The sequence below is a fragment of the Nocardia sp. NPDC005745 genome (assembly GCF_040630775.1).
Classification (GTDB): domain Bacteria; phylum Actinomycetota; class Actinomycetes; order Mycobacteriales; family Mycobacteriaceae; genus Nocardia.
This window is the reverse complement of the sequence record NZ_JBEXYF010000003.1, coordinates 1-115,343: the sequence shown is the minus strand read 5'-3', so window position 1 is coordinate 115,343 and position 115,343 is coordinate 1. Positions and strand designations below refer to the sequence as shown.

At 69.2% G+C, this 115,343-nt stretch carries 93 protein-coding genes (1 of these 93 running past the window's edge); 34 read left to right on the top strand and 59 right to left on the bottom strand.

Annotated features, from left to right (window positions below; translation table 11 throughout):
• The 3 genes from ABZ420_RS04870 to ABZ420_RS04860 all read left to right on the top strand — a co-directional run.
• Positions 1–545 carry the 3' portion of an alpha/beta fold hydrolase gene (locus tag ABZ420_RS04870; protein WP_357117140.1) on the top strand. The gene continues 460 nt to the left of window position 1, outside the view, so only the last 545 of its 1,005 coding nucleotides appear in the window; the start codon falls outside the window, past its left edge; its stop codon occupies positions 543–545.
• 54 nt (positions 546–599) lie between these two features.
• Positions 600–1,085, top strand: coding sequence for a hypothetical protein (locus ABZ420_RS04865; protein ID WP_357117138.1), 486 nt, complete (start codon positions 600–602; stop codon positions 1,083–1,085).
• A gap of 70 nt (positions 1,086–1,155) precedes the next feature.
• Positions 1,156–3,279: a RecQ family ATP-dependent DNA helicase gene (locus ABZ420_RS04860; RefSeq protein WP_357117136.1), complete on the top strand. Its 2,124-nt coding sequence runs from the start codon at positions 1,156–1,158 to the stop codon at positions 3,277–3,279.
• 394 nt (positions 3,280–3,673) lie between these two features.
• On the opposite strand, the gene ABZ420_RS04855 is transcribed toward ABZ420_RS04860, so the two are convergent.
• Positions 3,674–3,982: a hypothetical protein gene (locus ABZ420_RS04855; protein WP_040865510.1), complete on the bottom strand. Its 309-nt coding sequence runs from the start codon at positions 3,980–3,982 to the stop codon at positions 3,674–3,676.
• Complete coding sequence (locus ABZ420_RS04850; protein ID WP_357117134.1) at positions 3,979–4,218, bottom strand: hypothetical protein; 240 nt, start codon at positions 4,216–4,218, stop codon at positions 3,979–3,981. Before ABZ420_RS04850 ends, ABZ420_RS04855 begins: the two co-directional genes overlap by 4 nt.
• 111 nt (positions 4,219–4,329) lie before the next feature.
• Between ABZ420_RS04850 and ligD the strand changes: the two genes are divergently transcribed.
• Both ligD and ABZ420_RS04840 read left to right on the top strand, forming a co-directional pair.
• Positions 4,330–5,298 carry a non-homologous end-joining DNA ligase gene (gene ligD / locus ABZ420_RS04845; protein WP_357117132.1) on the top strand — a complete coding sequence of 323 codons (969 nt, stop codon included), beginning with the start codon at positions 4,330–4,332 and terminating at the stop codon, positions 5,296–5,298.
• Positions 5,299–5,408: 110 nt separating this feature from the next.
• Entirely contained in the window at positions 5,409–6,359 is a 951-nt protein-coding gene (locus ABZ420_RS04840; RefSeq protein ID WP_063053373.1) for a D-isomer specific 2-hydroxyacid dehydrogenase family protein, read from the top strand.
• Positions 6,360–6,542: 183 nt separating this feature from the next.
• Here the strand turns inward: ABZ420_RS04840 and ABZ420_RS04835 are convergent, their stop codons facing one another.
• Entirely contained in the window at positions 6,543–7,124 is a 582-nt protein-coding gene (locus ABZ420_RS04835; RefSeq protein ID WP_357117129.1) for a GrpB family protein, read from the bottom strand.
• 79 nt (positions 7,125–7,203) lie between these two features.
• On the opposite strand from ABZ420_RS04835, the gene ABZ420_RS04830 reads away from it, so the two are divergent.
• The 6 genes from ABZ420_RS04830 (at position 7,204) to ABZ420_RS04805 (ending at position 13,552) form a co-directional block, all read left to right on the top strand.
• The gene (locus ABZ420_RS04830) at positions 7,204–8,190 is read left to right on the top strand and encodes an alpha/beta hydrolase (protein ID WP_357117127.1); all 987 of its coding nucleotides are present in this window, start codon (positions 7,204–7,206) and stop codon (positions 8,188–8,190) included.
• A gap of 1 nt (position 8,191) precedes the next feature.
• Entirely contained in the window at positions 8,192–9,094 is a 903-nt protein-coding gene (locus ABZ420_RS04825; protein ID WP_357117125.1) for an SDR family NAD(P)-dependent oxidoreductase, read from the top strand.
• A 10-nt stretch (positions 9,095–9,104) separates the two neighbouring features.
• On the top strand, positions 9,105–10,025 hold the full coding sequence (locus tag ABZ420_RS04820; RefSeq protein ID WP_357117423.1) for a ferritin-like domain-containing protein: 921 nt from the start codon (positions 9,105–9,107) through the stop codon (positions 10,023–10,025).
• 11 nt (positions 10,026–10,036) lie between these two features.
• Positions 10,037–11,542, top strand: a complete 1,506-nt coding sequence (locus ABZ420_RS04815) for an NAD(P)/FAD-dependent oxidoreductase (protein WP_357117123.1) — start codon at positions 10,037–10,039, stop codon at positions 11,540–11,542.
• A 93-nt stretch (positions 11,543–11,635) separates the two neighbouring features.
• Positions 11,636–12,418 (top strand): MerR family transcriptional regulator, encoded by a 783-nt coding sequence (locus ABZ420_RS04810; protein ID WP_357117121.1) that lies wholly within the window; start codon positions 11,636–11,638, stop codon positions 12,416–12,418.
• 39 nt (positions 12,419–12,457) lie between these two features.
• Positions 12,458–13,552, top strand: a complete 1,095-nt coding sequence (locus ABZ420_RS04805; RefSeq protein ID WP_357117119.1) for a methyltransferase — start codon at positions 12,458–12,460, stop codon at positions 13,550–13,552.
• A 52-nt stretch (positions 13,553–13,604) separates the two neighbouring features.
• On the opposite strand, the gene ABZ420_RS04800 is transcribed toward ABZ420_RS04805, so the two are convergent.
• Complete coding sequence (locus tag ABZ420_RS04800; RefSeq protein ID WP_157172689.1) at positions 13,605–13,958, bottom strand: hypothetical protein; 354 nt, start codon at positions 13,956–13,958, stop codon at positions 13,605–13,607.
• Between the two features lie 261 nt (positions 13,959–14,219).
• Here ABZ420_RS04800 and ABZ420_RS04795 point away from each other — a divergent pair, with 261 nt between their 5' ends.
• The 3 genes from ABZ420_RS04795 (at position 14,220) to ABZ420_RS04785 (ending at position 16,840) form a co-directional block, all read left to right on the top strand.
• Positions 14,220–14,924, top strand: a complete 705-nt coding sequence (locus ABZ420_RS04795; protein WP_357117116.1) for an ESX secretion-associated protein EspG — start codon at positions 14,220–14,222, stop codon at positions 14,922–14,924.
• Positions 14,925–15,017: 93 nt separating this feature from the next.
• Positions 15,018–15,392, top strand: a complete 375-nt coding sequence (locus tag ABZ420_RS04790; protein ID WP_040865501.1) for a hypothetical protein — start codon at positions 15,018–15,020, stop codon at positions 15,390–15,392.
• On the top strand, positions 15,389–16,840 hold the full coding sequence (locus tag ABZ420_RS04785; protein ID WP_357117114.1) for a hypothetical protein: 1,452 nt from the start codon (positions 15,389–15,391) through the stop codon (positions 16,838–16,840). The genes ABZ420_RS04790 and ABZ420_RS04785 overlap by 4 nt, the downstream gene beginning before the upstream one ends.
• Positions 16,841–17,186: 346 nt before the next feature.
• Here ABZ420_RS04785 and proB read toward each other — a convergent pair whose 3' ends face one another.
• The 11 genes from proB to ABZ420_RS04730 all read right to left on the bottom strand — a co-directional run bounded on the left by proB (position 17,187) and on the right by ABZ420_RS04730 (position 31,040).
• Positions 17,187–18,287 (bottom strand): glutamate 5-kinase, encoded by a 1,101-nt coding sequence (gene proB / locus ABZ420_RS04780; protein ID WP_357045326.1) that lies wholly within the window; start codon positions 18,285–18,287, stop codon positions 17,187–17,189.
• A 178-nt stretch (positions 18,288–18,465) separates the two neighbouring features.
• A complete protein-coding gene (obgE, locus tag ABZ420_RS04775; protein WP_357117111.1) occupies positions 18,466–19,920 on the bottom strand; it encodes a GTPase ObgE in 1,455 nt (484 codons plus the stop codon).
• 121 nt (positions 19,921–20,041) lie between these two features.
• On the bottom strand, positions 20,042–20,308 hold the full coding sequence (rpmA, locus tag ABZ420_RS04770; RefSeq protein WP_043688634.1) for a 50S ribosomal protein L27: 267 nt from the start codon (positions 20,306–20,308) through the stop codon (positions 20,042–20,044).
• Positions 20,309–20,330: 22 nt separating this feature from the next.
• The gene (gene rplU, locus ABZ420_RS04765; protein WP_062977502.1) at positions 20,331–20,642 is read right to left on the bottom strand and encodes a 50S ribosomal protein L21; all 312 of its coding nucleotides are present in this window, start codon (positions 20,640–20,642) and stop codon (positions 20,331–20,333) included.
• A gap of 330 nt (positions 20,643–20,972) precedes the next feature.
• Positions 20,973–24,155, bottom strand: a complete 3,183-nt coding sequence (locus ABZ420_RS04760) for a translation initiation factor IF-2 N-terminal domain-containing protein (protein ID WP_357117109.1) — start codon at positions 24,153–24,155, stop codon at positions 20,973–20,975.
• 469 nt (positions 24,156–24,624) lie between these two features.
• Positions 24,625–25,041: a nucleoside-diphosphate kinase gene (ndk, locus tag ABZ420_RS04755; protein WP_357117107.1), complete on the bottom strand. Its 417-nt coding sequence runs from the start codon at positions 25,039–25,041 to the stop codon at positions 24,625–24,627.
• 98 nt (positions 25,042–25,139) lie between these two features.
• Positions 25,140–25,556 carry a DUF4233 domain-containing protein gene (locus tag ABZ420_RS04750; protein WP_357117105.1) on the bottom strand — a complete coding sequence of 139 codons (417 nt, stop codon included), beginning with the start codon at positions 25,554–25,556 and terminating at the stop codon, positions 25,140–25,142.
• On the bottom strand, positions 25,553–25,675 hold the full coding sequence (locus ABZ420_RS04745) for a hypothetical protein (protein WP_357117103.1): 123 nt from the start codon (positions 25,673–25,675) through the stop codon (positions 25,553–25,555). The genes ABZ420_RS04750 and ABZ420_RS04745 overlap by 4 nt, the downstream gene beginning before the upstream one ends.
• Positions 25,672–27,042 carry a folylpolyglutamate synthase/dihydrofolate synthase family protein gene (locus tag ABZ420_RS04740; RefSeq protein ID WP_357117421.1) on the bottom strand — a complete coding sequence of 457 codons (1,371 nt, stop codon included), beginning with the start codon at positions 27,040–27,042 and terminating at the stop codon, positions 25,672–25,674. Before ABZ420_RS04740 ends, ABZ420_RS04745 begins: the two co-directional genes overlap by 4 nt.
• 92 nt (positions 27,043–27,134) lie before the next feature.
• The gene (locus tag ABZ420_RS04735; protein ID WP_357117101.1) at positions 27,135–29,813 is read right to left on the bottom strand and encodes a valine--tRNA ligase; all 2,679 of its coding nucleotides are present in this window, start codon (positions 29,811–29,813) and stop codon (positions 27,135–27,137) included.
• A 300-nt stretch (positions 29,814–30,113) separates the two neighbouring features.
• Positions 30,114–31,040, bottom strand: a complete 927-nt coding sequence (locus tag ABZ420_RS04730) for an NAD(P)/FAD-dependent oxidoreductase (protein WP_357117099.1) — start codon at positions 31,038–31,040, stop codon at positions 30,114–30,116.
• 90 nt (positions 31,041–31,130) lie between these two features.
• Here ABZ420_RS04730 and ABZ420_RS04725 point away from each other — a divergent pair, with 90 nt between their 5' ends.
• On the top strand, positions 31,131–31,724 hold the full coding sequence (locus ABZ420_RS04725; protein WP_357117097.1) for an XRE family transcriptional regulator: 594 nt from the start codon (positions 31,131–31,133) through the stop codon (positions 31,722–31,724).
• A gap of 156 nt (positions 31,725–31,880) precedes the next feature.
• Positions 31,881–32,549 (top strand): AAA family ATPase, encoded by a 669-nt coding sequence (locus ABZ420_RS04720; protein ID WP_357117095.1) that lies wholly within the window; start codon positions 31,881–31,883, stop codon positions 32,547–32,549.
• Between the two features lie 10 nt (positions 32,550–32,559).
• Here the strand turns inward: ABZ420_RS04720 and ABZ420_RS04715 are convergent, their stop codons facing one another.
• Both ABZ420_RS04715 and ABZ420_RS04710 read right to left on the bottom strand, forming a co-directional pair.
• Complete coding sequence (locus tag ABZ420_RS04715; protein ID WP_357117419.1) at positions 32,560–33,483, bottom strand: YegS/Rv2252/BmrU family lipid kinase; 924 nt, start codon at positions 33,481–33,483, stop codon at positions 32,560–32,562.
• Positions 33,484–33,497: 14 nt separating this feature from the next.
• Positions 33,498–35,075 (bottom strand): FAD-binding oxidoreductase, encoded by a 1,578-nt coding sequence (locus ABZ420_RS04710; protein ID WP_357117417.1) that lies wholly within the window; start codon positions 35,073–35,075, stop codon positions 33,498–33,500.
• A gap of 171 nt (positions 35,076–35,246) precedes the next feature.
• Between ABZ420_RS04710 and ABZ420_RS04705 the strand changes: the two genes are divergently transcribed.
• Both ABZ420_RS04705 and ABZ420_RS04700 read left to right on the top strand, forming a co-directional pair.
• The gene (locus tag ABZ420_RS04705) at positions 35,247–35,873 is read left to right on the top strand and encodes a helix-turn-helix domain-containing protein (RefSeq protein ID WP_357117093.1); all 627 of its coding nucleotides are present in this window, start codon (positions 35,247–35,249) and stop codon (positions 35,871–35,873) included.
• A gap of 45 nt (positions 35,874–35,918) precedes the next feature.
• Positions 35,919–37,460 (top strand): glycerol-3-phosphate dehydrogenase/oxidase, encoded by a 1,542-nt coding sequence (locus ABZ420_RS04700; RefSeq protein WP_357117091.1) that lies wholly within the window; start codon positions 35,919–35,921, stop codon positions 37,458–37,460.
• A 13-nt stretch (positions 37,461–37,473) separates the two neighbouring features.
• On the opposite strand, the gene ABZ420_RS04695 is transcribed toward ABZ420_RS04700, so the two are convergent.
• On the bottom strand, positions 37,474–37,992 hold the full coding sequence (locus tag ABZ420_RS04695) for a GNAT family N-acetyltransferase (protein ID WP_357117089.1): 519 nt from the start codon (positions 37,990–37,992) through the stop codon (positions 37,474–37,476).
• A 43-nt stretch (positions 37,993–38,035) separates the two neighbouring features.
• On the bottom strand, positions 38,036–38,707 hold the full coding sequence (locus ABZ420_RS04690) for a TetR/AcrR family transcriptional regulator C-terminal domain-containing protein (protein ID WP_357117087.1): 672 nt from the start codon (positions 38,705–38,707) through the stop codon (positions 38,036–38,038).
• Positions 38,708–39,362: 655 nt separating this feature from the next.
• Between ABZ420_RS04690 and ABZ420_RS04685 the strand changes: the two genes are divergently transcribed.
• The 4 genes from ABZ420_RS04685 to ABZ420_RS04670 all read left to right on the top strand — a co-directional run bounded on the left by ABZ420_RS04685 (position 39,363) and on the right by ABZ420_RS04670 (position 44,973).
• A complete protein-coding gene (locus ABZ420_RS04685) occupies positions 39,363–40,553 on the top strand; it encodes an FHA domain-containing protein (RefSeq protein ID WP_357117085.1) in 1,191 nt (396 codons plus the stop codon).
• A 529-nt stretch (positions 40,554–41,082) separates the two neighbouring features.
• Positions 41,083–43,380 (top strand): FdhF/YdeP family oxidoreductase, encoded by a 2,298-nt coding sequence (locus ABZ420_RS04680; protein WP_357117083.1) that lies wholly within the window; start codon positions 41,083–41,085, stop codon positions 43,378–43,380.
• A gap of 133 nt (positions 43,381–43,513) precedes the next feature.
• Positions 43,514–44,353: a formate dehydrogenase accessory sulfurtransferase FdhD gene (fdhD, locus tag ABZ420_RS04675; protein ID WP_357117081.1), complete on the top strand. Its 840-nt coding sequence runs from the start codon at positions 43,514–43,516 to the stop codon at positions 44,351–44,353.
• An 80-nt stretch (positions 44,354–44,433) separates the two neighbouring features.
• Positions 44,434–44,973, top strand: a complete 540-nt coding sequence (locus ABZ420_RS04670; RefSeq protein WP_357117079.1) for a hypothetical protein — start codon at positions 44,434–44,436, stop codon at positions 44,971–44,973.
• 96 nt (positions 44,974–45,069) lie between these two features.
• On the opposite strand, the gene mihF is transcribed toward ABZ420_RS04670, so the two are convergent.
• Positions 45,070–45,384 (bottom strand): integration host factor, actinobacterial type, encoded by a 315-nt coding sequence (gene mihF, locus ABZ420_RS04665; protein WP_040865486.1) that lies wholly within the window; start codon positions 45,382–45,384, stop codon positions 45,070–45,072.
• Positions 45,385–45,736: 352 nt separating this feature from the next.
• Here mihF and ABZ420_RS04660 point away from each other — a divergent pair, with 352 nt between their 5' ends.
• The 4 genes from ABZ420_RS04660 to ABZ420_RS04645 all read left to right on the top strand — a co-directional run bounded on the left by ABZ420_RS04660 (position 45,737) and on the right by ABZ420_RS04645 (position 48,723).
• The gene (locus ABZ420_RS04660) at positions 45,737–46,522 is read left to right on the top strand and encodes a helix-turn-helix domain-containing protein (protein WP_357117077.1); all 786 of its coding nucleotides are present in this window, start codon (positions 45,737–45,739) and stop codon (positions 46,520–46,522) included.
• Positions 46,523–46,563: 41 nt separating this feature from the next.
• Positions 46,564–46,941 carry a nuclear transport factor 2 family protein gene (locus tag ABZ420_RS04655; RefSeq protein ID WP_357117075.1) on the top strand — a complete coding sequence of 126 codons (378 nt, stop codon included), beginning with the start codon at positions 46,564–46,566 and terminating at the stop codon, positions 46,939–46,941.
• Between the two features lie 107 nt (positions 46,942–47,048).
• Positions 47,049–47,618, top strand: coding sequence for a carboxymuconolactone decarboxylase family protein (locus ABZ420_RS04650; RefSeq protein ID WP_357117073.1), 570 nt, complete (start codon positions 47,049–47,051; stop codon positions 47,616–47,618).
• A 223-nt stretch (positions 47,619–47,841) separates the two neighbouring features.
• Positions 47,842–48,723: a hypothetical protein gene (locus ABZ420_RS04645; protein ID WP_357117071.1), complete on the top strand. Its 882-nt coding sequence runs from the start codon at positions 47,842–47,844 to the stop codon at positions 48,721–48,723.
• A 131-nt stretch (positions 48,724–48,854) separates the two neighbouring features.
• Here ABZ420_RS04645 and ABZ420_RS04640 read toward each other — a convergent pair whose 3' ends face one another.
• From ABZ420_RS04640 to ABZ420_RS04610, 7 genes are all read right to left on the bottom strand, one after another.
• Positions 48,855–49,121, bottom strand: coding sequence for a ribosomal protein L7/L12 (locus ABZ420_RS04640; protein WP_357117069.1), 267 nt, complete (start codon positions 49,119–49,121; stop codon positions 48,855–48,857).
• Positions 49,122–49,149: 28 nt separating this feature from the next.
• Positions 49,150–49,560 (bottom strand): STAS domain-containing protein, encoded by a 411-nt coding sequence (locus ABZ420_RS04635; protein ID WP_357117067.1) that lies wholly within the window; start codon positions 49,558–49,560, stop codon positions 49,150–49,152.
• Between the two features lie 148 nt (positions 49,561–49,708).
• Positions 49,709–50,989, bottom strand: coding sequence for an ATP-dependent Clp protease ATP-binding subunit ClpX (clpX, locus tag ABZ420_RS04630; RefSeq protein ID WP_040865558.1), 1,281 nt, complete (start codon positions 50,987–50,989; stop codon positions 49,709–49,711).
• Positions 50,990–51,450: 461 nt separating this feature from the next.
• A complete protein-coding gene (locus ABZ420_RS04625; RefSeq protein WP_040865481.1) occupies positions 51,451–52,119 on the bottom strand; it encodes an ATP-dependent Clp protease proteolytic subunit in 669 nt (222 codons plus the stop codon).
• Between the two features lie 70 nt (positions 52,120–52,189).
• Complete coding sequence (locus tag ABZ420_RS04620; RefSeq protein WP_040865480.1) at positions 52,190–52,777, bottom strand: ATP-dependent Clp protease proteolytic subunit; 588 nt, start codon at positions 52,775–52,777, stop codon at positions 52,190–52,192.
• 234 nt (positions 52,778–53,011) lie between these two features.
• On the bottom strand, positions 53,012–54,388 hold the full coding sequence (gene tig / locus ABZ420_RS04615; protein ID WP_357117065.1) for a trigger factor: 1,377 nt from the start codon (positions 54,386–54,388) through the stop codon (positions 53,012–53,014).
• A 260-nt stretch (positions 54,389–54,648) separates the two neighbouring features.
• A complete protein-coding gene (locus ABZ420_RS04610; RefSeq protein WP_357117063.1) occupies positions 54,649–55,230 on the bottom strand; it encodes an FKBP-type peptidyl-prolyl cis-trans isomerase in 582 nt (193 codons plus the stop codon).
• Between the two features lie 208 nt (positions 55,231–55,438).
• On the opposite strand from ABZ420_RS04610, the gene ABZ420_RS04605 reads away from it, so the two are divergent.
• The 5 genes from ABZ420_RS04605 (at position 55,439) to ABZ420_RS04585 (ending at position 61,556) form a co-directional block, all read left to right on the top strand.
• Entirely contained in the window at positions 55,439–57,913 is a 2,475-nt protein-coding gene (locus ABZ420_RS04605) for a phosphoketolase family protein (RefSeq protein ID WP_357117061.1), read from the top strand.
• Between the two features lie 14 nt (positions 57,914–57,927).
• Positions 57,928–58,548 (top strand): TetR/AcrR family transcriptional regulator, encoded by a 621-nt coding sequence (locus tag ABZ420_RS04600; protein ID WP_357117060.1) that lies wholly within the window; start codon positions 57,928–57,930, stop codon positions 58,546–58,548.
• 179 nt (positions 58,549–58,727) lie between these two features.
• Positions 58,728–59,477: a DUF6008 family protein gene (locus tag ABZ420_RS04595; protein WP_357117058.1), complete on the top strand. Its 750-nt coding sequence runs from the start codon at positions 58,728–58,730 to the stop codon at positions 59,475–59,477.
• A gap of 1,009 nt (positions 59,478–60,486) precedes the next feature.
• Entirely contained in the window at positions 60,487–60,861 is a 375-nt protein-coding gene (locus ABZ420_RS04590; protein WP_357117056.1) for a hypothetical protein, read from the top strand.
• A 149-nt stretch (positions 60,862–61,010) separates the two neighbouring features.
• Entirely contained in the window at positions 61,011–61,556 is a 546-nt protein-coding gene (locus tag ABZ420_RS04585) for a hypothetical protein (RefSeq protein WP_357117054.1), read from the top strand.
• A 46-nt stretch (positions 61,557–61,602) separates the two neighbouring features.
• On the opposite strand, the gene ABZ420_RS04580 is transcribed toward ABZ420_RS04585, so the two are convergent.
• The 4 genes from ABZ420_RS04580 to ABZ420_RS04565 all read right to left on the bottom strand — a co-directional run bounded on the left by ABZ420_RS04580 (position 61,603) and on the right by ABZ420_RS04565 (position 68,383).
• Positions 61,603–64,149, bottom strand: coding sequence for a hypothetical protein (locus ABZ420_RS04580; RefSeq protein ID WP_357117052.1), 2,547 nt, complete (start codon positions 64,147–64,149; stop codon positions 61,603–61,605).
• Between the two features lie 42 nt (positions 64,150–64,191).
• The gene (locus ABZ420_RS04575) at positions 64,192–66,723 is read right to left on the bottom strand and encodes a hypothetical protein (RefSeq protein ID WP_357117050.1); all 2,532 of its coding nucleotides are present in this window, start codon (positions 66,721–66,723) and stop codon (positions 64,192–64,194) included.
• A gap of 107 nt (positions 66,724–66,830) precedes the next feature.
• Positions 66,831–67,406, bottom strand: coding sequence for a dihydrofolate reductase family protein (locus ABZ420_RS04570; RefSeq protein ID WP_040865472.1), 576 nt, complete (start codon positions 67,404–67,406; stop codon positions 66,831–66,833).
• Positions 67,407–67,651: 245 nt separating this feature from the next.
• Entirely contained in the window at positions 67,652–68,383 is a 732-nt protein-coding gene (locus ABZ420_RS04565; RefSeq protein WP_357117048.1) for a MerR family transcriptional regulator, read from the bottom strand.
• A 203-nt stretch (positions 68,384–68,586) separates the two neighbouring features.
• On the opposite strand from ABZ420_RS04565, the gene ABZ420_RS04560 reads away from it, so the two are divergent.
• Positions 68,587–68,943, top strand: a complete 357-nt coding sequence (locus tag ABZ420_RS04560; protein ID WP_357117046.1) for a DUF1707 domain-containing protein — start codon at positions 68,587–68,589, stop codon at positions 68,941–68,943.
• Between the two features lie 7 nt (positions 68,944–68,950).
• Here ABZ420_RS04560 and ABZ420_RS04555 read toward each other — a convergent pair whose 3' ends face one another.
• Positions 68,951–71,338 carry a tetratricopeptide repeat protein gene (locus ABZ420_RS04555; RefSeq protein ID WP_357117044.1) on the bottom strand — a complete coding sequence of 796 codons (2,388 nt, stop codon included), beginning with the start codon at positions 71,336–71,338 and terminating at the stop codon, positions 68,951–68,953.
• 189 nt (positions 71,339–71,527) lie between these two features.
• The gene (locus ABZ420_RS04550; RefSeq protein WP_357117042.1) at positions 71,528–73,060 is read right to left on the bottom strand and encodes an amino acid permease; all 1,533 of its coding nucleotides are present in this window, start codon (positions 73,058–73,060) and stop codon (positions 71,528–71,530) included.
• A gap of 212 nt (positions 73,061–73,272) precedes the next feature.
• Here ABZ420_RS04550 and ABZ420_RS04545 point away from each other — a divergent pair, with 212 nt between their 5' ends.
• Positions 73,273–74,334: an SPFH domain-containing protein gene (locus tag ABZ420_RS04545; protein WP_357117040.1), complete on the top strand. Its 1,062-nt coding sequence runs from the start codon at positions 73,273–73,275 to the stop codon at positions 74,332–74,334.
• A 35-nt stretch (positions 74,335–74,369) separates the two neighbouring features.
• Here the strand turns inward: ABZ420_RS04545 and ABZ420_RS04540 are convergent, their stop codons facing one another.
• The 18 genes from ABZ420_RS04540 to ABZ420_RS04455 form a co-directional block, all read right to left on the bottom strand.
• A complete protein-coding gene (locus ABZ420_RS04540; protein WP_357117038.1) occupies positions 74,370–79,313 on the bottom strand; it encodes an NAD-glutamate dehydrogenase in 4,944 nt (1,647 codons plus the stop codon).
• A gap of 170 nt (positions 79,314–79,483) precedes the next feature.
• Positions 79,484–80,164 carry a hypothetical protein gene (locus ABZ420_RS04535; protein ID WP_357117036.1) on the bottom strand — a complete coding sequence of 227 codons (681 nt, stop codon included), beginning with the start codon at positions 80,162–80,164 and terminating at the stop codon, positions 79,484–79,486.
• Position 80,165: 1 nt separating this feature from the next.
• Entirely contained in the window at positions 80,166–81,218 is a 1,053-nt protein-coding gene (locus ABZ420_RS04530) for a hypothetical protein (RefSeq protein ID WP_357117034.1), read from the bottom strand.
• Between the two features lie 77 nt (positions 81,219–81,295).
• Positions 81,296–81,649, bottom strand: coding sequence for a helix-turn-helix transcriptional regulator (locus ABZ420_RS04525; protein WP_357117032.1), 354 nt, complete (start codon positions 81,647–81,649; stop codon positions 81,296–81,298).
• A 16-nt stretch (positions 81,650–81,665) separates the two neighbouring features.
• The gene (gene eccE / locus ABZ420_RS04520) at positions 81,666–83,387 is read right to left on the bottom strand and encodes a type VII secretion protein EccE (protein WP_357117030.1); all 1,722 of its coding nucleotides are present in this window, start codon (positions 83,385–83,387) and stop codon (positions 81,666–81,668) included.
• The gene (mycP, locus tag ABZ420_RS04515) at positions 83,384–84,742 is read right to left on the bottom strand and encodes a type VII secretion-associated serine protease mycosin (protein WP_357117028.1); all 1,359 of its coding nucleotides are present in this window, start codon (positions 84,740–84,742) and stop codon (positions 83,384–83,386) included. Before mycP ends, eccE begins: the two co-directional genes overlap by 4 nt.
• Positions 84,742–86,265: a type VII secretion integral membrane protein EccD gene (gene eccD / locus ABZ420_RS04510; protein ID WP_357117026.1), complete on the bottom strand. Its 1,524-nt coding sequence runs from the start codon at positions 86,263–86,265 to the stop codon at positions 84,742–84,744. The genes mycP and eccD overlap by 1 nt, the downstream gene beginning before the upstream one ends.
• 108 nt (positions 86,266–86,373) lie before the next feature.
• A complete protein-coding gene (locus ABZ420_RS04505) occupies positions 86,374–87,954 on the bottom strand; it encodes a MinD/ParA family protein (protein WP_357117024.1) in 1,581 nt (526 codons plus the stop codon).
• Positions 87,955–87,988: 34 nt separating this feature from the next.
• Positions 87,989–88,798 (bottom strand): ESX secretion-associated protein EspG, encoded by an 810-nt coding sequence (locus ABZ420_RS04500; protein ID WP_357117415.1) that lies wholly within the window; start codon positions 88,796–88,798, stop codon positions 87,989–87,991.
• Between the two features lie 67 nt (positions 88,799–88,865).
• On the bottom strand, positions 88,866–90,239 hold the full coding sequence (locus ABZ420_RS04495; RefSeq protein ID WP_357117022.1) for a PPE domain-containing protein: 1,374 nt from the start codon (positions 90,237–90,239) through the stop codon (positions 88,866–88,868).
• Positions 90,240–90,268: 29 nt separating this feature from the next.
• Positions 90,269–90,538, bottom strand: coding sequence for a hypothetical protein (locus tag ABZ420_RS04490; protein ID WP_357117020.1), 270 nt, complete (start codon positions 90,536–90,538; stop codon positions 90,269–90,271).
• 400 nt (positions 90,539–90,938) lie between these two features.
• Entirely contained in the window at positions 90,939–91,244 is a 306-nt protein-coding gene (locus tag ABZ420_RS04485) for a hypothetical protein (protein ID WP_357117018.1), read from the bottom strand.
• Positions 91,245–91,287: 43 nt separating this feature from the next.
• Positions 91,288–91,596 carry a hypothetical protein gene (locus tag ABZ420_RS04480; protein WP_357117016.1) on the bottom strand — a complete coding sequence of 103 codons (309 nt, stop codon included), beginning with the start codon at positions 91,594–91,596 and terminating at the stop codon, positions 91,288–91,290.
• A gap of 445 nt (positions 91,597–92,041) precedes the next feature.
• Positions 92,042–96,046, bottom strand: coding sequence for a type VII secretion protein EccCa (gene eccCa, locus ABZ420_RS04475; RefSeq protein ID WP_357117014.1), 4,005 nt, complete (start codon positions 96,044–96,046; stop codon positions 92,042–92,044).
• Entirely contained in the window at positions 96,046–97,599 is a 1,554-nt protein-coding gene (eccB, locus tag ABZ420_RS04470) for a type VII secretion protein EccB (protein WP_357117012.1), read from the bottom strand. The genes eccCa and eccB overlap by 1 nt, the downstream gene beginning before the upstream one ends.
• A 104-nt stretch (positions 97,600–97,703) precedes the next feature.
• Positions 97,704–99,464 carry a type VII secretion AAA-ATPase EccA gene (gene eccA, locus ABZ420_RS04465; RefSeq protein WP_040865457.1) on the bottom strand — a complete coding sequence of 587 codons (1,761 nt, stop codon included), beginning with the start codon at positions 99,462–99,464 and terminating at the stop codon, positions 97,704–97,706.
• A 511-nt stretch (positions 99,465–99,975) separates the two neighbouring features.
• Positions 99,976–101,625 carry a hypothetical protein gene (locus tag ABZ420_RS04460; protein WP_357117010.1) on the bottom strand — a complete coding sequence of 550 codons (1,650 nt, stop codon included), beginning with the start codon at positions 101,623–101,625 and terminating at the stop codon, positions 99,976–99,978.
• Between the two features lie 27 nt (positions 101,626–101,652).
• Positions 101,653–102,600 (bottom strand): C40 family peptidase, encoded by a 948-nt coding sequence (locus ABZ420_RS04455; RefSeq protein WP_357117008.1) that lies wholly within the window; start codon positions 102,598–102,600, stop codon positions 101,653–101,655.
• A gap of 143 nt (positions 102,601–102,743) precedes the next feature.
• Here ABZ420_RS04455 and ABZ420_RS04450 point away from each other — a divergent pair, with 143 nt between their 5' ends.
• Positions 102,744–103,901, top strand: a complete 1,158-nt coding sequence (locus tag ABZ420_RS04450; protein WP_357117006.1) for a hypothetical protein — start codon at positions 102,744–102,746, stop codon at positions 103,899–103,901.
• A gap of 527 nt (positions 103,902–104,428) precedes the next feature.
• Here ABZ420_RS04450 and ABZ420_RS04445 read toward each other — a convergent pair.
• From ABZ420_RS04445 to ABZ420_RS04410, 8 genes are all read right to left on the bottom strand, one after another.
• The gene (locus ABZ420_RS04445; RefSeq protein WP_357117004.1) at positions 104,429–106,366 is read right to left on the bottom strand and encodes a type VII secretion target; all 1,938 of its coding nucleotides are present in this window, start codon (positions 106,364–106,366) and stop codon (positions 104,429–104,431) included.
• Positions 106,367–106,510: 144 nt separating this feature from the next.
• Positions 106,511–109,066, bottom strand: coding sequence for a hypothetical protein (locus ABZ420_RS04440; protein ID WP_357117002.1), 2,556 nt, complete (start codon positions 109,064–109,066; stop codon positions 106,511–106,513).
• Positions 109,067–109,073: 7 nt separating this feature from the next.
• Positions 109,074–109,394 carry a hypothetical protein gene (locus ABZ420_RS04435; protein ID WP_040865452.1) on the bottom strand — a complete coding sequence of 107 codons (321 nt, stop codon included), beginning with the start codon at positions 109,392–109,394 and terminating at the stop codon, positions 109,074–109,076.
• 37 nt (positions 109,395–109,431) lie between these two features.
• A complete protein-coding gene (locus ABZ420_RS04430) occupies positions 109,432–109,806 on the bottom strand; it encodes a hypothetical protein (RefSeq protein ID WP_357117000.1) in 375 nt (124 codons plus the stop codon).
• On the bottom strand, positions 109,803–110,528 hold the full coding sequence (locus ABZ420_RS04425) for a hypothetical protein (RefSeq protein ID WP_357116998.1): 726 nt from the start codon (positions 110,526–110,528) through the stop codon (positions 109,803–109,805). The genes ABZ420_RS04430 and ABZ420_RS04425 overlap by 4 nt, the downstream gene beginning before the upstream one ends.
• On the bottom strand, positions 110,525–110,863 hold the full coding sequence (locus tag ABZ420_RS04420; RefSeq protein ID WP_040865450.1) for a YbaB/EbfC family nucleoid-associated protein: 339 nt from the start codon (positions 110,861–110,863) through the stop codon (positions 110,525–110,527). Before ABZ420_RS04420 ends, ABZ420_RS04425 begins: the two co-directional genes overlap by 4 nt.
• Positions 110,864–110,885: 22 nt before the next feature.
• Positions 110,886–112,352, bottom strand: a complete 1,467-nt coding sequence (locus tag ABZ420_RS04415; RefSeq protein ID WP_357116996.1) for a PPE domain-containing protein — start codon at positions 112,350–112,352, stop codon at positions 110,886–110,888.
• A gap of 45 nt (positions 112,353–112,397) precedes the next feature.
• A complete protein-coding gene (locus ABZ420_RS04410; RefSeq protein ID WP_357116994.1) occupies positions 112,398–114,038 on the bottom strand; it encodes a hypothetical protein in 1,641 nt (546 codons plus the stop codon).
• Positions 114,039–115,343 lie beyond the last annotated feature (1,305 nt).

The window sequence follows — 115,343 nt, the reverse complement described above, 5'->3', positions numbered from 1 at the left end:
CGCGCGACTTCCTCCCGCACGCGTGGCGGTTCCTGCTCTATCAGCCCGCCGTCGCGGCGTTCGGCACCTACCTGCACCGACGGACCCGCTTCTTGGAGCAGTTCGTCTTCGCCGGCGCCGTACGCCATCGCGAGGCGTTCGGACCCGAGGTGATCCGGGCATACGCGGACCGCTTCCGCGACCCCGTCTGTGCCCGCACGGCGACCGACACCTACCGCACATTCCTGCTGCGCGAAGTGCCCCGATCGGCCGGGCGCCGCGAACAACGCCGAGCGCGGGTACCGATCCTGGCCCTGTTCGGCGTCGAGGACGCGGCGATCCATCCGTCGCTCGCCTCCGCCGAAACCGCACGCGCCGACGATTATCGGCTCGAACTGGTCCGCGACTGCGGCCACTTCATCATCGAGGAACGCCCGGACCTGGTCCGCGCCCGGCTGGCCGAGCTGGCGGCGGCGACCGCGCGTCCCGCTCGAGGTCCGACCGGCGGCGAGCCGGGCGCCGCCGACCGCGGGGAAGGACGCGCACCCGGCGCGGCGCCTATGTGAAACTCGGGACCGAGCTGCGAGACCGCAGGTGACGACGGCATAGGAGAAACCTGCATGGTGCGCATCGGGGTCACCGGGCATACGAACTTCACGCCTGCCACCGAGCCGCTGGTGTCCGCCGTGATCGGTGAGCTTCTGGCCGCGTACGCCGCCCCGGACCTGGTCGGCGTGAGCTGCCTCGCGCGCGGCGCCGACTCGATGTTCGCGAAAGCCGTCCTGGATGCCGGCGCGCGACTGGAAGTGGTCTTGCCGTCGCGGAACTACCGGGAAGCGCAGGTGCGGCCCGACGAGGCCGACCTTTTCGACGAACTCGTCGATCGCGCGGCCGCGGTACGGGTGATGGACTTCGACGACGCGGGGCTCGAGGCCTACGAAGCGGCGAACGAGACGATGCTGGCGTCGTGTGATCGGCTGATCGCGGTATGGGACGGCGCGGCCGGACAGCGCGGCGGCACCGGATCCGTGGTCGCGCTCGCTCGCCGGCGTGACGTGCCGGTCGAGATCGTGTGGCCGGAAGGCGCCGCCCGGCTGACCCGGTAGTCGGCGAGCCCGGTGTGGCGGCGGTCGGGCGCGCGGCCACCTGTCGGAGTCGTCGGGCACGATGGAGCGCATGACCACGGCCACCGGCGCGTCTTCGATCGACCTCACCGCCCCCGACCTGCGCGAGCACGCCGAACAGCTGCTGCGCGAGCTGGCCGGTGCGGGCGCTCGGCTGCGGGAGGACCAGTGGACCGCGATCGAGGCGCTCGTCGTACGGCGGCGCAGAGCGCTGGTCGTGCAGCGCACCGGCTGGGGAAAGTCGGCGGTGTACTTCATCGCCGCGAAGCTGCTGCGCAGGGCGGGGCGCGGGCCGACGGTGATCGTGTCGCCGCTGCTCGCGCTGATGCGCAACCAGGTGGCGGCGGCGCAGCGCGCGGGGGTGGTCGCGGCGACCATCAACTCCGGCAATGTCACCGAGTGGGACGAGATCCACGCCGACGTCGCCGCCGGCGCGGTCGACGTGCTGCTGGTCAGCCCGGAGCGGTTGAACAACCCGGACTTCCGCGATCAGGTCCTGCCCCGGCTCGCCGCCGACGCCGGGCTGGTGGTGATCGACGAAGCGCACTGCGTCTCGGACTGGGGCCACGACTTCCGCCCGGACTACCGGCGCATCCGGACGCTGATCGCCGACCTCGGCTCCGACGTCCCGGTGCTCGCGACCACCGCGACCGCCAACGACCGGGTGGTCACCGACGTCGCCACCCAGATCGGCACCGACACGCTGGTGCTGCGCGGCACGCTGGATCGCGAATCGCTGCACCTGTCGGTGGTCCGCTTCGACGACGCCGTGGAACGCACCGCCTGGCTCAGCGGCCATCTGCACCGGTTGCCCGGCTCCGGCATCGTCTACACCCTCACCGTCGCCGCCGCGCACGATCTCGCCGACGTACTGAACTCGCACGGCCACACCGTCGCCGCCTACACCGGGCAGACCGACCCCGCCGAACGCGAGGCTTTGGAGGCGGCGCTGCTGAACAACGAGGTCAAGGCGCTCATCGCCACCTCCGCGCTGGGCATGGGCTTCGACAAACCCGACCTCGGGTTCGTGGTGCACGTCGGCGCGCCGTCCTCCCCCATCGCCTACTACCAGCAGGTGGGACGCGCCGGGCGCGGCACCGACCGGGCCGAGGTGGTCTTGCTCCCCGGCCCCGAGGACGCGCGCATCTGGAGTTACTTCGCCTCCGTCGCGTTCCCCCGTGAGCACATCGTGCGCGCCGTGCTCGACGCGCTGGACTCCGACCGCGCGTTGTCCACCGCGGCATTGGAGCCGCTGGTGGAGCTGAATCGCTCCCGGCTGGAGATGGTGCTGAAGGTGCTCGACGTGGACGGTGCGGTGCGCCGCGTGCGCGGCGGCTGGATCGCCACCGGCCGTCCGTGGACCTACGACACCGAGCGCTACGAGCGCCTGTCCATCGCTCGCGAGGCCGAACAGCAGGCCATGATCGACTACCAGTCCACCACCGATTGCCGGATGGAATTCCTGCGCCGCCAGCTCGACGATCCGGGACTGTCCGCCGACGCGGCGGATTCGCCCGGCTGCGGCCGCTGCGACAGCTGCACCGGCAGCCGCCCCGACCGCACCGTCGCCGCCGACGCGGTGGCCGCCACCAAGGCCCGGCTCGACCGTCCCGGCATCGATCTCGCGCCCCGCAAACAGTGGCCAACCGGCATGGCCAAGCTGGGAATCCCATTGTCCGGCAAGATCACCGGCGGCGCCGAGACCGGCCGCGTCCTCGGCAGGCTGACCGACCTGGGCTGGGGGCAGCGACTGCGCACGCTGCTCGACGGCCCGGACGATCCGGTCCCCGACGCGGTCTTCGACGCCTGCGTCGCCGTGCTGCGCGAATGGGATTGGACCACCCGCCCGAGGTCGGTACTCGCCCTGGAATCCCCGCGCTATCCCGTGCTCACCGCCACCCTCGCCGCCCGGCTGGCCGAGGTCGGCCGTCTGCGGGACCTCGGCACCCTGCGCACCCGCCCCGACCGCCCACCCGTCTCGGCGGCCAACTCCGCACACCGCGTAGCCGGACTGTTCGACTCCTGGGAGATCCCCGACCTCACCGACGTGCCGGGCCCGATCCTGCTGGTCGACACCATCACCGACACCGGCTGGACCTTCACCGTCGCCGCCCACGCACTCCGAGCGGCCGGCGCCGACGCCATCCTCCCGTTCGCCCTGGCTACGCCGACATAACGACCATGCTCGGCGGGCGCGCGCCGTCTGCTACCTGCCCCACGGAGAGGTCGCGGGCATCACGCGGCGGTGTGCGGGATTCCGCGGCTGTCGAGTGCTCCCCGCGCCGTCGAACACGTTCACCGGCTTCTCTCGGATATGTCCTGCCACGTTTCCGCCACGAAGGCCCCGACGGCAACCCCACCCGGCGTAACGACGGTAATCCGCGGTTGCACTGCTACGCGCCCCGCGCACCCCAACTCCCGGTTTCGAACGAAGCGAGACCGAGCATGCGCCGTTCGCGGCCCGGCTCGCGTCCGAGTGGCCGCCGCGTACGCGACGAAGGAGCAAGCGGCGGTCGCGCGAACGCGAGCCATGAAGGGGCCGCGAACACGCAGCGCCGCAGGCGCTGCAATCAGAGACTCAGCGTCGCCCGCAGGCGGGCGTCGAGGGATTCCGTCTCCTCCGGGGAGAGCATGCCGAGATGTTCGGTGAGCCAGGGGCGATAGGCGCGGTGCAGTTTCAGGGTGTCGGCCCAGCCGTGCTCGGTGAGAGTGGCCAGCACATGCCCGGGGTCGGCGTCGCGCAACGGGACGACTTGCAGCCAGCGATAGCGCGAGGTGATCACCGCCGAGTCGGAGACCAGCACGACCGTCATGCGCCGCGGGAATGGGGTGCCGTCACTGAGCGTCGGGGCGTAGCGCCAGATCTCGCCGCGTCTCATGCGGCGCCGGTGGCGTCGTCTTCGGCGGCCTGGGTGAGCGTCACGTCGTCGTAGGCGGCGGCCAGCTCGGCCTCGTCGTCGATGGCCAGTGCGGTCAGGCTGTCGTGCACGAGCGTGGAGCGCAGGGCGGCGTTGATCACCGCCGACAGGCTGCGGTTCTGGCGATCGGCGACCTCCCTGGCCCACTCGGCCACCTGCGGATCCAGCGTGACGGTCACGCGCGTCGCCTTGCTCATACCGGTATGCATACCAGAGCGGTGCAACGCCGGGAACCCCGCTGCGGCAAAGCTCGCGCCGGTTCGAAGTCGCGCGGGGCTTTCCTCCGCTTCGCCCACTACAGTCGATCCGTGGCCAGCAAATCCACCGGGTCGGCGATCGAGCTCGAGGTCGGCGACCATACGATCCGCGTCTCCAACCCCGACCGCGTCTACTTTCCGGAGAGTGGCGCCACCAAGCTGGATCTGGTGCGGTACTACCTGAGCGTCGGGGACGGCATCGTCAACGCACTGCGCGACCGGCCCTGCATGCTGCACCGCTTTCCCAAAGGACTCGCGGGCGACAAGGTGCATCAGAAGCGGCTTCCCGCCGGCGCGCCGGACTGGATTCCGACTGTGCGGGTGTACTTCCCGCGCTATGGGAGGCATGCCGACGAGCTGTGCGTCGAGAAGCTCGCCGACGTCCTGTGGGCGGTGCAGATGTCCACGGTCGAGTTCCATCCGTGGAATTCGCGCGCCGCCGATACCGAGCGTCCGGACGAGTGGCGCATCGACCTCGACCCGATGCCGGATTGCCCGTGGTCACGAGTGCAACGGGTCGCCGGGGTGGTGCACGAGGTTCTCGACGAGATCGGCGCCGTCGGGTGGCCGAAGACCTCTGGCGGCAAGGGCATGCACGTGTACGTGCGGATCGCGCCGGATCAGGGATTCCAGGACGTGCGCCGCGCGGCGCTCGCGTTCGCCCGGGAAGTCGAGCGGCGGGCGCCCGACGACGTGACCACCACTTGGTGGCGGCGCGACCGCGATCCGAAGATGCTGTTCGTCGACTACAACCAGAACGCCCGCGATCACACCGTCGCCGCCGCCTACTCGGTACGCGGCGTCCCCGCCGCCACGGTCTCCACACCGGTACGCTGGGACGAAATTCCCGACATCGATCCGCGCGACTTCACCATGGCCTCCGTTCCCGCTCGCTTCGCCGAAATCGGCGATCTGCACGCGGGCATGGATGACGCGGTGTTCCACCTGGATCCTCTCCTGGAGTGGGCCGAGCGGGACAAGGTGGACGTGGAGCTCGACGAGGAGCAGAGCGAGGCCTAGCGCCGCGCCGAACGCACACCCTGCGGCCGGTCGGCGCACGCCGGGCGGTGTTACGGTCGCAACGTCTCGCTCGCGACCCACGTTCCTACTGCTCCGAAGGAGGTCCGTCCATGAACCGACCGGCAGTGACGATCGCGATCGGCCCCGCCGACCCACCTCCCACGCTGCTGGAGAAGGCCGTCGTGGGGGCGGGCGCCACCCTCTCCGATCTCGGCGAGGCGCGCGGGCTGATCTGGGCCGGCGACGCCGGCGAGTTCCCGGACGAATTACCCGCCGGTGTGGAGTGGGTGCAGCTTCCGGCCGCAGGCGTCGAGGACTGGTTCGCCGCGGGCGTCATCGCCAGGCATCCCGGTGTGCGATTCACCTCCGCCGCAGGCGCTTTCGCGGCGAGCGTGGCCGAGCACGCGCTCATGCTGCTGCTCGCGGGTGTCCGGTACCTGCCCGAGCATCTGCGCGCGTCGGACTGGCGGCAACAGGACTTCTTTCCGCACGTCGGCACGCTGCGCGGCAAGACGGTGACGATCGTGGGCGCGGGCGGCATCGGCCGCGCGCTGATTCCGATGCTGGTTCCGCTCGGCGCCCACATCATCGCGGTGAACCGCAGCGGGCGTCCGGTCACCGGCCCCGGCATCCCTTCTTCGGTCGAGACGATCTCCGCCGATCATCTCGGCCGGGTCTGGCCGCACACCGATCACGTCGTGATCGCCGCGCCCGCCACGCCCGCCACCAGGCATCTCGTCGGCGCGGACGAACTCGCGCGGCTCAAGCCGTCCTCGTGGATCATCAACGTCGCGCGCGGCAGCCTGATCGACACCGACGCACTGGTGGCCGCGCTGGCCTCCGGCGCGATCGGCGGCGCGGGCCTCGACGTCACCGACCCGGAGCCGCTCCCGGCCGGTCATCCCCTCTGGTCGCTACCGAATGCCATTGTCACTCCCCATGATTCGAATCCGCCGCAGCTGCGGTTGGCGGCCTTCGCCGACCATGTCGAAGCGAACGTCTCTCGATTCCTCGAAGGACGCCCGCTGCTGGCGCCGATCGACCCCGCGCGCGGGTACTGAGAGCGTTCGCGCACAACAGAATTCGAGCCGAGAGGGCCTTGTCATCCGGCGGCGACGGACGCGCCGGGCATGATCCGCGCGACCCGTCCGCTGCCGGGCGCAGCGTGCCCGCCACTGCGGAAAGCGCTCGGCGGTGCCGGTCGGGCGGTCGTTGTCCGGTGACGAGTCGGCTCGCGATCGGCATCAGCCGGACAGCGCTCGGCCGAGGATCTCCTCGATGACCTCACTCTTGGCGTTCGCGTAATGCTGCACGAATTTCCAGTCGCGAAGCGCGAGAGCTCTTTTCGTACAGTCGTAGTACTTCCGATCTTCGTCGTGCGCGCGCAGCCGGTCGCGGAAGGCGAGGATCCGCTCGATCTCCGGTGCGCCCGACTCCGGCGCGAACACGTGCAAATTCACGCTTCGGCGCGCACCGCTCTCCACCCGGCGGACAAGACAGCGATGCTGATACCAGTCCGCTTGCCGGACGCGCAGCGCGTACCCGGCTGCTTCGAGAGCCGGTAGATAAGCGGCTTCGTCGTCGGGGTCGGGAACCAGCAGCAAGATGTCGATCAGCGGCTTGGCCGCGAGACCGGGAACCGACGTGGATCCCGTGTGCTCGATCCGCAGCGCCACTTCGCCGAGTGCCGCGCGTATCACGGCTTCTTCCTCGGCATACCAGTCCGGCCACGCGGGGTTGTAGTCCTCCAGAACCACCTCGACCGCATAGGGCTCCACCTCGCCGACCATCGCCGCCGCGATCTCGTCGTCGTCCAACGTAGCCACGCGTCACGGTAGCCGGTCCGGATTACCTTCCACAAATGTGCCATTGACAACTGGCACATTCATGGCTGATTCTTAGCGCATGACAAGGTCAACGAGGACCTCGGTCCCCGGCGTTCCCACCACGCCCTCGACCCGAGCCACCGTGGCCGCGGCGGCCACCAGGCTCACGCTTCGGCCGGTGAACTGCGCGGTGCCGATGAACGCGCCGGGCGTCTGGTTCGCGCGCAAGCTCATCGCCACGCTGATGGCCGTCGGCGGTACCGTGCCGCCCGGTACGTCCGTCACGCAGGTCCGGTCGGGCGCGGTGCGCGGCGAATGGGTGCGGGCGGCGGGCGTGCCGTTCGGGAGGCGAGCGGTCTACTACATCCACGGCAGCGGGTATGTGATCTGCTCGGCGCGCACGCATCGCGCTCTCGCGGCTCGGCTGTCGGCGAAGACCGGCCTTCCCATCTTCCTCACCGACTATCGCCTCGCGCCCGAACACCGGTTCCCCGCCGCCGCCGACGACGTCGAGGCGGGTTACCGCTGGCTGCTCGGCCGGGGCATCGCCGCGGAAGACCTGGTGATCGCCTGCGACTCCGCGGGCGGGCATCTCGTACTGGACCTGCTCGTCGAGAACGGACGACACCGCCGCCCGCAGCCCGCGGCCGTCGCGATGTTCTCCCCGCTGCTGGATCTGACCCTCGGCTTGGCGGCCGAGCGGGAACGCGTCCGGCCCGATCCGCTGATCTCGGCCGCCGCCGCGAGCAGGCTGCCCGCGGCCTACACCGACGGTCACCCGGCCGACGCCCCGCGCCTGCGGCTGACCATCCCGCAGGGTCTCGCGCTGCCGCCGATCCTGGTGCAGGTCGGCGGTACCGAGATGCTCGCCGCCGACGCGCGGGCGCTGTGCGAGATGGTCCGGCGCGCGGGCGGCAGCTGCGAACTCGAGATCTGGCCTGGGCAACTACACGTCTTCCAGGCCCTTCCCCTGGTGGTGCCCGAGGCCGACCGAGCCCTCGCGCGCGCCGCCGACTTCCTGCGCGCGGCGCTGGTCGCTACCTCCGGTACGGAAAAGGTGAGCTGAGATGTTCGGATTGGACAAGCTGGTGGCCCTGGGCCGGGTTCGGCGCACGCACGGTGCGCGAGCCGTGGTCACCGGCGCGGGCAGCGGCATCGGCCGCGCGTTCGCGCTGGAGATCGCCGCTCGCGGCGGCCGGGTGATCTGCGCCGACATCGATGAGGCGCGCGCCGACGAAACGGTCGCCCTGATCGAACGCGCCCACCCGGGCGCCGCGCACGCCTTCCGCTGCGACGTGGCGCAACGCGAGGACGTGGAGTTGCTCGCCCGCTTCGCCGAAACACTGTTCGAGCGCCCGGTCGACCTGGTGATCAACAACGCGGGCGTCGGTATCGGTGGAAAACCCGTGGGGCGCATCGGCTTCGACGACTGGCAGTGGGCACTGGGCATCAACCTGTGGGGAGTCGTGCACGGCTGCGAGGTCTTCGCCCCGCGCCTGCGGGCCGCCGGACGCGGCGGCATCATCAACGTCGCCTCGGCCGCCGGATTCGCCGCCGCGCCCTCCATGGCCGCCTACAACGTGTCCAAAGCCGGTGTGCTGTCGCTGTCGGAGACCATGGCCGCCGAATTGAGCGGCACCGGTGTCGCGGTGACGGTGTTGTGCCCGACGTTCGTCCGCACGAACGTCGCGCGTGACGGCCGGATCACCGAGGAATCGGCGCAACTGGCCGACTTCCTCATGCGCTGGACCGGTTTCTCCCCCGAGCGCGTCGCGCGCACCGCCCTGGACGCGCACGACCGCGGCCGCCTCTATGTGCTCCCCCAACTGGACGCGCACGCCGTATGGCTGCTCAAGCGGTGCTTCCCCGCGCAGTACACCTACGTCCTCGGACTCCTGGAGCGGCTGCTGCCCGAGGACCACTCGACCACCACCGACCGCACGCCGGTCACCGACAAGACAGGAGTCTGACATGGCTGCCATCGCGATGGACTTCGACGACATGCTGCGCAAGATCAAGGATCGCCAGTGGGCGCTGGCCGACATCGACTGGGACGGGCCGGGCCGCGAGACCATCACGCCCGAACTGCACGCCAAGCTCAAGCCGTTCATGGCCGATCTGATGTGGATCGAGAACGTCGGCGCGCGCGGCTTCGCGGCGATGGCCAAGAAGGCGCCCACCGAGACGTTGCGCGAGATCTACCGCTACTTCCACGCCGAGGAGCAGAAGCACGCCAACGCCGAGCTCGCGCTGATGCGCCGGTGGGGCATGCTCGACGGCGACGAGATCCCGCAGCCGAACGTGAACGTCAAGCTGGTGATCGACTTCCTGGACAAGTACTCCGACGACATGTCGCTGTCGTTCCTCGGCACCGTGATCCCGATGCTGGAGGTCGCGCTGGACGGCGCATTGATCAAGTTCATCATGGACGAGATCGAGGACCCGGTCTGCCAGGAGGCGTTCAAGAAGATCAACTCCGACGAATCCCGGCACCTTGCCGTCGATTTCGCCGTGATGGATCTGCTCGGGCACGCGGAGATGCGCAAGCTGTTCATCGACCTGGTCGGCGGCTGGGCCAAGCCCTCGCTGATCATCGGCGTGCTGAGCTATGTGCCGCTGCTGAACAAGATGCGCGACAACATCGTCGCGATGGGCGTCGACGAGGAGAAGCTCTACGGCGCGCTCAAGCGGTACGCGAACGTCGGCGAGCGCAGCGAATTCGCGCGCAGGCTGCCGATGTACCAGATCGTGAAGACGCACGGCGGCTGGGTTATCGACCGCGGTCACCCCTACCACCTGGTGGCCGACGCGCTGGTGAAGATCACCGGGTTGCTGCCGAGGGCACTGCTGCGCAACAACCCGACCTGGTCGAAGGAACTGACCTACGAGCCCGCGGCATGACAGGGAACCCGATGAGCACCCACACCCTCGACGTCGCCGTGATCGGCGGCGGGTTCGCCGGAATCGGCACGGCCATCCGGCTGAAGCAGCGCGGCATCCATGATTTCGCGATCTTCGAGCGCGACGCCGCGATCGGCGGCACGTGGCGCGACAACACCTATCCCGGTGCGGCGTGCGACATTCCGTCGCGGTTGTACTCCTACAGTTTCGCGCCGAACCCGGATTGGTCGCGCACCTATTCCGGGAGCAACGAGATCCTCGGCTACATCGAGGCGATGGCCACGGAATTCCGGCTCGGTCCGCACCTGCGCTTCGGGCACAACATCACCGGCATCGTGTTCGACGAGCAGGCCGGAGTCTGGCACATCACGATCGAGGGCCACGCCGAGCCGATCCTCGCCCGCACCGTGGTGCTGGCGTCCGGGCCGCTGGCCAACGCGAGTCTCCCGGATATCCGCGGCATCGAGACGTTTCAGGGTCACAAGATCCACAGCGCTCGCTGGGATCACGACTACGACTTCACCGGCAAGCGAGTCGCGGTCGTCGGCACCGGGGCCAGCGCGGTCCAGATCATCCCGGAGCTGGTCGACAAGGCCGCCTCGGTGAAGGTGTTCCAGCGCACGCCCGGCTGGGTGCTGCCGCGGGTCGACCGGCAGACCAACGGCCTGACCAAGGAGCTCTACCGCCGCGTGCCCGCCGCCGAACAGCTGGCCCGGCGCGCCTGGTTCTACGGACACGAGTCGGTGGCGCTGGGCGTGGTGTGGAATACGCCGCTGACCAGGGTGGTCGAGCTGGTCGGCAAGGCACAGCTGCGCAGGCAGGTCAAGGACCCCTGGCTGCGCCGCCAGCTCACCCCGGACTTCCGGGCGGGCTGCAAACGCCTGCTGATGACCGACGACTACTACCCCGCGCTACAGCGGGACAACTGCAAGCTGATCACCTGGCCGATCGCCCGCATCTCCGAGCACGGCATCCGCACCGCCGAAGGCATCGAGCACCAGGCGGACTGCATCGTCTTCGCGACGGGGTTCGACGTCTCCAAGACCGGGACGCCAATTCCGGTGGCCGGGCGCGACGGCCGGATTCTCGCCGACGAATGGGCGCGTGGCGCCTACGCCTTCAAGAGCGTCGCCGTCTCCGGGTATCCCAACCTGTATTTCACCTTCGGACCCAATTCCGGGCCGGGGCACAACTCGGCGCTGGTGTACATGGAAGCCCAGATCGACTACCTCGTCGGCGCGATCGGCGTCATCCTGGACCGGGACCTGCGCATGCTCGACGTGCGGCAGGATCGGCAGGACCGCTACAACGCCGCCATCCAGCGCAAGCTCTCCGCCACCACCTGGAATTCGGGATGCCGCAGCTGGTATCTGACCGAGGACGGCTTCAACGCGACGATGTATCCGGGCTTCGCCACGCAGTACGTCCATCAGCTGCGCGCGGTCGATCTCGACGACTACCTCGTCATCGAGCAGACCGCCGACCAGCGGCGACAACGGGTGGCACCGGTTTCCTAGGTGCCGGGAGACCGGCGGCGCGGACGATAGACTCGGTCCGCAGGCAGTTCAGCGGCGCGCCGCCGGTCCATCGGCGCCTGGTCAGCGAGGGAGGTGAGGTCGACGCCGGAGTACCGGATCGATGACCTCGCGCGCGCCGCGGGCACCACCACCCGTAACGTGCGCGCTTACCAGGAACGCGGACTGCTGCCGCCGCCGGTCGGCAAGGACGGCAGGGCCAGCATCTACGACGACGCGCACCTCGAGCGGCTGCGCCTGATCGACGCGCTGCTGCAGCGCGGCTTCACCACCGCGCACATCGCCGACTTCATCACCAGCTGGGAGACCGGCAAGGACCTCACCGAAGTGCTCGGCCTGCAGCACGCCGTGACGGCGTCCTGGGCCAAGGACGAGACCTTCGAGGTGCCCCGCGAGCTGATCGGCACCATCCTCGGCGCCGACGCCGACGAACTGGTCGACCGGCTGCGCGAGATGAAGCTGGTCCGGCTGGAGGGCGACACGGTGGTGTTCACCGAGACCCAGCTGCTCACCTCGTTCGCCGAGTTGCACGAGTACGGCCTGGAACTGCGCACGCTCATCGAGATCTACGCCAAGGTGGCCGACCGCATCGATGACATCACGCACATCATGATCACCGCGGCCAAGCAGCACATCATCGATGAGCGCGGGCCCGGCTGGATGCCCGACACCAGCGGCGAAATCGCCGAGACCACAACGATGCTCAACAAGATGCGCGAACTGGCGGTGGCCTCGGTGCACGCCACGCTCGCCCGCTCACTGGACGTCACGCTGCGCCGCGAACTGGGCGATTATCTCGCCACGGCGGCCGAGCGAGAGAAACAGCGCAGCGAATCCGGCCGCGACGTACCCTCCTAGACAAGCGCAGAGTGCCGACCTTCGACGGATGGAGTCGCAGTGGCGTCCGACCGACCGAGAATCCCTCCGCTTCCGCTGGTACGGGCCGTCGAGTCGGTGCGCGGCGCCTTGGCTCTGGCGTTTCGCAAGCTGGTGCCCGGACACGTCGCACTGATGGAACTGATCGCCGCCGGGTGGATCACGCAGGCCATCCACGCCGCCGCGGTGCTCGGCGTGGCCGACGAACTCGCGGCGGGACCGCGCTCGGGTGCGGAGCTCGCGGCGGCGGTCGGCGCCGACGAGGGCGCCCTGCGTCGATTGCTGCGACTGCTGATCAGTCACGGCATATTCACCCAGCAGCGCGACGGACGCTACGCGCTGACGCCGATGGCACGAGCCCTGCGCCGCGATGCCGACGTGTCGTTGCGCGACGCGGTGCTGTTCTTCGGCTCGCCCGGGCACCGCAATCACTGGTCGCATCTGGTCGACGCGGTGCGCACCGGGAAGCCGGTCGGCGAGAAACTCGACGGGATGCCGTTCTTCGACTACGTCCAGCACGATCGCGAACTCGGCGAATTGTTCGACCGCGCGATGACCAGCATCGGCACCTTGGCGATGGAACCGCTGTTCGCTGCCTACGATTTCGGCCGTTTCGAGACCCTGGTCGACGTAGGCGGGGGCGAAGGGACGCTGCTCACCGAAATCCTGCGCCGCGCGCCCCGATCGCGCGGGATTCTGTTCGACCTGCCGGAGGTGGTGGCCGACGCACCCGATCGGCTCGCCGAACTCGGTCTCGCCGATCGCTGCGCGGTGCACAGCGGATCGTTCTTCGACAGCGTCCCCAAGGGGGGCGATGCCTACCTCCTCAAGCACATTCTGCACGACTGGGCCGACGCGGACGCCGGGCGCATTCTGCGCACGCTGCGCGCGGCCATGGAACCCGACGCCCGGTTGCTGATCGTCGAACTGGTCGTCCCCGAACACACCGCCCCGCATCCGAGCAAGTACATCGACCTGGAGATGCTGGTCAACGCGGGCGGCCGGGAACGCACCGAGGCCGAGTACCGCGAATTCCTCGCGCGGCACGGATTCACGCTGACCAGGCGCGTGCCGACGGTCTCACCGGACAACGTGCTGGAGGCGCGGCCGAGCTGACCGCCGCGATTCCGGAAACGCCGACAGCCGAAACGTGTTCGCTGATCGTCGGCTACGGCGTCGTGGCGGGGACGAGGAACGCGAGGGTGGCGATCCCCACGGCGCCGTCGGCCACGCAGGTGACGCGCATCGGCTTGCCGACCGGCGTCTGTTGCGATTCGAATCCGCTGTAGTAGCCGAACACCGGCCCGGACCGCCCCGACGGCTGGAAGAAGCCGAGACATTCGGCCTCCAGCACCGAGGCTCCCTCGCCGCTGTGGCACAGCGCGGCCGCGTCGGTGACGCCTCGGTCGACGTAGCAACCGGCCGGCTCCGCTCCCGCGGGCCCGGCTCCGGCCCAGACGAGGCCGCCCGCGAGGAACAGCAGAACAGTTCCCGCGCCCACTCGCCGTATCGTGGTGTGCACCGCAATCCCTCCTCGGCAGATCTCAGCCATACCCGGTTGTTGCCGTGCGGGGTAGTCGCTTCGCCCATGCGTCGCGATCCCTTCGAATATTCCAGCAGAACCGGAGCGGACGGTCGAGCACGACACCGCCTCGAAATCGCGGTTTTTCAGGACGGATGCCGGAGGGCCGTGGCGTCCCCGTGCGGTACATCTCTTGTCCCGGCGTCGGGAACGCTAGGCTACGAGCAGCATTGGCGGGTTCGGTGAGGATGTGATTCGGCCGTGGAATGGACCTTCACTCCGGACGAGTTCGCCTATATCTGGCGCGAGACCGACCTGGATCGCCACCCCTACCCGCTGCGCATCCTGGAGACGCCCCGCACCGAGGACGAGGCCGAGAAGTTGCGCATCGCCCTCGCCGAGCGGCTGCCGCTGCGCTCCGACCCCGACCTATCGGCATGCTTGCGCATTCTGGCCGAACCGCACACCAGGATCGTGGCGATCGGCGGCGCGCATCAACCGGGCAGTGAACTACGGTTGCTCGCCGCCGCCATCTACGATCGCGCCGTGCTCGCGGTGCAGGAACCGGGCGCGGGCCCGGATTTCGGTGGCCGCGTTCGCGTTTCGATCGGCCACAGCGCCAAACTGGGCCGGCGGATCGCGGCGCTGCTGCCGAGGACGCCCGCGGGCCGCGAACCCGCTCGGGTCGCGTCCGGTGACGCGGTTCGCGACCAGGAGACCGTGCGCGCGCGGCAGCAGGCGGCGCCCCGGATCCGCAAGCTGCTGCTCGAACCGCATACCGCCGAGGGCCACATCAGAATCGAACCGCGACTGGATCGTCCCACCCCGCCGCCACCGATCCACTACACCTGGATCGATGTACGCGACGACGGAAGATACCTGATCAAAGCGGGCGACGAAGTGCGGATCGCCCCCGCTTCCGCCGAGCAGATCGCCCTCCAATTGCAAAAGCGCATACCGGTATAGCTCGTTTTCGCGGCCGTGGCCGCCGACTAATGCTGACCAGGCACCGAGCTTCCGGTTAGTCTGAGGCGGACCGACCGATCTCAGGGGTGAGCGATGACGATCGAGACCAGCCGAGCCGATATCGCCCGATTCAAGGAGGCCGCGCAGAGCGGGACCGTCCAGTTCGATCCGGCGGCGGCTCGGCAGTGCGCTGAAATGTACGAGCGGCAGGCCGATCGGCTGCTCCACCTACAGCAGCGCCTCCAATCCGCCGCGGATCTGGGCGGTTTCGGTGGATTCGTCTCCGCACAGCAATTGCAGGCCGGTTTCAGCCACAAGGCGCGGGACGCGGCCGCACTGCTCGACCACTACATCGAAGCGGCCTACCGCATGAAGGAAGCGTTCTTGATCAGCGGAGGACTGTTCGAAGAGGCCGACGCCGCGAGCGCCGCCGCACTGCGCGCGGTCCAGACGAGGTTGCCCCGATGAGCGGCTCCGATCCCACCCACATCAGCTCGATGGAGCATTTCGAGTCCCTGCGGCACGAGGAGATCTACGCGAAGGCGCAGCAGATCGACGCCGCGCAGGTACTGCGCGCCTCGACGATCTGGCTCGAGGCCGCAGGGGCGCTCACCACGTCGTTCCCACTCACTCGCGGCAGTGTGGACCGCGTGATGGACACGGCCGGATGGAAAGGCGCCGCCGCCGACGCCGCGCAGGCATGCGCGCGCAGTTTCGCGGCCTCGGCCGACGAGCTGGCAGCGGTGCTCGGTCAAGTGGGCGCCCGGCTCGGCGGGGTCGCCGCGGCCGCCGAGGCGGTGAAACTCGCGGTGGTGCCGCCGGGCGCTTCCGGGCCGGTCGGCGCGATCGCGCGACTGCTGGAAGCGGCGCACGTCATCAACGCGCAGATGGCGCAGGAGGCGCTGCGCCAGGAAGCCGTGCTCGCGATGAACATGGTCTACAAGCCCGCCTACTCCGCCGCGGGAACCGCCGTGCCCGCGCTGCCCGAACCACCCGCTGTCACGGCGCCGGCCGCACCACAGGCGCTCTCCCCAGGCACGCCGAGGTACTCGACACCCGAGCCGGTGCTATCGGACGACGAATCATCGCCGGACACAACGCAACCCGCACCTGATACCACGCGACCCACACCCGACGCTCCGGAATCGTCCGCGCCGTCCCACCCTCCGTCATCGCCGACACAACCGGTGCCGGACGCACAGCAGACTCCCTCGGCGCCACCCACCCAGCAGACGCCACCACCGCAGCAGTCCCCCTCCACCGAGACCCCGGCGCCGCAGCAAGCTCCGTCCACCCAGACACCGACGCCACAACCCACGCCGTCGCCGTCCCCCGAGCCTGCACCGCAGACACAGCAGGCGCCCTCGACCACACCTCCGCCGCCGAGTCCTGCTCCCGCACCGGACATTCCGGAGCCCGTGCAACCGCCCAGCTCGTCGGCGCCGCCCGCACCGCAAATCCCGGAACCCGTGCAACCACCGAGTTCGTCGGCGCCGCCACCGCCTACCGAACCACCCGCACAGGTTCCCGAACCGGCACAACCGCCGAGCTCGTCAGCACCTCCACCGCCCGCACCGCAAACTCCGGAACCGGCACAACCGCCGAACTCGTCGGCACCCCCACCGCCACCGGCCGCACCGCAAACTCCGGAACCGGCGCAACCGCCGAGCCCGTCGGCACCGCCACCGCCCGCACCGCCAGCACCGCAAACCCCGGAACCCGTGCAACCACCGAGCTCATCGGCACCCCCGCCGCCACCACCCGCACCGAGCCCAGCACCGCCCCCGCAACCCCCGGCTCCGGGCCCCGCGGTTCCACTGCCCGATCCGGGTGGTCAACCCGGCGTCACCGGCCCGGTGGAAGGCAACCAGCAGCAGATACCGACGACCAACCAACCGGGCGTCGTCCCGTCCTGAGGCCGGTCCGCCGCCTCGGTCACCACGCCGGGGTGGCGGGGAGTTCCCGGCAGCATCGCGCCGGGCGCTCAGCGCATCTCGGATGTGGATGGTGTCACCACGCCGTCTCTACACCGCACAACTTGATGCCGACCGGTTGAGCCCCGGAACCGCTTCGCGTCGCCGCGACAACCACCGGCGGACAGAGTTCGGCCGAGCCGCGATCGACCCGCCCGGGCTCGCGAACTACTCCCCTGGAGTGCACGAGCAGACGAGTTTCTCAGGTTGGGCCCGGGACGTCAGGTCGGGGACGAAAGAGCGCATGACTGTGCCCGACATGCCCGACATGCCCGCAGCCAGTGCGAAATCAGACCTTGACCAGGTCGTCGGCGTGAATCACGGGGCGTTGCATCGTGTCGGGGAGTTCGGCGGTCGAGCGGCCGAGCATTCCCGCCAGTTCGGTGCTGTCGTATTCGACGACGCCACGGGCGACGACACGACTGTCGGGGGCCACCAGGTCCACCACGTCACCGCCGTAGAAGCGGCCCCGCACGCCGACGATTCCGGCCGCGAGCAGCGATCGGCGCCGGTGCGCCACCGCTTGGACGGCGCCGTCGTCGATGAGCAGGGCGCCGCGGCTGTCGGCGGCGTGCCGGACCCAGAACTTGCGGGCGGACAGGCGCACCGGGCGGGCGGCGAACGCGGTGCCGACGGTGCCGGTGGTCAGGGCGGTGGCGGCCGACGAGGCGGCGGCCAGCAGCACCGGCACACCCGCGTCCGCGGCCAGGCGCGCCGCCGACAACTTCGACGCCATGCCGCCGGTGCCGAGCGCGCCGCCGCTGCCCGCGATGACGCCGTCCAGGTCGGCACTGCTGCGCACCTCGGGAATCAGCGTGGCCGCGCCCTTGCGGGGGTCGCCGTCGTAGAGACCCGCCACATCCGACAGCAGTACCAGCGCGTCGGCGCCGACCAGGTGGGCGACCAGCGCGGCGAGCCGGTCGTTGTCACCGAAGCGGATCTCTTCCGTTGCCACGGTGTCGTTCTCGTTCACCACGGCCACCGCGCCGAGCGAGCGCAGGCGATCGAGGGTGCGCTGGGCGTTGCGGTGATGCTCGCGGCGGGCGAAGTCATCGGCGCTCAGGAGCACCTGCCCGACCGTGCGGTGGTACCGGGCGAACGACGTGCCCCACGCGTGCGCGAGGGCCAGCTGCCCGACGCTCGCTGCGGCCTGCTTGGTCGCCAGATCACGCGGACGGCTGGTCAAGCCCAGTGGCGCGATGCCCGCGCCGATCGCCCCCGAGGAGACCACCACCACATCGGATCCGGCGCGCATCCGCGCCTCCACCGCGTCGGCGAGCAGATCCAGCCGCGCGGTGTCCAAGCCGCCTTTCAGACTGGTCAGCGCCGACGAACCGATCTTCACCACGACCCGGCGCGCCGCCGCGATCGCCCGCCGCGCCTCGCTCAGGCCCGACGAATCCGCCTCGGCGGTAACCGATTTCATCTGCATCGCCACCGAACTCCCTGCGCCACAATCGAATCCACGTCAGCCGGGACCGTTGCCACGACCATACCCGGACCGCCCGCGATCGAGCCCGCCGAACGCGGCGCCCGCCGCGAGCGCACGACTCGACCGTCGTCCACGTCTACTCCTCGTCTTCCCGGACCAAACCGCGGCGCACCCGGGACGCGTGCTTGCGCTCGGACGCGCTGACCCGATCGGTCTGCTCCAGCCGGATGTCGGTGCCGCGCCCGGTGGGCACCATGTCGATGCCCGCCGAAATCTGGGGTTCCCACTCGAATGTCACATCGCCGATGGTCACCGGCGCTCCCGGCTCCGCGCCCAGCCGCACCAGCTCGTCTTCCACGCCGAGGCGGGCCAAACGGTCGGCCAGGTAGCCGACGGCCTCGTCGTTGTCGAACTGGGTCTGCCGTACCCAGCGCTCCGGCCTGGTGCCGCGCACGATGAAGCCACCCGGCTCCTCCGGGTCGGCGAGCACGCGGAACCCCGTGTCGTCCACCGCGATCGGGCGGATGACCGGGCGCTTGGGCGCGGCCTGCGGATGCTCCTCGCGGTACCGGCGCACCAGGTCGGCGAGGGCGAAGGTCAGGGGGCGCAGGCCCGCCCGGCTCACCGCGGAGATCTCGAACACCGGCCAGCCGCGCTCGGCGAACTCCGCGGTCACCATCTCGGCCAGTTCGGCCGCGTCGGGCACATCGATCTTGTTCAAGATCACCACACGCGGCCGGCTCGCCAGGTCGCCGAGTTCGGCGTCCGCGCTCAGCGCGGGCTTGTAAGCGGCGAGTTCGGCCTCGAGCGCGTCGACGTCGGACACCGGGTCGCGGCCGGGCTCCAGCGTCGCGCAGTCCACCACGTGGGCGAGCACCGCGCAGCGCTCGAGGTGCCGCAGGAAGTCCAGGCCCAGACCGCGCCCCTCGCTGGCCCCAGGGATCAATCCGGGCACATCGGCGACGGTGAAGGTGGTGTCACCGCTGGCGACGACGCCGAGGTTGGGCACCAGTGTGGTGAACGGGTAGTCGGCGATCTTCGGCTTGGCCGCCGACAGCACCGAGACCAGCGAGGACTTGCCTGCCGAAGGGAACCCGACGAGCCCGACGTCGGCGACCGACTTCAGCTCCAGAACCAGGTCGAGTTCTTCGCCGTCCTCGCCGAGCAACGCGAAACCCGGCGCCTTGCGGGCCTTCGAAGCCAGCGCGGCATTGCCGAGCCCGCCGCGGCCGCCGCGCGCGACGATGAAGCGGTTGCCCGAACCGACCAGGTCGACGAGCACCTTGCCGTCGTCGTCGAGTACGACGGTGCCGTCGGGCACCTTGAGCACCAGATCGGCGCCCTGCTTGCCGTCGCGGTTGCCGCCCTCACCCGGCTTGCCGTTGCCCGCCTTCGCGTGCGGGTGGAAATGGAAGTCCAACAGGGTGTGCACATTGGCGTCGACCTCGAGGATGACGTCGCCGCCGTTGCCGCCGTTGCCGCCGTCCGGGCCGCCGAGCGGCTTGAACTTCTCACGGTGCACCGAGGCGCAACCGTGGCCGCCTTTACCCGCACGCACATGCAGTACGACACGGTCGATGAACTTGGACATACGCCGAATCATCCTCCTTCGGGACTGGTCGTACTGGGACTGCTCGTTCGAGAACACGAAAAACGGGCCAGGGTTTCGAGACCCTGACCCGCTCGCTGTGTATCCGGAAGTGGTTCGGCGGTCAGGCCTGAACCGGCTCCGGGGCCACGATGTTGACGGTCTTGCGTCCACGCTTGGTGCCGAACTCGACCGCGCCCGCCGACAGGGCGAACAGGGTGTCGTCACCGCCACGACCGACGTTCACGCCGGGGTGGAAGTGGGTGCCGCGCTGACGCACGAGGATCTCGCCCGCCTTGACGGTCTGGCCGCCGAAGCGCTTGACGCCGAGTCGCTGGGCGTTGGAATCACGCCCGTTGCGGGAGCTGGACGCACCCTTCTTGTGTGCCATAGCTGGTTCTCCTCGGGATGTCTTACTTGATGCCGGTGACCTTGAGGACCGTCAGCGGCTGACGGTGACCCTGGCGCTTGTGGTAGCCGGTCTTGTTCTTGAACTTGTGGATGCGGATCTTCGGGCCCTTGGTCTGCTCGACCACCTCGGCGGCCACGGAGATGTCGGCCAGCTTCGCGGCGTCGGTGGTCAGCTCGGCGCCGTCGACGACGAGGACCGGATTCAGCGCCACGGCGGTGCCCGGCGCGCCCTCGATCTTCTCGACCTTCACCAGGTCACCGACCGCGACCTTGTACTGCTTTCCGCCGGTCTTGACGATCGCGTACGTTGCCATCGGTCGGCTGCCCTTCTTCCTGTAGTGCTCGGCACTCGTTCACGCGGCGACACCTCCGGTTTGATGCCACCGGAAACCGCCACACGACTGGTCTGGTAATCGTCACCGCCTCGGCATCTGGTGGCTCTCGGTACTGAACTGTCGAGAACCGGGCCACGGAGACAAAACATGTTGTCACCGGGCAGCGACTGTCCAAGATTACAGGACGGCCACCGCCACGACCAAACCGGCGCCCACCCCCGCTGCCGGGCGATGCCACCGGTTCGCTGCCGAGACGCACGTGGCCCCCGCCGGAGACGCCGGCGGGGGCCATGGAACGTGCGCGATGACTCAGTGCGACGCGTCCGGCGCGCCCGCCGGGCGGCCGACCGCCCGCCTGCGCGGCCGACCGCGCTGCGGCAATTCGACCGGTTCCGGCTGGGAGTAGTCGATCGCGGGCGCGGGCGCCTGCTCCCCGGTGGGCAGTACGAACACCGCTCCCGAACTGTCCGCGGCGGGCGCCGCGGCCGAACGGGCAACCCTCCGGCGACGAGACGGACGGCCCGCGCCGGGTTCGGCGACACCGTTGGCGGTGGCACCGTTCTCCGATACCGGGACGGACTCGGCAGCCGGGACCGGCTCGGCGACGGGCTCGGCCTCGGGAGCCGGAACCGACTTCTCGACGGCGGCGGGCTCCTGCGCCGGTACCGGCTCGACCCGCTCGACTTCCTCGATGACCTCGACCACTTCGGCGGGCTCGGTCTCCGGCTCCTCGGCGGGCACCGCCACGGCGGCCTCGACGGTCTCGGCGACCACTCGCTCGTCGGCGGGCTGCTCGGCGCTCGCGGCCCGCGGTTCGGCGGCGGTCTCCTCGGCCGATTCCGGCTCCTCGTCGGTCTCCTCCGAGTGGTGCGCGGCCATCGCGAGCGCGACCGGATGCGCCCGTTTGACGGCGGCATCTTCCTCGAGCTCGACCGCGGGTCCGGACCCGTTGGCGGGCTGGGCCGGTGCCTGCGCGGTCTTGTCCCGGCCACGACGCCTGCGCGAACCGCTCTCCTTGGTGCGCCCGGCGGCCTCTTCGCCGGAACCGGGCTCCACCGGGTAGGTGTGCACGAGGAGGCCGCGTCCGTGGCAGTGCTCGCAGGTCGTGGAGAACGCCTCGACCAGGCCGGTGCCCAGCTTCTTGCGGGTCATCTGCACCAGGCCCAGCGAGGTGACCTCGGAGACCTGGTGGCGGGTGCGGTCCCGGCCCAGCGCCTCGGTGAGGCGGCGCAGCACCAGGTCGCGGTTGGACTCGAGCACCATGTCGATGAAGTCGACGACGATCATGCCGCCGATGTCGCGCAGCCGCATCTGGCGCACGATCTCCTCGGCCGCCTCCAGGTTGTTCCTGGTGACGGTCTCCTCCAGGTTGCTGCCGCCGGAACCGGTGAACTTGCCGGTGTTCACGTCGATCACCGTCATGGCCTCGGTGCGGTCGATCACCAGGGTGCCACCCGAGGGCAGCCACACCTTGCGATCCAGCGCCTTGGCCAGCTGTTCGTCGATCCGATAGGTCTCGAACACGTCGACGCCGTTGTTCTCGTGCCGGTTGACCCGGGCGAGCAGGTCCGGCGCGACGGTGCCGATGTACTTCTCCACCGTGCTCCAGGCCCGGTCACCCTCGATGACCAGCTTGGAGAAGTCCTCGTTGAACAGGTCGCGGATGACCTTGACCAGCAGGTCCGGCTCTTCGTAGAGCGTCTTGGGCCCGTTGTTGTCCTTGCCGGTCTGCTGCTGGATCGTGCGCCAGGTGGCCTGCAGCCGCTCCACGTCGCGGGCCAGCTCGGTCTCGCTGACGCCTTCGGAGGCGGTGCGGATGATCACACCGGCGTCGGAGGGCACGATGTCGCGCAGGATCTCCTTCAGGCGCTTGCGCTCGGTGTCGGGCAGCTTGCGGCTGATCCCGGTGGAGGTGCCGCCCGGCACGTACACCAGGAAGCGCCCGGCCAGGCTGATCTGCGTGGTCAGACGAGCGCCCTTGTGGCCGACCGGGTCCTTGCTCACCTGGACCAGCACCTGGTCGCCCGGCTTGAGCGCCTGCTCGATCTTGCGCTCCTTGCCGCCGAGCCCGGCGGCCTCCCAGTTGACCTCACCGGCGTAGAGCACGCCGTTGCGGCCGCGGCCGATGTCGACGAACGCGGCCTCCATGCTGGGCAGGACGTTCTGCACCCTGCCGAGGTAGACGTTGCCGACCATGGACGCCGAACCGGTGCTCGTCACGAAGTGCTCGACCAGGACGTTGTCCTCGAGCACGGCCACCTGCGTCGCGGTGGGGTGGTCGGGGAAGGACTTCTCGCGCACGACCATCACGCGATCGACGGCTTCGCGCCGGGCCAGGAACTCCGACTCGGTCAGGATCGGCGGACGGCGGCGGCCCGCCTCGCGTCCGTCGCGACGGCGCTGCCGCTTGGCTTCCAGCCGGGTGGAGCCGGTGATGCCCTGCACCTCGTCGGCCGCGGCGGCGCGGCTCCGGGCCTTGTTGCGCGGTTCGCGCTCGTGCACGACCGTGTTCGGCGGATCGTCGTCGGCCGATTCGCTATCGCCCGACTCACCGGCCACCTTGCGGCGACGGCGACGACGGCGACGACGGGTGGAGCCTTCCGGCGCACCGTCCTCGTCGTCCCCTTCGCCCTCGGCGGTCTCCGCGGACTCCGCCGCCTCGGCGGACTCGGTGGTCTCGGGAACCGATTCGTCCTCGTTCTCGGACTCGTTCTCGTCGCCCTCGCCGTCGGACTGCTGCTCACCACGGCCGCGTCCGCGTCCGCGGCGACCACGGCGCCTGCGGCGGGGCTGATCTTCGTCATCCTGCTGGTCGGCCGCCTCGTGCTCGTCCTCGGCGGGCTCGGTCTCGTCCTCGGCGGGCTCGGGCGCCCGCTCCTCGGTACGCCGAGTGTCGCGCTCGGCGCGACGCTGCTTACGCGCCTGCTCGGCCGCTGCGGCGTCCGGCGACAGGAACAGCGGCGCCTGCACCGCGGCGGCGGCCTCGAACACCGCCGGGGCCACCGGCTCGGGCTCCGGTCGCTCCGAGTGCGTGAACAGTTGCGTGTGCTGGGTAGCCGAAGTACCGGTCGGCACGGGCGTGGCGCCCGGCACCTCCGGCGCGGAGAAGAGGACCCCGGCCCCGGTGAAGGGCGTCTCGGTGGGCGCTTCCCGCCCGGATCCAGCCGGTTGTCCGCCCGCGACCGGGGCGTTCGTGGCGTCTTCGGGAGGCTCGGCGGTCTGCGCCGGTGCAGAGGCGTCTACCTGGCCCGCGGCGGGTTGCGCGGTCGCGGCGTCCGCCTCGACCGTCCCCAAGGCGTCGCGCACCGACTCCGCGACGGCCCGGTCGACGTTCGACTGGGCGCTGCGCGCGTCCGCCCCCATCTCGGTCAGCTTGGCCAGGATGCGCTTGCTCGTTACCCCCAGCAGCTTGGCGAGTGCATGAACTCGGATTCGCTCCGGCAATTGTTCGGCATCCTGTGATGTTGTTTCCAGCGGCTCTTGATCGGCCACGAAGTCTCCTCGGGCCCCCGGGCGCGTCCCTCCCGGCGGGAGTGACGCGGCCGACGCGGGGGCGCTGTCCGTTCGACCCGCACCCGGTGGGCGCGAGTTCAAGTGGTCTCGCCCCGCGTGCCCGGTTATCTCTCGGTTTTTCGTCGTTCGGGCTAACTGGTCACGCGGCGCCTGGCTGTATGGCTGAACTCCGCGGTCCGAGCGCTCATCCAGCGTGCCTGCGCGGACAACCGACCCTGTAACCAGGCCGTTTGTCCATGGCAGCGATGATCGGCATCGAACCGTGGTGTCATCCGGCTGCGCTCGTCACGTCTCGTTCGCGCACCTGCACGAACAGTCGGCATCGAAAGCAGCCGATGCCAGTATCCCACACCGCGCGCCGGGCGTTCGCCATCGGCGCTCGAACCGGTCCGGCCCGCGGCGCGAACACGCCGGTCGCGGCGGCGCGGGCACGGCGCTCGAGACTCGGTCAGGCGGGCCGATCGGGGAACCAGAGCGCGATCTCGCGCTTGGCCGATTCGGGCGAATCCGAGCCGTGGACCAGGTTCTCCTGGGTCTCCAGAGCGAAGTCTCCGCGAATGCTGCCGGGCACGGCCTTCTCCACCGGGTCGGTGCCACCCGCGATCTGACGGAAGGCGGCGATGGCGCGGGGGCCTTCCAGGATGGCCGCGACGACCGGGCCCGAGGTGATGAACTCGATCAGGGACCCGAAGAACGCCTTCTCGGCGTGCTCGGCGTAGTGGCCCTCGGCCAGCTCCACGGATACGTGCTTCAGTTCGAGGGCGGCGATCTTCAGGCCCTTGCGCTCGATACGTGCCAGCACCTCGCCGACAAGGCCACGGGCCACACCGTCCGGCTTGATGAGTACCAACGTCTGCTCAGTCACGGCGCACAGCCTATCCGGCACACTTCCGGGCACCGCATCAGCGGTCGGACCGACCGGCGTCCCGGTGGCGCAAGCGGCCGTGCCCGCGTGCCCTGCGGCTACGACCGCTGGATGCGCTGGCTGGGCAGCAGGCCCTTCTCCATCCGGCCGCGCACGTCGGCGCGCAGCACCAGCAGGAAGCCCCAGACCACGCCGAACACCACGCCGATGACGCCGATGGACACATGGATGAACGCGCCGAGCAGAACGAGCACCTGAAGCCCGAGGTTGAACGGGAGCGCCCAGGAACGCCGCTGCACCCCCGTCCCGAGGAACATCACCACCGCGAGAACCACGAGGTAGGTGCCGGACAGCCAGGTCACCCCGCCGCCGACGTCGGCGACCACCGGTAGCGCCAGCAGCACCACGATCGCCTCGAGCACCAACGTTCCCGCCATCACCCCGCGGAAACCCTTCCACGGGTCGGTCGCGGGCGCGGGTACCGCTTGCTCGCCTCGGTCGGCCGGTTCGCTCATGGTGTGCCCTCCTCGGCATCCGCCGGGCACTCGGGGTGTCCGGCGTTCGTGCGGCGGTTCTCGATGAGCGCGGACCCGCCGTGGTCACCTGGGCCGCCGTCGGTGAGCCCGGCGCTCACGCCGGCTCCTTCCCGAACAGCGCGCGGGCTGCCCCGGCCGTGACCACCGACCCCGTCACCACCACTCCCGCGCCGGAGACCATCTCGCCCGCCTCGCCCACCTCTTCGGCGATCGCGATGGCGGTTTCCAGCGCGTCGGGCAGGGTGGCGGCGGAGACCACGCGCTCGTCGCCGAACCGCTGCACCGCGAGGTCGGCGAGGGTCTCCACGTCCAGTGCGCGAGGCGAACCGTTGCTGGTGACGACGATCTCGTCGAACACCGGCTCCAGGGCGGCGAGGATGCCCTCGGCGTCCTTGTCACCGAGCACCGCGACCACACCGACCAGCTTGCGGAAGTCGAACTCCTCGTTCAACGTCGCGGCCAGCGCTCGCGCGCCCGCCGGATTGTGCGCGGCGTCGATGAAGATGGTCGGCGCGTTGCGCATCCGCTCCAGCCGCCCGGGGCTGGTGACGCTCGCGAAACCGGCGCGCACGGCGTCGATGTCCAGTTTGCGCTGCGCGCCCGCGCCGAAGAACGCCTCCACGGCCGCGAGCGCGAGCACCGCGTTGCGCGCTTGGTGCTCGCCGTGCAGCGGCAGGAAGATCTCGTCGTACACCCCGCCCAGGCCCTGCAATTCGAGTTGCTGCCCGCCCACCGCGATCTGCCGGGCGAGCACGCGGAACTCGGCGCCCTCACGCGCGACCGCGGCGTCCACCGCCACGGCGCGGCGCAGCAGCACCTCCATCGCCTCGGGGTCCTGCTCCGCGATCACCGCGACGTTGTCGCGCGGTACCAGGCTCTCCGGTGCCCGCTTGATGATCCCGGCCTTCTCCCCCGCGATCGAGGTCAGATCCGGGCCGAGGTAGTCGGTGTGATCCAAACCGATCGGTGTGATCACCGCGACCTGCCCGTCGACGACGTTCGTGGCGTCCCAGGAACCGCCCATCCCCGTCTCGACGACCGCGACGTCGACCGGCGCCTCGGCGAAGGCCGCGAAGGCCATACCGGTGAGCACCTCGAACTTGCTCATCGCAGGCCCGCCCGCGGCCGCCGACTGCTTGTCGATCATCTCGACGAAAGGCAGCAGTTCGCGGTAGAGCTCCACGTACCGGGCCGGGGTGATCGGCGCGTCGTCGATGCTGATCCGCTCGGTGGCCAGCTGCAGATGCGGGCTGGTGATCCGGCCTGTGCGCCGATGCAGCGCGGTGAGCAGCGCGTCGATCATCCTGGTCACCGAGGTCTTGCCGTTGGTGCCCGCGATGTGGATCGCCGGGTAGTTCTGCTGCGGCGAACCGAGCAGGTCCATCAGCGTGGCGATCCTGGTGAGCGACGGCTCGATCTTGGTCTCCGGCCAGCGCCGGTCGAGTTCGGCCTCGACCAGCGCCATCTCGGCCAGTTCCACCGGCGACGGGCCGGAGCCCAGCCGCGCTCCGCCGCCACGGCGCTCGTCGTCGCCGTATTGCGGTTCCGGCTCGTGGTTCACTTGCCGCTCAACTCCGCCAGTCGCGCCCCGATGCGCGCCACCTCGTCGGAGGCGACCTGCTGCCTGCCACGGATCTTGTCGACCACGTGCTCGGGCGCCTTGGCCAGGAACGCCTCGTTGCCGAGCTTGGCGGCGGTGCCCTGCAATTCCTTCTGCGCGGCGGCCAGATCCTTCTCCAGCCTGCGGCGTTCGGCGTCCAGGTCGACCGCGCCCGAGGTGTCCAGCTCCACGGTGACCGTCCCCGCGCTCAGGCGGACCTCCACCGACGCGGTCGCGGCGAAGTCGGCGCCGGGCTCGGTCAGCCGCGCCAGGTTCGCCACCGACGCCGCCTGCTCGCCGAGCCCCGCCTCGTCCACGCCGATCAGCTTGGCCGCGACCTTCTGCTTGTCGGCCAGGCCCTGATCGCTGCGGAAGCGCCGGATCTCCGTGATCAACCGCTGGGTGTCCGAGACGCGTTGCGCCGCTTCCTGATCCGCCGGCACCCCGGAGGCCTGCGGCCACGGCGCGATCACCACCGACGCACCGCCGGTCAGCGCCTGCCACAACGACTCGGTGACGAACGGGATGACCGGGTGCAGCAGGCGCAGCACCGCGTCGAGCACCCACCCGAGCACCAGCTCGGTGGCCTCGGCGCGGGCGCCGTCGGCGGCGAACTGCACCTTGGCCAGCTCCAGGTACCAGTCGCACAGCTCGTCCCAGGCGAAGTGGTAGAGCGCCTCGCACGCCTTGCCGAACTCGTAGGCGTCGAACGCGGCGTCCGCTTCGGCGCGCACCGCGTCCAGCCGGTCCAGGATCCAGCGGTCGGCGTCGGTGAGCTGCGCCCGATCGGGCAGATCGCCCACCCGCGCGCCGTTCATCAGCGCGAACTTGGTCGCGTTGAACAGCTTCGTCACGAAGCTGCGCGAGGCGAGCACGTGCGGCTCGCCGACCGACAGGTCACCGCCGGGCTGCGCGCCGCGAGCGAGGGTGAACCGGGTGGCGTCGGCGCCGAAGGTGTTGATCCAGTCCAGCGGGTCGATGCCGTTGCCGCGCGATTTGGACATCTTCTTGCCGAACTGGTCGCGGATCAGGCCGTGCAGGAACACGTCCTTGAACGGCACCTGCCGCTCGCCGCTCTTGCCCGCGGTCAGCGCGGCGTCCTCGGCGACGTAGGTGCCGAACATCATCATCCGCGCCACCCAGAAGAACAGGATGTCGTAGCCGGTGACGAGCACGCTGGTGGGATAGAACTTCTCCAGCTCGGCGGTGGCGTGCGGCCAGCCCATCGTGGAGAACGGCCACAGGCCGGAGGAGAACCAGGTGTCGAGCACGTCCGGGTCCTGCACCCAGCCCTCGGGCGCCTGCTCGTCGGGCCCGACGCAGGCCACTTCGCCCTCGGGCCCGTACCAGATCGGGATGCGGTGGCCCCACCACAGCTGACGCGAGATGCACCAGTCGTGCATGTCGTCGACCCAGCCGAACCAGCGCGGCTCCTGGCTCTTGGGGTGGATCACGGTGTCGCCGCTGCGCACGGCGTCACCGGCCGCCTTGGCCAGCGACTCGACCTTGACCCACCACTGCATGGACAGGCGCGGCTCGATAGGCTCGCCGGTGCGCTCGGAGTGCCCGACGCTGTGCAGGTACGGCCGCTTCTCGGCGACCACCCGGCCCTCCCGCGCGAGCCGCTCACGCACCTCGACGCGCGCCTCGAACCGGTCCATGCCGTCGAATTCGGTTCCGGTGCCGGTGATCCGGCCGCGCTCGTCCATGATCGTCGGCATCGGCAGGCCGTGCCGCAGACCCATCTCGAAGTCGTTGGGGTCGTGCGCCGGTGTGATCTTCACCGCGCCCGAGCCGAATTCGGGATCGACGTAGTCGTCGGCGATGATCGGAATCTGCCGCCCGGTGATCGGATGTTCCAGGGTGGTGCCGATCAAGGCCCGGTAACGCGGGTCCTCCGGATGCACGGCCACCGCCGTGTCGCCGAGCATGGTCTCCACCCGGGTGGTGGCCACGACGACATGCGGCTGGTCGTCGTCCAGCGACCCGTAGCGCAGCGAGACCAGCTCGCCTTCCACATCCTCGTACTTGACCTCGATGTCGGAGATCGCGGTGCGCAGCTCCGGCGACCAGTTCACCAGCCGCTCCGCGCGGTAGATCAGGCCCGCGTCGTAGAGCCGCTTGAACATGGTCTGCACGGCGCGCGAGAGGCCCTCGTCCATGGTGAAGCGGTCCCGGCTCCAGTCCACGCCGTCGCCGAGCGCGCGCATCTGCCACTGGATGGCGCCGCCGGACTCCCGCTTCCAGTCCCAGACCTTCTGCACGAACAGTTCGCGGCCGAAGTCTTCCTTGGTCTTGCCGTCCACCGCGAGCTGCTTCTCCACCACGGTCTGGGTGGCGATGCCCGCGTGGTCCATGCCGGGCAGCCAGAGCACCTCGTAGCCCTGCATGCGCTTGCGGCGCGACAGCGTGTCCATCAGGGTGTGGTCGAGCGCGTGGCCCATGTGCAGGGTGCCGGTGACGTTCGGCGGCGGCAGCACGATCGAGTAGGCCGGCTTGCCGCTGCCCGGATCGGCGGTGAAATAGCCCGCGGCTACCCAGCGCTCGTACATCTCGGCCTCCACCTCGCTGGGAGTCCAGCTCTTGGGGAGGGCATCGGCACGATTACGCGTGTTGTCAGGGGCTGCGCTGGTCACCCCGCGATTCTAGAGCGCTGCGATCCGCCGACTTCGGGTCGGTCGGCCCGGTCACCGCTCCCGCGGATCCGCCCGTCGGCGCCACGCCGGAAATCGGAGGCATATCCGCCTGCCGAGTGGCGCTCGATACGAACCCTACGGAGCTGCATTACGCGACGGAGACAAAGGAAGGCGGAGTCTTCGGTGGATGAGGGACACCGAACACTCCGCCTATGTCAGTAGCTTACCGGCGATCCGAGGCCGGGCCTGGAATCCATAAGTAATTCTCAGCTTCCGCGTTTCGTACCTCGATATTCCCCCTCAACGGGCGAGCACGGTGACGTCCGCCGACACCAAGTCACCGTTGATCGCGATCCCGGCGGTGGAGCCCGCCCCGGCGGCGGAGATCACCTGGGCTGCCGGATTAGCGACGTTGCCCGCGGCCCAGACACCCGGCACGCTGGTGCGCCCCGTCGCGTCGGTCACCACCCAGCCGTCGGCGTCGAACGCGCAGCCGAGCCCGACCAGCACGTCGTCGTTGGCACGGAAGGTCGGCGTGACGAACATCGCCGTCCTCGGCACCGCTCGCCCGTCGGCCAGTTCCACGCCGCGCAGCCGATCGTCCACCACGAGCCGGGCCACCTCGCCCTCGATCAGCCGGACCCCGCGCGCGTCCAGGCGAGCGCGATCACTCTCGGACAGGGGCATCGTGTTCGGGAAGAAGACGACGTCGTCCGACCACTGCGGCAGCAGCAGCGCCAGATGAACCGCACGGGCCAGGGCGCCGGATTCCGCACCGCCCAGCACCCCGATCGGCTGGTCACGGACCTCGTAACCGTGGCAGTAGGGGCAGTGCAGCACGTCACGGCCCCAGCGCGCACGCACTCCGGGCAGCTCCGGGAGTTCGTCGCGCAGCCCGGTGGCCACGAGCACGCGGCGAGCCCGCAACGCCCCGCCGCCGCGCAGCCGCAGTGTGTAGTCCGACTCCGCCGTCCGTTCCGCGCCGACGACGACGTCATCGATCAGTTCCGCGCCGTAGCTCGTGACCTCGGCGGCCCCGGTGGCCAGCAGCTCGGCCGGTGGCATCCCGTCCCGGGACAGGAACCCGTGCATGTGCTCGGCCGGGGCGTTGCGCGGCGCACCGCCCCTGACCACCGCGACTCGCCGCCGCGCGCGGGCCAGGACCAGCGCCCCGGACAGTCCCGCCGCACCGCCGCCCACGATCACTACGTCATATGTCTCGCTCATTCGCGATCACCTCCACGGATACCGTGCCGTCACCGTCCCGATTCAGCAACTAAAATTGCCAAAGCAGGGAAATCGGAGTGCACTGGGGACATGTCCACACCACCGGCCGTCACCCAGGCCCTCGCCGACATAGGCCCACGGCTGAAAGCGCTGCGCACCCGCCGCAACGTCACGCTCACCGCGCTGGCGGAGAGCACCGGAATCTCCAAGAGCACGCTCTCCCGGCTGGAGTCCGGCCAGCGAAAAGCCAGTCTGGAACTGCTGCTGCCGATCGCGATGGCCCATCAGGTTCCGTTGGACGAACTGGTGGCCGCGCCCAAGATCGCCGATCCCCGCGTCCACTCCACGGCGCGAAAGCTGAACGGGATCACCATCCTTCCGCTCACCCGGCAGCCGGGACCGCTACAGGCGTTCAAGATCGTCATTCCGCCCGAGCGCTGCGACCCCGACCCGAAGGTGCACGAGGGCTTCGAGTGGCTCTACGTGCTTTCCGGACGACTGCGGCTGGTACTCGGCGAGCATGATCTGGTGCTCGGCCCCGGCGAGGCCGCGGAATTCGACACCCGCCAACCACATTGGTTCGGCAGCGCGGGCCGGGGCCCGGTGGAAATCCTGAGCCTTTTCGGGTCGCAGGGTGAACGAATGCATCTGCGCGCGCGGTCGGCGGGTCGCAAACCGGGGTGATCACACTGTCTGAAATGTCCGATATTGCCGAAACGGTGAAAACGAAGGACCCTGGAGGGGGTGAATACTCCAAGCGTCCCACCTCCGGTGAATCCCCAAGAAAAACCAGGGTTTTCCCGGTTGCCGAACACGCGTCGGCTGCGGACGCTGGGAGAGGTGAACCCCCCGCTGGAATCCGTGCACGCGTACGCTCCCGAACCCCGGCTGCCGATCCTGGTCCCGGACGCGCTGCACGATCTGCGCGGTCGCGCGATCGCGGAGATCCGGTACCCCGCCGCGGCGGCGCTGATCGTCGCGGGCGTCCCCGGCGCGGGCAAGAGCACCGCGCTGCGCAAGTTCTTCGGCGCCGATGCCGCGGCCACCGCGCCGTCGCGCAGCGCCGCCGGGGTACTGGTGCTCGACTCGATGCAGGCACGCAATCGCTGGCGGCCCAAGCTGTGGTGGCTGCCCTACCTGTTGTGGCGCCCGCTGGTGCACGCCGCGCACTTCCTGGCCATTCGTACCGCGCTGCGCGAGGTCACCGGCCCGGTCGTCATCCACGACTGCGCCACGTTCCGCTGGGCGCGCACCCTGATCGAGCGCTGGGCGGCGGATCGCGAACTGCACCTGCTCATGGTCGACGTGCCCGCGGCGGTGGCGCGCGCAGGCCAGCACAGCCGTGGCAGGCGGATCAACCACGTGGCGTTCCGGCTGCACGTGCGGCGCTGGCGGCGGCTGATCCGCGCGGTGTCGACGGAGCATCGCTCGGCTGCCCGCGCCTCACGGTCGGTGGTCATCGTCGACCGCGCGACCGTGAACCACCTGCGCTGCGTGACTTTCGCCTGAACGGCGCCGGTCAGGGCACCAGAACGGTCAACGCCGCTGGGACCGCCCGGATGGTGACCGGCAGGGTGCCCGCTGGTTCGCCGTCGGCGGTGGCGGGCGCGCCCGCCGCGGTGAGTGTGACCGCGGCGGCGCGGAACTGCTTGACCTCCGGGTGATCCTGGCGTTTGCCCGCCGACAGCGCGGGCAGCAGGCGCAGCATCTCCCCGCGCGACAACGCGCCGACCACGGTCAGATCCAGCAGGCCATCGTCCATGAGCGCGTCCGGGCAGATCAGCATGCCGCCGCCGTAGGTGCGGGTGTTGCCGACGGCGACCATGACCGCCTCGGTCTCCAGCACCGAGCCCGCGCCGGGGTTGGTCAGCCCGTCGGTCACCGCGTCCACCAGTTCGACCCGGTAGGGCACCGTGAAGCGCCCGGAGATCTCGGCCAGCGCGGCGGCGGTGTAGCGCAGTCTGCCTCTCGGCCAGCGCATCTTGTTGGCGCGCAGCGTGACCCGCGCGTCGAATCCGGTACCGGCCACCGTGGCGAACCACATAGGCGGCACGGACGACTCGATCCGGCCGAGATCGATCGTCCTGGTCCGCCCGCGCAACACCAGTGCGGCGGCGGCGACCGGATCGTCGGTCGGTACTCCGAGTTCCCTGGCCAGATCGTTGCCGGTGCCCGCGGGGATCATGCCGAGCGGAACCCCGGTCTCCGCGACGGCCGCAAGGGTCACGTTGATCAGCCCGTCGCCGCCTATGCAGACCACGGCATCGGGTGCCGCGACCGCGACCGAATCCCGCACCTGGCGAACCGTTTCGGCGGCCGAGGGAGCGCACACCTCGGTGACATCGGCGCCGCCCGCGCGCAGGCGGGCGATGGCGGCGGTCGCCGCATCACTTCCCTTGCCGTGCCGGGACCGCGGATTGGTCACCACCGTGACCATGCGCACCGGTGAATAGTCGTTCACGGCACCAGCTTTCCGGGATTCAGGATGCCGGCCGGGTCGAGTTCGGCCTTCACCGCCCGCAGGACGCGCACGCCGAGGTCACCCACTTCGTCCGGGACCCAGGGACGGTGATCGGTGCCCACCGCGTGGTGGTGGGTGATGGTGCCACCCGCCGCGACGATGGCGTCACCCGCGGCGCGCTTGGCGGCCCGCCACTGGGCCAGCGGGTCGTCCAACTGTCTGGCCACCACGGTGAAGTACAGCGACGCGCCGGTCGGGTAGGTGTGCGAGATGTGACACATGACCAGGGCCGGGGTCCCCTGCGCCGCCAGCGACTCGGTCAGCGCAGCGGTCACCTTCGCCTTCAACCCGCTCAGATTCGACCAGGTGGTGGCGGTCTCCAAGGTTTCACAGAGCACGCCGACATCCAAGAGCGCGTCACGCAGGTACGGCGCGGCGAAACGACCGTGCTCCCACTCCCGGGCCGGCGTCTCGCCCAGGGCCGAGCCGCCCGCCGCGGCCAGCACGGCACCCGCCTCGGCGCTGCGCGCGGTGACATGCGCCGCGCTGCCCTCATAGGTGGTGACGGCCAGGCACCCCGCCACTGGGTTGCCGCCGATATCGCCGGAGCGGGCGAGATTGATCCCGGTCTCCGCCTCGTCGGAGAGCCGGAGCACCGTCGGCGCCGCGCCCGCCTGCACCACCGCGCGCAACGCGGCGGCGCCGGTGGCGAAATCCGGGAACGACCAGGCCTGGTACGCAACGGTTTCCGGGACCGGGTGCACCCGCAGAGTGACCTCGGTGATCACACCGAGCGTTCCCTCCGATCCGACGAACAGTTCGCGCAGGTCCGGCCCTGCGGCCGAAGCGGGGGCGCGCCCGAGTTCGAGCGTGCCACCCGGCGTGGCGATCTTCAGCCGCTGCACCATGTCGTCGAAGCGGCCGTAGCCCGCCGAGGCCTGGCCGGACGACCGCGTCGCCGCGAAGCCGCCGATGGTGGCGAACTCGAAACTCTGCGGGAAGTGGCCGAGGGACAGTCCGTGCGCGCCGAGCAGTTCCTCCGCGCGCGGACCGGTGAGACCGGCGCCGAGCGTGGCGGTGCCGCTGATCGGGTCGATCTCGGTGAGCCGGTCGAGCCTGCGCAGATCCAGAGCGATCACGGTGTCGAAGCGGCCGCGCACGGGATCGACGCCGCCGACGACGCTGGTGCCGCCGCCGAACGGAACCACCGCGACGGCGTGCCGCGCGCAGTAGGCGAGCACGGCGAGAACCTCGTCGTGGTCGGCGGGGAAGACGACGGCGTCCGGCGCGTCCTGGAGCCCCTCGGCCCGGCGGCGCAGCAGATCGGGTGTGCTCTTCCCCCCAGCGTGCCGCAGCCGATCGCGGTGGTCGGCCGACACGTTCTCCGCACCGACCACCTCGACCAACCCGGCTCGCCGCGCGGGCGTCAACGCCGATTCGCGCAGTGGCACGTCGCCCTCATCGCGGCGCGCCACCGGATCGCCGGACACTCCGAACACCTGCGTCAGCAGACCACGGATCCGCTCCGAAAGTGGCTGGTGCCCAGCCGGGATACCCCAAGCATCCCAGACCATACTCGCGGCCGACCCGGCCGGGCCGGTCTTCGCCGACGGAGCCGGATCGCCGTCGGTCTGCTGCTGCGTGTCCACCATGCGTTACAGTTTGACATAGACTGTCAAGCAGTAACGAATGCTCGGACCTCGCCGACGACTCGCCGTCGGCCGACCTACCACCGGTGGTGATTTTTGACCGCTCCCGACGAGACCGCCCTCTCGGCGACCGACCTGGCGATTCTCGACGCCGCCCGCGCCTGCGTGGAGGAGTTCGGCGTGCGCCGCACCACGCTCACCGAGGTAGCGCGCCGGGCGGGCGTCAGCAGGCCGACCGTCTACCGCCGCTGGCCGGATACCGGTGCGCTGGTGGCCGAACTGCTGGTCCGCGAACTGCGCGGCATCGTGGCGGCCACCATGCCCTCCACGGGCAGCGCACGCCTCCGGCTGGTCGAGGGCGTGGTCGCCGGAGCGGCGATGATCCGGTCGAATCCGTTGTTCGGCAAGATCTTCCGCACTGACACGGATCTGATGCTCACCTACGTCTTCGGCAGACTGGGGCGCAACCAGCGCACGCTGATCGAGCTGTTCGCGGCGGGCATCCGCGACGGGCAGCGGGACGGTTCCATCCGCGCGGGCGATCCGGAGCGGATGGCCACGATGCTGCTGCTGATCGCGCAGTCCGCGGTGCAGTCGGCGGGCACCGTCGCGCCGCTGCTGGCGGGTGAGCACCTCGACACCGAACTCCGTCGCGCCATCGACGGGTATCTCGACGACCACGCCCGCGAAGCGGTCGAAGACTCCGCCCGGAAGCGGCCGTGATGAGTACACGTCAGCCCGGTTCCGCCGCATCCGAAAGGCATTGTGATGACTATTGATTCGGGGCAAACCGGAGATTCCGCGTTGAACGCCGCGCGCCGCGCCGCGGATCTGTCCCGGCTCGGCCACGGCGCCCGGATCGACGTCCTGGTGATCGGCGGAGGCGTCACCGGCGCGGGCGCCGCCTTGGACGCCGCCGCCCGCGGACTGCGCACCGTGCTGGTCGAACGCCACGACCTGGCATTCGGCACCAGCCGCTGGAGTTCCAAGCTGGTGCACGGCGGCCTGCGCTATCTGGCGAGCGGCCGGGTCGGCATCGCACACGAGAGCGCGGTGGAACGCGGCATCCTGATGCGCACCACGGCGCCGCATCTGGTGCGCCCGCTGCCCCAACTGGTGCCGCTGCTGCCGAATGTCGGTGCGGCGCAGGCGTCGCTGGTGCGCGCCGGTTTCCTGGCCGGTGATCTGCTGCGGCGGGGCGCGGGCACCCCCGCGGCGATCCTGCCCCGTTCCCGGCGCGTCGCCGCGGCGGAGGCCGTGCGGCTGGCGCCCACCGTGCGCCGCGCGGACCTGCGCGGCGGCCTCCAGGCCTGGGACGGGCAACTGGTCGACGACGCGCGCCTGGTCGTCGCGCTGGCCCGCACCGCGGCGGCCCACGGCGCGCGGATCCTGACCCGCGTCGAAGCGAGCGAGGTGACCGGGAATTCGGCGATCCTACGCGACACCCGCACCGGCGAGACCCTCACGGTGCGGCCGCGCACCGTGGTGAACGCCACCGGCGTCTGGGCGGATCAGGTGGATCCGAGCATCCGGTTACGCCCGAGCCGCGGCACCCATCTGGTGTTCTCCGCCGCGTCCTTCGGCGGCCTCACCGCGGCGCTGACCGTGCCGGTGTCCGGCAGCGTCGGCCGCTTCGTCTTCGCCTTTCCCGCCGCGCACGGCCGGGTATATCTGGGCTTGACCGACGAGGACGCGCCGGGCCCGGTACCCGACGAGCCGAAGCCCACCGACGACGAGATCGGTTTCCTGCTCGACACCATCAATCCCGCCCTGCGTGAGCCGTTGACCCGCGACGATATTCGCGGCTCGTATGCCGGATTGCGTCCCCTGTTACAGACCGCCGACGACAGCACGGCCGACATCTCCCGCAAGCACGCAGTGCTGCGCTCCCCCACCGGGATCATCACCATCGTCGGGGGCAAACTCACCACCTACCGGAAGATGGCCGAGGACGTGATCGACGCGGCGGTCGCGCACGGCGACCTCGCCGCGGGGCCGTGCCGCACCCGGCGGCTGCCGCTGGTGGGTGCGGTCTCCGGCGCGGCGCGCGACCGCATCGACGCCCCGCCCGTGCTGATCGAGCGCTACGGCAGTGAGGCGGCCACCGTGCTGGCCGCGGCGCGCCGCGATCCGTCGCTCGCCGAGCCGGTGGCGCCCGGCATCGACGTGCTCGGCGCCGAATTCGCGTTCGCGGTCTCGCACGAGGGGGCGCTCGAGGCCGGGGATCTGCTGGATCGGCGCACACGTGTCGGCCTGATCGACGAGGACCGGGCCGCCGCGACGGCCGCGGCCGTGCGCGCCGTCGCCTGACGACCCAGCGGGCTCAGTCCATCGACCAGTCGCACAGCTCCACGCGCATACACGCGCGCGGCCAGCGGTCGAGGCCGTGCGCCTGTTCGGCGGCACGCACGGCGACCAACCCCGGGGTCTCCTCGTCCGCCGACAGGTACCGGAAGCCGAGCCGCCGGTAGTACGGGCCGTTCCACGGCACCTCGGTGAACGTGGTCAACGTCATCGCGGGCAGCGCCGCGCCGGTTGCCCATCGGGCTGCCCGGTCGATCAACCGCTTGCCGATCCGGCGTCCCGCGTAGTCCGGGCGCACCGAGACCTGCTCGATATGCGCGTTTCCGTCGATCACGCCCGCGACCAGGTAGCCGATCGGCAGGTCGTCCTCGGTCCACACCCAGGCCCGTCCGGCCCGCTGGAACTCGCGCAAGGTGGCCGTCGAAGGAGGTTCGTCGTCGGCCACGGCCGTCATCCCGATCTCCGCGAACGGTGCGCCCGCCGCGCGTTCGATGTCTTGCAGCACGGTGAGGTCTTCGATTGTCGCGGCCCGGATCATCGGCCCATTGTGATCCGGCAACGGCGGCGCGGACCAGCGAATTTCACTGCGCCCGCGTGGCGAGGATGCCGTTGATCAGCACTTGCACCGCCCAGGCCGCCCGCGCGTCCCCGTCGCCCGACAGCAAGGTGTCCCGCATGGCCACGACGGTCGGATAACGGTCGGCTGGCAACTCGGCGAAGCGCCGCTCGATCACCGCGAGGTACTCCTGCTCGGTGCCGCCGCCGGTATTGTGCGCGCTCTGTTCGGCCGCCGACGCGGTGATGTGCAGAAAGAGCAGGTCCACCGCCCATGACGCGGTCAGATCGTCCAGTCCCGCCTCGATGAGCGAGCCGAGCATGAGTTCCATCAGCCGTAACGCGTTCGGACTGCTCGGAATCACCCCGAGCGCGACCAGCGCCAGCCCTTCGTGCCTGCTCATCGCCGCCACCATGGCGTCGGCCAGCGCGGTGAGCCGTTCCCGCCAGCCCGCCCCGGCGGGTTCCGGCACCGAACCGAGGACGTGGTCGAGCATGGCTGCCATCAGATCGTCGCGATTGGCGACGTACACGTACAGCGAGGCCGCGCCGGTATCCAAATCCTGCGCCACCCGGCGCATGGTCAGCGCCGCTGCACCATCCCGGTCCAGGACGCGCAGGCCCGTCTCGACGATCACCTCGCGACTCAGCGGAGCTTTGGCCGGGCGGGCCCGGCGGCTGACGGCTGCTGCGCTCATCAGGCGAGCATAACCAGGGACGAACGCCGTTCGGGGGACCGGCGCCCGCCCGCCGTGATTATGCGCGGCGCGGGCACTCACCAGCGCGGGCCCGGTTCACCACGGGCCGGCTTCTCGGTAACCGCCACGACCCTGATGGCCGTGATCGTGCGCGGCACCTGCCTGGGGTGGGGCAAGCGGTCCAGCCATCATCCCGACTCTGAATTCCTCGGCGAGACGGGCGCCGCAACCCAATCGTCGTGACCGTGCGTGGCGCGGGCACCCACCGGGGAGGGGCCCAGTTCCCCAATGGACGCAGCTTCTCGGCGCGACGACGCCCACAACAAGTTCGCCGACGACTCGAACCGCGGACGCGCGGCGAACCCTTGTGGCGTTTCGAGCATCTTCGCGTTGTGACTCACGACATAGTAATGATTCTCCGGCATGAACCGCCGCCGACTGCGGAAAAGACCACAAAGCGCAGCTCACAGCCCCCGCGACGGCGGCAGGGACCGCGCGCGAGAACGCACGCGACAGAATGCGATTCGGCCGCCGGGCGGGGCGGCGGACCATCTCCGCATTCCACTTCGCGATCCTCGCAGACCCCGGTTCGGCCGTCGCCGACGCTCTATGCTGGCTTCGGTATGCCGGTAGTGCGCCGGGAAGGAGGGCGCGGGTGCGCAGTAAACCGTCCACCGTGGGAGTCGCACCGGGCGACGGGCTCGTCGCCCGCTTCGGCGCGGTCGTCGCCTACCTCGGGCCCGAAACGACTTCCACGGACCGAATACTCGGCACCATCGAAGCCGTGGCCGAAGGGGAGCATCCCGGCGCCGCACTGGCGCAACGCTTGGCCGCGGTGATCTTCGGCAGCACGGTGCGGCCGCCGCCGTTCGGGGTGGTCGCGCCGACCGACGACGGCATGCTCATCCTGTTGCGCGGATCGGTGATCGCGGAAATCCAAGGCGCCGAAGGCACCCGCCTGCTCCACGGCGGCCGTGCGTTCACCTGGGTGGACGAGATCGTGCGCGAACCGGTGCGCCGCATCGCGATCGGCGCGGACACCGGCACGCCGCCGACCGCGCTGCCGCGCACCGACTTGCGGGCCGGCGTGGTTTCCGGCGGCGGCTTCGTCTTACAGGCAGCAGTGCGACGCGCCGGGAAGGCCGGCGAGCCGCGCACGTCCGCGCGCTCAGCGCAGGCCGAGCCCGAGGCGACGGCGGCGGCCGGTTTCGCGGCGACGCCCGAACCCACGGGTGCCGCCGACGCCGTCGCGCAGGCGGCGCCGACCGGCATGGACGCGGCGCCGACCGTCCGGCCGATCGAGTCGGCCAGACCCCTCGCCAAACCACGACCGCCACGGCCCGCCACGGATCGACCGCTCGCGTGGTCCCAGGTGCAGCCCGCGCACGAATCGGTCGCCCTGCGCAATCCGCTCGAGCACAGCGGACCGCGAACTGCGCACCCGGCCACGTTGTCCGGCGAGGCCGCCGTCGGCGCGCTGGTCACCGAGGAGGGCGCGGCCTACCCGCTGAACCGCGCCTACGTGATCGGGCGCGGGCCGCAGGTGGACGAATCGGTCCGCGCCGCCACCGCCACCCCGATCGTCATCCAGCGCGACCGACACGTCTCGCGCGTGCACGCCTACGTATCGGTCGACGGCGGCAAGGTGTACGTCCGGGACGCCGCCGCGACCTCGGGCACCTTCATCGCCGGTCCCGGCACCGACCAGTGGACCCGGATCAGCACCGCCCCGACCGAACTCCCGCCGGGCTGGCGCGTCCGCATCAGCGAACGAGTCCTCACCTACCGCGGCGACGAGCAGCGCACGGGCGCGACCGATAGCGCCGGAGCGCGCCGCCGCTCCTGACCGCCGGATCGCTCGACCGACCGGTTCCGGCGACGGCCAGTGGGCCCGGGTTGCCCACTGGACTCCGGCCGGGGCCGGCGCGCCCGCGTCAGCGAGCGACTCCTCACCGGCGCCGAACAGCGCCCAGGCGCGACGGATATCGCCGGAGCGCGCCGCCGCTCCTGACCGCCGGATCCGGCAGGTGGACCCCGATCAGCACCGCCCCGACCGAGCTCCCGCCGAGCCCGCGCGTCCGCACCAGCGAACCAGTCCTCACCCACCCCGGCGACGAGCAGCGCACAGGCGCGCGGGATAACGCTGGAACAGCCGGTCCGGCATGCGTCCACAACGGCCGCGGCACGACCGACCCGATCGGGCCACGGTGATGGCTGTTCACCAGGGCCGACAAGTGTCAGGGCTGCCACGGCACGGCCCACGTCTCGCCGCTCCCGCGGCGGGTGGCGTCGCGGTATGCCACGGCTCGGGTGTGGCGACGGCCGGTCAGACGGCCCCCGCCCGGTTCCGGCCGCGCGGAGAGGACAATGGCGGCATGCACCGAAACGGACCGAAGCGGGACATCGACGAGTCCGAGCTGACGGTGACCCCGCCCGAAGAGCAGGCCGCGGGTGTCACCGCCGTGGCGGTGGCGCTGAAGCGCTCGGTCGAGGAGATGGGTGTCATCCGGACCGCCCGCACCCTGGCGCGGGTCAATCAGGTGCACGGCTTCGACTGCCCCGGCTGCGCGTGGCCGGAGCCGACCGGTCACCGCAGGCCCGCCGAGTTCTGCGAGAACGGCGCGAAGGCAGTCGCGGAGGAAGCAACGCTGCGCACGGTGACCCCGGAGTTCTTCGCGACCCACTCCCTCGCCGAACTGAGCGAGAAGTCCGGTTACTGGCTCGGGCAGCAGGGCAGGCTGACCCACCCGATGGTGCTGCGGCCCGGCGACACCCACTACTCCCCCATCGCGTGGGACGAGGCCTACCGGTTGATCGCGGACACGCTGCGCGGCCTGGACTCCCCCGACGAGGCGGTGTTCTACACCTCCGGCCGCACCAGCAACGAGACCGCGTTCCTCTATCAGCTGCTGGTGCGCAGCTACGGCACCAACAACCTGCCGGACTGCTCCAACATGTGCCACGAGTCCTCCGGCGCGGCGCTGATCGGCTCGATCGGGATCGGGAAGGGCTCGGTCTCCATCGACGACTTCGCCAAGGCCGATCTGATCGTCGTCGCGGGACAGAATCCGGGCACCAACCATCCGCGCATGCTCAGCGCGCTCGCCGCCGCCAAGGCCGAGGGCGCCCGGATCATCGCGGTGAACCCGCTGCCGGAGACCGGGCTGCTCGGTTTCCGGGACCCACAGACGGTCAAGGGCGTCACCACCGGCGTGCCGATCGCCGACGACTTCCTGCAGATCCGCCTCGGCGGCGATATGGCCCTGTTCCAGGCGCTGGGCCGCCTACTGCTGGAAGCCGAGGATCGCGCGCCCGGCACGGTCGTCGACCGCGAGTTCGTCGACGCCCACTGCGCGGGCTACGCCGAGTACGAAAAGCACGTGCGCGCGGTCGATCTGGCCACCGTGCTGGAGGCCACCGGCCTGAGCCGGGACGAACTCGAGCGCACCGCCGAGGCGTTCGCTCGCTCCCGCAACATCATCCTGTGCTGGGCGATGGGCCTGACCCAGCAGACCCACGCCGTGGCCACCATCGAGGAGGCCACCAACCTGCTGCTGCTGCGCGGCATGATCGGCAAGCCGGGGGCGGGCGTGTGCCCGGTGCGCGGCCACTCCAACGTGCAAGGCGACCGCACCATGGGCATCTGGGAGAAGATGCCCGAGGCTTTCCTCGACGCCCTCGACCGCGAGTTCGGCATCACCAGCCCGCGCGAGCACGGCCTCGACACCGTCGCGGCCATCCGCGCCATGCGCGACGGCCGCGCGAAGGTCTTCTTCGGCATGGGCGGCAACTTCGTCTCCGCCACCCCGGACACCGCCGTGACCGAGGCCGCGCTGCGCGGCTGCGCCCTCACCGTGCAGGTGTCCACCAAACTCAACCGCAGCCATATCGTGCACGGCCGCACCGCCCTCATCCTGCCCACTCTCGGCCGCACCGATCTCGACCTCGCCCCGGACGGCACCAAACGGCAGGTCTCGGTGGAGGATTCGATGTCGATGGTGCACCTGTCCACCGGACGGCTGAAGCCGGTCGGCGAGCAACTGCGCAGCGAGGTCGCCATCGTCTGTGAACTCGCCCGAGCGCTTTTCGGTGCCGATCACACGGTGCCGTGGGCGCGCTTCGCCCGCGACTACGACAGCGTCCGCGACGCCATCGGCCGTGTGGTGCCCGGCTGCTCCGACTACAACTCGAAAGTCCGCGAGCGCAACGGATTCCAGCTTCCCCATCCGCCGCGCGACGCTCGCGAATTCCGCACCGCCACCGGTAAGGCGAACTTCGCCGTCAACGAACTGACCTGGCTGCCGGTCCCGGCGGGCAGGCTGATCCTGCAAACCCTGCGCAGCCACGACCAGTACAACACCACTATCTACGGCCTCGACGACCGATACCGCGGCATCCACAACGGCCGCAAGGTGGTGCTGGTGCACCCCGACGACATCGCCGCGTTCGGCTTCAGCGACGGCGATCCGGTCGACATCGTCTCCGAATGGACCGACGGCACCGAACGCCGTGTCGAGAACTTCCGCCTCGTCTCCTACCCGACGCCGCGCGGCAACGCCGCCGCCTACTATCCCGAAACCAATCCCCTGGTGCCGCTCGACCACGTCGCGAAACGGTCGAACACACCCGTCTCCAAGGCGGTCACCATCCGGCTCGAAGCCCGCCCGGCATGAGCGGTCAGGCCCGGAGGCGGCAGCGCAGCGTGACCACGCAGGGCCCCGCCCATGCCGACGACAAGCACAGCATGAGCGGTCAGGCCCGGAGGCGGCAGCGCAGCGTAACCACGCGGGGCGAGAGGCACACCGCATGAGTCGCGTCACCGCCCGCCGCCGGATGCGACGGATCACTCCGGACGCGGACATCCAGCGTCCGGACACCCTCGCTGTCGAAGAGCCGCTGGAAATCCGCATCGGCGGCCAGTCGCTGACGGTCACCATGCGCACCCCCGGCGACGACATCGACCTCGTGCACGGCTTCCTGCTGAGCGAGGACATCATCCGCTCCGCCGAGGACATCGTGGCGGCCCGCTATTGCGCGGGCACCGATGACCAGGGCCGCAACACCTACAACGTCCTCGACGTCACCCTGCGCACCCCGGTCCGGGCGCCGACCCGCTCCTTCCTCACCACGGGAGCCTGCGGGCTGTGCGGCAAGACCGCCCTGGACGAGGTCCGCACCCGCACCCGGTTTCCCTTGCCGCCCGGCGTGCCCGCGGTGGACACCCGCGCACTGGCCGCCATGCCCGGCATGCTGCGTGACCGGCAGTCGGTGTTCGACGCCACCGGCGGCCTGCACGCGGCGGGCCTGTTCACCGCAGAAGGCCGGCCGCTGGCGGTGCGCGAGGACATCGGCAGGCACAACGCGGTGGACAAGGTGATCGGCTGGGCACTGCGCGAATCCCGGGTCCCCGCCCACGATCTGGTGCTCATCGTGAGCGGGCGCGCCTCGTTCGAACTGGTGCAGAAAGCCGTCATGGCCGGGATCCCGATGCTCGGTGCGGTCTCCGCACCCAGTTCGCTCGCGGTCGACCTGGCCATCGATGCCGGGCTCTGCCTGGTCGGCTTCCTCCGCGGCGACACCATGAACGTCTACAGCGTCCCCGAGCGGATTCGGGTCGAGCCGGGCGCCGACTCGTTGTTGGCCTGACTCACTATTGCCCGCGCCGGATACCCGTTTTACCGTGACTGCACGGAGCCGAAACGGGTTCGGCGAGAACGGAGCGGCCGATGCGGATCTCGGTGCAGGGGAACTCCGAGGGCCTGCGGGTGCGGATGCGGTTCGAGCAGCACCGCCGCCTGCTGCTCACGCGGATCGTGCTGGCCGTCTTGGCGGTGCAAGGAGCCGTCGTCGGCCTCTGGGCCACCCTGGCGCCGCATTCCTGGTACACCAGTTTTCCGGGGTTCGGCATGCGGTGGGTGGCGGCGGACGGCCCGTACAACCATCATTTGGCGGCCGACGTCGGGTCCTTCTTCCTGGCGTTGACCGCGGTGACGATCGCCGCGCTGGTCCTCGACCGGACGACGGCGGCCCGAATGGCGGGCATCGGATGGCTGACCTTCGGTGTCCCCCATTTTCTGTACCACGTCCTGCACAAGCCCGCCGAAATGGGCGCGACGAGCTTCGCGGCCAGCCTGATCGCGGCGTTCCTGCTCGTGGCCGGTGGAGCGGTCTGCGTCTTCGCCCCGCCGCGGGGCGACCTTCCCTTGTCGGATCCGCAGCCGGTCACGGTGCGTTTCCCGCGCCGCCGTACGCGGCCGTCCCGTTGATCGGCCGGGTCGGTCTGCGAGTGCGGGACGCCCGTGGGAGATCACCACGGGCGTGATCCGGTGCGTCCGCGGATGCGCCGCCGAATTCCCCGCCCGTCAGTCCTTCAGCGCTTCGAGCAGTGCCGCGCGCTGACGCGCGCCGAGACCACCGATGCGGCGATCCTCGGGGATCTCCGCCTGGTCCATCAGCTTGGCGGCCTTCACCGGCCCGACACCGGGCAGGGCCTTGATCACCGCGGCCACCTTGGTCTTCTTGACCAGCTCGTCGGAATCGGCCTTCTTCAGCAGGTCCGCGACCGAGACCTTGCCCTCTTTCACCTTGCCGATCAGTTCGGAGCGTGCCTTGCGGACCGCAGCCGCCTTGGCCAACGCCTCGGTGCGCTGCTCTGCGGTCATGGTAGGCAGTGCCATGTCTCCTCCGCTTTCACTCGTCACTCGAACATCTGGTTGACCGGACCGAGTAAACAGCACGCCACCGAGAGCGCAAGCTCGACACACCGGGGCACGAACAGCGGAAATAGCGATGAATTTCCCGGGTTCGCGCCGTCGGAACCGGTGAACGGCCGACGCTCGACGGGCGAAAAGGACGAAAGGAACAGCGGCGGTAACACGGGCGGCGGCTTCCCCGACAGACTCAGCGAACACCGAGCACGGAGACGGTTCAACGTCGAACCGGGGGGGATCAACGGCGATCCCCCGTATCCGCCGCGGTGAACGACAACCGAAGACGGTCACCCCCGCAGAGCCGTGCCAGCATGGCGGCATGCCGAACGCCCCGCACACTTTGCCCGCGATGCTCTGGCTGTGGGCCGGGCGGGCGATCTATCGCGGGCCGTCACTGCGCTTGGACGCGCATTCGACCGCGGTCGACTGCCTGGCGGTGGGGATCGATGCTCCGTTCACCCTCGCGGCCGATGGCATCGCACGTTCCGCGCGCAGCGCCCTCGTGCCGCCGCGCCGGGTCCACCGGGTGGTAACCGACGGTGACCACATGATGTTCTGCTACTCGGATCCCGGTTCGCCTGCCGCTCGCGTCTGCCGCGAGCGAATGACGCGGTGGGACAACGAGTTCGGGCTCTGCCATGCGGCGGAGGACGCACTGGTCACGGCATCGGGCAGCGTTCGCCCCGACCCGGGTTCGCTGGCGCGCCTCGCCGGTACGGCGCCGATTCCCCCGCTGGACGTTCGCATCGCGGCGGCGCTCGCCGACCTCGACGCACATCCCGCCGCCACGTTCCCCGCCGCGCGGTTCGCCGCGGCGGCACATCTGTCGGAATCGCGCTTCCTGCACCTGTTCGCCGCCCAGACGGGGACCTCGTTCCGGCGCTACCGCCTCTGGGCCAGGATGCTCGCCGTGGGACGCGCCATCGCCGCAGGCGCGAACCTCACCACGGCCTCGGCCGAGGCCGGATTCGCCAGCCCCTCGCACTTCAGCGACGCGTTCCGCACCCTGTTCGGGCTGTCCGCTTCCGATTTGCTCGCCACCGGCGTCCGGATCGTCGTGCTGGACGGGCCCGAGGGGATCGAATCGGGCACGAGAACTTGCTAGGCTGAAAAAACTAGAACACGTTTCACTTCGGAGGAGACTCGATGGCCAAGCAGATCCGCGACGTGGTCGAGCAGTACGTCAAGCTGGTCGGCTCCGGCCCGACCGAGGACATCGTGGCGCTGTACGCGCCCGACGCGATCGTGGAGGACCCGGTCGGCACCCCGCCCAAGCGCGGCCACGCTGCCATCCGCGAGTTCTACGAAGTGATCGCCGCGCTGGATCGGGAGACCGAGTTGCGGCCCGAGAACATCAGGATCGCGGGCAATCAGGCCGCGTTCCCGTTCACCATCGTCACCAAGGTCGGCGGACAGCGCTTCGTCCTGTCGCCGATCGACGTGATGGAGTTCGACGAGGAAGGCCGGATCACCGGGATGCGCGCCTACTGGGGTCAGGAGGACATGCGGGTCGAACCCGAGTAGTCGCGCGGCGGCCGGGTGCGCCACATCACATCGCGGCCCCATCACATTCCGGCACGGTCTCTCGTCCGAGAAGTAGGAACCACATCCGCTGATCGAAGGAGATCGACATGGGCGCCACCCGTATAGCCGCCGTCACCCCGCAGCAGGCCGGCCCGATGACCAAGTTGCTGTACCGGCTGGCCAAGCGCCGCTTCCGTGAAGTGCCGGAGCCGTTCGCCGTCACCGCCAACCACCCGAAACTGCTCACCGCCAACGCCGTCCACGAAACCATGGTCGGCAAGGCCAGCACCGCCCTGCCCGCCGTCATCCGTGAGATCGCCGTCTACCGCACGGCGTGGACGATCGGTTGTTCGTGGTGCGTCGACTTCGGCGCCATGCTCATGCGCCTGGGCGAACTGGACGTCGCGCGGCTGGAACACATCGCCGACTACGCGACCTCGCCGCTGTACTCCGACGACGAGCGCGCCGCCATCGCCTACGCCGACGCGATGACCGCCACCCCGACCACGGCCACCGACGAGCAGGTCGCCGACCTGGAGCGGCGCTTCGGCCGAGCGGGCGTGGTCGAGCTCAGCTATCACATCGCGTTGGAAAACTCACGCGCCCGGTTCAATTCGGCGCTCGGGATCACCGCACAGGGTTTCAGCACGGATTCCTGCCGGGTGCCCTGGGCGTGAAAGGGGCCGTGGCGCTGCGGAACGCGCGGGGCGACCTGGCACTTCGGCGCCACGGGCACTCCGGACTGTCGTTAAAGCCCGGAATGCACTAAGAATAGGAGGTGTTGACGTCGCCTGGCCGTGCCGCGGTCGATGAGCTGCCGTCGCGAATTTCGCGCAACGGCAGGCCGGGTCGGCGTCTTCGATTTCTCGAGTTCCCCTCCGTTCAACCCTTTGGAGCCGCATGCTCGACGAACAGACCTCGGACGACGACGTCGCGCGGCTGGCGAGACGAGTCGAGAAGGCCCGGGGCCGTCTCGCCTACCAGTTCGACCCGGCGCTGACCGGCGCGCTGTCGGAGGAGGAACTGGTCGAGGAACGCGAACTGGCCGAACGCATCCGGACGCAGGATCGCGACCAGCGCTGGAAGCAGGCCGAGGCGTCCGCCGCGGCATCCGACCGGGCACGCAACACCTCGGAAGCCATCGAGAAGGCCGAGATCAGGGACCTGCTGCTCGCGCGCAAGGCCATCGCCGCGCAACGGCGCGCGTCCAGCCCGCATGCCAGGCTGGCGTCGCTGTACCGGCACCGTTCGTGGTCACTCGGCTCGCTGGCCGGCGTGGTCGCCGCCGGAATGCTGTGGTCGGCGGTCAACGTCCAGCACAACATCGCGCCGGGTGGCCCGACCGACCCGCTGTACTGGTTCAGCTACCTGCTCGAGGCGATGATCAGCGTGTCGCTGATCATCATCATGATCGGCACGAACAAGGTCACCGAGTGGGGCGTGCTGGACAACCGCAGCCAAGTGGCGGCGGCCGAAGTCGCCCTGCTGACGCTCACCGTGGGCCTCAACACCTACCCGTATGTGAGCGAGGGGCGGTGGTTCGACGCCGCCGTGCACGGGGTGGCCCCGGTGATGATCGGCGTCGCGCTGCTCATCCACGACGCCGCGAGCGCGCGATACGGACGCGCGATCAGCTACGCCACCGAGCAGGTGCGCAACCTGCCCGACCCGACCGGGCACGACCCCTTGCCGGAACCCTCTTCGGAGGACATCCGTTCCGGCGCGGAGGCGGAGTTCCCCATGAATCTGCGCGCGCCGTTGGTTCAGGGCGCACACAGCTAGATCTATCGCTCAGCGGCGCAACAGAAGTCGTCGCCGAGCACGGCGTCCGGCGGGTGCGAACGACAGTCAGGGCCGGTGTGGTGGACGTGAGCCGTCGAGTGGAGACCGGCCCTCGTCCACCACACCGGTGTTCAGTACGGGAGCCGGCTTTCGACCGCGTCCTTGGCCTCTTTGAGCCCGCACCCGGTGAGTTCCCGGTACCGCTTGATCGCGTGAATCTTCCTGCCCTGCGCCAGTAATCCGTCGATCTCCGCCATGCCGTCACCCCGCGGGACCGACGGAACGACGCGCGGTGGTGCGGCCGGGGCCGGCGCCTCGATGCCGAGCTGGGTCATGATCAGATCGATTTTGACGTGCAACGCGTCGACCTTGCGCTCCAAGCGCCGGTTGGCAAACATGACCCATCGTAACGATCGGCGCCGCTCCTCACGCCGCGTCGAGCACGGCGTCGGCGAGACTCGTCCTGGTTTCGAAACGCCCGAGGTCCTCGGCCAGTCGCAGCAGCCGGTCCACGCACCACGTACCGGTGACCAGGCGTAGCCGGCGACCGGTCTGCGTCAGCATGCTCCGCGCGTCGACCAGGACATACAGCCCGGCGACGCCGAAGAACGTGACTTTGGAGAGATCGACGACCACCAGGGGCGCCGCCGTACCCAGTGAACCGATCAGTCTGCGACGGAACACCTCGACGGTGTAATAGTCGACTTCACCCGCAAGGGCGCATAGCGTGACCTCGTCGCTCGGGGCCGTGACGGAGATCTTGAGCCGCTCCGCAGGGTGATCGGCATTGCGAGCGGCGGTGAGAACGTACGTGGGATTGGCCAAGCCTGCCGACATGAGGACCTCGGTCCTGTCGCCCGCAACAATCTCCCGAGGAGGTGCTTGCGGGATGCTGATGCGCTCCGGAGGACCGGGCCGCCGGAGCTAGGCTGTTTGCTCAACCCTCACGAAGGTGTACCCACGGGATGGGGCCGCCACACCCGTATTACGCCGACTTCTCCCGACGCTCCGGCCGCTGCGCCTTGCGCGGCACGATGGTGGGCAGCACGTTGTCGTTGACCGTGTCCGCGTTCACGACCACCTTGGCAACGTCGTCGCGGCTGGGGATGTCGTACATCGCGGGCTGCAGGACCTCCTCCATGATCGCCCGCAGACCACGCGCGCCGGTTCCGCGCAGGATCGCCTGATCGGCGACCGCCTCCAGCGCGTCGTCGGTGAACTCGAGGTCGACCCCGTCCATCTCGAACAACCGGACGTACTGCTTGACCAGCGCGTTCTTCGGCTCGGAGAGGATCTTGACCAGCGATTCCTTGTCCAGGTTGGTCACCGAGGCGACCACCGGCAGACGGCCGATGAACTCGGGGATCAGGCCGAACTTGATCAGATCCTCGGGCATGACGTCCGCGAAGTGATCGGTCGTGTCGATCTCGGCCTTGGACCGAACCTCTGCGCCGAAACCGATACCGCGGTGGCCGGTGCGGTCGGAGATGATCTTCTCCAGGCCCGCGAAAGCGCCCGCGACGATGAACAGCACGTTGGTGGTGTCGATCTGGATGAACTCCTGGTGCGGGTGCTTGCGCCCACCCTGGGGCGGCACGCTCGCCTGGGTGCCCTCCAGGATCTTCAGCAGGGCCTGCTGTACGCCCTCGCCGGAGACATCGCGGGTGATCGACGGGTTCTCGCTCTTGCGGGCGATCTTGTCGACCTCGTCGATGTAGATGATGCCGGTCTCGGCGCGCTTGACGTCGTAGTCGGCGGCCTGGATCAGCTTCAGCAGGATGTTCTCGACGTCCTCGCCGACGTACCCGGCCTCGGTCAGCGCGGTGGCGTCTGCGATGGCGAACGGCACGTTCAGCATCTTCGCCAACGTCTGGGCCAGATAGGTCTTGCCGCAGCCGGTGGGGCCCAGCATCAAAATGTTGGACTTGGCCAGCTCGACGGTCTCGCCGCGGCTGTCGCGACCCTTGTCACCGGCCTGGATGCGCTTGTAATGGTTGTAGACGGCCACCGCGAGAGTGCGCTTGGCGGTGTCCTGGCCGATGACGTAGTTCTCCAGGAAGTCCCGGATCTCGGCAGGCTTGGGCAGCTCATCGAGCTTGACCTCGCTCGATTCGGCGAGTTCCTCCTCGATTATCTCGTTGCAGAGATCGATGCACTCGTCGCAGATGTACACCCCTGGTCCCGCAATGAGCTTCTTGACCTGCTTCTGGCTCTTTCCACAGAACGAGCACTTCAGCAGATCGCCGCCATCTCCGATGCGCGCCATCTCGTGGGTCCCTACTTCCTTGTCCGCGTGCAACCGTCCGTCCAGGTTGCCAGCTGTCCACCACTTTCGCAGCCGCAAACGCATCGACTGAATCGTGGCCGGTGGGCAGTGCTGTCAACCGGGAGCAAAGGTCCCTAGGTTGACCGTACCCGGTGTTCGGGACGGAGGTCGACAACTCGCGCATGTTTCTCGCGCGGGTTGTGCGGGTTGTCACGACGCCGAAAGGCGGACCGCCCGCTTGATCGGCATTCGAACACTCCGAACCGCACCTCGCGCCGCCGCGTGGTTCGAACACATTCTCGAACCGTGGCAGCGCGACAAGCGGTCCGGCCGGGCGGCATACCCATGGCATGCTTCCCGGCCGGAATTCCCTGTCATAGAACGATTTCCGAGCGTACCGCCGCCGGGATCGGCGATCCGCCCAAGTCGTCCCGGCCGGGCCGGGAACGACTGTTCGCGCGTTATTTCTGCGCGCTGAGCTTGCGGTAGTCGAACACCGTGTCGATGATCCCGTATTCCTTGGCGTCCTCGGCCGTCAGGATCTTGTCACGGTCGGTGTCCTTGCGGATGGTGTCGGCGTCCTTGCCGGTGTGCCGCGCGAGCGTGGTCTCCATCAGGCGACGCATGCGCTCGATCTCGGCGGCCTGGATCTCCAGGTCCGACACCTGACCCTGGATGCCACCCTCCAGCGACGGCTGGTGGATCAGCACGCGGGCGTTGGGCAGGCAGGCCCGCTTGCCGGGGGTGCCCGCGGCGAGCAGCACCGCCGCGGCCGAGGCGGCCTGGCCCAGGCAGACCGTGGCGACGTCGGCGCGCACGTACTGCATGGTGTCGTAGATGGCCATCAGCGAGGTGAACGAGCCACCCGGCGAGTTGATGTACATGGTGATGTCGCGGTCGGGGTCCAGCGACTCCAGCACCAGCAGCTGCGCCATGATGTCGTTGGCCGAGGCGTCGTCCACCTGCACGCCGAGGAAGATGATGCGCTCCTCGAACAGCTTGTTGTACGGGTTGGACTCCTTGACGCCGAAGCTCGAGTGCTCGATGAACGACGGCAGGATGTAGCGAGCCTGCGGGCTCTGCGGCGCGATGCCGGACAGGCCGGCGCGCGGGTCGATCGAATTGGCCATCTTCGTCTCCAAAGTCGGTGCGGCGGCCGGACGTTCGAGGTGTCCGGGGGCCTGTGGGTGATCCGGTGCGTTACTTCTTGGCGCCGTTGGCCTGGTTCGCGTGGCTGATCACATGGTCGATGAAGCCGTACTCCAGGGCTTCGGACGCGGTGAACCAGCGGTCGCGGTCGGCGTCGGTGGTGACCTGCTCGACCGACTTGCCGGTGTGCAGCGCCTGCAGCTCGTTCAGCTCACGCTTGGTGTGCGCGAACTGCTCGGCCATGATCGCGATGTCGGCCGCGGAGCCGCCGATCCCCGCGGACGGCTGGTGCATCATGATGCGCGCGTGCGGCAGCGCGTAGCGCTTGCCCTTGGTGCCCGCGGTGAGCAGGAACTGCCCCATCGACGCGGCCAGGCCCATGCCATAGGTGGCGATGTCGCACTCGGCGAACTGCATCGTGTCGTAGATGGCCATACCCGCCGTCACCGAGCCGCCCGGCGAGTTGATGTAGAGCGAGATGTCCTTGGTGGGATCCTCCGCCGAGAGCAACAGGATCTGCGCGCACAGCTTGTTCGCGATGTCGTCGTCCACCTGCGTGCCCAGGAAGATGATGCGCTCACGCAGCAGGCGCTCGTACACCGAATCACTGAGGTTGAGACCAGCAGTCGCGGTTGTCATGACCCCTGCCTGGTTGATTGTCACGGATACCTGCCTTCTCTCGCCGGCTCGTTGCGGAGTGCCACATAGCCATCACTGGTCGGATATGCCGCACCCCATCGGGCGGGCTATCCGACTTGTCGTCACAAACAGTAACGAAGCAGGGCGGCACCGAACTCCCGGTACCGCCCTTTCTTCGCTCACAGCGCAATCAGCGCACCTCTCGGGCGTCGAGCACGCCGACATTCCATGAAATTATTCGGCGTCCGCCGCGGCCGTCTCGACGGCCTGGTCCTCGTCCGCGGAATCGGTGGGAGCGCCGAACATTTCGGCGGTGTCCACCGTGTTGCCCTCGGAGTCGGTGACGGTCACCTTGCCCACCACGCCCGCCAGCGCCTTGCCGCGGCGCACGTCCGCGAACACCGCGCCGAGCTGGCCCGCCTGCTGCACCTGCTGGATGAACTGCTCCGGCGACATGCCGTAGCGCTGCGCCTGGAACAGGATCCGCTCGGTGAGCTCGTCCTGGCCGACCTGGGTGCCCTCCGCCTCGGCGATCGCGTCCAGCAGCAGCTGGGTCTTGACCGACTTCTCGGCGGCCTCCTTGGTCTCGGTGTCGAACTCCTCGCGGGTGCTGCCCTGCGCCTCGAGCGCCTCGGCGAACTTGGCCTCGTCGTGATCGAAGCCGTGCACCGCGTCGTGGGTCACGGCGTCGATCTCGGCCTTCACCACGGCGTCGGGCAGCGGCACCTCGACCTGCTCGAGCAGGGTGTCCAGCACCTTGTCGCGGATCTCGCCGGCCTGCTGCACCTTCTTGACCCGCTCGACTCGGCTGCGCAGATCGGCCTTCAGCTCTTCCAGCGTGTCGAATTCACTGGCCAGCTGGGCGAACTCGTCGTCGGCCTCGGGCAGCTCGCGCTCCTTGACATTCTGCACGGTGACGGTGATGACCGCCTCCTTGCCCGCGTGCTCGCCCGCGACCAGCGTGGAGGTGAACTCCTTCGACTCGCCCGCCGACAATCCGACCAGCGCCTCGTCCAGGCCCTCGATGAGCTGACCGGATCCGACCTCGTGGGACAGGCCGGTCGTGGCGGCCTCGGCCACCTCCTGGCCGTCCACGGTCGCCGAGAGATCGATGGAGACGAAGTCGCCGTCCTGCACCGGACGCTCGACACCGGTCAGGGTGCCGAAGCGCTGGCGCAGCGACTGCAACTGCTCCTCGATGTCCTCGTCGCCGACGGTGAACGCGTCGACGGTCACCGCGATGCTCTCGTAGTCCGGCAGGGTGATCTCCGGACGCACGTCGACCTCGGCGGTGAAGGCGAGCTCCTGACCGTCCTCGATCTTGGTGATCTCGATCTCCGGCTGGCCGATGACCTTCACCTCGGAGGTGGTGACGGCCTCGCTGTAGCGACCCGGCAGCGCGTCGTTGACCACCTGCTCCAGGATCGCGCCGCGACCGAGGCGGGCCTCGAGCAGCTTCGCGGGCGCCTTACCGGGACGGAAGCCGGGGATACGGACCTGCTTGGCCAGTGCCTTGTACGCGCGGTCGAAATCGGGCTTCAGCTCCTCGAAGGGCACCTCGACATTGATCCGGACCCGGGTCGGGCTCAGCTGCTCGACGGTGCTCTTCACGGACATGCTCCTTGTTCGTTGTTCGTACTGGTTGACGTTCGGTGTGCGGTGCCTCCCCGGCACTCCGAAGTCGGAACGGCGGATGAGGCGGCCCTACGCTGGCTGCCGCACTCCCCCGACCGGCGCAGATCCGGACCGGAGTCCCGGCCTCGGCCGAGACGACGAGGAATGCGGCGTACGCCACGCATCCCGACCAGGTTAGTTGACCGGCCGAGCGGACCTGCATCCGGCGGTGGCTCCGCGGGCCGCGAGGGCCGCGGTCACTTCCCCACCGACACCGCGTCGGTGACGAAGACCAGCGTCTCGTACGGCGCGATGCCCCGCCCGCCCGCGCCGTAGCCCAGCTCCGGCGGCACTATCAACAACCTGCGCGAGCCTTCCCGGACGCCGACGAGACCCTGGTCCCATCCGTCGATGACCCGGCCTGCGCCGAGGTCGAGCTGGAACGGCTTGCCGCGACCGAACGAACTGTCCAGCGTCTTCTTGTCCGACCAGGTGACCAGCGCGTAGTTCATGGTGAGCTGCTGCCCCGCCACGGCGCCCGGCCCGCTGCCCTGGATGAGGTCCTTGACGATCAACTGCTTCGGCGGGTCGCAGTCGTCCGGGATGGTGATGGTGGGCGCGGCGCCGAAGCCACCGGTGACGCCGATGTCCTCGGCGGTGCACTCCCGGCCTTTGCTCTGCGTGGCCGGGCGCTGCGCGGGGGAAGGCCCCGCCGCCGCGGTGGTCCTCGTCGCGGAGACGGTCGTGGCGGTCGGCTCGTCGTCCGAGCCGCAAGCCGCCAGCGCGATGGTCGTCGCGGCGAGGGCGCCGATACCGATGATCCTTCCGAGAATGTGCATGCCGCGGACCCTAGACCACGAACAGGCGCCGGGCGGGGCGAGCTTCCCGCGACACGCGCGGACCGCCGCGGGGCGCCCGCTCCGGCTAGGCTGGCGATGAATCTCCATCCGGCGTTGCCGATTCCGATCGGCAACCGTTGCAGGACCGGGACGGCGGTCACTAGTGGCGCCGCTGTCCTCGATACCCGAACGTGAGGAGAGTCGGCGTATGACCCACATGGCGAGTGCGGGTGGCGACACCTCGGCGGACAACGTCGGCAGCACCGGCGGCCGGACGGTCGCCCCGCGTCCCTACCGGCTCGCGGACGTGCCGGGCCCGTTGGAACGCGACGAACTGACGTCGATCGACGCGTGGTGGCGGGCCGCCAACTATCTCGCGGTCGGCCAGATCTATCTGATGGCCAATCCGTTGCTGCGCGAGCCGCTGCGCTCCGAGCACATCAAGCCCAGGCTGCTCGGGCATTTCGGCACGGTGCCCGGCTTGAATCTGGTCTGGGCGCACGCCAATCGCGCGATCCGGCAACGCGGGCTGAACGCCGTCTTCGTCGCGGGCCCCGGGCACGGCGGTCCCGGCCCGAACGCGTGCGCCTGGCTGGAGGGCACATACTCCGAGCTCTACAGCCACATCTCGCAGGACGCGGCGGGCATGGGCGCGCTGTTCGGCCAATTCTCCTTTCCCGGCGGGGTGCCGAGTCACTGCGCGCCGGAGACTCCAGGCTCCTTCCACGAGGGCGGCGAACTCGGCTATTCGTTGCTGCACGCGTTCGGCGCCGCCTTGGACAATCCCGATCTCACCGTGTTCTGCGTGGTGGGCGACGGCGAGGCGGAGACGGGACCGCTGGCCACGAGCTGGCACGCGAACAAGTTCCTCAGCCCGGCGCGCGACGGCGCGGTGCTGCCGATCCTGGCGTTGAACGAGTACAAGATCGCCAATCCGACCATCCTGGCGCGCATCCCGGAATCGGAACTGCTCGCCCTGCTGCGCGGATACGGCTACGAACCGATCGTCGTCGCGGGTGACGATCCGGCGGCGGTGCACCAGGCGATGGCCGCGGCGGTGGACACGAGCATGGAACGCATCGACCGGATCCAGCGCGCCGCGCGCGGCGGCGGTGACGGGGCGCGGCCCACCTGGCCGATGATCGTGCTGCGCACACCCAAGGGCTGGACCTGTCCTCCGGTGGTGGACGGCGACCAGGTCGAGGGCACCTTCCGGGCGCACCAGGTGCCGTTGCCCGGCGCGCGCACCGATGCCGAGCACCGCGCGGTCCTGGAGCAGTGGCTGCGCTCCTACCGTCCGGAGGAGCTGTTCGACGACAGCGGCGCACCGGCGCCGGAACTGATCGCCCAGGTACCGGGCGGCGATCGGCGGATGAGCGCCAATCCGGTCGCCAACGGCGGCGCGCTGCTGCGCGACCTGCGCCTGCCGGACTGGCGTGACTTCGGCGTCGAGGTGCCCGCGCCGGGCGCTACCGAGCACGAAGCCACCAGGGTGCTCGGCGGCTGGCTGCGGGAGGTCACCAGGCGCAATCCGGACAACTTCCTCACCTTCGCGCCGGACGAACTGGCCAGCAACCGGTTACAGGACATCCTCGAGGTCACCGGCCGCGCCTGGCAAGCCGAGATCGACCCCCGCGATCAGAAACTCGACCGCACCGGCCGGGTGATCGAAGTGCTGTCCGAACACATGTGCCAGGGTTTGCTGGAGGGCTACACGCTGACCGGCAGGCACGGTGTGTTCACCTGTTACGAGGCCTTCATCCACATCGTCGACGCGATGTTCAATCAGCACGCGAAATGGCTCGACGCCAGCTCGGCGGTGCCGTGGCGGCGCCCGATTCCCAGCCTGAACTATCTGTTGTCCTCGCACGTCTGGCGCCAGGACCACAACGGCTTCACCCACCAGGACCCCGGTTTCCTGGACGTGGTGCTGAACAAGAAGGCCTCCATCGTGCGGGTGTACCTGCCGCCGGACGCCAACACGCTGCTGTCCACCTATGACCACTGCCTGCGCTCCCGGCACTACGTGAACGTGGTGGTCGCGGGCAAGCAGCCCCAGGCCGACTGGCTGTCGGTCTCCGAAGCCGCCGAGCACTGCGCGCGCGGGATCGGCATCTGGCCGTGGGCGGGCCACCGGGATGAGCCGGGCACCACGCCGGACGTGGTGCTCGCCTGCGCGGGTGATGTACCGACATTGGAGACCCTCGCCGCCGCCGCGATCCTGCGCGAGCGGCTGCCGGAGCTGCGCGTCCGGGTGGTCAACGTGGTCGACCTGATGCGGCTGCAACCGCAGGACGAGCATCCGCACGGCCTGCCCGACCGCGAGTTCGACACGCTGTTCACGCGGGACCGGCCGGTGATCTTCGCCTTCCACGGCTATCCGTGGCTGGTGCACCGGCTGACCTATCGGCGCACCAACCACGGCGCACTGCATGTCCGTGGTTACAAGGAGCGGGGCACGACGACCACGCCGTTCGACATGGTGATGCTCAACGACCTGGACCGATACCACCTCGTCATGGACGTGATCGATCGGGTGCCCAGTCTGCGTGAGCGCGCCGCCGGGCTGCGGCAGGAGATGGTCGACGCGCGCTGGACGGCTCGCGCGTGGACCAGGGAACACGGTGCGGACATCCCCGAGGTAGCCGACTGGAGCTGGCCTTACCGGAGCGGCCACGAGTAAGTACGATCGACCGTATGGAAAGTGGCTCGCACACCGCCGAGATCACCGACAAGCGACTGCTGCGCGGTGCGCGAACTCGCGCCACGGTGCTGCGGCAGGCGGTGGACATCGCCTCGCTGGACGGATTGGACGGCCTCAGCTTCGGCAGGCTGGCCGCCGAAACCGGGCTGAGCAAGGCGGGGATCCAGACCCTGTTCCGCACCAAGGAAGCACTGCAATTGGCCGCCGTCGACCACGCGCGCGACCGGTTCGTGGAAGCGGTCGTCGAACCGGCCCGTTCCGCGCCGCACGGCGTCGCCCGACTGCGAGCCCTGCTCGACCACTGGATGGTCTACGCCGAGACGCCGCTGTTCCCTGGCGGCTGCTTCCGCGTCGCGACCATGGCCGAATGCGACAGCAAGCCGGGCCCGGTGCGCGATGCCCTCTTCCGCGATCAGCGAGCGTGGGTAGGGCTGCTGGCACGGGAGCTGCGCTCGGCGGCGTCCGCCGGTGAGATCGCCGAACTGGACGCGGATCTGGTCGCGTTCCAGATCGATGCGGTGCTGTGCGCCACCAATACCGCGCTGCGACTCGGCGATCCGGAGGCCGCCGACCGCGCCCATCGCATCGTCGAAGGCTTTCTGCGACCGCTCTGAGCAAGCGCCATACGTTTCGGGTATGACACGGACCAACTGGTCGCTGATCCAGCGCATTCGGAAATCTCGGACAGATGGCGTCGGCACCTTGTATCTTGCGGACAACGCGTTCCACGCGTTTCCGTAGCAGTCCCCCCATCCGTCGCCGTTGCCGGAGGGCGCGCAGAAGGGCGGTTCTCATGAACCACACAGCCGAAGCGACCGGGTTGGAAATCCTAGGTGCGATCTTGATGGTGGCCTGGATGGTCGTCATGTGGGCGGCCGTCGGCGTACTCGTCGTCGCGTTGCGTAAACCCCTGCGACCATGGATGTTCCGTACCGCACTCGGTGTCATCGCTCTGGGCGTGGTAGCCCAGATAGGACACTTCCAGGAGCACGTGGCACAGGTCGGGTACTGGATCCAGCACCCGAACTCACCGGCGTGGATGACCCCGTGGGGCACCGGCCTCGCCAACGGATTCGGTCGGGTCGACCACATGAAGCCGGCGCTCGGCATGGAACTTCTGCACTTGGTGGGCAATTTCCATTTCCTCGCCGGACTGGTCGGCATCGCCCTGGTCACCCACCACGCCCTGGAGAGCAAGGCACGCAAGTGGGGTCGCATGGGCGTGCTGATGCAAGGCATCCACGGGCTCGAGCATCTCGCGCTCACCCTGACGGTCGCCTTCGGCACCAAGGCGATCGGGCTGTCGACAATCTTCGGCCTGCTCGACCCCGGCCCCGGCGCGGCGACGTACCGCATTTGGTGGCACTTCCTGGCCAACGTGATCGGCACGACCATCTTCGCCGTCGCGCTATATCACCTGTGGCGCGAACGCGCGGTGATCGAAGCCCCGTTCCGCGACCCCGCCGCCGCGAAGCCGAAGCGCGCCCCGGCCGCGGCCGAGGGTTCGGGTGCCCCGGCATTCGCGGCGGTGACCGAAGCCTGATCGATCGACCGATCCCGCACGCCTCGACGCGGCGCACCAGCGGCGTAGCGGCGTAGCGGCATTCCGACACAGAAGCAAAGGGCGTCCGCCATCCCGGCGGACGCCCTTTTTCGCGCATAAAGCAGCCTTCGGAACACACTGCCGACCGAAGCGAGAAGTGCGGCCCGAAGCCCGACACGGCCGATCGAAAAGCTCGTGGTACCGGATCCTGCGACGACAGTCGGTCTCCCAGCACCACGACGGGCCGCGACCCCTCACAATCGACCACCAACGTGTCGCCGGCATCGCCGTGCGCAGTGCTACCGCAGCGGAATCATCCCGCTCACAGCGGCAACCGGGCGGACGAGCACCGCGGCCCATCCTCTGTTCAGCCGTCCCGATCCTGCGCACGTGCTGAAGCCACCTCTTCGGTTTTCCGCGGACCGAGCGCTGCGCGTCTGCGCCGCCGCTGGTCAGGGCGCTTGCTCCCACCAGGGAAGACAAAACCCCTTCCCACGTATGAGAAACCACTCGACAAAATATCGACCCGTCGATTAATGTGACGTTATCCAACGGCACGATAGATAGGGACCCGCGGATCGGACCACACCGGACCGATCCCCATCCCGAGGTGGCGAGATGAACGGACGCGAACGATGACCGGCATCACGCCGCACCAGCGACGGACACAGACCTGGCTCGTCCGCCCGCTGATCGTGAGCGCGATAGCGGCCACGCCGGAAACCCCGGCGTCGACCGAAGCGCTGGCCGGGCCCGACACGACCGTCGCCCCGCGCCCCGCAGCAGACCCGGGCCGCCACGGATACGACAGGCCGGGCTCTCCCCATTCCGACGACCGGGACCGAGCCGATCGGCACCGCCCCGCGGACGACATGTCCGCGACGGATGCCACCCCGATCCCCTCCCCGCCCCCACCTCGCGCGGCAACCCCGACCACCGACGTTCGCCGCACCGCCGCAGCTCGCGCCGTACCGCCGTGCACAGCGCGAAATCCGAACGGAGACTTACGATGATCGCCAACACCACTCATCTCGCCGCCAGACTGCTCGCTTGTGCCGCGATCGTCGGCACGCTCACCGCGGGCGCCGCGGGCATCGCCGGAGCGGAGTCGCATTCGGGTCCGTCCAACCCGCGCAACGGCACGGGCGACACCACCGGTTGGCACCACATCGACCCCATGGGCTACCACCATCGCGACAGCGACCGACTGGACGCCGACGAGGCCGACCAGGCCGTCCGCGACTACCGCCAGCGGCAGAACCAGGCGGCACCGGCCGACGTCCCCACCGGCGACGAGTCCGACGGTTCGAGCTGGTCGCGGGTGGCCCGCCCGGACGGCACCGGCTACACCGTCTGCCGGGCGCAGGCCACCTGGTGCCGGTGACCGCAGGACCGGCACACCCTCTCGCACTCGAAACCTTCCGTGACGTCCCCCTGGACTGATCGTCCCGCTATCTAGCGGCACATTACTTGAAGTATCACCATTCCCGGAAATCCACTCCGACCGGGATAACGCACGAAAGAGAAACACTCATGATCAAGATTAGCGGGCTTCGCCGGCCGACCGCGTGTGACGACAAGCGCGGCGGCACGGTACGGACGCTCACCCTGCTGGCGGCGGCAGCGGTGGCGGCGGGCGGCCTGGGCCTCGGCGCGGGCACCGCCGAGGCTCAGGGCGCTGCCTGCCTCTGGGCGGGGGGCGCCTACGGCCAGGGCACCACGGTCGTGGCAGGGGGATGGACCTTCGCCTGCGGAACCGACGGACTGGGCGCGCCGTACTGGCATCGGGGAGCCCCCGCGCGGCAGGCCAGCACCGTGCCGAACCCGGGCGCCTACGCCCACCCCGCAGGCCTGTTCAGCCCCGGCGCCCGGCAGTACGGCACGGAGTACAACGACTACTGCGTCGGCAGCCAGCTCATCGAGGGTTCCGAGGACGTCTACCAGGTGGTCTCGGACGGACACGGAGCGCTGTGGTGGAAGGCCGCCGGCTCGATCGACCAGTGGGCCTTCGATCCCGGTAGCGGCCCGCAGCGGTCCTGGCGGTCGTCGAGCCTGTGCTACGACGGCTCGCTGACCTGACACCTGCCCGATCCCGGCTACCGCACGCCCGTGACCGTCACGACGGTCACGGGCGTGCTCGCGTTCGCGCGGGCCGCCGCTCCGATTCCAGCCGGATCCGCTCGGCGAGGTGATCCGGCACGTGCCAGCTGATGTCGGCCCTGGTGGCCGCCATCAGCTTCCTGCGCACGGACGCCACCTGGGCATCGACCGTGCGGATCGAGCTGCCCCGGCGCGCGGCGATGGCACTGTTGGCCCAGCCCGCCGCGGCAAGCACCGCCACTTCGCGTTCCGCAGGCGTCAACTCCTCCCAGCGCGAGGCGGTGGACCTCGCCTGCGGACGCGGGTTCGGCAGCTTGTCGACCGGCAATCTGCCGAGCAGCAGCAATTGCAGCTCGTCGCGTTCGGGACGCAACCGGGCGCCGCGCTGGACGGCCGCGGCGTGGGCCTCGGCACCGATGACCGCGGTGACCGCCGCGACGGCTCGAGCGGTGCCGCGAGCCACCAGCGTCACCCGGTCGGCGACGATGCCCATCGAGCGGTGCAGGGTGGCGATTCCGCCTTGCAGATGGGCGATCTCGGTGGCGGCGGCGATGGCTTCGGCGCTGCCGGTGTCGCCCGCCTCGATCCGGGCGGACAGCAGATAGGTCAGCGCCATCATGCTGAAGTGCGCGACCCAGCCCGCCGTCCAGGTGTCCCCGGTGATCAGCAGGCGCTCCAGGGTGGACTGCCCGAGTTTCACCGCCTCCCGCGGATCGCCGTGCCGGGACACCGCGATCATCCAGGCCAGCTCCGCCCAGGAGGTCGCCCAGCCCGCGTCGGAAGCCACGGCCCGGTCGAGATGCCCGCGCGCGGCCCCGAGCGCGACGTCCGCGTCGCCCAGGTTCGCGTAGGTGAGGGCCTCGAACAGTTCGCTGCGCTGCTCCCCCGCCCGGTCGCCCAGAACGGCGAACTTCCGGCGCGCCCTGGCCAAGACGTCCACCGCTCGCAGGTCGAGGTGGATCAGCAGGAGCTCGAGGCCCCAGGTGAATTCCACCGCGGCGGGCAGACCGAGGTCGGTCGCCGTCGTCGCACGCCAGCCGGCCCGCAGTTCCGAGGGCAGGCACTCCGCGGCGCATTCGTCCAGCAGTTGCGCGGTGTAGGCGTGCCTGCCCTGCCAGATGGCGATCCAGCCCACCAGCGCGGTCGCATTGATCCGCAGCCGGGTCGGCGGCGGCTCGACCTGCGCGGTGACCTCCAGGGCCTGCTCGGTCAGACTGGTGATTGCCCGGTTCGAGCCGGTGATGAACGGCACGCGCAGCGCCATCAGCGTCGCGGCGGTCTCCAGTCCGACCACCGCCTCCTCCGGGTCGGTGAGGCTGGTCTCGACGGCGATCAGAATGTTGTCCCACGCCGCTCGCGCCCACGCGATCCACTCCTGCTCTCGCGGGCCGTACCAGGTGGCGGGCCCCGCGGCGACACGGTCGCGGTAGTGCCGTCGATGCCGGGCGAGCAGTCGCGCTTCGTCCAGGTGGTCGCCGCGGGTGGACAGCCGGTCGCGCACGAAGACCCGGACGCTCTCCAGCAGGTAGTAGCGCACCGTCGCCGCGGTGATGTGGGCCGACAGCAGCGAGCGTTCGACCAGGCGCTCGAGCAGCCCCTCGATCCGCTCGGGGGGTAGCGCAGGGTCCGCGCACACCGCCACGATCGCGTCCACTTCGGCCCCGCCGGACTGCGTCTCGTCGTTCTCGGCGTCGCAACCGGTGGCGAAGACCGACAAGCGCTCCAACAGCAACTGTTCGGGTGCGGTGCACAGACCGTAGGACCAGGCGATCACGTCGCGCACGCTGCGGTGCCGTTCGCCGACACCGCCCCTGGCGCCGTGCGTCCACTGCAGTCGGCGATCGTCGGTGTCGCCGGACAACTCGCGCAACACGATCGCGGGTGGCCGGTGCAGCAGCCGTGCGGCGGCCAAGCGGATGAACAGCGGGTTGTTGTCGACGTGCCCGCAGATCCGGGTGGCGATGGCCAGTTGTCCGGGGTCCTCGGGAATCGGCCGTCCGGTGCGCTCGGCTCGCCGCCGGAACAGTTCCAGGGCGTGCACGCTGGACAGCGGCGGCACGGTCACCAGCTGCTCGTCGATCCAGCCGACCGGCTCGCGGCTGGTCGCGACGATGGTCAAGCCGGGGATTTCCTGCAGCAGGCCGACGACGAGCGGACCGACGCCGCCCAGCACGTGTTCGCAGTTGTCCAGCACCAGGATGGTCCGGTGCGTCTCGTCCTCGGCGCCGGCATCGGTGAGGGTCTCCAGCAAGCCGTCCCATGCGGAGCGGCCCACTATGCCGTTCTTCGCGACGGACAAGAGCACTTCCTCGGCGACCGCTCCCGTCTCCGCGCCGGGCGCGAGACGGGCCAGGCGCGTCCAGTACACCGTGTGCCGTGCCCCGCCTCGGTATCTGCGCACGGCTTCCACCGCCAGCGTCGTCTTGCCGATGCCACCGGGCCCGACCAGGGTGATCAGCCGGGCGCTCGACGAGTTCAGCAAGGCGTCTATCCGCCGCAGTTCGGCATGCCTGCCCACGAACTCCGCGGGCGCGACGGGGCCGTTGCCGCCGCCGCTGCTCACCTCCGACATGCCGACGCACCTACCGATCCGGAAAACCACTGCTCGAGCAGCCTAATGGGCGCGTCCCGTCCTGCCTTTGCGGCTACGGCTGGGCCGCCGCTCGGATTCGTACCGGACCCGGTCGGCGAGCTCGTCGGGAATGTGGGCCGCGATGTCCGCGCGGGAGGCGATCATCAGCTTCTGCCGGATGGCGGCCACCTGCGCGTCGACCGTCCGGATGGAGCTGCGCCTGCGACCTGCGATGGCGCTGTTGGGCCAGCCCGCCGCCGCGAAGACGGCGACGTCGCGTTCGGCCTCCGAGAGGTCGCTCCAGCGCGTGGCGGGCCGCCGCGACGCCGGCCGGGAAGCGCCCTGCCGGTCCGGCCGACGGGCGGGCGGCGCCGGATCCGGGGCTGGAGACCACAGCGCGTCGAGCTCGGGGCGCAGCCGCGTCCTGCGTTCGGCGGAGGCGTAGGCGCGGTCGCCGAGCACCGCGCGGGAGACCTCCGCGGCGCGGCGCATCTCGGCGGCGATCAGCGGAACCCGGTCGACGGATATGCCCATCGATCGCTGACGCGTCTTGAATCCGCCTACCAGGTAGGCGATCTCCCGCGCGGTGTCGGCGGCCGCGGCGGAATCACCGCCCTCGGCCCGCTGCGCGACGAGGACCTGGGCCAGCGCGACGATGTGCGCGCCCACCGCCCAGCTCGCCGTCCAGGTGTCCGGTTCGCCGCGGTAGCGGGTGAGCACCCCGTGGGTCAGCGTCAGCGCCTCGGTGGCGGACCCGTGTTTGGCCAGCGCCACCGCGCGCGCGATCTCGGCCCAGGCGCGCGACAATGTCGAGCCGGACGACACCGATCGATCCAGGAATCGCGCCGTGTTCTCCAGCGCCTCCCGCCGGTCGCCGACGAGGGCGGAACAGAACGCCGCGAACACGTCGCTGCGTTCGGCGCCGATGCGATCGCCCTGTTCGGCGAATTTGCGGCGGGCCCGAGCAAGGACGGTGACGGCGCGCGGGTCACCGCGCACGAGCATCAGCTCGAGCCCCCACAGCCACTCGACCGGGGCGGGCAGCCCGAAATCGATATCGGTGTAGCGCGGCCCGGCTCCCGGTGGGAGGGCGGCGCAGTCGGCGAGCAGTTGCGGGATGTGATCGGTCCGTCCCTGCCACAGCGAGATCCAGCCGAGCAGCGCGGTGGCCAGGTCGGCCGGCCCGGAAGGGCCCAGCCCGGAGGCCCGGGTGGCCTCGAGCGCGCGTTCGGTCAACCGGGTCAGCGCGCCCGCACCGGACTTGACGTACGGCACCTTCATCGACAGCAGGACGGTGGCGATCTCCAGGGCGACCACGGCCTCCGCCGGGTCGGCCAGACCGGATTCGATGCCGAGCACGATGTCGTTCCACGCCGAGCGCGCCCAGGACAGCCAGGCCTGATCCTGCGGCCCGAGCCAGATGGCCTGCCCGGCGACCACCTTGTCCCGGAAATACCGGCGGTGGCGCGCGGCGAGCCGGTCGAACTCCCCACGGTCCCGGCGGCGCAGCCGCTCCCGGGCGAACACGCGGACGCTTTCCACCAGATACCAGCTGACCGTGGTCGCGGTGAGATGTGCCGACAGCAGCGACTGTTCGGTGAGCCGCTCCAGCAGGTGTTCGATCGCACTCGCGGGCAGGGCGTCGTCGGCGCATACCGCGATCGCGGCGTCGAGCTCGATGCCCCCGCGCAGCGACTCGTCGTCGGTCTCGTACCCGGCGGCGAAGACCGACAGTCGCTCGAGCAGCAACTGCTCGGAGGAGCCGCAGAGCGCGAACGACCAGGCGATCACGTCGTAGACACCGCGGTGGCGCTGCTCGGCGCCTGCCCGTGCGCCGTGGGTCCAGTGCAAGCGTTTATCGTCCGCGTCGCCGGTGAGTTCGCGCAGCACCATGACCGGCGGCTGGTGCCGCAGACGCGCCGCGGCCAGGCGGATGAACAGCGGGTTGTGGTCGACCCGGCGGCAGATCCGGGCGGCGACGGCCACCGCCTCGCGGTCGTCCGGGATCGCCCGCCCGATGAGTTCGGCGCGCTGCCGGAACAATTCGAGCGACTGCCGCGGCGACAGCGGCGGCACGGGCAGGATGTACTCGTCGGCCCAGCCGATCGGTTCGCGGCTGGTGGCCAGGACGGTCAGGCCCGGTGCGGATTCCAGCAACTCGGCGATCATCGCCGCGACCACGCCGAGCAGGTGTTCGCAGTTGTCCAGGACGAGGACAGCGCGCTCGGTGGAACGGTCTCCGCTGGTGAACGTGCGTACCAGCGCGTCACGGGTGGGTGGCGAACTGAGGTCGGTGCGCACGGCCGACTGCATCACGTCCTGCGCGGTGGCGGTGCTGTCGGCCTCCAGCCCGGCCAGCCGCGCCCAGTACACCGGCCTGCGCCGGGCGTGCGCGCCGCGGCACAACGCTTCCGCGGCCAACCTCGTCTTGCCGATCCCGCCCGGGCCGACCAGGGTGATCAGGCGCGCGCCGCTGTCCAGCAGCGCGCCCAGCCGGTCCAATTCCGTTTCCCGGCCGCAGAATTCACTGGTGGATGCAGGCAGCACGTCGCCACGTGCCTGAACCAGGGACATAAAACGAAAGTTAGCCGACGACGCGGCAACGCGCTCGACAATCAGAGGTTACGCAAAGGTCAAGCCCCTGTTTACCAGGGCAACGGACTCCGTTTCCGCGCCGATTGCTACCTCGCGGAGGCCATCTGCTGGTAGTGCATCTGGACCACCGCGCTGTCGAAAGTCATCACGTCGACGAGTTGCAGCCCCGATACCACCGCGGGCGTCGGGAACAGCGGAATCCCGCCGCCGAGCAGGATCGGGTGCACGAACAACCGGTACTCATCGATCAGGTCGTGCTTCATGAACTCCGACGCCGTCTCCGCGCCGCCGAACAGGACCATGTCGCATCCCGGCTGCGCGCGCAACGCGGTGATCTCCTCGACGAGGTCGTCGCGCACCACGCGGGTGTTCCAGCCCGCGGAGGACAGGGTGCGGGAGAAGACCACCTTGGGCGTCTGTTTCCAGCACCGCGCGAAATCCACGTAGAACTCCGAGATCGCGGGATCCACGTCGGCGGTCGGCCAGAACGACGCCATGATCTCGTATGTTTTGCGGCCGTAGAGGAACAGGTCGGCCGAGCGTAATTCGTCCAGGAACGACTCGCACAGTTCCTCGTCCACCACCGGCCAGTGGATCTCCTGATCCGGCCCCTCCGCGAAGCCGTCGAGCGACATCTGCATCCACAGCGTCACGCTTCCCATGTGCCCACACCCATCTGCTGCCCTTGTGCGACTTCCAGATTGTCGGGGAGAGCGACACTTCGGCGCATCGGTAGGTCGCCGGAAGACATACTTAAGTAGACGAGCGTAGGTAGCCCCGCGGCACGCGAACGCGCGCCGGATGACACCAATATACCGTTGATCAACGGCACGTTACTGCTACGTATCGCCAATGATGGGAATCTGAAACGGGAATATTTCGACCCGCCGCGAGTCCGCGCCGCCGGTCAGCTCTCCGGCAGCGCCTCGGCTAGCTCGGCGTCCTGGTCGAGATACCTTGCGATGAGCCGGTTCACGAGTTCGGCGGTGGTCTCCGCCGGGACCGCCCTGGTCGCCTCCAGCCGCTGCGCGAGTTCGGCCACCTGCGCCGGGCCGCGATCGGAATCCTGGAACGACGCCCACGCGGTACGCCGGAACAGATCCACGTAGCGCCGCGCGATCCGCTCGGCGTCGGCGCGCAGCTTCTCCAGTTCGCCGAGCACCTCGTCGGCCGGGATGCCCACGGCCGCCATCTGCTCGAGACTGTGCGCCAGACGGCGATCCGCGATGCGGTAGGTCGCCGCGTCGACGGGTTCGTACAGACCCGCCGCGACGACCCGGGCCAGACCGTTGGGCACGTCGCGATAGCGCTCGGCCAGTTCGGTTGCCGCGATCGTTTCGCCCGCCTCGACGGCCGCCTCTGGCGAGCCGGGCTCGGCGACACCGAGGATATCCCCCAGATCGTCGCCACGATCCCAGGCGTTGAGCAATTCCCTGATGCCGTTGAGTTTGATCCCGCGATCGAGCAACCTGCTGATGGTCCGCACCCGGTTGAGGTGGTCGGCGCCGTAGAAACCGGTACGCCCCTTGACCTGCGGGGGCGGCAGCACGCCCCGTTCGTGGTAAACGCGCAGGCTACGCACGGTCGTACCGGCCTCCCGCGCCAGCTCGTCGATCGTGTACTCCACACCCGCAGTCATACCTCAAGGAAACCACATCGCAACACGGGACGGCCGCCGGTGCGCGGCCATTGTCGGGGCGACCGACCGGTCCATAGCGACATTTCAGCAAACATCGTCCGCGCGGGCCGCCGCCACCTTCCGGGCGCCCGCCCGCCACCGGTCTTCCCGCCTCTGGAAATCCCCTCGATGCCGGGTCCCGCCGCCGCGCCTATCCTTCCGGCATGGGTGAATCCGCGGGCCCTCCGGCCAGTCTCGCCGACCGCGAGCGCGCGATGCGCGAGCTGACCCACCACCTGGGCACGGGCCGGCTGAGCCTGGCCGAATTCGACGAACTCAGCGCGGCCGTCGCTGCCGCGACTCAGCGGAGTCAACTGGCCGAGCTGTTCGCCGACCTGCCGGGCAGCACACCGCCCCCGGCCGAGGTGACGCCGACCAACCCGCTGCCGCGCCTGGTCGTCCTGGCCGGCGCGGCCGTGGTCTTCTCGGTGGTGCTGGCGGTGACCACCGGCAACTGGCTGTGGCTGCTGGTGATCCTGGCCGCGCCCGCGCTTTTCATGCTCACCGCGCGCACCACCTGAGACCGGTTCACCACCTCGACTTCGGCCGCACAAAGTTGGCCAGGTCGACCAGGCGGTAGCGGTGCAGACGATGCGGGGCGATGCGCGCCAGCGCCCGCAGGCTGGACTCCAGCCCGCGTTGCAGACCGAGCAGGGTGAACGGGAAGCCGAGCAGGGTCGCGTCCGGATCGGCCGACCGGCCGCCGCCGCGCACCCATTCCAGCGCCGCACCCACCACGATCACCTGCAACTGCAACGCCCTCGGTTCGTCCGGCGCGGCGTCCAGCCGCGCGGCCGCCTCGAGCAGGTCGGCCTCCGTGGTCTCCGGGATCGGCTGGGAGACCAGCAGCAGGCATCCGGTCATGCGCGCCACGCTTTGATACCGCGATGCCTCCGGCACCTGATCGAGGACCTCCACGGCCTCCAGCAAGCCGCCGTCGGCGGCGAGTCTGCGGGCCAGTCCGAACGCCGCGCTCACCACACCGTGATTGGTCCGCCACACCGTGCGGTAATACTCCTCGGCGAGCCGATGCCAGCGGTCGTCGGCGCGGTCGCCCAGATGCTGGAGGGTGAGTTCGGCGGTCGCCGCCAGCGCCAGCGCGGGGGCGATCTCGCCGGGCAGCATGCTGTGCACCAGATCGAAATACTCGTAGGCGCGCTCGTACTGGCCGTCCAGCAGAGCGGCGACCGCCGAATACCACTCCAGGCGCCAGTCCGTGCCGTAGTCGGGCCGCAGATCGGCGAGCCGATCGCACGCGGGCACCACCTCACCCAGGTCCAGATGCGCGCGCACCGCCGTGAGCGTGCCCTCCAGCTCGAACGTCTCCGGCTCCGGGATGGTCCCGGAGACGATCCGGTCGGCGGTGCGGCGCAGGGCGTCCAGGGCATGCCGGGGATCGCCGTGCAGCAACGTGGACAGCAGGTCGGCGCTGGGGTCCTCACCGTCGATCATCGGCACCGGCAGGGCCGCGACGACGCTCGGCGCGTCCAGCGCGGGCAGGCGATGGCGCCCATCGGTCATGCCGTCGGTCTGCCCGATCAACGTCTCGATGCCGAAATCGCCACGCATGGCGCCGAATTCCAGCGACGCCTGCGGATGTTCCTTACCGGTGTCGTAGGCGAGCACCATGCGCAGGACGCCCGCGAGCTGGCCGTACATCGCGTAAGCGGTGGGGAAGCGGCGGCGCGGCTCCGGATGGGTCGCGCGGCACAGCAGCCGGTGCAACGCCGGATAGTCCCGCAACAGCGGCTCGTCCTCGGGCGAGGGAATGCCGGGCAGCTGGTGTCCGTCGGCGTTCTTGGGCATGTCCAGCACCAGAGCGGCCAGCGTCCGCCCCACGGTGTAGATGTCCGATGCGACCGTCGGGCCGGTCTCGGTGATCTCGGGCGCCTGATAGCCCGGAGTGCCGTAGATACTGCCGTAGGACTCCATCGCGGCGACCGCGCCGAGATCGATCAGCTTGACCTCGTCCTCACTGACCATGATGTTGTCCGGCTTGAGGTCGTTGTAGGCCAGCCCGAACGAGTGCAGGTAGTCCAGCGCGGGCAGGATCTCCATCATGAAGGCGATCGCCTCGGAGACCGGAATGCGTTCGGGCGCACGCAGATCCAGCATCCTCTTCAGCGAGCGCCCGCCGACGTACTCCATGACGATGTAGCCGTCGGCCACGTCGCGCCCGGAACGGTGCTTGACGAAGTTGTGGATCTTGACGATGCCGGGATAGGCCACCTCGGAGAGGAATTGGCGTTCGGCGAGGGCGACCACGTGCGCTTCGAAGTCGAGCGGGTTCTGCAACCCCTTCAACACCACCCAGCGATCGCTCACATTGCGGTCGATCGCCAGGTAGATCCATCCGAGTCCGCCGTGGGCCAGACAGCCCTGGACTTCGTACTGGTCGGCGACCATCTCCCCCGGCTGGAGCAGGGGCCGGAAGTTGAACGGCGAGGCGCAGCGGCCGCACTCGCCCTCCACGGCGCCCGACCCGGCCGCACCGGTGCGGCCGACCGGCTGCTGGCATTTCCAGCAGAACCGTTTGTGCTCGGGCACTTCCGGGTTCTGCATCACCGCGGTGCGCGGATCGAGCGGGCTCACCTTGGGCATGGACACCAGCCCGCCGCCCAATCGTCGCGCGCTCGGCCGCGAGCGCGCGCTGCGCCCGGAACCGGGTTCGGACTCGGCCTCGAGTGCGCCGAGCAGCAGCCGCTCGGCGGTGCCGATGGTCTCCTCGCCCACGACGGCGGGGCCGGTCGGCGGTCCGCCGTCGCTCGACGCCGGGTCGACGGCGCCGGCACGTGGTTTCTCGACGTACCGAGGTGTCGACCACGGATTGGGTAGTCGTGGGGCCACCTCGGTTTTGAGCAGATGCCGAGTGGCCCAAGGGTGGGAAGTTCGCCGAGGCACCTCGGTGCCGCGCATGCGCCGATTCGCCCACGGATGCGCAAGTGGACGGTCGGATGCGCTGGGGTGCTCCGGCATACGAACCTCTCAGACCCGCCGTTGAATCGCGGTTTCATTCTGGTCCGCCGCCTGTCGATGCGCGCGTGTATTGTTCCCGACATTGGGAATATATCCGCCCCGGGCGAACGGCCCGGGGCGGATACTGCCTCACTCTTCGTCGGGTTTGTCGAGGATCACCACCGGGTCGCCCGATTCGCGGCGCGGCCGCTCGGCCAGGACCGGGAACTGCCCCGTGATGCCCTGGCGGATCTCGGCGATCTGCAGCACCCGCTTGCGGGCCAGGAACCAGCCGCCCACCAGCGCGGGAACCATGATGACGACCATCGCGAGCACCGCACCGCGCTGCACGTGGTCATCGCTGCACGCCATCAGCACGACCACGGTCGCGAGGAACACCAGTGTCGCGAAGCTCGTGTACGGCGCGCCGATCAGCCGGAAGGACGGACGCTCCGCACGGCCGGTGCGCGACCAGCGCCACAGCTGCAGCTGGCAGACCACGATCGCGGTCCAGGCGAAGATGGTGCCCAGCGCCGACATGTTCAGCACGATCTCGAAGGCCTGCTCCGGCACCACCGCGTTCAGTCCGACGCCGATCAGCGCCACCGCGCCGGTGGCGAGGATGCCGACGTAGGGCACGCCGCCGCGGGACATCCGCGCCGCGATGGTCGGCGCGCTGCCGTTCATCGACATCGAGCGCAGGATGCGGCCGGTCGAGTAGAGACCGGCGTTCAGGCTGGAGAACGCCGCGGTCAGCACCACGAGGTTCATCACGGAACCGGCGCCGTCCACACCGAGCCGCGAGAAGAACGTCACGAACGGGCTCTCACCGTTCTTGAACGCGGTGTAGGGCAGCAGCAGGGCGAGCAGCACCAGCGAACCCACGTAGAACAGCGCGATCCGGGCGATCACCGAGTTGATCGCGCGCGGCATGATCTTCTCGGGGTTCTCCGCTTCACCGGCTGCCGTACCGACCAATTCCACTGCGGCGTAGGCGAACACGACTCCGGTGGTGACCAGGACCAGCGGAAGCAACCCGGCCGGGAACAGCCCGCCGTGATCGGCGATGACGCTCGGGCCGGTGACCTGGCCGTCGATCTTGAAGCGGCCCGCGAGGAACACCGTGCCGACGATCAGGAAGGTGACCAGGGCGATCACCTTGATCAGCGCGGCCCAGAACTCGAGTTCGCCGAACCACTTGACCGAGACGAGGTTGATGCTCACCACGACCGCGAGGGAGACCAGGGCGATCAACCACTGCGGGATGACCTCGAACGCTCCCCAGTAATGGACATACGTCGCGATGGCGGTGATGTCTACGATCCCGGTCATGCACCAGTGGAAGAAGTACATCCACCCGACCGCGAACGCCAGTTTCTCGCCGTAGAACTCGCGGGCGTAGGAGACGAACGATCCCGAGGAGGGGCGATGCAGCACCAGCTCGCCGAGCGCCCGCAGGATGAAGAATACGAACACGCCGCAGATGGCGTACACGATGAACAGGCCAGGGCCCGCGCTGGCCAGCCGGCCACCCGCACCCAGGAACAACCCGGTGCCGATCGCCCCACCGATCGCGATCATCTGCAGCTGACGCGGGCGCAGCGACTTGTGATAGCCCGAGTCCTCGTCTTCGAGCGCGGCAGCCTGCGCGGGCGCATCCGCTGGTGGTCGAACTGTGGTCATGGCGATGGCCTTTCAGGTGACGGCGATCATAACTTCGCTCAATGTACCGTTACATAGCGGCACGTTCAATAGCGATCGGCATGTTGTAACACGCTGGACATCAGGAGCTTTGAGAAAAGGGCATCCGAGCAGCGGCGATCGCGACAAGATTCGTTGATCGTGCCACCAGATATCGGTACGCTCAGTGGGACAAACGGGACGAGGGAGCGCAGATGGCCTGGTTCGAACGGGAATTCATCGCGGTCCCAGAGGACCGCAAGAATCAGCTGGTCTACAAGTGGCCGGACGTCAACATCCGGCGCTACAGCCGCGCGATGGTCAACGCCGACCAGCTCGCCCTCTTCGTCAAGTCCGGGCGGGTCGTGGCCGCGATGGGCCCGGGACGCCACCGCATCGACGCCGACGAGCTCCCGGTGCTCGGTGCGCTCGTCGACACCCTCACCGGCGGCAACTACTACCGGGCCGAACTGTATTTCGTTTCCACTAGGGAGTTTCCGGGGATTCGCTTCGGCGGCCGGCTGGACGACATCCTCGATCCGGTCAGCGAGCAGGTGGTGACGCTGCGCGTCTTCGGCGAGTTCGCCCTGACCGTTCGCGACCCGGCCGAGCTGCTGACCGCGCTGGCGGGCACCGCCGATCTCACCGACCCGGACCGGGTGCAGAGCTGGTGCGCCGACCTGCTGCTCAAGTCCATGAAGATGGCGGTGACCCAAGGGGTCGCGCGCCGCGACTGGCCGGTGCTCGGGCTCTCCGCACAGCTGCAGCCGATCGAGCAGGCGGTGCTGCGCCAGACCAACACCGCGCTCTACGAATACGGGCTGCGCATCCCGCGAATGGGTAACTTCGACATCAGTCTGGCGCCGGAGGACGCCGACCGGCTCAAGCGACTCGCCAAGGACGTCAAGTACATCAGCCTCACCGGCGATTTCCAGCGCTACGCCGCGGGCGAGCTCGCGCTCGGCGCGAGTCAGGGTTTCGCGCGCGGACACCACGGCATGGAAGGCGGATTCCTCGGCGCGGCACTGAGTCTGAACGCCATCGGCCACCAGGTCGGTAACCACTCCCCCGCGCCGCAGCTTCCCGCCGCGGCGCCGGAGACCGCTCAGACGTCATGCGCCGCTTGCCAGGGCGCGAATCCGGCGGGCGCGAAGTTCTGCATGAACTGCGGGGCGCGCCTGGTGACGCAACCGAGGCACTGCACGAGCTGCGGCGCGGAGTCGAGCCCCGGCGCCAAGTTCTGCGGGGAGTGCGGAACGCCGATGCCCGGAGGCTGACGCCGAGCGCCTGCCTCCGGGCATCGTGTGGTCGATCAGCTCGCGAGCGTCGGTGCGACGGCCGTCGCATCACCGCCGCTCACCATGCCGCGGACCTGCCGTGCCGCCACCGAGAGCGCGGCGAGATCGTGCGTTTCGGCGGCGAAGATCTGCGCCAGCGACGCACCCGCACGGGCCAGCCGCGAACGGTTGGTCGACTCCCAGTACGCGATCTTCTCGACCGTGCTGTCCTGCGGCTCGGTGGCGGTCAGCACGTCGAGGGTCAGCGACCGCAGCGAATCGTAGAGATCCTCGCGGACCGCGAGCCGGGCCAGCGCCCGCCAGCGCCCGCCACGCTCCAGCTTGCCGACCGCGGTCAGCAGCCGCTCGATCTGGAAGTGCTCGTTGAGCGCGTAGTACAGCACCGCGACCTCCGCGGCGTCGCGGTCGGCGATGTCGGCCAGGTCGAGCACATCCAGCAGCGGGAAACGGTGGATCAGCCCGAACACCTCCTCGGCCAGCTCCTGAGGCGCGCCACGGCTGATCGACCGCCGCGAACGCTCGGCGAGATCCTCGGTGAGGTAGCCGGTAAGCCACGTGGGCACTCTGCCCGACAGGGCACGCACGCCGTCGCGGTACCTGGCGATGTCGGCGCCGATCGCGATGGGCTGCGGCCGGTTGGACAGCAGCCAGCGTGCGGCCCGGTCCAGGGTGCGCTTGGTCTCCAGTTCCAGTTCGTTTCGCGCCGCCGTGGACATCTGTGCCTGCCTGATCCGCTGCCAGAGCTCGTGCAGGTCGAAGATCTCCACCGCCGCCCGGTACGCGCGCACCGCGTCGTCGGTGGTCGCCCCGGCCTCTTCCGCGAGCCGGAACGCGTAGGTGATGCCGCCGTAGTCCACCATCTCGTTGACCACGACGGTGGCCACGATCTCGCGCCGCAGCGGGTGCCTGCCGATCGCCTGCGCGAACCGCTCCCGCAGCGGCGCGGGGAAGTAGGCTGGCAGCACCGAGGCGAACGCCGGGCCGTCGAGCAGATCACCGGCCAGCAAATCGGCCTTGAGCGAAAGTTTCACGTGTGCCATGAGATTCGCCAGCTCGGGCGAGGTGAGACCGGTTCCTTCGGCGGCGCGGCGGGCCAGTTCCGCTTCCGTCGGCAGCGCCTCCAGCTCACGGTCGAGACCGCGACGCTGTTCGAGGTCGTTGATCATCCTGCCGTGCACTCCCGACATGCCCGCCGCGTCGGCACGCGACATCCCGAGCCGGAAATTCTGCGAGATGTTGTCCCGCAGCACCAGGTCGGAAACCTCGTCGGTCATCGAGGCCAGCAGCGGATTGCGCTCGGCGACGGCGAGTTCACCGCTGGAGACGACGGCATCGAGCAGGATCTTGATGTTGACCTCGTGGTCGGAGCAGTCCACGCCCGCCGAGTTGTCCAGCGCGTCGGTGTTCATCCGTCCACCGTTGCGGCAGAACTCGATGCGGCCCAGCGCCGTCGCACCGAGGTTGCCGCCCTCGCCGATCACCTTGACCCGCAATCGGTCGGCGTTCACCCGGACCGCGTCGTTGGACTTGTCGCCCACCTCCGCATTGGTCTCGGTGCTCGCCTTGATGTAGGTGCCGATCCCGCCGTTCCACAGCAGATCGACCGGGGCCTGCAGAATGGCCTTGATCATCTCCGGCGGCGACAGGGTGGTCACGCTCGCGGGCAGGTCGAGTGCCGCGCGCACCTCCGGAGTCACCGGGATCGCCTTGGCGGAGCGGTCGTAGACGCCGCCGCCGGGGCTGATCAGTGACGTGTCGTAATCCGCCCACGACGACCTCGGCAATGCGAACATCCGCTGCCGCTCCCGGTAGGAACGCGCCGCGTCGGGAATCGGGTCGAGGAAGATGTGCCGGTGGTCGAAGGCGGCCACCAAGCGGATGTGCTCGGACAGCAGCATGCCGTTGCCGAAGACGTCGCCGCTCATGTCGCCGACGCCCACGACGGTGAAGTCCTGGGTCTGGGTGTCCAGTTCCATCTCGCGGAAGTGGCGTTTGACGCTCTCCCACGCGCCCTTGGCCGTGATGCCCATGGCCTTGTGGTCGTAGCCGGCCGAACCGCCGGAGGCGAACGCGTCACCGAGCCAGAAGCCATAGCTTTGCGCGACGTCGTTGGCGATGTCGGAGAACGTGGCGGTGCCCTTGTCGGCCGCCACCACCAGGTAGGTGTCGTCACCGTCGCGGCGCACCACCTGCGCGGGCGGCAGCACCTCCCCGCTCGCGCGGTCCACGTTGTCGGTGACATCCAGCAGGCCGGAGATGAACGTGCGGTAGCAGGCGACGCCTTCCGCGCCGAGCGCCTGCCGGTCGGCGGCCGGATCGCCCGTGGCCGCCGGCGGTTGCTTCACCACGAAGCCGCCCTTCGCGCCGACCGGCACGATCACCGCGTTCTTCACCGCCTGCGCCTTGACCAGACCCAGGATCTCGGTACGGAAATCCTCCAAGCGGTCCGACCACCGCAGACCGCCGCGGGCCACGGAACCGAACCGCAGGTGCACGCCCTCCACCCGAGGCGAGTACACGAAGATCTCGAACTGCGGCTTCGGTTTCGGCAGTTCGGCGATCGCGTGCGGATTCAGCTTGACCGACAGGTAGTCCAGCGCGTCGCCCGCCTCGTCGCGCCGGTAGTAGTTGGTCCGCAGGGTCGCTTCGATCAGGCCGAACAGGGCGCGCAGGATTCGGTCGGTGTCCAGGCTGACCACCGCGTCGATCTCGGCCTGCAGCCGTTCGGCGATCTCCGCCGCCCGGTCCGCGGCCTGCGCGCCGACGCCGTCCGGGTCGAAGTACGCGGCGAACAGGTCGGTGCACGACCGCGCCGTCGCCGGATGGGTGAGCAGGACGCGGGTGATGTTCCCGAAGGTGTAGGCGAAACCGGCCTGCTGCAAGTATTTCGCGTAGGCGCGCAGCAGGGCCACCTCACGCCAGTGCAAGCCGGCGCGCAGCACCAGTTCGTTCAGGCCGTCGACTTCGGCGCGGCCGAACCACATCGCGGTCACCGCATCCGGAAAACGCCGCCGCACACTGGTTTCCGGCAGCGACGCGGCGTCCATCGAGTGCCCCAGCTGCGCGGCCGGCTCGCTGTCGAGCGCTTCCCGCAGCGGCGCGGCGGTCACCCGAAGCCCGAAGTCGTAGATCCAGCGGTCCGGCCGGTCGGCCAGCGTGATGCGATAGGGCCGCTCGTCGACCACCTCGACGCCGAGGCTGTGCAGCACCGGCAACACCCGGCTCAGCGAGACGCCCTCACCCGCGACGTAGAGCGTGAATCGCCATTCGGCGGCGCCCGGGTCGCCCTGCCGGTAGAGGTCGGTGTCGATCGCGCCGTCGGACAGCCGTTCGAGGCGGCGCAGATCGCTGAGCGCGTGCGCGGGCTCGTGCTCCTGCTGGTAGCTCGCCGGGAAGGCCGTCGCGTACTCGGTGACCAGCGCCTGCGGCATGTCGGAGGCGCCCGCCGCCTCCGCGACCAGACGGTCGCTCCAGGTCCAGGTCGTCGCCAGCAGCAACTCCTGGATCCGCTCGCGATTCTCCTCGGAGATGTCGGCCGCCTCGGCGCCCGGCTTGCGGTGCACCGTGAAGTAGACGACGGCCAGTTCCGATTCGGTGGCCCGCGCCGAGTACGCGATCTGCTCGGCATCGAACTGCTCGCGCAGGATGTCGCCCATGCGCACGCGGACCTCGGTGGAATAGCGGTCGCGCGGCATGTAGACCAGGCAGTAAATGGTGTCGCTGCGCGAATCGCGCCGGATGAACAGCCGCACCTGGCGCCGCAGGCCCAGATTCATCACCGCGGAGACGGTTTCGAACAGCCTGCGCGCGTCGGTGGAGAACAGCTCCACCCGGGGGAACGACTGCATCATCTCCAGCATGGCCTGGCCGGAGAACGAGTCGAGGCCGAAGCCAGCCCATTCGATGACCTGCAGCACGCGCCGCGAGATGACCGGGATGTCGAGGATGTTCTCGTGCAGGCCCGCGACGGTGAAGGTGCCGACGAAGACGTGTTCGCCCTTGACCATCTTGACGGTGTCGCCCCAGGCCGCGCGGCCGCTCGGGTCGCTCGAGCCGTAATCGGCCACGCTGATGAAGTACAGGTCCCGGGACCCGGGCAGCAGCGAGTCCACCGACCCGTTGGCCATCCGCAGGACCGTGCGCTTCGCGCCGACCACGGGCACGCTGATATCGGCGTCGGCGCCGTTGCCGAGGACGCCGAGCCCGGTGCCCGGCAGCTGCCACGGTTCGAAGTCGGCGTTCGCGCTCGGCGCGGAGCGGCGGAAGTGGTAGTAGCCGTAGCCGAGCGGCGTGAAATGCCCGTCGGACAGCCAGCGCAGCAACCCGGCGGTCTGCGGGATCTCCGCGTCACCGGCCCACTGCGCGGCCTGATCCAGCTGGCCGGCAACGGTATTGAGCACCTCGACCATGGTCGGCGTGTCGTCGGCGACCCGGCGCAGGTCGGCGAGCAGCGGCGGCAGCGCCTGTTCGATCCGGTCCACCAGTTCGTCGGACAGGCCCGCGCCCAATTGCACGTGGATCCACGACTCGCGCAGCGTTTGTCCGTCCGCCTCCCCGGCCGGCTCGGCCACACCGTCACGCGGCGCGATGGACAACACCCGGCCGTCGGCGTCGCGCGAGACGTCGAACACGGGATGCACGACTTCGGTGACCGTCGCGCCCAATCGCCGCAGGGCGGCGGTCACCGAGTCGACCAGCAACGGCATGTCGTCGTTGACGATCTGGATCGCGGCGCCGACTCCCGCGCTGTCGTCCGGACGGTAGACCCTGGTGGTCGCCGAACCGGGCGCGCGGGTGGCCGCCAGCTCCAGATGCTGACGGAAGATCCGCTCGGCCCGGTCCGTGATCGCCGACGCCGCGGGACCCGGCTGGATCCACCGGAAGTAGGCCGCCTCCAGGTCGGTCGGATCATCGCGGAACCGCTTCGGTGAAATCGTCTGCTGGGTGGTTGCCACCATCGATCCGTTGCCTTCCCGAGAACTGCGCTCGTACGTGTTTCGTACTTCACATAACGTACCGCTGGATAACGGCACAATCAACAGTGTAACAATAATTTGCCAGGACGGACATGGGTAACGCCGTCCGGATCAGGGATTTTCTGGCGTCCGGCGGAAGAGGCGCGATCAGGTCAGCGGACCAGTCCCGCCCGCGACATGAAGGTCTGGGCGCCGGCCCGACCGGCGAAGGTACCCGTTTCCAATCGCAGACCCGTCCGGGTATCCGCGTACCAGACGGTTGCCGAAGGACCGATCGCGGCGTAGACGGGTCCGTCGACGAGAGCGGAACCGCCCGCCCCGCGCCATCGAGAAATGCTGTCGGCCAAACGATCCTGCGCAACCAGTTCGGCGTAGAAGGTCACGTCCCGGCCGCCCGCGATACCACCGAAGAGCATCGGGTCCGTGGCGGCGATGACGCACTTCTCCCGCTGACCACCGGAATCCAGTGGCTGACAGGTCGCCGCCGTGCGCAGCAGATCCGGCATGGCTCGGACCGGCGCGGTGCCCTGGAGATTCGAGGGCAGCGACAGCGAACAGGACCGAACCGCCAGAACCGCGGCCGCCACCATCACCAGCGCGATCACCCCGACCGTGTACCACTGCCAGCGCGGATAGGCCTTGTGCACAAGGCTTTTCGCCTCGCTACCGACCTTCTCCGCGATTTCGGCGACCGGAGTGGGCAGCTTCTCCGCGACGGTTCGCGCCGTGTCCACGGCACTGCGCAGCGGCGCTCCGCAGTGCGCGCAGCGGGAATCCGCGCCGGTGTTGCGATGCGAGCAGTACTGGCAGACCAGTTCGGGCAGCGTGGACACTTCAGCGCCCCGTGATGACGATGGAGGAGATCGCGGTGGTGTTGATCGACGGATCGCCCTTGGACTCCAGGACGGTCAGCACGATCTTCGAGGCGCTCACCGTGGGCTCGGTCTTGGTCACCACCAAGGTCCGTTGATCGAGGGTCGGCTGCGTGTAGACGGTCTTGTTGCCGTCGTCGAACTGGTACGAAACCCGGCTCACTGTGCGGTATTTCGCCCACTGATCGGTGCCGTCGGCGCTGATGTGGTCCCAGCCGGGCACGATGCCGATCGAGTCGATCTGATAGGTCTTGCCCAGGTCGATGGTGATGACCTGGCCGTCGACCTTGTAGGCGCGCACGCACGACCACGCCTTGCCCGTCTGGCCGCCGAAAGCGTCCATCGGCGACGTGCTGCCTGGCGGGCATTTCGACGTCGCGGACTTCGGCTGGATGATCGAACTCGCAGGCGGCGCGGCCGAGGTCGAGGGCGCCGCCGAGGTCGGCGGCGGCGTGACGACCAGAAGCTGATCGTTCGCCGTGTTCTTCTCCTTGCCGCCGGTGGTGACCAGCAGCAGCACCAGCAGTACGGCAACCACGGCGGCGACGATCAGCGCGACCCTGGGTTTGCGCAGCTGGACGAGCACGTCCTTGGCCATCTGCTGCACGGGCGCGAGCCGCTCGGACGGTGCGGGGGATGCGCGCGAGGGTTCCGGTTCCGGTTCGGCCTGCACGTTCGATCGGGCGGCGACCGAGGAGTAGTCGTTCCCCAGTTCGATCGCCGGAGCCGATTCCTGTGCCTGCCCGTTCAGCAGCGCGAGGATTCGCTCGCTCGCCTTCGGGCCGTCACCGGCCCGACGCCGCGGCGCGACCTGCTGCGGCTCCGAGTCGAGGTCGGGCAACCCGAGCGACGCGGTGGCGAAGTCGACGCTGTCGCTGTGCTCGGTACTGCCACTGAGTTCCATGCCACCGGTCGACGGCGCGGCGGAAGACCCGAACGAAGAATCGGAGAGCAGTGCGTCGAGGACCGCGCCTCGATGACGGAGAAAAACATCTCCCGGGTCCTCGGCGGGCATGGTCCGGATCGTATCCGGACCGAGCCGGCCGCAGAGCCGGTGCTATTCCCGCTGGAGAGAACAGCCGACCGGTCGGGTCAGCGCTTCTTCTCCTCGGTCACGAAGTACTCCGGCGGCACGTCGAACACCCGGGCCAGCGCGATTACCAAATCCAGCCGCGGGATCGCGTCACCGTGGATCAGCCGGTACAGGCCGGACTGCGACACCGGCACGTCCGGGTAGGCCAACTCCAAGTGCTGCGCCAGCGAGTAGAGCGTCAGCGACCGCGTCGATCCGTCCTCGGTCGAGACCACGGATTCGGCGATCAGCTCCGACAACCGGCTGGAGAAGATCGCCGCCGCGGCCTGTCTGGGGGTTAGCGCGTCCCCGGCGTCCTGATGAGTCAGATCGCCGCCATCGGCATGGGTGTCCGCTACCACGGTGATAGACATTAACCGACCGCTCCCATCAGCTCACGCGACGGCCACCGGGTTGCGGAGGTGCAACCACGGGTCCGGATGCCCCCGCGTGGTGCGCGGGCGGGCCGTCGACAGTATCGAAATATCGTGTCTCGCCTCTCGGCTCGATGAGGTCAACCCGCACCGTGCGCATCGGAATGCTCACGTCCACCGCGGTCGCGCTGACCTGGTTGATCGCGAGATCGACCGCACGCCTGCGCGGACCGCCGGGCTCGCTGATGGTGACCGTCGTGTGCGCGCTCGACGCACGCGGCGGCAGGTGATCGAAGACCGCGATGGTGGCCGGTGTCTCCGCCCCGGTGGTTTGCGTGCCGGTATGCCCGTCACCCGGATCGGCCAAGCGCATGGACCGCGGATCGCCGACGGCGCTCACCAGTTGGCGCCAGCTGTCCGGACGCGCCGAATGGATCTCCACGTCCGCGCCGACCACCATCGCCCGCAGGATGATCTGCTGGGCGACGGGCAATCGGGCGTGCACATCGATGGTGCGCCTGCGCGGGTTGAACCGGGCCGGATCGAACAGCGGCAGCGCGAGAGTGTGGCGCGGCTGGCCGCTGATCGCGCCGAGGATCTGCCCGTTCGGGCCGATCGCGATGGCCAGATCGGCGACGAGTTCCTCCGGTGCGATGTCGGCGCCGGACTCGAAGCCGCGTAGCGCTCGGATGGAGGAGCCGGTCGGCAACGACGCCAGCAGGGCGTTGGACTGGTCGCCGCGCAGTAGCCGCATGTAGTCCGGCGGTTCGGTGGTGACCGCCGGGCCGATGAACCGGACGATCGCGCGCGGCCCCCCGGTGTCGTCGGTCAAGCTCACCACGAGAGTGGTGCGGCCGCGGTTCCAGGTCCAGCAGTCGTCGAGGCTCTCCCCGCCCAGCCGGGTCCAGTCGATCAGGAAGCTCGTCACACACCGGCCCGGCACCGACGACTCCAGATTGCTCCAGGTTTCCCGGAGGTCGGACAGTTCGACGCCGGCGTGCAGCAGGCGCGTCGCGTCCCGCAAGGCCGCGGCGGGCAGCGCGTGCGCGGCGATACCCCGCTCGCGCAGGCGGCTCGCGATCCGATGCGTGGCGCTGGCCAGCGCTTTGGGGGCGACCACCGCGCACGGACCGCGCTTGCTCAGCGCCGCCAGGTTGCGTTCCTGGTCGAGCCGGACAACCAGCCAGGTGAGCCGGTCCCCGACCACCGGGTGGGTCCCGATCAACTGGTCGTAGAGCATGCTGTAGCTGCCGGTGGAGCGGACCCGCTGACCGGTGGTGACGATGTCGATGTCCACCGCGATGCCGAACTGATCCAGCATCGGGAACAGCATGTCGACCGAGATGGTGTCCTCGGTGTACAGGGTTCGATCGGCGATGACGGTGGGCAGGTCGAGATTCGGCGCGAGCTGGATCATCGCGATCAGCGTGCTGCCCGCCTCGTTGATGCCGCACACGCCTGCGGCCACCTGCACGTCCCGGATCCCGGCGGGCTGCGTGCGTTCACGCGCCCGGGCGGTCCGGCCTTTCCGGTAGGCCGCCCAGTCGAGCAGCCAGCGAACAGGGGTCCGTTCGTTGACCCGGACGGTCACCGTCACGACCAGGACCGTGACCACCACCGCGCTCACCCACCACGGCGTCTTGGCCGACAGCCCGACCAGGAGCGGGCTGCCGACGACGACGAAGGCGGCGAACGGACCACGCTCGACGCCGGCGACCCGTACGCTCGGAAAACTCACCGGCGCCTCCGCATCACGGAGTTCATGTGACTACCGACGAGGCCGAGCAGCACCGCGGCGAGGATGACCACGGTCGCGGTGATCGCGGGCCGCAGATCCTTCGGGCGCGGCGGAGGGGGCACGGGCAGTTCCGCGGACCGGAACAGGCCCGTGGGTTGCTGCGGCGGAGTGCGGTAGCTCAGGGCGGCGAGCGGGTCGATCATGCCCGCGCCCACCACGTTGTCGATGCCGCGCGCGGGGGCGTGCGCGCTGGCCTGCAAGCGGGCCGCGATCTCGCGCGGAGTCTCGTTGGGGAAGCGCGACCGCAGCAGCGCGGCCACACCGCTGACGTAGGCCGCGGCGAACGACGCGCCGCCGACCGGCACGAGTTTGTCCGGTTCACCGACGCCGTTGATCAGGCCACCGCCACTGGGCCCGAGCGATTCGATGCCGGTACCGGGGGCGGCGACCGAAACCCACGGCCCGGTGAGCGAATCCTGCATGGGGGCGCCGGTCGCGGTGGTGAATCCCACGGTGAGCACGTCGGCGCCGAACCAACCGGGCGTGGAAATGGTCTTCACGTCGCGCCAGTTCCGCGGGTCCGCGGGCCGCGTCGGGTCGATATCCGGATTCTGCGCGCAATTGGCGCCGCCTCCGGCGTTGCCCGCGCCCGCCACGATGAGCGCGCCGCGCACATGGACGGCATGGCCGATGGCCGCCGACAGCATGGACTGGTCCACCTGAGCGTCCACCGGGAGGCAGACGGGCAGCGACACGGTGATCACACCGGCGCCTTGGTTCGCGGCGCGCGTGATCGCCCGGGCCAGCGTCCGGATCTCGATGGCGGTCCGCTGGCTCGGATCAGAACTCGGCCGTTCGGGGCTGAACGCACCGGAGCGGGTGCGGATGGAGATGATCCGGGCTTCCGGCGCCACCCCGGTGAATCCATCCCCTGGATCGGGAGTGGCCCCGATGATCCCGGCGACCAGAGTGCCGTGCGCGTCGCAGTCGGACAGTCCGTCGCCACCCGCGGCGAGATAATCGCCCCCGCCGACCAGGTTGGGCAGGCGCGGGTGCGGCTGCACTCCCGTGTCGATGACGGCGACGGTCACACCCGCGCCCCGGCTCAGCGCCTTGGCGCGGCGCAGATCCAGCGCGAGTTCCGCGGGTGGAGTGCGGGTCAGGTCGCTGTCGGGCAGCGCACCCGCGGCCAGGCAGCCCTTGTCCTGCTTCATCGGCTGCTCGGGCCCCGGCGGGTCATCCGCGGGCGGTGCGCCGACCACGACCTGGGGCGGCTCCAGCGCGACCGCGGGAGCGGCGGGGACAGCCAGCATCACCCCGGCGAGAACCGCCACAGCGGCACTGCCGACCTTCATCAGATCCCTCGCATCGCGGTGTAGACGCCCATGATCCAGAAGGCGATCACCGGAACCACCAGGATCAGCGCGTATTCCACCAGGTCGATGACACGGCGGGTGACCGGCGACAGCCGTTTGCCCGGCAGCCGCAGCGCCGCGACGCAGGCGAGGCAAGCCGCCGACGCCACCGCGAGGCCGACCATGAGACGCGCGGCCGGGCTCTCGTACGCGCCCACCAGGACGAAGCCGACGCCGCAGACGGTGACCACGGATCCGGCGACCAGCGCGATCGCCTGGACCCGATCCGGGTGCCAGCGTGCGCGCATCGCGAGCAGGCCGCCGATGGCGGCGGCCATGACGATCTCCCGGATGCCGCCCGGACTGACCGCGGCCGCGATCACCACGGCGACCGCGAGCACGGTGGAGATCGCGGCCATCAGACCGCGCAGGCTGGTCACCGCCAGTCGGGCGCGGCCCTCGATACCGGCCTCGGTGGCGTTGCGCTGCTGCTCGCCGACCGCGGTGTGCTCGTCGCCTTCGCGCACCGTCTCCGCGTCGAAGATATCGGTCAGCGTGGTCGGCGCGACCTCGTTGCCCGGGTCCGGCAGATCCGGCGGCCGGATGCGGGCGATGACCACGGCCAAGCGTGGCGCCGCGGTCAGCAGCACTATCGCGACGAACACCGTGCCGCCCGCGACCTGCCCGACGGACAGATCCGCGTAGGTCACCGGCAACGCCGCGAGGGTGAGCATGATGCCGAGCACCGTCACCGCCATCAAGGTGGCGATGCCCATCTTGCTCAAGCGCATCATGGTGGCTGCGGATATCGCCGCCACCACGGCTCCGGCCGCCAGATTGGCCGCGGTGAGCGGGCCGGGCTGGTCGTAGGGGGGCGGCACCAGCATCGCGCCTCCGGCGAACAGCAGCGGCGTCGCGGTCAACGTCAAGCCGAGGGCGAGCTTTGCCGCGGCATTGCGCCGATGGGCCTGCGCGGCGGCCGCCCAGCAAAGCCCGCCGAGCAGCAGGGCGGGCAGTCCGCACCACAACGTCGAACCGGTCATCGTCCACGACCAGGTCAGCATGGCGGCCACCGCCGAGGCGCCGATGCCGAGGACGGTCAGCCCGACGATGGCGGCGGTGTTCGCGTCGAACTCGGCGAACTCGCGCTCGTTGATCAGGGCGAGCGCGTCGGTGATGTCCTCGACCACCGGCGTGAAGACCTCCGCCGATTCGACGACCGACAGCATCAGCACGGTGCCGTCGGTGACGTCGTGGTCGGCGAGGCTGCGCCAGCGCGGAATCGGCGGCTCGCCCGGGCGGGCCAGGCTCCACTGGCCCTGCGGCGGGGTGAAATCGACGCTCTCGTCATCGATGGCCGAGGCCAGTACGACCAGCAGGTCGTCGATGAACGTCTCGATGGTGAACTTGGTCGGCACCACCACATCGACCTGATACGTGGAGACCATCACCGCGATCCGCGCCCGTGCGACCTCCGCCGACGGCTGCGTCCCGGCAGGCGCGGGCGCGACGGCAGTGCTCATGCCTCCGCCTCGCTGACGCTCGGCTCCGGCATGACCACTGGGGTGGCTGCACCGATTGCTCGCTCGCTACGCTCGCTCATGCCTCCGCCTCGCTGACGCTCGGCTCGCTCATCGCCACCCTCCGCGGTCACCGTGGTTGTCGGCGCCACTGGAGAGGTATCCGGGGAATCCATCGGCCAGCCAGGCGGCCAGCTCCTCGAACGCGAGCACGGTCTCCTTCTCCAACAGCCGCAGGTCGATCTCGCCGCCTTCGGCCAGATGCGCGTCGTAGGGCAGCACGCAGGTGGGGCGCTGCGCGGTTTCGAACAGCTTCTCGATCGCGTCCACGTCGACGGTCGGCTTCAACGGCTGGTGATGCACGATGCCGACGATCGACTTCGCGATCAGATGTTGCAAGCCGTGCGAACTGAGCCAGTTCAAGGTGGCCACCGCGCCGGTCACGCCGCCGACGGTGGCCGGGGTGACGACCACGACGGCGTCGCTGGTTTGCAGCACCGTCGCCGTCGCCGAATCGAGCACGCCGGTCCCGCAGTCCACCACCAGCAGATTGAAATGCTTGCGCAAGGTTTCCACGGCGGTGCTGTATTCGCGACCGGACAGCGCCTCGGTGGCCTCGGTGGACCACGGCGAAGCGATCACGGCGAGGTCCGACGAATTGATCGAGGTGAACGACTGCACCGCGGAGAACGCGTCCAGGTTTTGTGCCTGTGCCAGATCGCGCAGGGTCAGGCCGTACGGATGCCTGCAGGTGCGGGTGGAGAGATCCCCGAAGTCCGGGTTGGCATCTATCGCGACCACCCGGTCCGGGCGCAGGCCCGCGAAGGTCGAGCCGAGCGTCGCCGCGGTCGTGGTGCGCCCGACGCCGCCCTTCACGCTGATCACCGCGATCTGATAGGTCGTGGTGAGCTGGCGCCGAATGCGCGTCTTACGGTCCTCGGCGCGCTGCTCAGCCGGCGAAAGCCCCAGATTGAAGCCGACTTTGTTGAGCGCGCCGCGCATGCCGGAGCTGGAACGCAGCTGCGCCCGCTTCGCTGCGGAGATGTCGGCGAGCAGGTCGATCGAGCTGAGCGCGGCGGGCAGCACCTCAATCCGCGGGGTCGGCTCGTACGCCGAGTGGTCGACGCGTTCGGGGACCCAGGGCGTCGCGGATCCGGACTGCCACTCCTCATTCGCGGATGCGGCATTGGTCCGCGCGATTGCCTGAGACACCCGGGCGGCCGCCTGCTCCGCGCGGTACTGCTCGGCGGACTGCTCGTGTGCCGAATGATTCTGCGCGACTTGCGGTGCCGCAGGAGGCGCTACGGAGTAGTCCGGTGGAGGCGTGCTCGCGGGCGGTGGAGGCGTGCTCGGCTGCGGCGGGGGCACGTTCGCCTGCGGCGGCGTGCTCGGCTGCGCCATCTGCGCATTCGCCTGCCGTGGCGGCGTGCTCGCACTCGGTGGCGGCGTCACCGCCGCATGCTGCGTGGGACGGGGTTCGGATTCCCCGGCGGACGCCTGCGGCTCACGCGGCGCACCGATCACGGGGTCGGCGTGGGAGAACTTCTCGGCGTCCTGCCGGGCCTCGGGGGCGGGACCCGGCGCGACGGCCGCGTCGGTCAGCTCGTTCGTCGGTGCGAAGTACGCGTCATAACCGCCGCGAGCGCGCGCGGATTCGGCCGAATGACCGTTGATGCTCGGTGCTCGGTTCATCTCCGTCGTCCTCTCCACAACCACGGTCCGACGTTCAGTTCAGTCTGCTTGTGTCGAACCAACTTCGACCCGGCAACAGGTCGATGAGCGCCCCGATGCCCGACCGCAAGGCCGCATCGTCGCCGGGGGCGAACGTGGACCATATCTCTCCATCCATCGCCCTGCTCGGGGTGACGATCAGCCGCCCCGACAGCGTGTCGAGCACGCTCACCGACACATCGGTCTCGGGCGAGCTGCCGTCCCGGTGCTCGATCACCACGATCTCGGCCCGGCGCGCCACCTCGTCCAGCGCCCTGGTGAGCACCGTCGCGGTTTGCGGCTGGGCGCCCAACTCCAGCAACGCCTGTCGTCGCTCGTCCGGTTCCGACGGTACCTCGCGAAGCTGCTCGACCGTGGTGGTCATCGGCGTGAACCGCAATACCTCCGCGGGACCGAGCGCGGCGGTCAGCGCGGCCGTCACCGTGTCCAGATTCTGACCGTCCTGATACATCGTCTGGATGACCACGTTGTCGTCGCAGCGCACGGCGAGTACGTGCGTGTCGCCACTGCGCACCAGCGAAAACCGCAGCATTCCCTGTGGTTCCCCGTCCACTCCGGTGGACAGGATCCTGGCCACCAGTTCCATGTCCGGCCGGTACAGGCACCGCAGCCAGTGCTCGACCACCGGGTGCACCCTGTCACCGTCGATGATGCCCACCTCGGTGAGTTCCTGCGCGACGACGGCGTGTACCCGTTCTCGATCCTCGAGCCGATAGATATTCGGCAGCAGCGCCAGCACCGGAGGATACGAGTCGATGCCGACCAATTCTTTCAACAGAAGAGCGGCATCGACATTGAGGTCGATCGCTACCGGATCCGCTTCCAGGGGACGAGCCTCCTCTCCTTGGACTGGAACTCGACCACGGTGGACCTCACCGCGCGGGTTCCGGGTCTACGGTCGCCGACTCGTCGACGTCGCTTCCGATGACACCGACCAGGAGCAACTGCTCGTTGTCCGACTCTTCGAGCTCTTCGAGTTCGTCTCGACGGTCGGCGTCGCCGTACTCGATGACGCCGATGACCGGGGGTTGCTCGAGGACAGGGACATCTTGCGGTTCGCCGGGTACGAACACCTTCGACTTCTCGCGGTCCTCGTCGCGCCTGCGCCGGCGCATCTGCGCCTTCGGCGCGGTCGCTCCGCGCGGTGCCGTCGGACGCGAACCCGGCCCTCCCCCGGTCGGATTCGGCGAGGCGCCGAACGCGGTGCCGCGGCCGAGGGACCAGTTGGACGGCATCCGGAAACCGCTCGCGGCGCCGGGCAGGGCACTCAGCCCGCCGCGAGTCATGCTCAGCGCGACCATGCTGCCCGATCCGCCGTACAGCCCGGCCAGCGTCGTCGAGTCCTGCGATGTTCCGATCAAACCCTGCTGGTCCATCGAACCGGTGCCGGAGCCGTCCAGCGAGGAATTGCCGAGCGAATCCGACAGTGACGATGGGTTGTCCATGTCGGGCAACTGCTCGGTCGGTTGGGTGGTGTCCACCGGTTGCGTGGTGTCCGGTGGCTGGGTGGGATCCGTGGTTTGCGTGGGATCGGTCGGTTTGGGATCGGTGGGATCAGGGGTGGTCTTGGTCGGATCACCCCCGGGATCACCGGTCTGATGGTTCCCCACGTCGGTTTGAACCGTGTGGGTGTCGGTGTCCAGAGGGTTCTTGATCTCCGGCGAAACCATGTTGTAGGTCGTTCCGTCGGGGATCGGACCACCACCGTTGACGATCGGCATGGGCACTTCCGGCGTCGGCAACCCGACCAGCACGGCGGTGGCCGCGGCGTCGTAGCCGACCATCACCGCTGCCGCGGCCGCCGTGATGGCCAGGTACTCGAGTTCACTCGCCACCATCGCCGCCAGGGTGAGCGGAGCCAGCTGCGTCGTGCTTGCGGCGGCGAGGGCCGCTTGCTTCGCATACCATTCCGCGAGCCACGCCTCTACCCCGGTCATGGCTTCCGACGCGCTGCCGAAAATCGCTCCCAGCTCCGCGACGGACTTCGCGGCATCCGCCGCCACAACGGCCTGTCTGTGCAACCAGCCGGCGTGCTGACGGAACGCCGCTTGAGCGCGATCGGACGACGGCCCTTGCCATGCCCCACCCATCATGGTGGTCGAGCCGTCCGTTCCGCTCGCAGCGGCAGCCAGCGCCGCGGCCAAGTCCGTGTAGGCGGCCGCGGCGGTGTCCAGCGCGAATACGCCGGGCCCGGACAGCAGCCGGGCGATATTCACTTCCGGTGGCAACGCAAGGTAATCGACCATGGCATCGGCCTTCGCTCGACCGGCTCCGACTACTCGCCGAACGCTACACGTTTGGCGGAGATCTGGATGTCCCCAGAGGCATCCGCCGCGCAGTAGCAGGCGTCCACCTCGGGCAGGTGCGGCTCGGCGTTGATGCGATGCCCCACTCCCTGCGCCGTCTTGTCGTAGAGGTTGGTGGCGAAGCCGAAGAATGCCTGGGTGATGCGCCTGCTCACGTCGTCGCAGCCCGGCGGAAGCGGCACACTACCCGCAGCGGACGCAACCATCGTCCCGGCTAGATCCGTGGTTCCGGTGCTCATTTGCGCGGCGATAGCGGGAAGTTGCCCTGGAGTGAGACTGAAGTACATGGAGAGCTCCTAACGAAGGGCGCCGTGCTCGCATCGAGCGGTGCAATCAGAACGTTAAGCTATTCCCAATCATGGGGACATCGAATCGCCGCGCACCGAGCGCGCCCGGCCGCATCATCGCCGCCCGTGAAAGAACCACTCCCACACACCGACTGAACGTCACGTGACACGACTGGCCGACCCTTCCCCCTGGTCGAATGGCAGCCCAGACATGCGATCGCCCTCGACGATGTCCGGGTGAACGAACACGTCGAGGGCGACAGCGAATATTGGTTGACCGTGCTGGATCGACCTTCACCAGACCGGCTCGCGATCGGTCCGAGCCGGAATGGCGATTCGAACCATGCGGTCGCTAGAGCCCGATCTGCGAGAACCGCATCGCCTGACCGGTGTCCACGACGCGGAACTGACCGTCGATGCCAGAGACGGTCTTCGTGGCCGCCTTCAGCTGGGTCAACGCCTCGTTGTACTGCGTGAGCAACTTCATGATCCGGGTCTGCAGCTCACCGTTCGAGGTACCGGCATCACCCTGAAAGTTCTCCGCAAGCAGCTTGGCCAGCGTGTCGCGCTCACCTGCGTCGACCATCATGTTGTTGAGCACCTGGTCGGTACGGATGACCAGGCCCTCGACGGCATCGTAATCGTTCTTCAAACCCATTTTCCGAAACCTTTCCCAATTGTATTCTGGCGCTGATCCGGCATCAGAAATTCATGTTGTACTTGTTGACCTGCGACGCGTTCTGCTGATCTTCGCTATCGAAGCTCGCGCCGGCGGTGTTCAGCGCGTCGACGATCTCCATGAAGGTCTGATGCAGTTTTCCGCCCTTGTCGAGGGCACCCTGCATTGCCGCCTGGATGGCGTTTCCGGTCGCGCCCTGAACGGCGGGCGCGTACTCCATCTTGATGCCCTCGAGAATACCCATGTGATTCTTGAAGGTGTCGGCGTGCGTGAAGAACTTCTTGGCGGCTGCGTTGATCTCGGACGGGTCGCCGGTGTAGCCGATGGGCATATCTGTTCCTATCCTGTAAGGCGTTTATCTTGCCTCGGACGGATTCGCCGAGGACACTGACAGCGTGTGTGTCGAGGCGCGGCTCGGGCCATCGACGTCGACCACACCGATTACCGGGGGTTTCTGCAGTACCGGCACCTCCTGGGTTTCTCCGGGAACGACTGCCGCCGCCGGATCTCGGACTCTCGTCGTTCCGGTGACGTCCCGCGTCACGGGCGATGGCACCACACGGCCCGGCCCGTGCCCGGAGAAACCGCGGTGCCGCCCACCGACTTTCAGCGGGATCCGGAAGGGGCTGGTCACGGCCTCCCGCATATCCGGCTGCGCGATGCCGAGATCCGGGAGCGCCATGGCGAGACTCCAATCGAGCGTGACTACCAACTCGGATCGAGCGGCTGCTAAGAAAAACGGTAATTTATTCCCAACGTTGGGACGGACGCCGAAGTCAGATCTGCTGGGGCACCCAGGCCACCTGGACGAGGTCTCGGCGAGAACTCATGGGTTCCACGTAGATTCCCCGCCCCGGCGGTTGCTTGGTGGCTCGCACGTCGCTGATCAAAACGCCGTCGAGCTTCGATCCGTCCATGATCAGACCCGAGGAATTGAGGTTCTTCATCTGGCCGATCACGTTGTCGTACAGAGCGGTGTCCGCCTGTGCGATGTTGCGGGCCGCGATGACGTGCAGGCCGGTGTCGCGACCGTCGACCAGGATGTCCTTCAGCGGCTCCAGCGGGTTCATCGCACCACGTTGCGCGATCATGTGGTAGTCGTCGATCACGACGAAGACCTCGGGCCCGGTCCACCAAGACCGTTCCGCGAGCTGCCGAGTGGTCACGTTCTCCGGTGGACGCCGCGAGCGCATCTTCTCCACCAGTGCCGGTAGCGCCTCGCGCACGTCTCTCTCGTTGGTCACATGCCCGATGAGCATCTCCTGCGGCACCGTCTCCAGATGCCTGCGCCGGTAGTCGATCAGTAGCACACGCGCCTGTGACGGATCGTACTGCCGTTTAATGGAATCCAGCAGTGCGGCCAAGGTGGTGGACTTTCCGGACCCGGTCGAGCCGAGCACGATGAAGTGCGTCGAGACACTGAAATCGATCGTCGCGGGCCGCAGGTCGGATTCCCGGAGACCGAACGGCACAATCAGACGCTGAGCGAGCGTTTGCGGCGCCGGCCAGCCCATACGCACTTCATCCATGCCCACCTGCGGCGGAAGCAGTTTGACCTGCGGCGCGAGCCGGCCGGGATAGCGTTGGGAGATCTCGGCGATCGCGGCGGCGAGGCCCTCTGCGGCCGAGTCCGATTCTCCCAACCCGTCGATGCGCGGCAACGCCGTGAGCATGTGCAGGCCATCGGTCGATATGCAGCGGCCGGGCCGATTGGCGGGGATCGCCGCGACCACAGCGCGGTGGACATTGAAGGTCGTGTCGGCCAGGTCGCCCAGACGCATCTCGAGGCGAGTCTGCATCAGGTCCTTGATCGCGGGGCGAATAGCGATCCAGCGTGAACTGCTCACCACCAAGTGAATGCCGTAGTTCAAACCCTGCAGGGCGAGGGATTCCATCACGGGGGTGTATTCGTCGTAGTACGGGCCGTTCGTACCGAACCCGACGTCCCATCCGTCGATGACCAAGAAGACATCACCGTAGGGATCACGGTCGAGCCATGGCGCCCCACCCGGCCCGTCCCGCACCGTGCGGAACTTCCGGATGGTGTCGATACCGAACTCGGCGAACAGCGACTGCCTGCTCTCGAGCAGGTTCGTCACCAACGCGATCGTGCGCCGGATGCGATCGCCGTCCCTGGCCGCGGCGACCGATCCCACGTGCGGGAGATTCACCAACGACGACAAGCCGCCGCCGGAGAAGTCCAGGCAGTAGAACTGCACCTGTTCGGGAGTATGGGTCAGCGCCGCGGACAGGATGAACGACTGCAGCGCAGTTGATTTGCCGGACTGCGTACCGCCGACGATGGCCATGTGCCCGCCACCGCCGGACATGTCGACCGACCAGACGTCCTGACGCTGTTGACGCGGCTTGTCCACCAGCGCCAACGGCATCTGCAACGCTCCTTGGGGCACGGCGCGAATCATCCGCTCCAAGGTGGGCGGCGTGACCAGCGGCGGCAGCCACATCTTGTGAGCAGGATTTCCGTGCCGGGCCAGCTGCTGCAACACCGCTTCCATCACGGTGATCGACTCGCCGTCGGCGGCCTCGGCCGCTTCCTGGACGACCACCGGCTCGACCACCGCGGGCCGAGTGTCGGCGATATGCCCGGCGGTGAAGCGTTGCGGCGGACGGTATCCGCCACCGGGCCGTCGCGCGCGTTGCGCGGAGGCCGCCGACACCTGCGCGGGGGGAGAGTATTTCTCGCCCACGTACGCGGCCTGGAACCGCTGGAGGTCGCCGGAGCCGACCCGCAGATAACCCGCACCCGGCTTCTTCGGCAGGTGATAGGCGTCCGCGGTGCCGATCGCGTCGCGAGAGTCACTGGTCTGATTGGTGCGCAGCGCGATGCGGTAGGAAAGGTGCGCTTCCAGCTCACCCATCCGGTTGGCCGGCACTTTCTGCGACGCGAGCAGCAGGTGGATGCGCAGCGATCGGCCCAATCGGCCGATGGCTACGAAGAGCTTCGAGAAGTTCGGGTACTGCTCGAGCAATTCGGCGAATTCGTCGAGGATGATCAACAGCGTCGGCAACGGCCGCAGATCCGCACCCTGCTCCCTTGCCCGCTCGTAGTCGGCGACGCTGGCGAAATTGCCCGCGTCACGCAGAATGCGTTGCCGCCGCGCCATTTCGCCGTTGATCACGTCTTCCATACGGGTGACGAGGTCGGCTTCTTCTTCCATGTTCGTCACCACGGCCGTCACGTGCGACAGCCGGTCGAATCCGAGGAAGGTCGCGCCACCTTTGAAGTCGACGAGAAGCAGGTTCAAGACATCCGGGGAATGTGTCGCCACCGCCGAAAGCACCAGCGTACGGAGGAATTCGGACTTACCCGATCCGGTCGCGCCGATGCACATGCCGTGCGGGCCCATGCCTTCTTCGGCCGATTCCTTGATATCGAGATAGACCACACCGCCGGCCGGGTCGTGACCGAACGGAATGTTGAGACGTGCCCGGTCCTCGTCGCGACGCCGAATCCACACCTGCTCGACGCGAATAGCGCCGGGGTCGGCGACGCCGACCATCTCCTCCCAAGACGTGCCGCCGCTGGCCTGCTCGGCGGCAACCGCCTCCACCACGGTGGACAACCGGTACGGCGAAAGACTGCGCGCCATCGACGTCATCGCAGCGACGGACAGCGAATCGGCCATCCCGACGCGCCGCACCCCGCGCGGGGACACCTCGTGCAGCGAGCGGTCCTCGGTGACGGTGAAGCGCAGCGCGCGCGGGAGATTCTGCTCCGAGACCCCCAGCCGTAGCCACGTGCACCCATCGATGCCGGAGATATCGCGGTCGCTCGCGGGTCCGGCGACGTCGACGATCAGCAGGTAGTGCGTGCGATCCAGAGTGGGTTGCGAATTCGCCGAGAACGGACCGCGATTGAGCCCCGCGAGCACCTTGGTACGCAGCTCCGCGACGGTGCGGTACACCATCCGGCTGGAGCCGATGGCGTCGGTCTCGTTCGGATGCTGGGTGTGCGGCAGCCATTTCAGCCACGCCCATTCCGGTGCGTCCGGATCCGACAGCACTGCCGCGACGGCCACCTGGTCCGGACCGTGTAGCACCGCGACCTCGGCGATCATCGCGCGGATCAAGCCGGTCACCAGCTGCGGGTCACCGTCGATGCCGACCTGCGGCGCGGACAGCAGATTGATCGCGACGGGCATGCCGCCGACCGTGGAGTACGCCTTGGCGAAACGGGTCAGTTCGACGACGCCGACCGGGTCCAGATCGGAGGTGGGCGCGGCTTCGGGAACGATGACGCGCACCTGGTTGGCGATGCGCCCACGGCCGACTCGCACCCGCAGGAACTGCGGACTCGCGACCTGCACCTCCCACATCCGCTTGCCGCCGATCAGCCGGGCGATCTCGTCGGGACCGGGATGGGTGTAGCGCAGGAAGGCATACAGTTCGGCTTCCGCCGCGTGCACCGTCTTACGGTTGTCGGTGAGGCTGCGCAGGTAGTCCTTGCGTTCCTCGTTGAGGCTCGCCGCGCCGCCGGAGTTGCCCCCGAGCGCGCCGCCCATCATGCCGAACATCGACACCAGCATCATGGCCGGGAACATCAGCATCATCGGGTTCATGGTTCCGCCGCCGCGGAACATCATGACCATCATCCCGCACATGGCCGCCACCATGACCACGGGCATGATCATCCGAAGCCGCGATGCCGGAACCGGCCTGGGCAGCTCGGTCGGCGGCTGCAGCCGCAACTCGGTCACGGCGGGGGCCTTCGGACCGCGCACCGTCCGGGCGGGCCGGACGAATCGGCGAGTGCTGGTCACTACGAACCACCCAGCCCGGCGACGATCTTGTTGTTCGGAATTCCGTCGTGTTGAATGCGAGCTTCCTTCTGGGACAGAGCGGGTCCGACCGCGAACAGGGAGATGATGCTCCACGGCGCCGGGACCGGAGCCCGCAGTCCGAGGGCGATCAGGGAGGGATCGGTACCGCCGCTGCTGCTCGGATCGGCGATGATGCCGTAGCGGACGCCGCTGTCGGACACCCAGTAGAGCGATTCCCGCAGCGGAGACCCCGCTTCGGCGCCGGTGACCTGCACGAAACGGCCGGTGTCTCTTGGCAGGTACGCCGCGTCGGCGGTGGTGCCGCGCGACGCGGCGGAGGTCACCAGGTCCACCGCGCGCCCCTGCTCGTCTCTCGTGAGTGGCAATTGCCTGCCCACCAACAGTTCGGTGGTCGCGTTCGGATCGGTTCCGGTGCGCGCCCAATGCAAGCAGGTCACGCCGGACCGTTCGGGATCGACCAGGCGAATCGGACGGACCGGGTAGGACGCGGTGCCCGGCCATTGTCCGGGGCGCAGATTCGCCGCGATCACGTCGGGCCCCACCGCGCGAGTGGACACCGAACCTTGCGAGTCCGCGTTCCGGACCATCGCCGCCAACACGGTGCTGATCCGCACCAGCCCGGTCTGCGAGACGAGATAGTAGGAAGCCCCCTGATCCGGCGCCGACACGGTGAGTACCGACCCGACCGGCGTGGTGAATCCGTTGTTCAGCGTGATCGAATCGCCCTTGCCCGGCACGTCGGGCACGCGCAGCGGAGGGGCCTCCGGAATCGCGTTGACAAGGCCCTTGGAAGCCGCCATGACCGGAGCGGTCGAGTCGATGCCGAGCGCCATGGCCACCGCGGTGCTCGCGAGGTCGATCGCGGCGCGCACCACGCCCTTCTCGGCATCGCCGTACACCAGCCAGGTCGTGGTGTCGTCGCGCAGCAGGCGGGCCTCACCGTCACCCAGCGGGCGGTTGGCGTCGCCGTCCACGGTCAGCGGACCGCCGATCGCCGTGGTCCGCACCGCGGAGCGGCTCAAAGTCGGCAGGCCGGTCGAGGGGTTGACCGGCGCGGCCGCACCGGTTCGCGCCGTGTCACAGACCGTCCACGACGAATCCCTCTCGTCGGTGTCGACGATGCTGCCGGGCGCACCGGGAATGCCGACCCACGGCCCGCGCGGGTACTTCGACAGTTCGTCCCGCGAGACCTGCACGGGCTTGTCGGGAGAACCGACGATCAGCCGTGCCGAGGTGAGATTCAGTGCCGGGAACAGCCGGTTGTTCAACCGCACGAACAGCGCGCCGGTGTCCTTCTCCGCCACGATCTTCGAGTCCCCGACCTTCTTGGCGGGTTTGAAGAAGGCCAGCACGGCGGCGCCCGCGATGAGCACGCACGCGAGCGCGATGCCGATGGACAAGGCGGTCGAGCGACCACGTTGCGGATCATCGATCATCGACGCGTCTCGACGGACCAGCGCGTGCTCTATCCGGCGCAGCAGAAAACGCCAGCCGGAAATCTGGTGTTTCGTCACAACCCGGAAGCGCGCCACCGGTTCCCGTTCCTTCCGCCGCCCTGCCAACCACACCGTAACCAGCGGTCACAGCATGAATACGACCCCTATTCCCAACTCTGGGAATCGGATCAGCGGACGCCTCACACTCGCGTGCTCGGCGCCAAGCCCTCCAGCGCCGCGCTGACGTCGAACGCATCGATCGTCATGAGCTCTTCGTCGGTCATCGCGGCGATGTCGGCGTTCTCCCTGGTGAAGCGGTAGTCACGCTCGGCTTCGGCGGCCTCGATCACGTTGCGCACGAACCGGCCGTTACCGGCCAGATCGATCAGCCGCCGTCCGTTCTTGGTCTGCCCCGCCAACTCCTCGCAGCGCAGGCGCAGCACCTCTCGTGCCTGCTCGGACAGGATGGAGTCCTTGTTCCGCGCGATGTGCTCGGCGATCTGCACCAACTCGTCGGCGCCGTAGCTGGCGAACCGGATGCGCTTGGTGAATCGCGAGGCGAGGCCGTCGTTGGACGCGAGGAACCGATCGATCTGGTCCTCGTATCCGGCGATGATCACCACGAGCTTGTCCCGATCGTTCTCCATCCGCGCCAGCAGCGTGTCCACCGCTTCCTTACCGAACGCGTCGCCGCCGGACAGACCCTCCTGGATCAGCGTGTACGCCTCGTCGATGAAGAGCACACCGCCTAGCGCCGAGTCGATCAGCGCGTTGGTCTTGGGCGCCGTATGGCCCAGATGGGTGCCGACCATGTCGTTGCGGGACACCTCGATCACGTCGGCGTTCTCCACGACACCCAGGCCTGCGAAGATCTTGGCGATCACGCGGGCGATGGTCGTCTTGCCGGTACCGGGCGGACCCGAGAAGATCAGGTGCTGCGACTTCGAGTCCACGGCGAGCCCGCGCTTGGCGCGCACCTGGTCCATCAGCACGCCGGACTTGAGCCGGTCGACCTGTTCCTTGACCGAATCCATGCCGATCTGCGCCTGCAACAGGTCCGAGGCCTCCGTGAGGAGACTCTCGCGCTCCGCCCGCGCCGCCGTGGCGGCCGCCTCGCGCGGATCGTCACCCGTCTTCGGGTCCCACCTGTTGGTCCGGGACGCGATGAGTTCCGCGGTGGCGACCTCGAATCGGTACGACTTGTCCCGCACCGCGCGCTGCCATTCCTCGCGCTCGGGCCACAGCGCCGAACCCTGCAGCCCCTTGAGGACCTTCTCGGCGGCGTCGTGATCGCCGTTGTGCCGCATCAGCATGCCGAGCAGGAAGTGCGCGTCGGCCCAGATGTAGGACAGACTGCCCGAGGAACTGTCCTCCACGATCCGCTGCGCGCGCGGCATGGCCTCGCCGAAGCGGCCCAGGTGCGCCAGCGACTGAGCGGTCATCAATTCGGCGGCGATGTCGAGGAGGCCGTCCTCCAGTGACGGTCGCGCGGTGCGCAGGGAGAGCACCTCCGGCCACTGCTTGGTCCGGAAGTACAGCGACATGCGCACGAAGTCGGAGACGTCGTCACGAGGGACCTCGTCGAGAATCGCCGCTGCTTCCTGCCATTCACCGCCTTCGGCATACGAGCACGCCTGCGCGATGGCGATCTGGTCGCGGTCGGCCATGGCGACACGCAGTCCGTACATGCCGATCTCGACCTGGCACCACAGCGCGCGATCGACAAGCCCGGCCCGCTGCTGGTCGCGGTAGAGATTGTGCACCGAGCGGTAGGCGCCGTAGATCACCTCCGAGGTGACCTCCCCCGCCATGGCACGCCCCAGCCAGGCGTCGCACATGTCCGGGTCGAGATCGGTGGCGGCCCGAAACGCCGCCGCCGCATGCTGCTCGTTGCGCACGCCACCGGCGACCAACCCAAGATTCTGAACACCCGTGTAGAACGCGTCCTCGGCCGCTGACACTCGGACTTCCCTTCCGCCGATCTAGCCTGCTCGAACGATAGATTCCGGCGGTCACGCTCCGGACTCGGCAACTTCCCAATGGTGGGAAGTATGGCGCCGCGATCACCACGGTCATCACATGCCAATTTTGAACGTGCCGTCAGTTAACGGTATGTTTACCTCGGAGTCGGCAATCATCCGCCTGCAGACGACCCCTTCGGCGGCGGCTGGCCAGCCGCGATCCGGTCCCCCAGCCGCCGCGCGGCAGGTCACAAGGCTTTCGCAAAATTCTTACCGCTATTTAGGTGCACGCTATTGAACGTTCCGACAGAAGAGGGTACTGTCTGAACACAGATCGCCGGTCCCTCATCCCGGCGATCTGAACCCAAAAGCAACGGCCGGTGGCACCGGCAGGCCACCGGCCGTTGTGGGGGTTGGACACCAGAGCCGCAGCCTCGATGGTCTACGTCTACCACTGCCAACCTTCGGACTCGGCAACCCATTCCCGCATCTGGGAATGGGTTTTCTTGCGTCACGGGCCTTTTCGTTCAGGCGGAGGCGGGTCGACGCGATCGGACGCCGGAGCCGTTACCCGCGAGGACGCCGGGGGCGCGTCCGCGACACCGGCGCTCACCGCGCCGTTTCCTTCGGAACCCTTTTCCGGCACCGAACGCAGCGGCGGCCTCGTGGACGGCGCGTGCACCACGGCGGGAGCCTCCCGCGTCCGGCGTTTCTTGGCCCACGGAGTGGCCGCGGGCCGACGCACTTTCGGCGGAACCTTCGCGGGATGCGCCGGCTTCGGAACAGGATCCGACGCGCCCGGCGGTTGCCCCGCACGTCCCCAAGGAGTGGCCGCCGCGCCGGTCAGCGGACCTCCCATCTCGGGACTGTCAGGGGTGCGCGTGTCGACCGGGGGCACGTCGACGGCGGCTGCGGCGACGCCCGACTCGGAGCCGGCTGGGCGGACCTCGGAATCGAACGCTCCGCGTACCGGAACCTCGGGCGCCGCGTCGTGAGCGGCCGCCCTCGCGGCGTCCACGCCGTCCCGCGCGGATATGGCACGGGGGTTCGCGACTTCTGCCGGCCGGTCCGCGTTCGGGTTCGCGTCGTTCGGCGCGACGGCGGCGACCGGCGACACCTTCCCGGGATCCGATGCCGGATCACGAGGTCCGGTCCCGGCGGGTGCGGCCGACCGGTCGCCGGTCCGCTGCGGCGCACCCGCGCCGCCTCCGTTTCGGTCGGCCGCTCGTTCCCCGGTCGCTGCGGGGCTCGCGGCCTCGCGCATCGCGGCAGGGACGCGCGCATCACCGGTTCGGTGTCCGTCGAGGACGGTCGGCCCCGCCGCAGCGGCTGGACCGAAGCGCGCCTCGGGCTGTTCGCCGTGCCGGCGAATCAATTGCTCCGGGGTCGGTACGGGTCCGGGGGGAGAGCCGCCGGCCGTCGCGGTGGGCGGCACGTCATCGAATGGCGTCGATGTCGTGAAGTCGAGTGTCGAGACATTCTCCGCGAACGTCGCCGCGTGCCGCATGATGTCGTCGGCGTGATCGTCGAGCACTTTCGCGAAATGCTGCACCGCGTCCGGGTCGATGCGCAGCGGCGTGGGTTTTCCCGACGACGGGACGTCGAGCGCGTCGCGGGTGGCGTCGTAGACGATCCCCTTGACCATGTCATCGATGGCCTGCTCGAGCGGTTCGATCGCCTTGCCTATGACTTCGGCGACGATGTAACCGATCAGGTACTGCGCCATCTGCTCGCACAGCTTGCGCGCCGCGGCGGCGACCAGCGGCGCGGAGGGAGCGAGCGGCGGTGTGATCATGATCGAGGCGTAGGCCGCGGCCAAGGCGGCGAGTTCGGCCAGGACGGCCACCTTCACCGCGGTGATCACCGTCGCCGCCACCTCGAGTGCCTGCCCCACGAACTTGCACGCACTCTCGAGTTGCCGCATGTGCGTCGCACTCATGGTCGCCCACGTGGCGACGAGCTGCTGGTAGGACTCCCCCGAGTAGAACGCCCCCATCTGGTCTATCACGCCGGTCGCCGAGTCGTGCGTGCCCTGCACCTGCTCGGCGAAGGTCCGCACATGCCCGGCGAGGGCGCGTACGTCGTCCTCGTTGATGTCCGGGTACGGGACGCCGCAGATGTTGAGGAAGAGCGCGACCTCGCTGGGGATGTCTATAGCCACGCTGCGCTCTCCTCCCCGATCATCGGCTCACAGCACGCGCACGACGACGGCTTCGCTCGGCATACGCGACCACTTCACCGTCGAGCCGGTGTAGGGCGCCTCGATGACCATGCCGTTGCCGGCGGCCAGCTGCACATGCTCGGGCCCGCGCGTGCTGAATGATCCGGCGGGGAACACCAGGTCGCCTGGGCGCACATCCTCGGGATGCACGCGGACGCCGCTGTAGATCTGCTCGTACGTCGTTCGGGGCAGCACCACTTCGCCGTGACTGGCCTGGGCGATGGCGTACTGCGTCAGCCCCGAGCAGTCGAACCCGCCGCCGCTGGGTCCACCGGCGCCGCCCCCGCCCCAGACGTAGGGCGTACCGAGCCAGTCGCTGGCGGCCAGCACCGCGTTGCTGCCCTTCGTCCCGTCGGAGCGGACCGTGTTGTTGCGGCGCAGCCGGGAAGCGGACCTGGACCTCGAGCGCGTCCGTCGCCGCCTGCGCGGCGCACCGCCGTGCCGGGCCTGCCGGGTCGCCGGCGTCGCGGGCGGCATGATCTGCGCGGCCTGTTGCCGTGCGGCGGCGACATCGGCGTCGACCTGCTTGGTGGCGTTGGAAATGGTGGACTGCGCGGCATCGAGCAGCGCGGGACCGCTGAAGCGGGTATCGCCCACCGCGGCGATCGCCTGCATCCGGCTCTGGAAATCCGCGATGTGATTGGTCAGGCGGCCGCGGCCGTTGACCGTTCCGTCACCGGATTCGCCGACGGTCTTGCCGACGATGCTGTCCTTGCCCGCATGCGATTCCGCGATCGACAGCTGCATGCCCTGCGCCTCGCCGTAGCGTACGGCCACCGCCCCGGACGCGACCCGCAGATCGGCGGCGAGCGCTTGGGTCGCACTCGCCGCCTGGCCGGCGGGTTGGCCGTCGCCGTACAGCGCGAGCAGCGATCGGAGCACTCCGTCCAGGTCGTTCGTCAGTGCCTGCGCCATTCGACCGACTCGCCATCGCTCATCACCGACCGCCTCTCACACTCTTCTCGTTATTGTGTCGCCCGGACCGATCCGGCCGTATTCCCAATCCTGGGTGGGTAATCGAACTATGAACCACTTCCCAGAATCGGGAAGCGGAGACAATGGGAGAACTTCTGAGAGGCGGTGGCGGCGGCATGGTGACGACGGCGACGAATACCGAAGCCAAAAAGGCGGCGGTGTCGGCATCCGCCCCCCTGGCGAGCTACGCCTCCGAGGCCAAGCACTTCTGGCTGGTCGATTTGCACTGCCCGGCCGGTGCGTCGGAAGGGCTGCGCGCCTTCATCGCATTGGCCGACACCGCCATTCAGACCGCCGTGGACCTGCTCGGGCGTGGCATGACCACTCCACCGCCGAAGGTCGACGACCTGCTCAAGCCCGCGATCTACGAAACCCTCGGCAAGGGCGAGGCGGACGACGAATACCGCAAGACCGTCGACAAGGTCGAGGCCAGGCAGCTGAAGTTGCTGCAGATGGACGATCAGGTGGTCAAGACCTCCGTCACGGTCGCCGCCGAACAGGTGCAGGCCCTGCGGTCCATCAAAACCATCGTGACCGAACTGAACACGAAGCTGAAGGCCGCGGGCAGCGCCAAACTCAAGCCCGCTCAAGAGCTTCCCTTGCTCAAGGCGGTCGCCGCCGCCGTAGAGGCGGTCTACGACAAGGTCACCGCGATCGCCGACCTCAACGAGGACATGGCCAACGGCAAAGGAAAGGGCAACTCGAACGGCGGCGGTCAAAACGGCGGAGGGGGCACATCCGCAGGCAGCAGCGGTAGCGGCGGGGGTGGTGGTGACGGAGGACTGTCGTCGCTGCTGCCGATGCTCGCGATGCTGCCGATGGCGGCGATGCCACTGATCTCGCAGATACCCGAGATGATGCACAAGGCCGACGAGGACAAGGCGAAGAAGGCCGAGGAGAACGAGCACAAGGGCGCTCCGGGACAGCCGGGCCAGGCACCGCCGCCCGGTAATCAGGCCGCGCCCGCTGCCGCCCCGCCCCCGGGCGATCCGAACGCGCAACCGCCCGCCGCACAACCTGCCACCGCGGAGCCCGGGGGCGTCACCGCCGCCCCGGCGGCGAATACCGCACCGGCCGACGATCCGAACGCCGCCCCGGCGACGACCACGGCACCCGGCGTGATACCGGTTCGCCGGACCAGGGACCGCGCCGCGTCCGACCGGCCCGGCGGAGAGCCCACGCAGGATGCGGCGGTCGTCGACGATCAGGAAGCGGAAGCCGTCCCCGTCATCGAGGCGTAGCCAGATCCTGCGCCTATCCGGTCCGGCGAAGGCTGCGCCTGTTCGCCGATTCGGCACCGAAGGAAGCGGACTGCGCGCGGCCGGCGTTGCACCGATCGCGCACCTCGCGTGGACGCAGCTCAGCACCAGCGGGAACCTGTCCCGTAGGCGGCGCGGCGCGAGCGCCTTACCGACGATCGCTGTCCGCACGTCGGCACTGTGAGCGGGGCGCCGCCCCCGGTCGATCCATCGACACCGATCTGCCGCAGGCACAGCGCGATGCCGGACCTGCCGGAAGCGGTCCGCGAAGGGTTACACAGCCGTCACCGGAGCCCGTCACCCATTGCCGGACAGCCGCCTGGCGAATGTCCGCGGGCTGCCAAGACTCGTGCCGTCACCGGTCACGCGGCCGCATCGCCTCGCAAACGTGCCTCCCAGCTACGAACAGTTCGACGTCGAATCGGGAAGAGCAACTATCCGGGTCGCGTCAGGACGAGGGCCTGCCGCCACCCGGATGTGCCGCCTGCTCACCTATCGGGAAGCGTCGCTCACGACCGTTCCGGAGGCGCCACCGCCGGCGGTGGCGTCGAGGGCGCGGCCACGACGGCAGGCGGCGGCCCTCCGGCGACTTCCGGTGCGGTGACCGACGGAACCGAGACGGGCGGGGCGACGCGCTCGGGCTGTACGGCGGTGGAGACGGGCGCCGGGGTCGAGACGAACTGCGGGTGCAGCGTGATCTGTTCATGGGCATAGACGGCGTCACGCAGCGTCTGCCTGGTCGGCTCGTTCGCCAGCAGCAGGACCAGTTCGTTGCAGCGCCGCTCGAAGACCATGCCGCGCAACGGCGAAACCCCGGCGTCCAGTCGCAGCTGCCCGATCTCCACCCGGCCCACGTCGACCCGCTGCCCGAGCATCGACGCCGCCAGCAGGTCGTCGGCGTCGCGCAGTTCGTCCCACAGCTCGCGCGGCACCGGCCTTCCGGCTTGCAGGTCGGCCAGGATCCGTTCCCGGACCCGGCGCGACGCGGCGGCTTCGGCGGGTACCGATCCGGACCGGCCGACCTGCCCGTGGGCGTCCACGGCCAGTTCCACACAGCGCGACCGCACCTGGGTGTCCGGTACCGACGAAACGTGTTCCAGGCCCGCGATCGAACCGGTCAAGCCGAGACGATCCGCCGTATCCGGGGTGAACTCGCGCAGGTCGACGTCGTAGGACGGGCTGACGAGCCCCTCCATCGCCGCTTCTCCGAATCGTGAGCGCAAGCCCGGATCGATCGGCCCGGACGAGACGAGGGCCGACAGATTCGCGTTCGCCTTCGCGCCCCAGGCGAGGCCGAATTCGGCCAGCACTCGGGCCGGGTCGGTGACGCCCTCCCATGGCGATCCCGCGCCGTCGTCGGCGGCGAGCAACTCCTCCCAGTTCCACGGAGTGGAGACCTCGCGTGGCAGGAACAACCCGGCGGGCAACCAGCCGCGGCCTTCGTTCGACGTGATGAAGACGCCCGTTCCCCCGGGACCCCGCATCACCGCGACAGCCCAGGCCATGCCCACCGGCGAGTCGACGGCGGCGAGAACGCTGCCGAGCAGTGTCTTGGCCAGCACCAGGTCGTCGTTCACCTGGCCGCCCACCACGTACGCGGGTTCGGCCTCCTTGTCCTTCGCCGAGGCGACGGCGGCGGCGAACGGGCTCGCGACCGGCACCGGCATGGGCGGCATGTCCGTTCGGCCCGTCGCGCCGCTGGGCGGCTGCGTGGCGGCTCGATCGTCCGGGGTCGCGTTGAGCGGGCCGACTCCCGCGGGCGGCATGCCCCCTGTCGTCGGCGCTGTGACGCCGGTGCTCGCCGGACCACCCGATGTCGTCGTGCCGGCCGCGTTCGGCGAGCCGGTGCCATTGGTGCCTACCGAATCCGTCGGCGCGGCGGTCGCGCCGGGCATACCCGTACCCGTCGTCGGCGATGTCCCGTTGGGTCCACCCGGCGAAGTACCGAGCGGGCTGTCCTGGACCTGGGCGCCGTCCGGTCCGGCGGAGACGGGCCCGGTGGAAACTGGCTGGGCCGTGGGATCGGCCGTCGCCGGACCATCACCGGGCGCGGAGACCGACGGAGCGGTCGGGGGGTGTGAACCGAACGGATCGGTCGTGGTTCCGACGGGCCCCGTCGGGGATGGCTGATCGGTTACGCCACCCACCTGGCGGATGTGCTGGGCGAAATCCTCGTCGGATTGTTCGTAGGCGTTCGCGGACGCGCGCAGCGAGTCAGCGGTGCGGTCGTGTTCGCTGGCCAGCGCCTCACCCGCCCGTTGCCGGGCGTCGTAGTACCGTTCCAGCGCTTCGTAGACCGGATAGGCGATCTTGCCGTAGGTGGGCAGGAAGTTCGCGAGCCATTCCGTGGGCGGTTTGGCCCATTCCCTGGTGTCGTGCGCGACCCGGTCGTGCTGGTCGGCCAGCTGACGCAAAACGGCAGGGTCGATTTCCATGCTGTTCGGCATGCTCGATCAAATCCTTTCCCACCACACGTCCCCCTATTGTCGATTCTTCCCAGAGGTGGGGAGTGCGAGACGGTTGCCCGGTGCGCGGTCGCTCCAGGGTCGGTATGCGGCGACGTGTTACTCGACGCGGCGTTCGGCTTCCGCTCAGCGGCCCGGCCCCGCCGTGATGGTCGGTCGCCGAGCGGGCTCGGCGGGGGCGGGAGCCGGTGCGACGAAACCCGGGTGACTCACGATCTGCGCGTGCGCGTACACCGCGTCGCGCAGAGTCTGCCGAGTCGCCGCCTCAACGAGCAGCAGCACGAGTTCGTCGCACCGCCGCTCGAAGACCATGGCGCGCAGCGCGCTCATCTCCGATGCGTGCCTGCCGTCGGCCTGGTCGGCGCGCAGCTCCCCCAGCGCAACTCTGGACACATCGGCGCGGTGCGAAAGCATTGTCGCCGTGAGTAGGTCGTCGGCATCCCGAAGCTCCTCCCACAATTCCTGCGGCACCTCGCGGCGCTGCCGCAGTTCGCCGAGGATCCGCTCGCGTGCCGCGGGCGCGCCCAGCGCGGCAGGCGAGCCGAGACCGGCCTTGTGGACGCGAGCGTGCGCGTCCGAGGCCAACTCCCAGCATCGCACTCCGATCTGCGACTCCGGTGTTGCCGCCGCCCGCCGTACCAGCGCCGCGGCCCCGACCAATTCGAGGCGATCGGCCAGACTCGGCTTCGGTGCGCTGAAATCCATCGCCGACGAGGCGGCCACTTCGCCCTCGATCGGCACGTCACCAAGCTGCCGTCGCAGATCCGCGTCGACGTCCGCCGAGGAGGCGATAGCGGTCAGCCGTGCGCCGGACCTGCGTCCCCAGGCGATCCCGAACTCCGCCAGCACGCGTGCGGGATCGGCGACGCCCTCCCACGCGTTCTCGGCCACCTCCCACACCCACGGTGTGGATAGCTCACGCGGCAGGTAGAGCCCCGCCGGTATCCAGCCGCGGCCCTCGTTCGAGGTGACGAACGCGCTGATGCCGCTGGGATGGCGCATCACCGAAACCGCCCAGCCGAGCCCGAGGACGGCATCACCGCCCGCCGCCAGCACCCCGCTCAACAGCGTGCGGGCCAGCACCAGATCGCCGTCCACCCGCTCGCCGAGGACGAATGCCGGGGCGGCCGCCGACGTCATGGCCGCACCGACCACAGTGCGCATCGACTCGTCGCTGTCGTCCGCGCCGTCCTTACCCGCGTCGGCGCGCTGCTCGGTCCGTTCCGGTGGCTGCGCTTTGGCGGCGCCGCCCGCACCCGGCGGCGGTCCCGCGCTAGCCGCCGTGATCTTGGGGGCGGCGACCGGCCCGCGCGATTCGCCGGGCGGAGGAGCGGTCTGCTTCGCCTGTACTTGCGGAGGGGGACCGGAGCCGGCCTGTGCCGCCGGCGCGGAGACCGCCGGTCCAGCGGGAGCGGCCGAGGCAGCCGGTGCGAGCGGTGCGAACGGTGCGAACGGTGCGGTGGAAGCAGGCGCCGCGACAGGTGGCGGAAGGATCAGCGGCGGCGGCACCGACGTACCGGGGTCGGCCACGGACGCGGAGGAACCGGTGAACTGCTCGGGCGCTGCGGGGTCGTGCGATTCCGCCGCCGAGACGGTGCCGGAGCGGTCCGGGGTCGCGGACTCGGCCGCCTCGGCCGGGACATCGGGATCGCTCCGATGGGAATCCCGCGCGTCCGGACCGGCCGAATCCTGAGTATCGCTGTCCACCGGGGCATCCCTGCCCGGTGCGATGTGCTCGGTGCCGGTGACCTGCCCGCGCGGCGGAACGCCCGCGGCGGGCAGACCGTGCCCCTCCTCCAGGCCACCGCCCGGCGCGGTGTTCACCGGGACAGTCGTCGCTTCGCCGGGGATGTACTGATCCGGTACCGGGCCGGTCGACGGCGGACCGGAGCTGTCTTCGGTGGCAATGGGATCGGGTCGCTCCCCGAGCGGATCACCGGGCAACAGCGGGCCGAACGGATCGGTGGTCACCGGTCTGTCGTCGACATCCTCCGGGAGCATCGCAACCGGGAAATCGTCCTTCGGCCTATTCGTCCGCGGCGAGCCGTCATGTCGTGGATTGCCGGAGTGGTCCTTCGCGGGCCGGTGCTGGTGATGGACGTCCCCGCTGTGGTCGTCCGCACTGCGGTGGCCCGGCTCCCAAGGCCCCGGCTGCCCCAGCGCGTCGGCGATCAAGCCCAGACTCGGCAGGCCCTGCGGGCTGATCGAACCGAGCGCCGCGCGAACGACATCCTCCACGTCGTCCCTGGCGGCGGCGATCATGCCGGGGATCCGGTTACGGAGGGCCTGAGCATCGGATTCGTCCTCTTCCGCCGCGGCCGCGCGTCTCGTCGCGTTGATCCGCGAGGTGGTCTCCTCGACGATGTCCAAGATCTTGTTGCGGGTCCGATACACCAGGTCGGAAAAATCCCGGAAGGTGTCCGCCGCGGCCTCGAGCGCGTCGGCGAACGCCTGCGGGTTCATCCGCTGACGCAGCATGTCGTCCTTGATCGGTTGCAGACCGGCACTGGAGCGGGCATGTTCGTCGAAGCCGCGGCGTTTGCTCTCGGCGTCGAGCAAGTCCAGTGCCCCCGCGCCGTCTCGCGCGAGACGTTCCAGCGCACTCCAGTCCCCCGGCGAGATCGCCGGCCAGTTGTCGCCGACGATGGCGTCCCAGTACGGACTGTGGCGCTCCGGTTCCATCAGCGAGTCAGATGGATTCGGTGCGGCGACGCACCGCAGCGGCGCCTGCGCGATCGGCGTCGGCGTGGGTGTAGGACACTTGGGCGGTGACCTGCGTCGTCGCGTCCACGCGGCGGCCGTTGGCCCGAACCGCGCGCTCGAACGTCGTCTTGATCCACTGCGTGTGCGCCACCAGTCGCCGGTCGATCTCCGATTCCGGTCGCCGTGGCGCGACGAAACCATCACTGATCTGCCCGACCTGGCCGCCGATCGTGGCGATAGCGGTCCGGAACTTGTGCGCGGCGGCGACCACCTCGTGCGGGTCGTCGGTATCGAATGCGTCGGTCATGTCGCTGTCCTGTCTCGCCGTTGCGGCGGTCGGCAACTCAGGTGTCGCGTCGGAACTCGGATTCCTCCATGGCGCGATACGACGCCTCGGTCGGAAGATCGAACGAGTCGATCGTGTAGGAACGGGTCCCCTTGAACTCCATCTCGGCCCGCAGCCCCACGCGCGACTTCGCGTGCGCCAGCCGCGCGAGCTTCACGATTTGGGACGCCAACCACTCGTCGCCGTTGTCGCGGGCGTCATCGGTGATGTACAGGCCGATGATCTCTCCGTCCCGGTCGCATCCGACGCCGACGGTGTGGTCGGGGTTGAACACCTCGTAGGTCATGTTCCGCCAGTCCGGTGCCGCGGCCTCCGGCTGGTCGTCGTCATCGAAGTCGTAGTCGTCCACCTGGATCGGGTGCATGTCGGTCATCGGCTGGTCTCCGAGAATCGTTCGCCGGGGCGGGAATCGGTCAGGTAATCGGAATCGTCGGTGACCGATTCCAGGCGCGCCGCCAGCGCGGACCAGGCGGCGTCCTCGATACGCATGATCTGGCGCAACTGCCAGAACCGGGCACCGAGATACAGCTCCCCCGTGCCGTCCGGGGCCACGTCCAGATGGTCGGGACCTTCGGTGGCCGGGTTCAACGTCACCGCCGTCACCGGCGGGCGGGTGTCGTCGACGTTGACCAGGGTCGCGCCGCCGCCCGGAATGAAACTCTGCCGCAACCGGGCGCTGCTGCCGATGGCGACGTCCGCGCTGTTGGTGGTGATCGTGACTTCCGGATTCAACAGCAGTTGCAGCACCCAGGACCGGGCCGTCTGCTCCGGGCGGTCGGCGTTGATCGCGATCGTCAGGGTCGCCGCCAGGTCGACCACCAGTACCGCGTCCGTGGTCGTGACGCCGGCGATCACCAGACGCCGGGCAGTGCCGACCGGGTACGGCAGGTCGTCGGCGGCCAGCGACACCACGTCCGCGCCGACACCGCCGCCGGTGGCGGGATGCGCGGAGACGGTTCCGGTGGCGACGTCGATCGTGTAGGCGACGATCGTCTCCGAGATGCCCTCCGCCACCCCGGCCAGCCGGACCAGCCCCTCGTCGTGCAGCCATCGGACGGTGTCGGCGACGGTGACGTCCGGGGCGGGCTCGGTCATCCGGATTGCCCCGAAGCGGTGGCGACCGGCTCGGTTCCCTCGATGGGCGTCTCCATGACGCTTTGGTACTGCCGCGCCGCATCGGCGGTACTCTCCCGGATGGCGGCCATGATCTCGGCTACCAGTTCCGGGCCGGTGAGGCGCGCGGCGGTCCCCGGAGCGAGGTAGAGATCGGTCAACTTGCCCATCGCGTCGACCTCCGGGATGACCGCGCCGCTCGGCGACGGCCTGCGGGCCCGGATGTTGTCGATCTTCTCCCGCATCTCGGCGATCCGGTGCCGGAGATCGCGGGCGGCGTCCAAGGCCGCCTGCACGTCCGGGTGGATGGAACTCACGACTCCACCTCGCTGTGCTCACTCATGCGTTACCTCCGGGTTGGGAAGGATTCTGGTTGCTCGGTGCGGGCGTCGGGGGGGTGACGGTCGGGGCGATGGTCGGCCGTTCGCCGATCACCGCTTCGGTGTGCGGCGTGTCGTCGACATACATCAAGCGGTCGGGATGCCACGCCACGACCCGGTTGCGGTCGTTGTTGCTGCCCGAGTTGCCCATGCCCGGCGACATCGGCATGTACGGCATCATCGGCGAACCGCCGCGCGCCGCAGTGGCGTTGGCGGCCGACGAGGTACCGAGGGGTTCGATGACCGATGCGCGCGGCATGCCCGACCCCAGGGTGGCCGCCGCAGCCACCGGCAGGGCGGTCGCCGCGACGGTTTCCGCCTCGATATCCGGGATGCCGAGGCCAGGGCTGCCCGACGGCATCCCGCTCGGGCTGCCCGTACCGAGCCCACTCGGGATGCCGAGGTCGTCGTAGCCGTACTCGTCGAGGCCGTAGTCGTCGGTGACGTCCGACGCGTCCGACTGCCCGAGCTGACTCAGCGGCATTCCGGCCGAGGCCATCGCGCTCATCAGGGCGGGCAGCATCTGGGTCAACGCGCTGGAGTCGCCGCTGCCGTCGCCCTTTCCCGCGCCCTCACTGGCACCTTCACTCGCTCCGACCTTGGAGCCGACTTCGGTGGAGTATCCGGTGATCGTCTCCGCCGAACGAGCGTTCTGCTCGTTGAATTTCGCCAAGGCGGCCTGGATGCCGAGTTCGTTCTTGGAGCGCATCGCCGCGATCAGCTCCTTACGCGCGGCGATGATCTCCTCCGGCGTGGGATGTTTGGCCTTCGCGGTGCGGAACGCGTCACTGTAGGTGTCGATTCCGTCGGCCAGCATCCCCAGACCGGTGCCGAGCTGGTCGAGCCACCCGCGGCGCCGGCCGAGTTCGGTCGCCGCCGCGGTGCCGACAGGTTCCCAGTGCTGCATCGACTTCGTAGCCGAATTCACTCCCTCGATGGCCGCCAGGTGGGGGCCCCCGGCGAATTTGCGTAGCGCGTCCGCGAATCCCTTCGCCGCACCGGGCCCGGGACCCGAGTGCAGCTGCTGGGCGAACGTCAACGGGTCGACCGCGCCGCCCGCGACAGGGAACCGCAGCGCGGGCGGGCGCCGCTGGCCGATCTCCTGTACATCGCCGACCGGATTGGCGAGCAGCTCACCACCGCTGCCGTTGATGGTCCGTGCGCCGCGGTCGTCGGCCGCGGTGTAATCGGCGGCTGCTGCGCCGATGTTGTACGCGGTGCGCTGGATATCGGTGAGAACACCGGCCATTCCGTTGAGCAGCGATGCTGCCTGCGCGTTGAGCTGCGGCACCGCGGCAGCCGAGATCGGGTCAGCGCCCGCGGGCACGACCCATCCGCCGGGGATCGCGGCCCCCGTGTCGCGCGCTATCGCGGCGAGTTTCGATGCCGCAGCGACGAGTTCCTGCGGATCCACATTCAGCGCCATCGCGACCTCCTCTCCTCATCCGCCGCTGTCACATTGCTCGCACGATCAGCCCGCCGCGACAACCGGCATTGCCGCGGCCGCGGACTGATCGGCCGAGCCCGGCGTCGTCGGGGGCGCGCCCCCGTCTGCCGGCGCGGTCATTTCGATGCCCTTCGGGTGCACGAACCCGGTGAAGCTACCGAATTCTCCAGCCTTATCGGTCATCTCCGGCGGGTTGCACGGCTTGAGCTCGCCGTCGACGATGGCCTCCAGCGTGCCCGCGCCATCCTCGGAGGGGAATACCACGAGGATCGCGGTCCGCTTCTCCCATACGGCGACGTCCCCGGTCATCAGCTGGAACGGGTCGACGGGAGTGCCGATCTGCTTCTTGTCCGACCACTTCGCCGACGTCTTCTCGTACGCCTTCTGCGCGTCGGTGGCGCTGCGGTTGCCGAACGCCGCGTCCAGGGCTTGGGCGACCATCGCGGAAACCTTCTGCGTGCGTCCGTCGGGGAAGGTGTATTCCACACTGCCATCGGCACCCGGGGTACGGCCCGGCGCCACCGTGGGTTGCGTGGAAGAGGTTGTGCCGGTGGGCGTCCCGGTGTGCTGTGTCGCCGGAGCCGTCGTGGACGGCTGCGCGACCGCGGGCTGGGCCGTAACCGGCGGCGCGACCGGCGGCGGAGCCACCGCATCGAGCTCGTCGTCGTAGCGGCTCGGATCCAGGTCCCTGCGACGACTGTTCAAGTCCTGATCGGCCATGTTCCGCATCATCGCCTGCTGCATCATCATCGGCAGCATCGAACTCATCATGTCCATGCCGGAACCCATCGGCGACGCGACGGGGGTCTGCGGCACGTTCGGCGTGGTGGGGGTCGTCGCGCCCGGCGTGGTCCCGGTGGGGTCGAGGCTGCTCGGCGTCTGACCGGTCGAGCCGGGGCTACCGGGGGTGTCCAGATCGGGCAGCGTCGTGCTGGGACTGGTCGGGTCGTCGAGATCGTCCAGGCCAGGGGGGAAGTCACTGTTGTCCACGGCCGGCGGGATCGTCGGGTCGGGGGTGCCGGGCGTGCCAGGGGCCGTCGGCCAGTTCGACCCGTCGACGGGAGGTGGAGTGCCCGCCGGGTTGTTCGCCGCCGCCTCCAGTTTCTTTATCTGATCTTGCAGGTCCTTGATCATCTTCGTCTGATCGTCGATATTACCTGCGACGTCACCCTGCCCTTTTGCGACCTTCTCGAGCTCGGCGTTGGCACTGTTACAGGCGTCGGTGATCCAGATCCAGTGATGGTCGTCTATTTTTATCCCGTCGACGGGCGCAATAGGCGCCATCGGTATGACTTTTTCATCGATCACTTTATTGATTGCTTTTCGTCCCGCGTCGGACCATTTGGCGGAGTCTTCCACCCACTTCTTCACCAGCACATCGAGGGTCTCACTGACATCGCTGTACGCTCTGTTCAATTTCACCGCCACATCCGCGTAGTTCGTGAAACTCCCGACAGAACCCTTCGGGGCGACTTGTTGCACCTTCGGCGGTTCCGGAGGATCGGGCCGGTCGTCTTTTCCGCAAGTGGCATAACTATTTTTGAAGAAATTCCAGAAGTCTTCGAAGCGATGCTCAGTGAACGTCGAGTGGACCCACGCAGGATTGTAATTGCCGGTCTTTATCTGCTCCCGATCCGGCATCAGCATATCGTTCGGCTTGTCCACAGAGTTACTCCTCAGACAAAGCTGAACGTTGTGGAGTCATTGAGAATCTTGGTCGGAAGATTTTGCTCGTATACCTTCGCTGACTTATCCGGTCCAGGCGGTTTGGGATGGAAGAGGTCGTATCCCCTACTGGCAAGGAGGTTGCCGGCACCCGCGGCCGCCGCACCCGCACCCAATCTGGGCATACCCGCTCTCGCGAACGCCAGTCGATCTGCAAGTCCACCGTAACCTCGCCGTGTCAAGAGCTGCCCTGCGTCTCGGAGACTCCCGCCCAACGCCCTGAGCCCGCCGCCGGCCAGACCCCTCGTTGCGCCACCGACCACACCACCGGGTATCGCACTGAAAGCGGCACCGATCAATCCGGCCTGCAGGCCTTCCTCGAAGGAACCTCGCTCGATACCGGTCCAGACGCCACTGACCGCACCACCGAGTATCGCGGAACCGACAGGGCCACCGAACGCGAACCCGACACCGCTCGCTACACCCGATGCGACATCTTTCCATTCGAAACCGAACATACCCATGCGATTTCACCTATTCGACGCGCAGTGAGTTTCCCATCGAGCCCGGCCGGGGATTGTCGCCGCAGGTAGGCGCAATGAGACGACCGCGGTCTGCGGCTGCATCTCGACCATGCTCAGGGTTCCTCTCGACATCACCATTGTCGAGGATTCCCACCGATGGGAACGGAGATCTCGACCGGAACGGCCAGGATGATAGCCGTGGACGTACACTGTCGTCCACTAATCGCCGTTGCTATCAAGGCCTTTCCAGCCACCGGCGACGAACGGAGGAGATAGTGCAGATGAACTTCCGCCTGCTGCTCCAACGTGCCGCAGCCCTACGTATCCCGTTTGGAACCGGGGGGGAATGATGACCACCGCTGAGGTTTGGCCCGGAGAGAAGGCCGAGGCGGCTCCGGCACCCGTGACGCCGTGGTCAGATCGGCCGGGCAGTCCACGCGCGCGCCAGGGGTCGACCGCACCTGCACCGCCGGGTACTCCGTCGCCCGGGCCTGCGCAGGCGGCTTCCGACCAGCCCGGCCAGTCGAGTAGCGCTGCGCAACCGGGTCAATCTGGACCGTCGAGCCAGACCGGACCATCTGGGGTGCCGAATGTTTCGGGCGTGCCGCTGCCGGGGCAGTCTGTCCAGCCGGGGCAAGCTGGTGCGCCGGGTGTTTCGGGTTCGCCTCAGCCTGGTCAGGGTGCGCCGGTTCCGGGTGAGGGTGTGCCGGGTGGTGTGGTGGCTCCGCGGGTGGAGCAGGCGCCGGGTGCGGGGTCGGGTGGGGGTGGGGAGGAGGAGCCG

Bases quoted from the DNA above. Each gene is read 5' to 3' on its own strand.
- ABZ420_RS04600 (WP_357117060.1), top strand. From the start codon at position 57,928: ATGGAAAGTGGCTCGCACACCGCCGAGATCACCGACAAGCGACTGCTG.
- ABZ420_RS04605 (WP_357117061.1), top strand. From the start codon at position 55,439: ATGACCCACATGGCGAGTGCGGGTGGCGACACCTCGGCGGACAACGTC.
- ABZ420_RS04445 (WP_357117004.1), bottom strand. From the start codon at position 106,366: ATGCCGAACAGCATGGAAATCGACCCTGCCGTTTTGCGTCAGCTGGCC.
- ABZ420_RS04860 (WP_357117136.1), top strand. From the start codon at position 1,156: ATGACCACGGCCACCGGCGCGTCTTCGATCGACCTCACCGCCCCCGAC.
- ABZ420_RS04565 (WP_357117048.1), bottom strand. From the start codon at position 68,383: ATGACTGCGGGTGTGGAGTACACGATCGACGAGCTGGCGCGGGAGGCC.
- ABZ420_RS04670 (WP_357117079.1), top strand. From the start codon at position 44,434: ATGCGGATCTCGGTGCAGGGGAACTCCGAGGGCCTGCGGGTGCGGATG.
- ABZ420_RS04540 (WP_357117038.1), bottom strand. From the start codon at position 79,313: ATGGTGGCAACCACCCAGCAGACGATTTCACCGAAGCGGTTCCGCGAT.
- ABZ420_RS04620 (WP_040865480.1), bottom strand. From the start codon at position 52,777: ATGACAACCGCGACTGCTGGTCTCAACCTCAGTGATTCGGTGTACGAG.
- ABZ420_RS04450 (WP_357117006.1), top strand. From the start codon at position 102,744: ATGGGAGAACTTCTGAGAGGCGGTGGCGGCGGCATGGTGACGACGGCG.
- ABZ420_RS04790 (WP_040865501.1), top strand. From the start codon at position 15,018: ATGACGATCGAGACCAGCCGAGCCGATATCGCCCGATTCAAGGAGGCC.
- ABZ420_RS04815 (WP_357117123.1), top strand. From the start codon at position 10,037: ATGAGCACCCACACCCTCGACGTCGCCGTGATCGGCGGCGGGTTCGCC.
- ABZ420_RS04740 (WP_357117421.1), bottom strand. From the start codon at position 27,042: ATGGCGCTGGTCGAGGCCGAACTCGACCGGCGCTGGCCGGAGACCAAG.
- ABZ420_RS04525 (WP_357117032.1), bottom strand. From the start codon at position 81,649: ATGTCTATCACCGTGGTAGCGGACACCCATGCCGATGGCGGCGATCTG.
- ABZ420_RS04570 (WP_040865472.1), bottom strand. From the start codon at position 67,406: ATGGGAAGCGTGACGCTGTGGATGCAGATGTCGCTCGACGGCTTCGCG.
- mihF (WP_040865486.1), bottom strand. From the start codon at position 45,384: ATGGCACTGCCTACCATGACCGCAGAGCAGCGCACCGAGGCGTTGGCC.
- ABZ420_RS04700 (WP_357117091.1), top strand. From the start codon at position 35,919: ATGACTATTGATTCGGGGCAAACCGGAGATTCCGCGTTGAACGCCGCG.
- ABZ420_RS04575 (WP_357117050.1), bottom strand. From the start codon at position 66,723: ATGTCCCTGGTTCAGGCACGTGGCGACGTGCTGCCTGCATCCACCAGT.
- ABZ420_RS04865 (WP_357117138.1), top strand. From the start codon at position 600: ATGGTGCGCATCGGGGTCACCGGGCATACGAACTTCACGCCTGCCACC.
- ABZ420_RS04580 (WP_357117052.1), bottom strand. From the start codon at position 64,149: ATGTCGGAGGTGAGCAGCGGCGGCGGCAACGGCCCCGTCGCGCCCGCG.
- ABZ420_RS04560 (WP_357117046.1), top strand. From the start codon at position 68,587: ATGGGTGAATCCGCGGGCCCTCCGGCCAGTCTCGCCGACCGCGAGCGC.
- ABZ420_RS04480 (WP_357117016.1), bottom strand. From the start codon at position 91,596: ATGCCCATCGGCTACACCGGCGACCCGTCCGAGATCAACGCAGCCGCC.
- ABZ420_RS04505 (WP_357117024.1), bottom strand. From the start codon at position 87,954: ATGAACCGAGCACCGAGCATCAACGGTCATTCGGCCGAATCCGCGCGC.
- ABZ420_RS04550 (WP_357117042.1), bottom strand. From the start codon at position 73,060: ATGACCACAGTTCGACCACCAGCGGATGCGCCCGCGCAGGCTGCCGCG.
- ABZ420_RS04645 (WP_357117071.1), top strand. From the start codon at position 47,842: ATGCTCGACGAACAGACCTCGGACGACGACGTCGCGCGGCTGGCGAGA.
- ABZ420_RS04830 (WP_357117127.1), top strand. From the start codon at position 7,204: ATGACAAGGTCAACGAGGACCTCGGTCCCCGGCGTTCCCACCACGCCC.
- ABZ420_RS04545 (WP_357117040.1), top strand. From the start codon at position 73,273: ATGGCCTGGTTCGAACGGGAATTCATCGCGGTCCCAGAGGACCGCAAG.
- ABZ420_RS04455 (WP_357117008.1), bottom strand. From the start codon at position 102,600: ATGGCGCAGGCACTGACGAACGACCTGGACGGAGTGCTCCGATCGCTG.
- ABZ420_RS04850 (WP_357117134.1), bottom strand. From the start codon at position 4,218: ATGAGCAAGGCGACGCGCGTGACCGTCACGCTGGATCCGCAGGTGGCC.
- rplU (WP_062977502.1), bottom strand. From the start codon at position 20,642: ATGGCAACGTACGCGATCGTCAAGACCGGCGGAAAGCAGTACAAGGTC.
- rpmA (WP_043688634.1), bottom strand. From the start codon at position 20,308: ATGGCACACAAGAAGGGTGCGTCCAGCTCCCGCAACGGGCGTGATTCC.
- ABZ420_RS04785 (WP_357117114.1), top strand. From the start codon at position 15,389: ATGAGCGGCTCCGATCCCACCCACATCAGCTCGATGGAGCATTTCGAG.
- ABZ420_RS04660 (WP_357117077.1), top strand. From the start codon at position 45,737: ATGCCGAACGCCCCGCACACTTTGCCCGCGATGCTCTGGCTGTGGGCC.
- ABZ420_RS04585 (WP_357117054.1), top strand. From the start codon at position 61,011: ATGATCAAGATTAGCGGGCTTCGCCGGCCGACCGCGTGTGACGACAAG.
- ABZ420_RS04650 (WP_357117073.1), top strand. From the start codon at position 47,049: ATGGGCGCCACCCGTATAGCCGCCGTCACCCCGCAGCAGGCCGGCCCG.
- ABZ420_RS04495 (WP_357117022.1), bottom strand. From the start codon at position 90,239: ATGGTCGATTACCTTGCGTTGCCACCGGAAGTGAATATCGCCCGGCTG.
- mycP (WP_357117028.1), bottom strand. From the start codon at position 84,742: ATGAAGGTCGGCAGTGCCGCTGTGGCGGTTCTCGCCGGGGTGATGCTG.
- ABZ420_RS04695 (WP_357117089.1), bottom strand. From the start codon at position 37,992: ATGATCCGGGCCGCGACAATCGAAGACCTCACCGTGCTGCAAGACATC.
- ABZ420_RS04710 (WP_357117417.1), bottom strand. From the start codon at position 35,075: ATGGTCTGGGATGCTTGGGGTATCCCGGCTGGGCACCAGCCACTTTCG.
- ABZ420_RS04640 (WP_357117069.1), bottom strand. From the start codon at position 49,121: ATGTTTGCCAACCGGCGCTTGGAGCGCAAGGTCGACGCGTTGCACGTC.
- fdhD (WP_357117081.1), top strand. From the start codon at position 43,514: ATGAGTCGCGTCACCGCCCGCCGCCGGATGCGACGGATCACTCCGGAC.
- ABZ420_RS04485 (WP_357117018.1), bottom strand. From the start codon at position 91,244: ATGGGTTTGAAGAACGATTACGATGCCGTCGAGGGCCTGGTCATCCGT.
- ABZ420_RS04610 (WP_357117063.1), bottom strand. From the start codon at position 55,230: ATGCACATTCTCGGAAGGATCATCGGTATCGGCGCCCTCGCCGCGACG.
- ABZ420_RS04435 (WP_040865452.1), bottom strand. From the start codon at position 109,394: ATGACCGACGCATTCGATACCGACGACCCGCACGAGGTGGTCGCCGCC.
- ABZ420_RS04625 (WP_040865481.1), bottom strand. From the start codon at position 52,119: ATGGCCAATTCGATCGACCCGCGCGCCGGCCTGTCCGGCATCGCGCCG.
- ABZ420_RS04530 (WP_357117034.1), bottom strand. From the start codon at position 81,218: ATGCCCGCCGAGGACCCGGGAGATGTTTTTCTCCGTCATCGAGGCGCG.
- obgE (WP_357117111.1), bottom strand. From the start codon at position 19,920: ATGTCCAAGTTCATCGACCGTGTCGTACTGCATGTGCGTGCGGGTAAA.
- ABZ420_RS04855 (WP_040865510.1), bottom strand. From the start codon at position 3,982: ATGAGACGCGGCGAGATCTGGCGCTACGCCCCGACGCTCAGTGACGGC.
- ABZ420_RS04840 (WP_063053373.1), top strand. From the start codon at position 5,409: ATGAACCGACCGGCAGTGACGATCGCGATCGGCCCCGCCGACCCACCT.
- ABZ420_RS04425 (WP_357116998.1), bottom strand. From the start codon at position 110,528: ATGACCGAGCCCGCCCCGGACGTCACCGTCGCCGACACCGTCCGATGG.
- ABZ420_RS04635 (WP_357117067.1), bottom strand. From the start codon at position 49,560: ATGTCGGCAGGCTTGGCCAATCCCACGTACGTTCTCACCGCCGCTCGC.
- ABZ420_RS04725 (WP_357117097.1), top strand. From the start codon at position 31,131: ATGTCCACACCACCGGCCGTCACCCAGGCCCTCGCCGACATAGGCCCA.
- ABZ420_RS04655 (WP_357117075.1), top strand. From the start codon at position 46,564: ATGGCCAAGCAGATCCGCGACGTGGTCGAGCAGTACGTCAAGCTGGTC.
- ABZ420_RS04440 (WP_357117002.1), bottom strand. From the start codon at position 109,066: ATGGAACCGGAGCGCCACAGTCCGTACTGGGACGCCATCGTCGGCGAC.
- eccD (WP_357117026.1), bottom strand. From the start codon at position 86,265: ATGAGCACTGCCGTCGCGCCCGCGCCTGCCGGGACGCAGCCGTCGGCG.
- ABZ420_RS04730 (WP_357117099.1), bottom strand. From the start codon at position 31,040: ATGAGCGAGACATATGACGTAGTGATCGTGGGCGGCGGTGCGGCGGGA.
- ABZ420_RS04690 (WP_357117087.1), bottom strand. From the start codon at position 38,707: ATGAGCGCAGCAGCCGTCAGCCGCCGGGCCCGCCCGGCCAAAGCTCCG.
- ABZ420_RS04430 (WP_357117000.1), bottom strand. From the start codon at position 109,806: ATGACCGACATGCACCCGATCCAGGTGGACGACTACGACTTCGATGAC.
- clpX (WP_040865558.1), bottom strand. From the start codon at position 50,989: ATGGCGCGCATCGGAGATGGCGGCGATCTGCTGAAGTGCTCGTTCTGT.
- ABZ420_RS04555 (WP_357117044.1), bottom strand. From the start codon at position 71,338: ATGCGCGGCACCGAGGTGCCTCGGCGAACTTCCCACCCTTGGGCCACT.
- ABZ420_RS04750 (WP_357117105.1), bottom strand. From the start codon at position 25,556: ATGAGCGAACCGGCCGACCGAGGCGAGCAAGCGGTACCCGCGCCCGCG.
- ABZ420_RS04595 (WP_357117058.1), top strand. From the start codon at position 58,728: ATGAACCACACAGCCGAAGCGACCGGGTTGGAAATCCTAGGTGCGATC.
- ABZ420_RS04680 (WP_357117083.1), top strand. From the start codon at position 41,083: ATGCACCGAAACGGACCGAAGCGGGACATCGACGAGTCCGAGCTGACG.
- ABZ420_RS04590 (WP_357117056.1), top strand. From the start codon at position 60,487: ATGATCGCCAACACCACTCATCTCGCCGCCAGACTGCTCGCTTGTGCC.
- ABZ420_RS04825 (WP_357117125.1), top strand. From the start codon at position 8,192: ATGTTCGGATTGGACAAGCTGGTGGCCCTGGGCCGGGTTCGGCGCACG.
- ABZ420_RS04490 (WP_357117020.1), bottom strand. From the start codon at position 90,538: ATGAGCACCGGAACCACGGATCTAGCCGGGACGATGGTTGCGTCCGCT.
- ABZ420_RS04415 (WP_357116996.1), bottom strand. From the start codon at position 112,352: ATGGCGCTGAATGTGGATCCGCAGGAACTCGTCGCTGCGGCATCGAAA.